Origin of the sequence: Acetivibrio cellulolyticus CD2, from assembly GCF_000179595.2 — a bacterium.
Classification (GTDB): Bacteria; Bacillota; Clostridia; order Acetivibrionales; family Acetivibrionaceae; genus Acetivibrio; species Acetivibrio cellulolyticus.
The window spans coordinates 1,526,192-1,612,929 of the sequence record NZ_JH556653.1 but is presented as its reverse complement, the minus strand read 5'-3'; the positions used below and the strand labels follow the sequence as shown (position 1 = coordinate 1,612,929).

Sequence of the window (86,738 nt, the reverse complement as noted above, 5' to 3'; positions counted from 1 at the left end):
GGTATGAAAGTGGAATTGCCGTCGCTCAACGGATAAAAGCTACCCTGGGGATAACAGGCTGATCTCCCCCAAGAGTCCACATCGACGGGGAGGTTTGGCACCTCGATGTCGGCTCATCGCATCCTGGAGCTGAAGTAGGTTCCAAGGGTTTGGCTGTTCGCCAATTAAAGCGGTACGCGAGCTGGGTTCAGAACGTCGTGAGACAGTTCGGTCCCTATCTGTCGCGGGCGCAGGATATTTGAAGGGATCTGTCCTTAGTACGAGAGGACCGGGATGGACGAACCTCTGGTGCACCAGTTGTACTACCAAGTGCATAGCTGGGTAGCCAAGTTCGGAAGGGATAAACGCTGAAGGCATCTAAGCGTGAAACCCACCCTAAGATGAGATATCCCACCGTAAGGGTAAGACCCCATGTAGACTACATGGTTGATAGGCCAGAGGTGTAAGTGCAGTAATGTATTTAGCTGACTGGTACTAATAGGTCGAGGGCTTGACCAAATATTTTACAGGTAGAAAAGGTCTTTTAGAAGTCTTAATGAAGAAAATCCGCTTTTCATCTTGATTCCAACATTATATATTTTTGAAGGTGCATAACGATATTTGCGAGAGCAAAATATCGAACCTTAAAAAGTTTACAATTTTCTGGTGGTTATAACGAGAAGGTCACACCCGTTCCCATTCCGAACACGGTAGTTAAGCTTCTCAGTGCTGATGATACTTGGATGGAGACGTCCCGGGAAAGTAAGTCGCTGCCAGATTTATATCAAGACCTTATGGTTTACGCCATAAGGTCTTGTTTTATGTATCTAGATATTCTGATAAAAGTTTGCGATGTTAACCTAAATTCCCATAGAAAATATCACGCACAAAAATTACAATCCTATATTTATAAGGGTTTTGAATTTATGTGATATAAAGTTACGGAATTTAGGATTTGTTTTGTGGATAAGGTTGTCGCTATAACAACTTTATCCACAAAGATTTTATACAAAAACATAGTATAAGGTTAAAAATCAGATGTGATATTGTAAACAACAGCAAAGTTTTGTAACATATACTTTAAAAATAAATAACTTTATGCTTCAACATATATAAAATTAAAGTTGGATATAAATAAAATATAAACATAAATTTGAAAAGCTGCGAGCCTTTTTTTTAATAGATGTAATATGATAACTCTAGAATGAAATGTGTTTCCAATACACTAATGCTATTATATAAGAATAAATATTCTAAAATATTCATTCTAAAATCCAGAGTTTTGAAAATAGAATTTTCAACAACAAACATATAAAATATTTCATTGAAGAATAAAAGTTTGGTATATAAGAAATGAATAATGTACAAGATCATTAATAGATTTATTAATTTAAGACGAGTTTTTTTTATATATAGGTATTTCAAAGAAACCTGGCGTAGAAATAATTACTGGAGCAAATATCTACTATTGATGTTTCGAAGGAAACAGAAATATATTCTTTTCCTATAGGTTTATCGGAGAAGAACGAATGAGTTTCGGGTTGAGTTTTATCTAAAAAATAAAGATTAATCTAAACCAGATGGAAACAATTAATTCCAGTTAAATAAAAATAAAAAAATACTTGAAAAATATTTTTATATGTAGTAAAATATTGAATGTTGTGACGTGGCATACGATGAAACAGGAGATTGCTACTATTAAGTAGGTAACTTTTGTGGAGAATGTCCGATTCGAAGAAACCGGGCGACAAGTCACTGTACATTTTGCGATGTATATGAACTGTGCATGAATTTGCTTATTTTTAGCCCAGGTTTAACTGCCTTCAAGGCATGTTATTTGTCCTGGGTTTTTATACGACGAAACAGGAAACACCCGGCATAGTGTACAGAGAACATCTTGTTGTACGTAACAATTTTAAGGAGGATTATGTATGGCAAACAAACAAAAAATCAGAATCAGATTGAAAGCATTTGATCATCAGGTTCTTGACCAGTCAGCTGAAAAAATAGTTGAAACTGCAAAAAGAACTGGGGCACAAGTGTCGGGGCCAGTGCCGCTACCTACAGAAAAGGAAATAATAACTATATTAAGAGCTCCACACAAGTATAAAGATTCCCGTGAACAGTTTGAGATGAGAACTCACAAGAGGTTAATCGATATACTGTTGCCAACACCTAAGACAGTTGATGCACTTATGAGACTGGACTTACCAGCTGGTGTTGACATCGAGATAAAACTTTAATTAGTAATTGCTTTCAAAATAAGGTCAAGTTCACTTAAACGCGTATTATGCTGGTATGTTAGAGTGAACCAATAACCACAGGAGGGAAATTTGATGAAGAAATTTATTTTAGGTACAAAAATCGGAATGACACAGATATTTAATGAAGCTGGTTTGGCAATTCCGGTTACAGTAATTCAAGCAGGTCCATGTACTGTAATACAAAAAAAGACAGTTGAAACAGATGGTTATGGTGCTGTTAAAGTTGGATTTGCTGATGCAAATGAAAAGAGACTAAACAAGCCTCAAAAAGGACAATTCTCAAAGCTTAAAGTAGCACCTAAAAAGTATATTAGAGAATTCCGTGCTGATGACTTTGATAAATATGAGGCAGGTCAGGAAATCAAAGTAGCGGATATGTTCGAGAATGGCGAGAAGATTGACGTTACAGGTATTTCAAAAGGTAAAGGATTCGCAGGCGTTATGAAGAGACATGGCCATAAAACTGGTCCGTTAACCCACGGTTCAATGTATCATAGAAGAGTTGGTTCCATGGGTGCGAATACTAGCCCTGCAAGAGTTTTCAAAGGTAAAAAACTTCCAGGACATATGGGTGTTGAAAGAGTAACAGTTCAAAACCTTGATATAGTTCGTGTAGATGCTGAGAGAAACCTTTTATTGGTTAAAGGCGCTGTTCCAGGTGCAAAAGGTGGTCTCGTAATTATAAAGAATACTGTAAAGTCTGGTAAATAGAAAAGGCGAAAGGAGGAAGTAAAATGCCAAAAGTTGATTTATATGATATGAACGGTAAGGTAGTTGGAGATATAGATTTAAGCGAAGCTGTTTTTGGTATTGATGTAAATAAAGAAGTTGTTCATCAGGCAGTTGTGAACCAACTGGCAAATAAAAGACAGGGTACTCAGTCTACAAAGACAAAAAGTGAAGTTCGTGGCGGTGGTATTAAGCCATGGAAACAAAAAGGTACAGGTAGAGCAAGACAAGGAAGTATTCGTTCTGCACAATGGATCAAAGGTGGTATTGTTCTAGGTCCTAAACCAAGGAGCTACAGATACACACTTCCAAAGAAGGTTAAGAGACTTGCATTAAAGTCTGTACTTTCATCGAAAGTAAGTGAGAATGAAATAATAGTTCTCGACAAGTTGAATTTCGATAAAATAAAGACTAAGCAAATGGCAGAAGTGCTCAAAAATCTTAAAATTGATGGAACTGCAGTAATATTAATTGCTGATAAGAATGAAAATGTTGAAAGATCAGCAAACAATATACCTGGAGTAAAAACATTACTTGCAAACACTATTAATGTTTATGATATAGTGAAGCACAGCAAACTTATAATAACAAAGGATGCTGTATCAAAGGTTGAGGAGGTGTACGCATAATGAGATTAGCTGAAGATATTATAAAAAGACCACATATTACTGAGAAGAGTAATATGGAAGCGATAACTGGAAAGTACACCTTTATTGTTGATGTTAAGGCAACAAAAACAGAAATTAAGCAAGCGGTAGAAAAGTTATTTAGTGTTAAGGTTCTTAAAGTTAATACAGTTAATTGCGAAGGAAAGCAAAAAAGAATGGGTGTTCATCAAGGACCAAGACCGGATTGGAAAAAAGCAATTGTTAAAATTGATACCAATCCAAAGCCTACATCCTACTTGACTAAAGGTGGTAAAGCAGTAACTGATAACAAAAAGCTTAAGACAAGTATTGAAGAATTTGGAGTAACTCAATAAGCATAATCTTTTGAGGTAAGATTTATAAAGGAGTGAGAATACATGCCTGTTAAAAAGTATAACCCTACTTCTCCTGCTAGAAGGGATATGTCAGTTTTGACATTTGACGAAATAACAAAGACAGAACCAGAGAAATCTTTGTTGCAGCCTTTAAAGAAAAATGCGGGTAGAAACTCATATGGTAGGATTACTGTTCGCCACCAGGGTGGAGGAGCAAAACAAAAATATAGAATAATAGATTTCAAGAGAGATAAAGATGGAATAAAGGCTAATGTAACAGCTATAGAATACGATCCAAACAGAAGTGCAAACATCGCATTGTTAAATTATGCTGATGGTGAAAAGAGATACATCATAGCTCCAGAAGGCCTTAAAGTTGGTGACGTGGTTGAATCCGGCGAAAACGCTGATATCAAGCCAGGTAATGCACTTCAGTTGCATAATATTCCTGTTGGTACATTGATACACAACATTGAATTAAAACCTGGAAAAGGTGCACAACTTGTTAGATCAGCAGGTATTTCAGCACAGCTTATGGCAAAAGAAAATGACTCTGCACAAATTAGACTTCCATCCGGTGAAGTAAGAATGTTCAGGTTAAACTGCAAAGCTACTATTGGTACAGTTGGAAATCATGAACATGAAAATGTTTCAATCGGTAAAGCTGGTAGAAAAAGATGGATGGGTATAAGACCTACAGTTCGTGGTGTTGTTATGAACCCATGCGATCACCCTCATGGTGGTGGAGAAGGTAAATCACCTATAGGAAGACCAAGTCCTGTTACTCCTTGGGGTAAACCAACACTTGGTTTGAAGACAAGAAAGAAGAAGAAAGCATCCGACAAGTTTATTGTTAAGAGAAGAAACCAGAAGTAATTAATCTTATAATGATATGAGCTGGACTCAAGTAGTAAATGAAAGGAGGACGTGGCTTAATGAGTAGATCAATTAAAAAGGGACCATTTGTACACGAAAAACTTCTTAAGAGAATAGAAGAAATGAATGCTCAAAACGAAAAGAAAGTTTTAAAGAGTTGGTCAAGAGCATCAACAATTTTCCCTCAGATGGTTGGACATACAATAGCTGTACATGATGGAAGAAAGCATGTACCTGTGTATATTTCAGAAGAAATGGTTGGACACAAACTCGGAGAATTTGCTCCAACAAGGACCTTTAAAGGACACGGAAACCACACTGAAAGGTCAACAGCATTAAAGTAAAAGTAATTCTACAATGAAAGGAGGAATTCCAATTGGCAGCAAAAGCAGCTAAAAAGGAACAAGCGGAACTTCTTGAAAATAAACAAAATTTATTAGAAGTTTATAACTCAAAACATACAAAATCAAAAAAGCCTGCAGTGCTTACAAAGGCTGAAAAGAAAGAATTAGGAATAGGTAAGGACCAAGGTAAAGCAATTTTAATGCATGCAAGAATATCTTCAAGAAAAGTTAAAATTGTAATGGATCTTATTAAAAATAAGAATATTGATGAGGCATATGCTATTTTGAGGTACACTCCAAAAGCAGCTTCAGAAATATTGTTCAAACTCTTAAGGTCAGCTGAATCAAATGCTACAAACAATAACAATCTTGACAGAGATAAATTGTATATAGCAGATGGATTTGCAAATCAAGGACCTACTTTAAAGAGAATTATGCCAAGAGCTCAAGGTAGAGCAAACAGGATCAGAAAAAGGACTAGTCACATAACATTAGTAGTTAAGGAAAGAAGCTAATAGAAAAGGAGGGTGGATAATGGGACAAAAGGTTAATCCTCATGGCCTAAGAATAGGTATAATAAAAGATTGGGATACCAAATGGTATGCTGGAAATAAGAACTTTAGTGATTTTCTTGTTGAAGATTTCAAAATAAGGAAGTTCATAAAAAAGAAGCTTTATACATCAGGAATTTCGAGAATTGAAATAGAAAGAGCTGCAAATAAAGTAAAAGTAAATGTAAATACTGCTAAACCAGGTCTTGTAATCGGTAAAGGTGGTGCAGGTATTGAAGAACTCAGGAAGCAGCTTGAAAAAATGACTCAGAAGAACGTATTGATAAACATTACTGAAATCAAGGTTCCTGAGTTGGATTCTCAAATAGTTGCTGAAAATATAGCATCTCAGCTTGAAAAAAGAATTTCATTCAGAAAAGCAATGAAACAAGCAATGACAAGGTCAATGAAACTTGGCGCTAAGGGTATAAAGACTCAAGTAGCAGGCCGTGTCGGTGGTGCAGAAATAGCAAGAACTGAACATTATCATGAAGGTACTATTCCACTTCAGACACTTAGAGCAGACGTAGATTATGGATTTGCTGAAGCAGATACAACCTACGGTAAATTAGGTGTTAAAGTGTGGATATACAAAGGTGAAGTTCTTCCAGCTGTCAAAAGGGAAAGAAAGACGGAAGGAGGAGATAAATAATGTTAATGCCTAAGAGAGTTAAACGTAGAAAAGTTCAAAGAGGAAGAATGAGAGGCGTAGCTACAAGAGGAAATACAGTTATAAATGGCGATTTCGGTTTACAAGCTACTGAACCAGCATGGATAACAAGCAATCAGATTGAAGCTGCCAGGGTCGCTTTGACACGTTTCATCAAAAGAGGCGGTAAGGTTTGGATAAAGATATTTCCAGACAAACCAGTAACATCAAAACCAGCTGAAACACGTATGGGTAGCGGTAAAGGATCACCTGAATATTGGGTGGCAGTAGTTAAACCAGGAAGAATCCTGTTTGAAATAGCTGGAGTGCCGGAAGAAACTGCAAGGGAAGCATTAAGACTTGCTATGCACAAACTTCCCATTAAGTGTAAATTCGTAGCACGTGAAGAAGAAGTGGGTGGTGAAGCAAATGAAAGCTAATGAGATAAGGGATAAATCACAGGATGAATTAGTAAAAGAGCTCGGGGAATTAAAGTCGGAGCTGTTTAAATTGAGATTTCAACATGCTACCAACCAACTTGAAAACCCTATGAAGCTTAAGGACGTTAAGAAGTCAATTGCTCGCATAAAGACCGTAATGAGGGAAAGAGAGTTAAAGGGTATAGAAGCCTAATACCTTGAAGGGAGGTAAATTCAATTGGAAGAAAGAGCATTGAGGAAAACAAGAGTTGGTAAAGTTACCAGCGATAAAATGGATAAGACAATTGTTGTTAGCATAGAAAGTTCTGTTAAACATCCACTTTATAAGAAGTTTATAAAAACAACTTATAAACTTAAGGCTCATGATGAAAAAAATGAGTGTAAAGTTGGAGATAAAGTTAAAGTTATGGAAACCAGACCTCTTAGTAAGGATAAGAGATGGAGACTGGTAGAAATTATTGAAAGAGCTCGTTAGTAATGATCGAAAGGAGGTTTAACCATGATTCAAGTACAATCAACTCTTAAGGTTGCTGATAACACAGGGGCGAAGAAGATAATGTGCATTAAAGTGCTTGGTGGTTCCTGGAGAAAGTATGCCAATATAGGAGATGTAATCGTTGCTTCGGTTAAAGATGCAACACCCGGTGGTGTTGTTAAAAAAGGCGATGTAGTTAAATGCGTTATAGTTCGTACAAAAAGAGGCGTTAGAAGAGCAGACGGTTCATATATAAAATTTGATGAGAATGCTGCAGTTATTATAAAAGATGATAAGAATCCAAGGGGAACACGTATATTTGGCCCTGTTGCAAGAGAATTAAGGGATAATGAATATATGAAAATTTTGTCCCTCGCACCAGAAGTATTATAAGGGAGGAGGCGGCTTACATTGAACAGTAAGATCCATGTAAAAAAAGGAGACACTGTTATCGTATTAAACGGTAAAGATGAGAGCAAGAAAGGAAAAGTGCTTGCGGTTTATCCAGATAACGGAAGAGTTTTAGTAGAAGGCGTTAACATGTCTACAAAACACAAGAAACCAAAATCACAGACTCAACAAGGTGGAATTATTCATCAGGAGTCACCTATACACAGCTCAAAAGTTATGCTAGTGTGTCCTAGATGCGGAAAGCCGACAAGAGTTGGTAAAAAAGTTTTGGAAAGTGGCGAAAAAGATAGAGTATGCAAAAAGTGTAATGAAGTTATAGATACTATTAAGGAAGTTAAAAAGGGATAGAAATACTCTTTTTGAAAGGAGGTTTATAAATGCCAAGTTTGAAAGACAAATATGTTAAAGAAGTTGCACCAGCTTTAAAAGAAAAGTTTAAATATACAAGTGCAATGCAGATACCCAAATTGGAAAAGATAGTTTTAAATATGGGTGTAGGCGATGTTAAGGAAAATGCAAAGGCATTAGATGCTGCTGCTAATGACATGGCTCTTATAACAGGACAAAAGCCTATTATAACAAAGGCGAAAAAGTCAGTTGCAGCTTTTAAGCTGAGACAAGGAATGAATATAGGTTGTAAGGTAACTCTTAGAGGGAATATGATGTATGAGTTTGCTTATAGACTTTTATATATTGCCCTACCAAGAGTTAGAGATTTTAGAGGTGTTCCGGTAAATTCTTTTGACGGTAGAGGTAATTACTCAATGGGAGTAAAAGATCAGCTTATTTTCCCTGAAATAGATTACGATAAAGTCGAAAAGATAAGAGGAATGGATATAACATTCGTTACAACGGCTCAGAACGATGAAGAAGCAAGAGAGCTTCTTAAGTTGCTCGGTATGCCGTTTAGCCAGAGCTAAAGGAGGGATTAGAGCGTGGCAAAAAAATCAATGGTTATAAAGCAGCAAAGAGCGCCTAAGTTTAAGACAAGAGCTTATAATAGATGTAAATTATGTGGAAGGCCACATGCCTATATCAGGAAATTCGGAATATGCCGTCTTTGCTTCAGGGAGCTGGCTTACAAAGGTCAGATACCTGGTGTTAGAAAAGCAAGTTGGTAGTAAACTTACGAAAGGAGGTTAAACATATGCAAGTGACTGATACCATAGCAGATATGTTGACCAGGATAAGAAATGCTAGTTCTGCAAAACATGTTACAGTTGATATACCAGCTTCTAATTTGAAGAGGTCTATAGCAGGTATTCTATTAGAAGAAGGTTTTATAAAGAGTGTTGAAGAAATTGATGATGGTAAACAGGGAATAATGAGAATTTCTCTAAAATATACCGGAAATAAGCAAAATATTATTACAGGTATAAAGAGAATCAGTAAACCTGGTCTTAGAGTTTACACAGGCAAGGGAGAAGTACCTAAAGTACTTGGAGGCCTGGGAATAGCTATAATTTCAACTTCAAAAGGTATTATGACAGACAAGAAGGCTCGTAAGGAAGGCGTTGGAGGAGAAGTTTTAGCATTCGTATGGTAATATTGATACCCAAATGTAAATTAGATAAATTTGATGAGATGCTGTTTGACTTGAATAGCAAATCGTAAATTTATCTTTACAGTTGAGTATCTAAAGGAATATTAGATTCTGAAAAGAGTTTCCGATAAGATTCGGAACTCTCAATATTAAGAACAGGAGGCAAAAAGATGTCAAGAATTGGCAGAATGCCCGTAACTATACCAGCCGGAGTAGATGTAAAGCTTAAAGATAATACTTTGACTGTTAAAGGGGCAAAAGGAACTTTAGAAAAAGAATTTCATAAAGATATGACAATTAAGATTGAAAATGGTAAGATATTAGTTGAAAGACCATCCGATGAAAAACAACATAGAGCTCTTCACGGTTTAACAAGGTCTTTAATAAACAACATGGTTACTGGAGTAACTCAAGGTTTTGAAAAAGCATTGGATATAAACGGTGTTGGATACAGAGCACAAAAGCAAGGAAAGAAATTAGTTCTTACTTTAGGATACTCCCATCCTGTTGAAATGGAAGAACCTGCAGGAATAACTGTTGATGTACCTGCTCAAAACAAGATTATTGTTAAAGGTATAGACAAACAGGTAGTGGGCGAATTTGCTGCTAAAATAAGAAGCAAGAGAGAGCCTGAACCATATAAGGGTAAGGGTATCAAGTACGAAACTGAAATTATCAGACGCAAAGAGGGTAAAACCGGCGGTAAGGGTAAGAAGTAAAAAGGAGTGAGACTAAATGATAACAAAACCTGGTTCTAATATAGCTAGAGTTAGAAAGCACGCAAGAGTACGTAAAAAGGTAGTTGGAACTACTGAACGTCCACGTTTGAACGTATTTAGAAGTTTAAGCAATATGTACGCTCAGATTATAGATGATTCCACAGGAAAGACTCTTGTATCAGCTTCAACGCTGGACAAAGAAATTAAAGGTAAACTTAGCTTTTGTGGAAATAAGGATGCAGCCAAAGAAGTTGGTAAGTTGGTAGCTACTAAAGCTTTAAATAGCGGAATTAAGAAAGTCGTGTTTGATAGAGGCGGTTATATATACCACGGACGTGTAAAAGAATTAGCAGAAGCTGCTAGAGAAGCAGGCTTAGAGTTTTAGTAGAAGGAGGGAGAACAATTGCAACGTATTGATGCCAGTGTATTGGAGTTAAAAGAAAAAGTAGTAAACATCGGTCGTGTTACCAAGGTTGTTAAGGGTGGTAGAAACTTCCGTTTCAGTGCTTTGGTTGTTGTTGGTGACGAAAACGGGCATGTAGGCGCTGGAATGGGTAAAGCTGCTGAAATACCTGATGCTATCAGAAAAGGTATAGAAGATGCTAAGAAGAATCTAATAAAAGTGCCTTTAGTTGAGTCAACAATTCCACACGAGGTAACTGGAGAATATGGTGCTGGTAAAGTATTAATTAAGCCAGCAGGAGAAGGTACTGGAGTTATAGCTGGTGGACCTGTAAGAGCGGTTCTTGAACTCACAGGGATTCGTGATATAAGGACAAAGTCTTTAGGATCAAATAATCCTATAAATATGGTTCACGCTACTATTGAAGGACTTTCACGTTTGAAGACAGTAGAAGAAGTGGCTAAACTCAGAAATAAAACTGTAGAAGAAGTATTAGGTTAGGAGGGAACTCTAGTGGCTAAGCTTAAAATTACTTTGGTAAAGAGTACCAATAAACTTAAAGATGGTCAGTTAGCTACTGTGAAAGCTTTAGGATTGAGAAAGATAAGATCCGTAGTTGAGCAACAGGACAATGAACAAATTAGAGGAATGATAAAAAAAGTAGAACATGTTTTATCAGTAGAAGAAGTTTAAAAAGGAGGTGTAATCCATGAAGTTGTTTGAATTACAGCCTGCACCAGGTTCATCAAAAGCTCCTAAAAGAAAAGGCAGAGGTGTCGGTACAGGTAATGGAAAAACTGCAGGCAAAGGTCATAAAGGACAAAATGCACGTGCAGGTGGTGGGGTAAGACCTGGTTTCGAAGGTGGACAGATGCCTCTCTATAGAAGAATTCCAAAGAGAGGATTTAACAATAAGTTGTTTGCGAAAGTATATGCTGAGGTAAATGTATCAGATCTAAATGCTTTCGAAAACGGTACAGTTATAACACCTGAAGTATTAATTGAAAAAGGACTTGTAAAGAAAGTCGTTGATGGAGTTGCAATCTTAGGAAATGGCGAGCTTAGTAAGAAACTTACAGTTAAAGCAGCAAGATTTACGAAGACGGCTTCAGAGAAAATTGAGGCTGCGGGAGGAAAGGCCGAGGTGATATAATATGGGTGGAATGCTTGAAACTATAAAAAATGCCTTTAAAATTCCCGATTTAAGAAGAAAAATGCTTATAAGTTTGGTTATACTTATTATATTCAGGTTAGGTTCTCACGTACCTGTACCTGGAATGATTGCATCAAAACTTAAAGAATTAGCTGGTACTGGAACAATATTCGGCTTCTTCGATATAGTCTCGGGCGGTGCATTTTCAAATGCCACAATATTTGCGATGAGCATAACACCATATGTAAACTCTTCGATCATTATGCAGCTTTTAACCGTAGCAATTCCGAAACTTGAACAACTTGCTAAGGAAGGCGAAGAAGGCAGAAAGATTATAGGTAGATATATTAGGTATGGAACAGTTGTTTTAGCTTTCTTGCAAGCAACTGGACTATATTTTGGACTCAGAGGCGCAGTTTCAAACCCAGGAGTGTTTGCATTTGCCACTATTACATTGTCTTTCACTGCAGGTACTGCGTTCCTGATGTGGCTAGGAGAACAGTTAACCGAGTATGGCATAGGAAATGGTATTTCGCTTTTGATTTTTGGTGGTATTGTTTCCAGGGCGCCTCAAGGTGCTTGGGCACTATGGAGTAACTTTAAAATGGGTAAGTTTGGTGGAACCGGAATTCTTGGAGTTCTTGGACTCGCAGCTGTACTTTTCGTGTTCTTACTTATAATAGCTTTAGTTGTTTGGATACAACAGGCTGAAAGAAGAATACCAGTACAGTATGCAAAGAGAGTTGTAGGTAGAAAGATGTACGGCGGACAGAGTACACACATACCTATCAAGGTTAATCTTGCCGGCGTTATTCCGATCATATTTGCTATGTCTTTTGTTGCATTACCATCAACATTGGTTGGGTTCTTTGCACCAACCTCGGAAAATTGGATTGTGAAATATTTTAGAAATATGCAAAGCCATATTGAAATATCAATATTGTCTGGTTTATTGATAATGTTCTTTACATTCTTCTATACGTATATCCAGTTCAATCCTGTTGAACTTGCAAACAATATGAAGAAGAACGGTGGATTTATACCTGGAATAAGACCTGGTAAGCCTACATCAGATTACATTACTAAAGTTTTAAATAGAATTACATGGTTCTCAGCATTATTCCTTGCGGTGATTCAGATTTTCCCATCTGTAGTTGGGGCTATAACTCATATTGATAACGTTTGGTTTTCTGGAACCAGCGTTTTGATCCTTGTTGGTGTTGCATTAGATACTGTTAAACAGATTGAATCACAGATGTTGATGAGACACTATAAAGGATTTTTAGAGTAAGATTATGTAGACATACAGACCACAAAAAAAGTACATTTGTAAAACATTTGTCAGAAATGAATATAATGTTTTGCAAAAGTACTATATAGATCTTTGTGATTTGCGTATTTTGGAGGCAAGAGATGAAAGTTGTACTATTAGGTGCCCCCGGTTCAGGTAAGGGGACACAGGCAGTAAATATTTCAGAGTGGTATAAGATACCTCATATATCTACAGGAGATATATTCAGAAGCAATATAAAGAATGGCACTGAACTTGGAAAGAAAGCCAAAGAATATATTGATAAGGGATTACTTGTACCTGATGAAGTTACAATTGATATAGTAAGCGACAGACTGAAACAGTCTGACTGCGAAAAGGGTTTTATACTTGACGGCTTTCCTAGGACGGTTTATCAGGCGGAGAAGCTTGATGAAATCCTTAATGAAATGGGAGCTACCTTGGACGTAGTATTGAATATCGAAGTTCCGGATAGTGAAATAATCACAAGGATGGGCGGCCGTAGAGTATGTACAAAGTGTGGAATGAGCTACCATGTAGTTTTCAATCCACCAGCAGAGGGAAATGTTTGTAAAAATTGTGGTGAAGTTGTTATTCAAAGAGAAGATGACAGGGAAGAAACTGTACTTCAGAGACTTTCAACTTATCATAAGCAAACTGAACCTCTTATTGAGTATTATGAGAAAGATAACAAGCTTGTCACTGTTGAAGGACAAGATAATATCGATGATACTACGAGCTGTGTAAAAAAAGCTTTAGGTGGAATGTAAATGATATCGATAAAAACAAAAAATGAGTTGGATCTTATGAGAAAGGCTGGGGAAGTTGTAGCGCTTGCTCATAAGAAAGTTGAAGAGTCTATAAAGCCTGGTGTTACGACTTTAGAACTGGATAGGATTGTAGAAGAAGTCATCAGAAAAAGTGGTGCAATACCTTCTTTTAAAGGTTACAAGTGTCCGTACCCAGGTGGAATAGACTATCCTTCAAGTATATGCGCTTCAGTAAATAATGAAGTTGTACATGGGATTCCAGGTTTAAGGGAATTAAAAGATGGCGATATTATAAGTATTGATATCGGTGCATATTTAAACGGATTTCATGGTGATGCTGCAAGGACCTTTGCTGTAGGTAAAATATCTCCTGAAGCTGAAAAGCTTATTGAAGCAACAAAACAAAGCTTCTTTGAGGGGATAAAAAATGCAGTAGAGGGAAACAGAATAATTGATATATCTTCTGCTATAGAGGACTACATAGCTTCCAATGGATACACTGTTGTCCGGGAATATGTAGGGCATGGTATTGGCAGGGAAATGCACGAAGAGCCTCAGATACCAAATTACCGTAGCAGGGAAAGAGGTCCAAGGTTACAACATGGTATGACACTAGCTGTCGAACCGATGGTTAATGAAGGTACTTACAGAGTTGAGCTTCTCAAAAATAAATGGACGGTTGTAACTGCAGACGGTATGCTTTCGGCCCACTATGAAAATACAATAGCTGTGACGGAGAATGAGCCGGTTATATTGACAATATTGGACTAAGGATCCAGGCAATAAACAGAGGTGAAACTAAATGAACTTAACCCTTGGGCAAGTGGTTTATTCAAAGGCTGGCAGGGATGAAGGGAAAAAATTTATTGTAATTGATATTATAGATGAATTTTATGTGATGATATCAGACGGAGACCTTAGAAGAATTGAAAATGCTAAAAGAAAGAAAGTAAAGCATTTAAAGATTACCGGGGAAGTTATTATACCGTTAGGTGATAAGCTGGAGAAGAAAGTTAGAGTTTCTAACTCTGAGATACGAAAGGCTTTATCGGAATTCGGTGAGGCAAAAGAGGAATAAGTATAATCTAGCTAAAAGAAATGGGTTTCAAAGCAGGTAAGGAGGGATTTGAGTCTTGTCAAAGGAAGATGTTATTGAAGTTGAAGGTAAAGTTGTAGAAGCATTGCCAAATGCGATGTTTGAGGTAGAGCTTGATAATGGGCACAAAATTCTTGCCCACATATCAGGAAAGTTGAGGATGAATTTTATCAGGATTCTGCCGGGAGATAAGGTTACACTTGAGTTATCTCCTTATGATTTGACCCGAGGTAGAATAACTTGGAGAGCAAAGTAGTAGAAGGAGGATTAAACATGAAAGTAAAACCATCTGTTAAAGTTATTTGTGAAAAATGCAAAATAATCAGAAGGAAAGGCAGAGTAATGGTTATCTGTCAAAATCCTAAGCATAAGCAAAGACAAGGTTAAATATTTCAGATGACAGTTGACAATGGACAGTACTTATCGTTAAATATATATAGACTGTCTTTTGTCAACTGTCATCAGATAGATTAAAAATAACATACGGGGGCGGCTGCATAAATAATGTTTCTTTGCCAATCTGACAGAGGAAGTTTATTTATGCCCTGGATTGTTCATTTAATATATTTAATTTTAAAATTACAGACTGTTTTGCATAAGTAGTTATTTTACGGAATTTTTATGGAGGTGTAAAGAAAGATGGCACGTATTGCCGGAGTCGACTTACCCAGAGAAAAAAGGGTAGAAATTGGATTAACCTATATCTTTGGAATTGGCAGAACATTGTCAAACCAGATATTGGAGAAAACTGGTGTTAATCCTGACACAAGAGTCAGAGATTTAACTGATGATGAAATAAGCAAACTCAGAGAATGTATTGATAAGGAATATAAAGTTGAAGGTGACTTGAGAAGAGAAGTGTCACTTAACATCAAGAGATTGATGGAAGTTGGCTGCTACAGAGGTAGAAGACACAGAATGGGTCTGCCATGTAGAGGTCAGAGAACAAAGACAAATGCAAGAACAAGAAAAGGTCCAAAGAGAACTGTTGGAGCTCAAAGAAAGAAATAGTAAAAGGAGGTTGGCGATTTAATGGCAACTAAAACAGCAGCTAGTGGTAAAAGACCCACTAGAAAAAGAAAAGAACGTAAAAATATTGAGCGTGGCGCTGCACATATCCGCTCCACTTTTAATAATACAATTGTTACGTTAACCGATGTATCGGGAAATGCACTTTCATGGTCAAGCGCAGGAGCTCTTGGTTTCAGGGGATCAAGAAAGAGTACACCATTTGCAGCACAGATGGCTGCTGAGACAGCAGCTAAAGCCGCTATGGAACATGGTTTAAAAACAGTTGAAGTTTACGTTAAAGGACCAGGTTCAGGTAGAGAAGCTGCAATTAGGGCTCTGCAAGCTGCAGGTCTTGAAGTAAGTCTTATAAAGGATGTTACTCCAATCCCTCATAATGGTTGCAGACCACCAAAAAGAAGAAGAGTGTAATATATTACATTAATCTCAAAATAATAGTAATTATTTAGTAGAGAAAAATTTGTATCTACAAATTAAAACTCGTTGGAGGTGTAAAAATAAATGGCAAGATATACCGACGCATCTTGCAGACTTTGCCGTAGGGAAGGCGAAAAGCTTTTCTTAAAAGGGGAAAGATGCTATACAAATAAATGTTCGGTTTCAAGAAGGGGTTATGCTCCTGGACAGCATGGACAAGGCAGGAAGAAGTTATCAGAATATGGTATACAGCTTCGTGAAAAACAAAAGGCAAGAAGATATTATGGTGTTCTTGAAGGCCAGTTCAGAAAGTATTTTGAAATGGCAGTTAGTAAAAAGGGAGTTACTGGTGATAACCTTCTCCAACTCCTAGAATTAAGACTTGATAACGTGGTATATAGATTAGGACTTGCTACATCAAGACCTGAAGCAAGACAATTAGTTAGACATGGCCATTTCACTGTAAATGGTAAGAAGGTTAATATACCATCTTATTTGACAAAATTGGGTGATGCTATAGCTGTAGTTGAAAAGAGCAAATCATCTCCAAAGATAAAGGCAATTGCAGATATCACATCAGGAAAAGCTGTTCCAAAGTGGCTTGAACTTGATGCTGAAAATCTTACAAGTAAAATAGTTGCTCTTCCATCAAGAGAAGATGTTGACTTACCTTTAAAAGAAAACCTTATAGTTGAGTTATATTCCAAGTAATAAAGAGATAATAAGTATTAAGTGTACTTGCTTGGTTCAGCAACTGAGGATTCTGAATTTAGAGATGGAAGTTCAATATATGGTTTGTTTAGAGATAAAGAATATTGAATCAGTTGCCCTCAAAAAAATAAATTTGTTATAAAAAGGAGGGTTTTTGATGATAGAAATTGAAAAGCCTAAAATAGAATGTGTGATTTCGAGCGAAGATAACACTTATGGCAAATTTGTAGTTGAGCCTTTAGAGCGTGGATATGGAATTACTCTTGGTAATTCATTAAGAAGGATTTTACTTTCATCTTTACCTGGAATAGCTGTAACTTCAATAAAGATAGACGGTGTATTACATGAGTTTTCAACTGTACCTGGTGTAGTTGAAGATGTGACAGAGATTATTCTTAATGTAAAAGGTTTAGCCTTAAACCTTCATGGAGATGGACCAAAAGTTGTTTATATTGATGCTGATGGAGAGGGAGAAGTGACTGCAGCTGATATTAAAGCAGATGCGGATGTTGAAATCCTAAATCCTGAACACAAAATAGCAACCTTAAGTGGTGATCATAAGCTTTACATGGAGTTATCGCTAGATAAAGGACGCGGCTATGTTTCGGCTGAAAAGAACAAGCATCCAGGTCAGCCTATTGGTGTTATACCTGTTGATTCTATTTATACTCCGGTAAGTAAAGTAAACTATACTGTTGAAAATACACGTGTTGGTCAGGTAACAGACTATGACAAATTGACACTTGAGGTATGGACTAACGGTAGTATTAAGCCGGATGAGGCAATCAGCCTTGGTGCAAAGATAATGAGTGAACATTTGAATCTGTTCATAGATTTGTCGGATAACGCTAAGAACGCTGAAATCATGGTTGAAAAAGAAGAAACTAAGAAGGAAAAAGTTCTTGAAATGACAATTGAAGAACTTGACTTGTCAGTTAGATCATACAACTGCTTAAAGAGAGCAGGAATAAATACTGTTGAAGACCTCACAAACAGGACTGAAGAAGACATGATGAAGGTTAGAAATCTTGGAAGAAAGTCTCTGGAAGAAGTTTTCAACAAGCTCAAAGCATTAGGTTTGGCATTAGCTCCGAGCGAAGACTAAACAAATGCTTAACAAAAATAAGCCAACAAGATTTGTTGTAAAGGAGGTATAAGAATGCCAGCGCAAAGAAAATTAGGACGTGCAACTGACCAAAGAAAAGCAATGCTCAAGGGTTTGGTGTCGTCTCTCTTTGAAAATGGTAAAATTGAAACTACCGAGGCTAGAGCCAAGGAAGTTAAAAATATTGCTGAAAAGCTTATTGCATTAGCTGTTAAAGAGTGCGATAATACTACAGCAAAACAAGTTAAAGTAAGTGCTGTTAAATTAGATCCAAAAGGTGTAAAAATAACTAACAAGGTTACATCTAAAAATGGCAAAGCTTATTTCGTTAATGAGAGGGAAATTAAAACAGATATGAAAGCTGTAGATAATCCTTCAAGACTTAATGCAAGAAGAAAAGCTATGAATTGGTTCTACAAAATTAAAGATGCTGAAGGTAATACAATAAGCCTTACAAATAAGCTCTTTGATGAAATTGCTCCTAAGTACAAGGATAAAAATGGCGGATATACTAGAATTTATAAAGTAGGTCCAAGAAAAGGCGATGGAGCTGAAGTTGTAATATTAGAGTTTGTATAAGAAAATGAACTATGGGGATTAGGTGGACTTATTTTCCACTCTAATCCTCTTTTAATTTTAGGGAATGGTATTGTTTATGGACAGACAGATTATTAGATTTGATGACGCAGACTACAAATACAAAAGTCATGATGAAATTGAAAACAGACCAGCTGTTTCTGGGTTGAATATAAAAGTTGACCAGGGGAAATTCGTTGTAGTTATTGGGAGAAATGGTTCAGGTAAATCAACATTTGCTCGGCTAACAAACGCTCTAATTCTGCCAACAAAAGGTACAGTTTATATAAACAACTTCAACACGGCAGAAGATGAGCAGCTTTGGGACATAAGACAGTCAGTGGGAATGGTATTCCAAAATCCTGACAATCAGATAGTAGCTACATCGGTTGAAGAAGATGTTGCTTTTGGGCCTGAAAATTTGGGGGTACCGTCCGATGAAATAAAACTTAGAGTAGAAGATTCACTAAAAGTTGTAGGGTTGGAGGAGCAGCGAACGTCCGCACCTCACAACTTATCAGGAGGACAAAAACAAAGAGTAGCAATTGCAGGAATTCTAGCAATGAAGCCAAAGTGCATTATATTGGATGAAGCGACTTCAATGCTTGATCCTGTTGGAAGAAGAGAAGTTCTTACAGTTATGAAAAAGTTAAATATTGAAGAAAAAATAACTGTTATACATATAACGCACCATATGGATGAAGCTGTCTATGGTGATAGGGTACTCGTTATTGACGAAGGCAGAATTGTAAAAGACGGTACACCGAAAGAAGTTTTTTCAGCGGTTGAAGATATAAAAAAATTAGGCCTTGATGTACCTCAGGTTACAGAACTGCTATTTGAACTAAAAAATGAAGGGTTTGATTTACCCACAAATATAATTGATGTAGACGAAGCAGCAGAGGCAATTAAGAAGCTTCTTTAGAAAACTTAGGGAGCAACATGCTTTATGAAATAAAAAGGAAAGAGCTAAGTAAAAGCTATATCTTTCCTTTTTATTTGGGAAATTCGAAAAAATGGCCTAAATTCGGGCGAGTAGAGTAGCAAAGGGAAACCATCCATGAGAAAATCCAAAGTAATATTTCAGTTATTTAAAAGTAAATGAATCAAACAAATTTTGTACTCTTTAGTATCCAGTAGCCTGCGTCTTTGTTTATCATTTCACAGTTCCCATAAATTGATTCAAGTTTGTCAAAAGCCGACTTAGCGCCTTGCTTTTTCTGTATTACTATATATATAGATCCATTAGCGTTAAGATAGTTAATACTTTGCTCAAATATAGGATAGATAACTTTTTTACCTGTTCTAATAGGCGGATTGCTTACAATCACATCAAACATCCCTGTAACGTTTATGAAGCCATCACTTTGTAAAGCTCCAGCATTATTTGCATGATTGAGTTTGATGTTGCGGGTTGTCAAATCTACAGCCCTTTCATTGATATCAATCATGGTTACCTTTGCAGAAGGAAATAAACGAGAGAGTGAAATGCCTATTACTCCATACCCACAACCGATATCAAGTATTTCCCCGGTAATTTGCGGTATGGAATTAATGAGGAGGTCGCTTCCAAAATCTACTTTTTTCTTAGAGAACACTCCTGCATCAGTTATAAATTCAAGTTCAATGTTATTCAGCTTGTAATTAATTTTATTTTCATCATGTGATACACTTGGGTTTTGGGAGTAATAATGCTCCATAAGTGAAGCCTCCTTGATCTATAATTTAACTGTTCACTCTAAGAGGATTCTTAGATATAACTGTCTTAGAATATCTGCAATATAGCACATTTTAGATATTCAGTTTCTTCCGAAGCAAGAAGTATGGGATGATCTTTTGCCTGCGAACGATACTCAATAAGTCTTACATTCTTTCGTGCGTCATATGCAGCATTATAAATTATGTCCATAAATAAATCCGAATCTACATGGTGTGAGCACGAACAGGTGACAAGGAAGCCACCTGGCTTAATTATCTTCATGGCTCTTAAATTTATTTCTTTATAGCCCCTTACTGCTCCTTCAACTGCACCTCTGGTTTTAGTAAAGGCAGGAGGGTCTAATATTATAGTATCAAATTGCTCATTGGTGTCATAAAATTCTCTTAGCTTGTCAAATGTGTTGGCAGCTTCAAATGTGCACACTCCATCAAGATTATTTAATTTAGCATTTCTTGATGCACATTCTACTGCGTGGTCAGAAATATCTATTCCAAGTACATTTGAAGCACCATAATAACCGGCATGAAGAGCAAATGAACCTGTATGTGAAAAGCAGTCTAAAACCTTGGCATCTTTTACAAAAGGCTTTAGGGCAGCTCTGTTCTCTTTTTGGTCAAGGAAAAAACCTGTCTTTTGGCCGTTTTCAACATCAACTAAGAATTTAACTCCATTTTCAACCATTTCGACATTCGTATCAAAAGGACCTTTGAGGAATCCTTTTTGCTGGTTAAGTCCTTCAAGCTCTCTAACAGGTACATCATTCCTTTCAAATATACCTATTGGATTAATTATTTCATTCAGGATCTTTACTATATCATCTTTAAATCTGTCAATTCCAAGTGTAAGCGTTTGTACGACAAGGTAATCCGAAAACTTGTCTACAATGAGTCCAGGTAAAAAATCCGATTCTGCAAATATAACTCTACAGCTATTTATATCCGCGACTCTTTTTCTATATTCCCATGCGGAGAGGACTCTTTTATACAAAAAATCGTAATTTATTTCTTCCTGTTCATAAGTCATCATTCTTAAGGAAATTTGAGATTTGGTATTTAAATAACCTCTGCCTAAAAATCTATTACGACTGCTGTATACATCTACAATTTCTCCATTCCGATGATTGCCCATTATTCTATCAATATCGCTCTTAAAAATCCAGGGATGTCCTGATAAAACTCTTTCTTCCTTGCCTTTAACCAATAAAACTTTAGCCATAATTCCTCCATTTGCTAAGAAAGCATTTATATGTCAAGATTTATAATTTACAAAAGCATTTACTATTAATCTTTCCAAATTGATATAAGGATAGTGAAAATATTATTTCCACTTTTTTAAGTAACTGTTTAAGGTCACTAAAGCTCTAAGTAAAAACAGTAGTAAAACATATAGTTTACTATCACTAAGCTCAATATTGTAAAAGATACACTTGATTATAGCACATAACTAGTGCATTTTAACATTACTAATTTCTAGCCTTTCATAATATTTTAAATGAGATTATATGTACTAAGCCACTTATGTCCTAAAAGAGTTGGGATACAGAGCACAATTAGCAGATTAAAGGGCAATAATCTTTTTTTAAACATTAGTATTACAGGCTTGAAGTAATACGCTAAAAAGTGTATAAATATTATAATGCGTTGTTGTAGAAATTTAAATAGAAGTATAAACACTGCTTTAATAAATGAAAAGCGACTTATAACATATGCAGTATAAATAAAGGCTTTTGAAATTTTAGAAGAATAGGTAAAAGGTATTTGGAGGCATAATGGCAATTAAAGTAGAGAACCTTTCATATATTTATGCGAAGGGAACTCCGTTTGAGAAAAAAGCACTTGATAGTATAAATATTGATATTGCTGATGGTGAGTTTCTTGGTATTATAGGGCACACGGGATCTGGTAAATCAACGCTTATTCAACACCTGAACGGACTTCTTAAGCCGGCAGGTGGCAGCATATATGTAGAGGGTTTTGGTATATCTAGAAAGAATACAAAAGAACTGAGAAACCAGGTTGGTATCGTATTTCAATATCCTGAGCATCAATTATTTGAAGAGACAGTTTTTAAGGATATAGCGTTTGGCTTAGAGAAAAGAGGTATTGAGAAGGTAAAGATTGAAGAAAAAGTCAATGAAGTCATCCAAACGGTAGGACTTAGGGATGAAGTTTTATTTAAGTCACCTTTTGAGTTATCAGGAGGGCAAAAGAGAAGAGTTGCCATTGCCGGTGTTTTGGTCCTTGAGCCGAAAATACTTGTACTTGATGAACCAACCGCAGGTCTTGATCCAAAGGGTAGAGATGATATATATGAGTTAATTTCAAATCTACATAAGAAGCTGGGGATTACAGTGATTCTTGTATCGCACAGTATGGAAGATATAGCTAGGCTGGTGAAAAGGGTTATAGTCATGAATATGGGAGCTGTTGAAATGGATGGAGCTCCTTCAGAGATTTTTAAGCAAGCTGAAAGACTTGAGACAATCGGCTTGTCGGTACCTCAGATAACATACTTTATGAAGAAAATCAAAAATTATATACCTGAAATAAATGAAAATATTTTTACCGTAAACGAGGCAAAGGCCGAACTTATCAAATACTTAAGGAAGCATTAAGGTGGAAAGACGATGATAAAAGATATAACACTGGGTCAGTACTTTCCGGGGGAATCAATTATACACAGGACAGACCCAAGAGTTAAAATTGTGTTGACAATAGTATTTATGATAACGATATTGGTTATAGAATCTTATACAGCTTTTTTACTGTTTGCAATATTCAGCTTTTTTGCCATCATTGTTTCAAAAATACCGGTGAAGTATACTTTAAAGGGCCTCAAGCCCATTATGTTTATTGTTGTTTTTGCAGCAATTATGAATATCTTTTTTACTCCCGGGACAGCCATTTTCAAATTTAAATTTATTACAATTACTATTGAAGGATTGGATTTGGCAGCAAAAATGGCACTAAGGCTTTCCTTACTTGTCATAAGTACTTCACTGCTTACGTTGACAACTACACCAATAGCTCTTACTGATGGAATAGAGAGACTGTTTGGACCCTTAAAACGTATAAAAGTCCCGGTACACGAATTTGCATTGATGATGACAATTGCACTAAGGTTTATACCCACGCTGCTGGAGGAAACTGATAAGATTATGAAAGCCCAGACATCAAGGGGGGCTGATTTCGATTCAGGTAATATCGTTCAGAGGGCTAAAAGCTTTGTTCCTATATTAGTACCGTTATTTGTAAGTGCTTTCAGGAGGGCTGATGAACTTGCAGATGCAATGAATGCGAGGTGCTACAGAGGTGGAATTGGAAGAACAAGAATGAAGGAGTTAAGTTTTTCAAGAGTTGATGTACTGGTATCTGTAGTAGTGCTAATAGTTGAAATAGCAATTTTTTGGAGTAACTGAAATACTAAGTATATAATATATGTACAAGACTTAAATTTGCTTGTATAATTATTTGTGTACATTTACAGTTGTCTGAATACATATGAATTGTAAAATAAATCAATTATCAATAAATTTGGGAGGATAGTTATGTATTACGTGGGGATTGATCTTGGTGGAACGAATATTGCTGCAGGTCTGGTTAATGATGAAGGAAAAATTATTTATCAGGAAAGCATTCCAACTTACAGGGAAAGACATTATACAGAGATTGTAAAGGATATGGCTGACCTGACTTTAAGAGTAATTAAAGGAGCAGGTGTAAGTATAGAAGAGGTAAAGAATATTGGTATCGGAAGTCCTGGTACTCCAAATTGTGACGAAGGTGTACTTATATTCAGCGGTAATCTGAACTTTAGAAATGTTCCTTTGAGGGCAGAAATGCAAAAGTATATCAATCTGCCTGTATTTCTGGATAATGATGCAAACTGTGCAGCACTTGCAGAAGGCGTTGCAGGAAGTGCAAAGGGTGCAAAACATTCTGTTACAATTACACTGGGAACAGGTATTGGCGGCGGAATAATTATTGATGGTAAGATTTACAGTGGATTTAACTATGCTGGTGCAGAAATCGGCCATATGATTATAAATTGCGACGGAGTGCAGTGTACTTGCGGAAGAAAAGGTTGTTGGGAAACATATGCTTCAGCTACTGCATTAATAAGGCAGACTGAAAAAGCAGCTAAGGAGAACCCCAATTCTATAATTAACAAGCTTATTGATGGTGATTATTCAAAAATAAATGCAAAGACTGCTTTTGACGCAGCAAAGCAGGGTGATGAAGTTGGCGATAGAGTTGTTAAACAGTATATAAAATATATAGCTGAAGGACTTATAAATGTTATAAATATCTTTATGCCTGAAGTAGTCGTCATTGGCGGTGGAGTTTGTAAGGAAGGTGAGTACCTGCTTAAGCCACTGAGAGAATTGGTCAGCGCAGGGGTATTTAGCAGGGAAGAAATTCCACAGACACAAATTAAGACTGCATTGATGGGAAATGATGCAGGAGTAATTGGAGCAGCTATGCTTGGGAAAATGTAAACTATTGAATGAAATAAGTTGCGTTATGGAACACTATAATTTTGATTTGGCTAATATTTCAGTTATTCATTAAGAGGTTGAAGCGAAAGGGGCAATGCCCCTTAGAGCTTTTTAGGGGGCACATGATATGTGTCCTTTAATTGCGCCTGCTTTATGGAATAAACGAAATGAAAGAGGTTAAAACAATGAAAAACGTCAAGTTAATAATTGAATACGACGGAACCAATTATCACGGTTGGCAGAGCCAGTCAAATGCCAAAACAGTGCAGGAAACAGTTGAGAAGGCAATCTATGGATTAACCGGAGAAGTAATAAATATTAACGGTTCAAGCAGGACAGATCAAGGGGTTCATGCATATGGGCAAGTAGCAAACTTTTTTACAAAGTCTAATATTCCGCATGACAGATTTTCGTATGCTTTAAACAGGATGCTTCCCGAAGATATTATTATAAGAAAGTCGGAAGAAGTAAGTATGGATTTTCATGCCAGGTATTGTGCAAAAGGTAAGAAGTACAGATACTTGATTTATAACTCAAGTTTTCCGTCCGCTATATTCAGAAACAGGTCCTATCATGTATCTCATAATTTGGATATGGATAGCATGAAAAAGGCTATACCTTTTTTCAAAGGGACGCATGACTTTTCAGCATTCAAGGCAACGGGAAGCAGTGTGAAAACCTCTGTAAGGACAATCTTTGATGTAAATCTATCAAGGGCCGAAGATAACATTTGGTTTGAAGTATCCGGAGACGGCTTTTTATACAACATGGTAAGAATTATGGTTGGAACGCTGGTTGACGTTGGAATGGGGAGAATAAAGGCAGAAGAGATTCCTGGCATTATAGAAAGCTGTGACAGGAAAAGGGCTGGAAGGACAGCCCCGCCTCAGGGATTGTATCTTGTCGAAGTGTACTATGAATAGGGATAGGTAAACTTAATCAGTAAGTCTATACTTTACGATATAAGCTAAAATCATTATCAACCTGTCTAACGAGATTTTCAAAGTCGGAGTCAAACAACTTCTTTATATCCTTTGAGTATCCAACAATAATCCATGGAAGCATGTTCTTTAATCTCCCAACTATATCATCCGCTTTCGTTTTCGCCCAGAAAGCAGCTTCATAACAAAGCTCATTTCTGGTAATGACATATAGTTTGGTAATCTTATATACGGGAATGATGCCTTTCCACCTTTTCCAGTCGGCTTTTGTATAAACCTAACTATAATTACAGTTTGGTGCCTGCAAGGTAGGTATAAGGTTAATAATTTGATGAATTGCGTAATGCTGATATAAAAGAATGTTAAGCGCTTTGATAGCAACCGTTTGAAGCCTTTATTTGTAATGTAAAAAAAGTGAAATGGCGAACGATTATAAGAGAGTATAGGTTAAATAAGGGTAAAAAAGCAAAGGAAATACAAGATAAATTAAAAAAACAATAAAATACACTTGACACTAATTTAGGACTGTATTAAAATAATTAAGTGTCGAAAATTTGGTTCACTAATCACTGAACTAAAAGTTTATTTTTATAAATATTTTTTACGATTGTTTTAAGGAGGTTCGGATTCGAATGAAGACTTTTATGGCAAAAGACCATGAAGTTCAAAGAAAGTGGTACATTGTTGACGCCGAAGGCAAACCACTTGGAAGATTGGCTAGCGAAGTTGCAAAGATTTTAAGAGGAAAGAATAAACCTGAGTATACTCCACATGTTGATACAGGTGATCATGTAATAGTGGTGAATGCAGAGAAGGTTCTTCTCACAGGAAAGAAGTTGGAGCAGAAGATGTACAGACACCATTCACTTTATCCTGGAGGATTAAAGGAAATCAAGTACAGAATTTTTATGCAGGAAAAACCTGAAAGAGCTGTTGAAATAGCTATTAAGGGTATGCTTCCACATAATAGTCTTGGAAGAGCAATGTTCAGAAAATTAAAAGTTTACAAAGGTACTGAACATGAGCATCAGGCTCAAAAACCTGAAAAACTCGAAATATTATAATTAAGGAAGGAGGAGTAGAATTTTATGGCAAAGGTACAGTACTACGGAACTGGAAGAAGAAAAAAATCTATTGCAAGAGTTAGACTTGTTCCTGGAGAAGGAAAAGTTACTATAAATGATAGAGACCTTGATACTTATTTCGGATTGGAAACATTGAAAGTTATTGTTAAGCAGCCATTAGCGCTCACAGATACAGGAAGCAAGTTCGATGTAATCTGCAAAGTTATAGGTGGAGGTTACACTGGACAGGCGGGTGCTATAAGACACGGTATTTCAAGAGCCCTTTTAAAGGCTGATGAAGAGTTAAGACCTGTATTAAAGAAGGCTGGCTTCCTCACTAGAGACCCAAGAATGAAGGAAAGAAAGAAATACGGTCTCAAGAAAGCAAGAAGAGCGCCACAGTTCTCAAAGAGATAATTTTTTACAAAATGGAATATCAAGGCCCAGAAATCACAAGGTTTCTGGGTTTTGTTTTTTACGGACAATTATCAATATATTGGGGTGAAAATTATTCGTTTTCAAGTTGAAAAGTTTGGGATATAATTATAGGAAATTCAATAGTAGTACGGCAGTATTGAATAATTAGAAGAAATAAAGGTGAAGAATTGTGAAGAAGAAACTGATAGTAATTATGTCAATAGTTATACTTGCAATCATTGCTGCTGGTATAGCTTTCTATTTTAATACTGATAATGCGGAATATATGTCTTATAAGGATTTTTACAGTCATGTGGAAAAGGGAGATGTAGCTTCTGCGCAAATAGGTGAAAACGAGGTAAGGTTTTATCTGGAAGGAGAAAAAACAGATTACCGTACAGATAATCCAGAGCTGGATTCGTTTAAAGAATTTCTACTCCTTAACGGAGTTAAAGTAGAAAATGAAGAAAGTATGGATGAAATTATTGTTAGAATTACAGATATAATTTTTAACGTGCTTTTTTTCGGAGTTATAATATTTGCGATATTTAAATTGAAAAATTATATGAGTGCATTTAAAGTAATCCGACACAGTGAAACGAGGTTTTCAGATGTTGCAGGCATGGAGGCATTGAAAAAGGATATGCTTCAGGCCGTAGACATCTTAAAACATCCTAAAGAGTATGGGGCTAAGGGTATACGTCAGATAAATGGAATAATGCTTGAAGGGAATCCTGGGAATGGAAAGACTTTATTTGCAAGGGCACTTGCCGGAGAAGCAGATGTAAATTTTATTGCAACAAAGGCAACGGATTTTCAAAGTGCAATTATGTCCATTGGTCCAAGCAAAATTAAGTCACTTTTTAAGAAAGCTCGTGCTAACAAGCCTTGTATTATATTTATTGATGAATTTGACGGAATAGGTGAGAAGAGAAATTTTTCCGGGACAGGCATTGATAAGGAAAATAACAGACTTATAACAGCAATGCTGAACGAACTGGATGGTTTTACACGTGAAAGCGGAGTTATGGTCATTGCTGCAACTAATAACTATAGGGCACTTGATGAAGCACTGGTTCGTGCGGGAAGATTTGATAAAAAATACACTGTTCCGTATCCTGACTTTAATACGAGGATAGAATTGATTAGAATCTATACAAAAGACAAGAAATTAGAAGCTGGTATATCAATAGAGGAAGTGGCATCCAAGTTTGAGGGGTTAAGCTGCTCACAGATTGAAACGATACTTAACGAAGCTGCAATGATTGCAACAAGTGAAGGACGTCTTGAGATAAAAGCAGAAGACTTAATTGCTGCAATAAAAAGAACCTGCAATATTTCAACAGTAAAAGATGGAACAAAAAGAGCATGAGAAGGTTGCGTTTCAAATTCTTTAACAGTATAATATTTTTATAGTGAAAAACTTACAATAAAGTCGAAATACGTATTATCAAGGTCTTATTTAGCTATGCTGTTTTTGTGTTTTCACGCATTTTTACCCAGGAGGAGAAGCAATGTTTAATTATGTAGTAACCGGAGTTTTGGTTCTAATAATTGTGGTTTGGAGTATTCGCTTTTTGAATCAGGCAGGACTGGCTATGCCTAATATTAGAATTTTTAACTGGATTACAGCTGAACCAAAAACATATACAGGCGAAACGGTTGACAAAAAGCAGATAGCAAAGGTGTTTTTGTGGGCTTTGGGCATACGGCTAATTATTTATTTATATGGCGCAATAAGCAGCAGGCTTTTTATGGACGGAGGTACTGTCTATACCTTCAACAGCTTTTTAGAAAGTTGGATTAGATGGGATTCCTCGAACTATATAGATTTGGCAAGTAAGGGATATAGCAATTGTATTGTAGAGGGTAAGCATTTATTTTTGGTGTTTTTTCCATTATACCCGGCAGCCATTCGCATGATGCATTATGTGATCAGAGATTATCAGATGGCAGCGCTGGCGGTTTCTGTTCTCAGTTATTGTATAGGATCCTGCTACTTCTACGCTTTGGTTGCCGAAGAATATGGGAAATCTATTGCTAAGAAGGCATTTATTTATTTGTCCATATTTCCGTTTTCCTTCTTCTTTGGCGGGGTAATGACAGAAAGTTTGTTTTTCTGCACAACGGCGGCAGCATTTTATTACATTAAGCGTCATAATTGGCTTGCGGTGGCTATGATGGGAATTCTGGCGTCTCTTACCAGACTGCATGGAATTTTGATGATTGGTGTTGCAGGTATTGAATTCTTTACATACTATAAGCCGTTTCAAATGATTAGGGACAGAAAAATCAAAGACCTGTTCAAATGGTTTTTTACCGCCGGATTTTGTATTCTGCTTATGCTAATTGGTCCGTTGATTTATCTATATATTAATTATAAAGTGGATGGAAACCCATTCCAATTTATGGTCTATCAAAGGGAACACTGGGGCCATATAAATACTTATTTTGCCAACACTGTAAATGATGTTTTCAAATACGCATTGAACTTCCAGCAGGCAGACAATATGCTGGTTTCCGTCTGGATACCGGAGGCATTAATATTTATTCTTTCAGCTGCTCTAGTGATTTATGGAATCAGAAGGCATAAGCTGGTATATCCGGCATATCTACTGGTATATACCATAGTCAATTATTCAGTAACTTGGCTAATTAGCGGCAGTAGGTACATGTTATGCGCACTACCTATGTTTGTCATGCTAGGAGAGATTGGGGAAAATCGTAAGGAAGCGGATAAGTGGATTAGCATCATAAGCACAATTGGATTGGGAGTTTATCTGGCAGGTTATCTAATGTATAAAAATATTATGTAACTCTTGTGGAATATTGGGGTCAAATAAGCTTATCATAAAAGTAGAATAAAAAAAACTTCAGGCAGGAGCATAGGTCTCCACCTGAAGCTTAAAATTATTTAAACGGACAAATCCCCTAATTACCAAACTTTTCTTGGATTTTAATTGATAACTGGTCATCTAATTCAGAGAGCGTATCGTTTAAATCTTTATCAATTTTGATCTTGATTTGGGTTTTACCACTTTCTATTGCTTCAGTTTTGCTAGCCTCAAGCGCATCTTTTACTTCTTGAGCTTTTTGTTTAACCTTGAGCTTTGCAGCTTCAGTTTCCGCGCTCGCATATTGATCCAGAGTCTGTTGTACTTCGCCTATATAATTATCAACATATTCGGAGGTTTCCTCCAGGGTTTCCTGTTTTGCCTGCTTGAGTGTGTCACTCGAGTTGAGTGCAGATTGAGTTGCAAGTGAAGTCGTTTTTTGTCTTACCAGATCGACAATATTAATTCCTACAGCATTTGCAATTAGCATCTGTGTTGCAATTACAAAGACAATAGTAAGAAAAATAATTTTTTTCTTTCCTTTCATATATTTTCTACCTCCCATAATTATGAAGCCTATACTTAAACCTATAGCTAGATTTTCGTATAAAACTTTTAAAATATTAACCGGTAAATGTAGCCAATAAAGTGTCCTGGAACCCAGGATTTAAGAAATCTGCAAAGCAAATGTGCTAAAGTGGAATTGGCTTAGTGCCCTTGAGATTTTGATTGTAATTATAGAAACGTTATAATAAAATATAATAAATATAATAAATCTATAAATTGTGTTTAGTTGGAGGTCATATGCTGCTTATAAGAAACGGAAAGGTACTTACAATGACAGGTACTGATTACGATAATGGATACATTCTTATTGATGAGGGAAAAATAGTTGAAGTAGGCCGGAATAAGAAAAGTTTTAAGAATATGAAGGATTTGGATATTATAGATGCTGAAGGTAAATATGTGCTTCCGGGATTTATTGATGCCCACTGTCATGTAGGGATGTGGGAGGATTCTATTGGATTTGAAGGGGACGATGGAAATGAAATGACAGACCCTGTAACTCCCCATTTGCGCGCAATTGATGCCGTATATCATCTTGACAGATGTTTTAGGGAAGCTTTAGAAAGCGGAGTTACTACGGTTGTAACGGGACCGGGAAGTGCAAATGTAATAGGCGGGCAGTTTGTTGCATTAAAGACTTATGGAAAACGTATAGAAGAAATGATAGTCAAAGATCCTGTTGCAATAAAGGTTGCATTAGGCGAAAATCCAAAAACAGTTTACAATGAAAGAAAACAGGCTCCATCAACACGTATGGCAACGGCTGCAATCTTGAGGGAAAGTCTTTTGAAGGCAAAAGAGTATAAGGAGCTTCTTGACGAATATAACAATGATAAGGAAAATGTGGACAAGCCCGAGTATGATATGAAATTTGAAGCCCTACTGAAGGTGCTCAATAAGGAAATTCCGGTAAAGGCGCATGCCCATAGAGCAGATGATATAATTACTGCAATAAGGATTGCCAAGGAGTTTGATATAAGGATTACTATAGAGCATTGTACTGAGGGACACCTTATTAAAGAAATTTTGGTTGAGGAAGGAGTTCCTGTAATTGTCGGTCCGATGATTTCAGACAGATCAAAGGTAGAACTTAGAAACTTAAGTGTTAAAGCTCCGGGTATACTGGCAAAGTCGGGTGTTAAGACAGCAATTATGACAGATCATCCCTGTGTTCCTATCCAATATCTGTCTCTTTCTGCTGCACTTGCAGTAAGGGAGGGTATGAATGAAGAAGATGCGATTAAAGCTATAACAATCAATGCTGCAGAGCTGACAGAGATTGATAAAAGGGTTGGTAGCCTTGAACCTGGAAAGGATGCCGATGTAATAATAATGGATGGACCTCCGTTGGAGCTTAAGACAAGGGTTGTTACTACTATTATAAATGGACGGGTAGTATATGAAAGGAAAGACGATGAAACAAATTAAAACCTATTCTGCAGATGAAACTACGCAAGTTGGCAGGGCGCTTGGAAGCATTTTAAACAGAGGTGATGTAGTATGCCTGACCGGTGATTTGGGCACCGGTAAAACAGCACTTACCAATGGAATAGCCAGTGCTCTTGGTATAGAAGATTATATAACCAGTCCTACTTTCACCATTGTGAACGAATACAAGACAGAAGTTCCGCTTTACCATTTTGATGTCTACAGGATTTCTGACCCGGAAGAGATGTATGATATTGGTTTTGAGGAATATCTTTATGGTGAGGGTGTAGTTGTCATTGAGTGGGCTGAATTGATAAAAGGTATTCTGCCTGATGACCTTATATGGGTGAAAATAAGCAAGGATCTTGCCTCCGGTGTGGATACAAGAGAGATTTCTATTGATTTTCAAGGTGAAAAGTACGAAGGTTACATTGATAGATTAAAACTCTAAATAAAGAAATACCTGAAATATTAATGATATATTATGAGAGGTTTTTAATATGAAAGTACTTGCTATTGATACGTCTACAGTAGTTGCTGCAGTTGCATTAATGGATGGCGAAAAGCTTTTAGGTGAGTATTCATTAAATAATAAGAAGACACATTCACAAAAGCTTATGGTCATGGTTAAAGAAATACTAACTGATTTGGAGATTAAGCCTGCGGATATTGATGTTTTCGCAGCGTCAATAGGTCCAGGCTCTTTTACCGGATTAAGAATCGGTGTTACAACGGCAAAAGCTATGGCTTATGCAACGTCGAAACCGGTAATCGGTGTTCCAACATTAGATGCTTTGGCATATAATGTTGTTACAAGCAGTTTGATTATTTGTCCGATTTTGGATGCCAGAAACAATCAGGTGTTTACAGCACTATACGAAACCAAGGATAATAAGATCGAGAGGATTACAGAGTATATAGGAGTACCTGTATCCGAGTTGGTACAAATTATAAAGGAAAAGAACAGGAAAGTAATATTTACAGGAGATGCGATCGATTTACATAAAGATTTCTTCATATCGGAACTTGACGGAAATTGTGAGTTTGCACCTTTGAGCGTGAGACTTCAAAGAGCGTCATCAGTGGCAGAAATTGCACTTAAGATGGCTAAGGACGGGAAGACGGAGAGTAGTTTTGAATTGGTGCCCTTCTATTTGAGAAAATCTCAGGCGGAAAGAGAGTTAGAAAAGAAACTCTGCGGAAAAGGTGAAAAATAATGAGCTTATATAAAATTGAAGTATCTCGCTTAACGTCAGATGAAATTGATGAGGTGATGGTGGTAGAGAAGCTTAGCTTTGCAATTCCATGGTCAAAGCAAGCCTTTATTGAGGAAGTCACAAATAATAAGTTTGCAAGATATATTATAGCTAAAATAGATGGGAAAACGGTTGGTTATGCCGGTTTATGGAAAGTTTGCGATGAAGGGCATATAACAAATGTTGCAGTTCATCCTGAGTATAGAAGAAATGGTGTAGGTTTTATGCTGGTAAGGAACTTGATTGACCTGTCAATAAAGGAAGATATTGCAAGGCTGACTCTTGAAGTCAGACGGAGTAATATTCCAGCACAAAACTTGTATACTAAATTCGGATTTAAAGTTGAAGGCTTTCGGAAGGAATACTATGCAGATAATAAGGAAGATGCAATGATAATGTGGAAAGAAAACGCAATATAAGGCCTGCATGATTTAATTTGAAAACTGCTAAAATGTGACACAAATATACACAATAAAAAAAGGATTTTCTTAAGTTTTAGTAGAATATAATGTCTTAGACTCTTGTTCTGCTAATGTCTTTATTTTGATCTTGAGATTTTGATAATACGGTTTAAAAACTTAAATTGCTTAAAAGCAGTGCCAAAGGGGGAAGCATTATGCCGCGAATAAAAGGTTTACCTTATAAGATGCTTAGGAAAGAATGTGACCCGAATTCCTTTAAGTTTAATGATACTTCTGAACTTGATGCATTAGAGGATATTATCGGGCAGGAAAGAGCAACAAAAGCCCTGCAATTTGGGCTAAAAATAAAGACCAGAGGGTATAACATTTTTATGAGCGGATCTACCGGAACAGGTAAGACTAGTTATGCTCAGAATTATGTGAAAAAAATTGCCCAAAAAGCCAAAACACCTGATGATTGGTGTTATGTATATAACTTTAACAATCCAAATCAACCTTCTGCGCTAAATTTACCCGCAGGTCTTGGTAAGATATTCCAGGGTGATATGGAGGATTTCGTAAAGGTTTTGCAGCTTGAGATTTCAAGAGCTTTTGACAGTGAAGATTATGAGAGGGAAAAAACATCTATAGCAAAAGAGTATCAGACTAGAAGAAATGATCTTTTGGAAAGGCTGAATGAGGATGCTGAAAAACAAGGCTTCAAGGTGAAGACAACTAATGCTGGTATATACTTTCTCCCAGTTGTAGAAGGTAAAACCATATCTGAAGAGGAGTATGGAGACCTTGATGAGAAACTCAAACATGAAATCACTGAAAAGTCTAATATAGTACAGCTTGAAACCATAGATATAATCAGAAAAATTAAGGCAATAGAAAAGGAAGCAGAAGAAAAAGTATCCGAGTGGGAAAATAAGATTGCATTATTTGCTGTAGGTATGCACATAAATGACCTTAAGGAGAAATACCAGGATTATAAAAAGGTTACCGATTATCTGGAAAATATTCAGGAAGATATACTTAAGAATCTGGATGATTTCAGAGAAGAGGATTATGGTGATGATCAGCAACAGTTGTTAATTCCATGGATACGCAGTTCTGAAGGTTCACCGACAGACAAGTACAGAGTAAATCTGCTGGTTGATAATAGTAAACTTAAGGGCGAACCCGTGATAGTTGATTTTAACCCTACATTTTTTAATCTGCTTGGGAAATTGGAGTACGAAAATGAGTTTGGGACAATGACTACCGATTATACCATGATAAAGGGTGGATTGTTCCACCAGGCAAACGGAGGATATTTAATTCTTCAGGCAAAGGATGTTCTCAGCAATGTACAGTCATGGGAGCTTCTAAAGAGAGTCTTGCGTACTAAGCAGATTGCTATTGAAAATATGAAGGAGCAAATGGGGCTTGTTGCGGTTTCTACTCTAAAGCCAGAACCTATACCTGTTGAAATAAAAGTAATTTTAGTTGGAAGTGAATATCTTTATCAGGCATTATATGAGTTTGATGAGGATTTTAAGAAGCTATTCAAAATTAAAGCTGATTTTGATGCTGAAATGGATAGGAATAAGGAAAGCACGAAAAAGTTGGCCAGATTTATAAACTCCTTCTGCAATAGGGAGGGCACTTTGCACTATGATAAAACTGGAGTTGCGAAGGTTGTAGAATATAGCTCGCGACTTGTGGAGGATCAGACAAAGCTTTCAACTAAATTTAATGATATAGTAGAGATATTGTCTGAATCTTGTGCGTGGGCTGATATTGAAGGATGCAGCCTGGTTGGAGCCGAACATGTAAAAAAGGCTATTGCTGAGAAGATATTCAGGTCAAACAAGTATGATAAAAAGATTCTTGAAAGTCTAGAGGATGGCACAATTATATTGGACACCGAGGGTGAAGTGGTTGGACAAATAAATGGTCTTACAATTCTTGATATGGGAGACTATTCCTTTGGTAAGCCATCAAGAATAACAGCAAATACGTTTATGGGTGAAAGAGGAATTGTAAATATTGAGAGAGAAGTAGAAATGAGTGGTACATCCCATTCGAAGGGTGTATTTATACTAAGCGGATATATTGGTCAAAAATTTGCACAGGAGATTCCATTGACTCTGACCGCCAGTCTTTGTTTTGAGCAATTGTATGGGGGTGTGGATGGAGACAGTGCATCGAGTGCAGAATTGTATGCCGTACTTTCGAGTCTGGCGGATGTGCCTATAAAGCAGTATATAGCAGTAACCGGTTCTGTGAATCAGAAAGGAGAGATTCAACCGATCGGCGGTGCTATAGAAAAGATTGAAGGCTTCTTTGAACTGTGTAAGTTACGTGGCTTAAATGGCAAGCATGGGGTTATAATACCGTATCAGAACATAAAAAATCTTGTTTTGAATGATGAAGTTATTGAGGCTGTCAAGGAAGGAATGTTCAGCATCTATGCAGTAAAAACGATAGATGAAGGTATTGAAATCCTCACAGGCATAAAAGCAGGAGAAAAGAAAAAGGATGGAACTTATCCTGCAGGAACGATAAATTATCTGGTATATGAGAAGCTTAAAAAATACGCGCAAACTGCTGCGGGTTTTTATAAGGATGAAAAGAAATCAGGAAAATAGTTTGAAATGGCAATTTAATAGAGTACTTTTTGAAATAGCTATGATGTTTTCATGGCTATTTTTTATTACTATTTATTTAATTTGAATGTTGTCGAATAAGAAGAGATTTATTGAATTGAATGTTGATATTTCCCGGGAAATGTAGAATGAGGATGTAGAATATGTATTTACACAATAATAATCAATGATTGTAATGCCTGGGGCAATTTGTTATAGTTTATATAGGTTGTTTTGTAAATCTATCAAACAAGATAAGGTGATATTATGATAAGAAAAAGTCTGATATTGAAGATATTTTCTGCAGCTTACATGCAGCGTTGGAATGACAAGCTAAGGCCAATTGAACTTATTGAGCTTGATAAACAGGCACATAAGATGTTCATTGCATATTTTATAGGTAAATTTGAGGAAAACAAACCTGGTTTTAGTTGGATTGAAATTATTGAAGGCGGCATTTTTGAAATGCTTCAAAGAATTGTCATAACTGATATTAAGCCGCCTGTGTTTTACAAAATAAAGGCAGACCCAAAAAAGTACAAGCTTTTGAACGAATATGTATATGACAATCTGGAAACGATTATTTCACCGTTGGGAGAAGACTTCTGCAATAGATTTAAAAACTATTTTACTGATGATGAGCCGTCGATAAATAAAAAGATTCTGGAAGCGGCACATAACTACGCTTCCAGGTGGGAATTTGAAATAATTGAGCGCCTCAACCCTAATGGTTATGAGGTTCAGGAAATAAAGAGAGAATTTATTGAACGGATAGAAAAGTATAATGACCTAGAGGGTATGAAACAACTGGCATTAAACAGTAATTACAAGAACTTCATAGAGCTTTGCGGTCATTTGAGATTCCAGGCCAGATGGTCACATCTACATAGAATTCCAAAGACTTCGGTTCTTGGGCATTCATTATTTGTTGCAATTCTGTCTTATTTATTTTCACTTGAAATAGCTGCATGTCCTGTAAGGTGCTCCAATAATTTCTTTCAGGGACTTTTTCACGATCTTCCCGAGGTGCTCACAAGGGATATTATTTCACCTATAAAGAGCTCTGTTGAAGGTTTGAGTGATCTCATAAAGGAGATTGAAAAGGAACAGATGGAAAAACAGCTTTATCCGCTGGTGCCAAAGGAGTTTCTGCCTGAAATCAGGATGTTTATTGAGGGTGAGTTTGAAAACGTTATTCTTATAGATGGCAAAGCAGAAAATAAAAGCTGTGAAGAGATAAATGAAAAATATAATGAGGATAAATACAGTCCTAGAGATGGAAGAATTATAAAAGCTTCAGATGAGCTTGCGGCATTTATTGAGGCAAAGGTTGCCATTGAGAACGGTGCGGTGAGTGAAGAATTCCAGGAGGCAAAATTAAATATTAAAGCAAGGTATAATGGCAAACATATAGCAGGTATCAATTTCGGTGAAATATTTGCTGACTTTTAGAAGTTAAAGCGTTAAAAAGCAGTCCGGCTTAGTGCTGATGTAATCGTAATTAGCAATAAGCAGGACTGCCTTTAGTTTACAGCATCAATGACATTCCAATATGAAAATTATTTAAAGTTTATAATAACAGTCTTATAGTGATCGCGGTCGAGTGATTCATCATCATTCACGAAATTAAGAAACAGTTTCTTTTGGTTATCGCTTATTCCAAACTTATGATTATCATAGCTTCCTAGTTGCATGTCAGAACTATAAAGTTCAACTGTTTTCTTGGAAGCGAGATCCATTGTATATAGAACGGCTTTATTTTCAAGTTTACTTATATATAATACATTTTTATCATTTATATCAACAACCGAAACGCCTTCATCAACAAGAGTATCTTTTACATTAAAGTTATTATCAAGCCTGACAGTAGTATAATCTGAATTGCTATAACCTTCACTATCTGAAGCTGCTTTAGCAGATGAATTCAATTTTTTTAGGATAATTTCATTCTCTACAAGTGATACCTGACCATTAAACTCACAGAGTTTGTGAAGTTCTGAAAAACTGGAATCTGTATAGTATGCCACGCTGAGTTCTTTGTCGTAATTCAAGGTTTCGATTAGATAAATTCTATCGTCCAGCATAAAAATACTTTCAAAAGATTTAGTTTTATCTAGGTTACAAATTTTGCTATCAGTTCCGGCAATATTATATTTATATACCACACCTGTATCTTTTGATAAATAAATAAATTCGTTATTGTTTATCCACACATATTCAAAAAAACCTTCGCTGGAATTCAGAGGGAGAGTCTTTTTCGATTCAGTATTAAATATTGCTTCTCCAGACATTTTGTCCTGCAGTACAACATTTTTTTTATCAGGACTTATTAAACCCATGGAACTAAATCGTCCTAGCTCAAAATCATCAATACTTTCCAGGGATTTGTCCGAAGTACTATAAAACTGGACAGGACGATCAGGATAAGTTATATTAGGACCAGTAGGTCTAGGAATAAGAGAATTACCAAACCCCAGAATTTTATCATCGGAAATCCAGAAGCATGCGTTGAAATTTTCAATTTTATCTATTCTATCAACTTGGAGCAAACTAACTTCTCCAGGTTGATTAGAAGCCTGCGTTTCAGCAGTTAGAGTTGCCTCCATACTGCTTGATGGCTTCGGTTCATTTGTATTGTAATCAACATTATTACTGCTGCATCCATAAAGAGAAGAAGTAATAAGTAGAGTAAGGATTGCGTAAATGGTAAGATGCTTTTTCATAGTTTTTCCTTTCTTGGGGCAGACCCCTTATAATGATTAATAAATTTGGTATATAAACGTATATGTATCTAATTACTATTTTAACTCATATAATAGAAATAGATAGTTACAAATTAGTTAAATAATTATAAATAAAGAATAACATAGCCAGTAATTTGATAGGATTTTAAATAAATGAGGCCCTCAATTGACATTATAATCCTATAGAAGTATAATTAAAACATACCGACGGTCGGTTTGCAAATGGAGGGTGTTCATGGCAAAAAATGAATCGAAAGAAAAACGTGTAAATGACATTTTAAATGCTGCAGTAGAGATTTTTGTGGAGAAGGGCTATGAAAACACTACTATGAATGAAATAGCCTCAAGAGCTGGAATAAGTAAAGGTGGTCTATATCACCACTTCCTTACTAAAGACATGGTTTTTCTCCATGCAAATCAAAAGCTGATAGAGCCAATATATGAAATAATGAGGCAGGTAGAAACCTTTAATAGCATGAAAGAGGGGCTGGAGTTTTATATTGGCAGTTATTTGAGGTATTGGATGGAACGTAAAAATGAACTGATTTTCTTTTCTTTATAAATGACAAAAGCTATGAACCAGAAAGATATATTCAATGCCTATCAAAAATTTACTGAAGAATATATTGCTATGATAAAGGATTTTTACCAAAAAGGGATTAATTCAGGTGAGTTTATACCTCATAACGCCAGGCAAAGTGCAATAGCTCTTATGTCAGCCCTAGATGGAGTACTTGTCTACATGGCTTTAGATAAAAAGTTATTGTTCGAAGAGGTAGTGGAAAGTCTTAATTATAGACTGGTTGAAGTTCTTCTTAATGATAATAAAAAGTGAAATGGTTATATTTAGGCGCTTAGTGCGATATGTGAGGAGTGAGGAGTATGAGTAAAAAGGTTTTAATAGTTTATTTCTCCGGTACAGGAGGGACAAAAAGAATTGCTGATTCTTTTGAACAAACATTTAGTGGGAAAAATTGCAGTGTAACAAAGCATTCATTGGATAAAGCTGAATATGAATCATATAAAGAAAAGTATGAAGACTTGATTAATCAGAGTGACTTAATCGTTTTATTATATCCTGTATATATATTAGGAGCTCCTTTACCCATATATAAATGGATTGAAGACTTAAAAAGCAAGGAGGGTAAAGCAACTGTAGTAATATCAGTGTCAGGCGGTGGAGATGTGTGGCCGAATACTTCATGCAGAGTCAATGTAATTAAAGCTCTTGAAAAGAAAAACTACGATGTTGTGTACGAAAAAATGATGGTTATGACTTCAAATGTTTTTATTCAGTATAATGACCATACTGCTATGCACATTTTGAACAGCATTAATGAAAGAGTAAATAAAATTGTCAATGACTTACTTGAGGGGAAAAAACGAAGGGAAAAGCTCCATATAAGCACGTATCTTTTTAGTCTGATGCGTACGGATAAGGAAGCTGGGAAGTTTGGCAAGTTGCTTAGGGTGAATGAGAATTGTTCAGGATGCGGTTGGTGTGTAAAAAATTGTCCTCAGCAAAATTGGGAAATGGAAAATGGAAGGCCAATATCCACAGATCGTTGTGTTGGATGTTTTCGCTGCATCTATGGCTGTCCTAATAGAGCAATTTATTTCCAAAACGGAGATAAAACAATTTTGAAAGACGGATTCAACATAGAAGAAGTTGAGAAGAGAATGAATGGCATTCCTCTGGAACCGGTTGAAAAATGCTGCAAAGGACTCATGCTAATAGGGGTTAAAAAGTATTTGCTGGAGAAGGATTAAGGTGCAGTTTGAGAATGAGGAATGCACATTATCCATGAAATCTTCTGAGAAAGGGTCTTCAAAACGAGACAATGAATCCCGATGATCCAATGAGCCCAAAGGTCCAATGGATCAAAACGTTTGTTTACATAACTACGAACGAGTGCTATAATTAGAAATGGTTAGTGTAGTAAAAATATAATTTTGATAATATGTACTTCATGTGGGACCAAGATAGCTAAAACACACTTTCTAACATAAATAGATAACAACAATTTAATTAATTCACATATATATAAATAATTTAGGGGGGAATAATTTGAATAGGAAATTCAAATCTCTTCTGGCAGGTGTTCTTGCTGTTCTTTTGATAAACAGCTGCATCATGCCGGATCTATCTTTTGCTGATGTTTTTTCAAATCTTCAATCCGAAAATCCAGAAGATACACGAAAAACGCAGAGTGTGACTGAAGCAGTATATGAGAAGTCAACAGCAATGCCGGAGTCGTCAACAACAATTGAGCCTGTAGTTACTTCTACACCGAATATAGCATTGACTCCAACACCTGTGCCCGAATATGTACCGGATTTTCAGGATGAAGGAAGTAGTATAATACTACCGATAGAAGAAGGTGAAAAAGCTCAAAATTCTGTTATAACAGACGGTTATGTCACAAAAACTTCAAAGATTTTGAACAAATCCTTTGAGTATAAAGATGCACCAGTAACCGAAGTAACCGAAGACAAAGCGACTGACGAACCTATCCAGGAAATAAAAGAAAACGAAGTTATAATATTAAATGACGAGAGCAGCACAGAAAAAGATTCCTATTTAAAACTATCTTTCACTCCAACAACTTCTGCAACATACATTGTTACCGCATCGAAGGAAACACTTAGTTATATGTACATATTAGACAGCAAAAACAATACGATAGTAAGTATAAGAACCTACCCTGAATATGGTAATTCTGTAGCATGCAAACTATATAAGGATCAACAGTATAAAATCTGTTTGAGTGTAGATGAAAGTTCACCTACAGAACTAATGTTAAAAAAATATAAATCTGAGATTTCCGAGGTTACATATAAATTTTCGAATAATACATACACAAATGAAGATAAGGCATCAATAATGGTAGACATGCCTGCATTGCCTGCAGATATAGTTTTTGCGGCTTTAGAAAGAGATCTTGTTTTTAGTGCAGAGCTCATAAAAGATGGTGTAACCATTGATAAAATACCTGAAATACCTCAGGATTGCATCAGGGGTGGTACGGGAACCCCAGATGACAATTGCCTGCAGTTTGCCTGTAATTTTAGTAAATATGTTGAGCCTGGCAAGTATACGGTAAGAATTACATGCAATGACTTTAATTTAAACCCAGTTATCGAAAGTTGTGAGGCTGAGATAGAAGTGGGAAATAAGGTAAATATATATGTGCCTGTAGGTGCTAATTCTATTGCAGGTTATGGTCCATTTTATCTGAATAAAGTCAATACTAATACAGGCAAATTCATGCTTTTGAATGATGGAAAAGTAATTGGAATGTCGGGTTTGACCAGTATAAGGGAAACAACGGTATATCATAATTTTTATGGTTCAAACTATATGTCAACAAATTATAAATATAATGAAGAGAATTTCAGCAGAGAGTTATATTATGTAGAGGCTGCGGAGATAAGTTTTAACGATACTCTTAAAAACGGAAGGGAATATGGTCTGAAGTTTGTTTCAGGAGTTTCTGAATTTGATGTGCCTGCTAAAGTAGTTGTAACTGATGCTTTAATTGTCAGAAGTATATATCATAACTGGAATTTAAAAGAAAGCTCTAATAATTATATTGTGACTGCTAACTTTTCCAATATTAAAAATGCAGATGTTGAAAAAATTAATGTAGAAATGGTGGATTTTTCTGGAAAAGTTGTAGCATCTAAAGTTAACTATTCTTATGGTTACGATGAGTCGCAAATTAAGTTTCGACTAAAAATTAATGAAGCTATTGATATAAGCAACATATACTCCATAAAAATAAGTTATCCGGAAGAAATGTATGTATGTGCTGAAGGAGTGATGTTTTATGCTTATAATTATAGTGATAAGCTTAGTATTGAAGCAGTAAATGTAGCTGATGCTGAAAAAGGAGAAATTGTTGTTTCAACTCAGTGGTGTGATAAAAGTGTCGGTTATGAAGTGGCTTTATACCGATATAACAATTATTTATATATACCAATATCTGATATGACAGAAGTTAGGTGCGATGAAGATGGTGTGTTTTCCCTGAAGTTTCCGCAGGAAAGTGATTTACAGCTTCTGAATCAAGGCGGGACTTATGAATTAAAGTTTTTGTATGATGGCAATATAATTGATTCAGAAGAATTCAGCATACCGGCATATAACGATTTCACTGATGTAGATAAGAAAATTTCATTTTATCCGCCATTATTGCCTTCTGATGGAAATGTTGAATTTACTATAACCGGATACGATATAGATAATGGTATTATGGGTGCAGATAATGAAAGCATAAAAATTGAACTTGTAGCAGAAAACGAGGTATATGGAACCCTTGATAATGCTACGATTGAAAAGTCTGTCTCTTCATATCGAATGAATGGTAATTACAATGCAGGTTATGTAATGATAAAGGGTATGCTTAATATAACTAAAACCCTGAAAGACGAAACAAAGTACTATATCAGAATAAACGGTACGGATTATGAGTATTTTTACAATTCACAGGATCAAAAAGTTTCTTCCGACTGTTTCAAAATTGAAGGCTATGATAATTTTAGTTATTCATCCTTTATAGACTCAGAGGGTAATAGTCAGCTATGTTATTTGTTAAGCAACAGTGAGGAATTAAAACTTAGCTGCAGTTGGGTAAAAGGTATATCGGAAAACGCAGAGCTGGTTTTTGTAAATATTGATACAAAAGAAGAAATTAAGGCGGGATTATGGAATACTGTTGCTCAATACTATAACGGAACAATTAAGGATATATCAATAGATGCCGATTTAACAAAAATTGTTCCGGAAAAAATATATGAAATATGCCTTAAAGATGGTGGACAAAACTTCAGCTTCAAGAAGTATGTAAAGTTTCCCAAAGAAAGCAAGGCTAATTACTTTACAGTAAGTGAAGCAGTGTATGGAAGTGATGTTGTTACATTGTACGTTGACAGTTTAAACACAATTGACGGATATAGCTTTAATATACTGGATTCATTGGACAATATTATTAATTGGACAAAAGCTTCTGAAAGGGTTTATAACCAAAGGAGATATATTGATTTAAAACTTGATACTCCTTTGAAATATGGATTCTACAAAATTCAAATGTTTGATGACAAAAATGTACTCGAATATGAATATACATATTATGTTTCGGAGAAAAAAGCTACTCCTCCTTCATTGCAATATGTAAAGGAAGGTTATCCATATCTTATATATTGTGAAAGTCTTACAGCTGGATTGTCGTATACAGCAGACATTTGTAATGTTGATACTGCTGTCAGAATGAAGCAGAATATCAGTCTTGTAAAGAGGACAGATGAAGATGTTCTGGAAATTGACCAGAGTGACCTTGAATCGCTACCTATAGGATACTATTCTATTGCAGTAAAGGCAAATGGTGTGCTAGTGGGGGTTGAACATTTTTACTATAATGGTACTTATGAACTTAAGCCGGTAATTACAGCTTCCGAATGGGAGGAAGGTACTTCAAGAAAACCTTTTATTTCAAGTAACAATGTGAAATTTGACATAAGGACACTATATTATACAAAAGTTCGTTATTCCGAAAGCCTGGAAAACCTTAAAACTTTAGAGTATCAAACAGTAACAAATGATGTATACCATACTTTTGATAATATGGATATTGCTAAAATACTTTATTTCCAGTTTTCCGACGATTATGGGAACGAAAGTGATGTAAGTTTATTTAAAGCATATTTAAATATCAATGAAAATGATATTACGATAATTTCTCCTGAGGAAGGTCTGGAATACACTGGTAGTTTAAATGTCTTAGCTAAAGTAACCAATAATCCTTATTTTGTGGGTGCTGTACTTTATAATAATGATTATTCAGACTTGGCAGGGGAATTGAAAAGGGCAGATGGAACAGACAAATATTCCAAGGTTCTATCAAGCAGCGATGCTGTATATATATCTCCAGATAGTACTCAAGATGGAGTTATGGTTGAAGTGTTTACAACGGATGAAGTTGGAAATATAACCGGTTCTGAAATTGTTAAGTTAAATAAAAAAGAAGAACCAACTGTTAAAACTGCGTATGTCAGCTTAGAAACAAGCATTGGTGAAAAGAAGAACGACGTAAACATAAAAGGTAATACAACAAACGGAGCAGGTAATGTAACGATTCTGGCTTATGCTAAGAGCAGTTATTACTATAATTCGTGGGCATCTTACAGTATAACACTTCTTGCCGATGCTAAGGGAAATTTTGAAGGTATTTTGAATATTCCTGTGGATGGGAATTATAAAATTGTTGCCAAAGATTTCAAGGGAATAGAGAGCTATAGCAACTATAGGACAATCGATACTATAGTGCCAGTTCTGAAAGACTATAATACCGTAGCACAGGGAATTGAAAGTGTAAGAATTTCCTGGGATGTAATTGATGCTAATAGTTGTACTTATACGATATGGAAAGACAGCAATATTCTGACATCGGGATACACTTCAAAAGAGTATATTACAGTAGGTCTTATTAAGGGACAGACTTATGTGTACAAAATAATGGCAACCGATGGTTCAGGCAATAATTCTGAACCTATAGAGATAAGTGTAAAGGTTGGAGATGAAGAAGTACCTTCCGTACCGAAAAATATGGTTGTATCATCTCATGCAAGTAAGAGTATTACACTTTCATGGGATGCTTGTGCAGATAATAGCTATGTAGCAGGATATGAGATATTCAGAGATGGCGAAAAAGCAGGGATCTCATATACTACGGAATATACTGATGAAAAATTGGAACCAGGGGCTACATATAGTTATAAAGTGAGAGCCTTTGACCCTTCTATGAATTTCTCCGGTTTTACTGAGTCAATATCTCACTCTCCTGCAGCTGTCGATATAAGCGATGCTTATGATGGAAGCTATAGTGTTGTGGGATATTCAACAAAAAAATTGGTATTAAAGGCTCTGACAAGCGATATTATGAATAAAAAAGGTATCAGTGTTTTGTTTGAATACCGAAGTGGTGAAAGTACTGACTGGAATTGGATAAATAAAATGGATACATATACAGTTACTACTAACGGTTTGCTTTTCAGCACAACATGGGATGTGGAATATTTGCCTGAAGGTGACTACACTATAAGGTATACATTAACAGACCGTGATGGATATACCTGTGAAGCGTTCTCTCAAATTATAAGTATCCTTGATGCTGAGGACAATGAGGCTCCAAGGATTGTATCCATAAAACCCGATCCGTCATGTTTTGCGATGACTATTCCTTTGAGAATTACAGTATCGGACAATATTCGTGTTAAAAAAGTCACTGTTCAGACTTCTTTAAACGGAACTGATTGGAGTGATTACAATCAAACAGATTATTTATATATCCCTAACAATACTACTTTGAGTTATTCTATTGATGTTTCAGGTGTAAGAGAAGGCTACTATTATGTCAGAGCTATTGCAGAAGACGTTGGAGGAAATGTAAGTAACAGCACAAATTCATATAACCAGTATGTAATAGACAGGACAGCACCCGAAAAGGTAGATAGCATATCAGCTTACAGTTATGTCGATTGTATAGAAATAAAGTGGAATAACAATTCTGAACCATACGTTAAGGGATTTACAGTTTTAAGAGCAATTGAGCCAAACGGAATATATAATACAATTGTATCCGGTCTGAAGAGCCTTAACTATTTTGATACAGGTGCAGTACCTGGAGAAACATATTATTATAAGGTTGTTTGCGAAGATGTTGCAGGGAATTTAAGTCCTGACAGTGATCCTATAGAAGTTACAATGCTTGATGCAGAAAGCATTGTAGATAATGTAAAGCCGGAGATAACAAGTGTTTACCCTGAAAACAATACAAAAGTTGGGAAAGTGTTAACCTATGTTTTAACAGCTAAAGATGATGTAAGACTATCAAAGTTGGTTGCTGAATACAGTTTGGATGGAGAAGAGTGGAAAGAGTTCCGTGCAGCCAGTTCATCTTATGCAGTTGACGGTTTTAACGCAGAATTGGATACAGCTTTATTCCCAGCAGGAACTGTTTTAAAGACACGTGGTTATGCGGTAGATATTAAAGGCAATACTTCTGAATATAAATATTGCGATTACATTATAGACAATATGGCACCAAAAGCACCGAAAATTAATGTAGAGCCTATAGCCAGAGGATTTGTTATAACATGGACTTGTGATGAAACAGATATTGCAGCATATAAATTGTATCGCAGAAACATAGAATCTGAGTTCTATACAGTTGTTGGAGAATATACAAATACAACATTATCCGCGGTTGATAGTAATCTCGATCCGTCAAAGAAGTATATATACAAAATTGTTGCAGTGGATAGCTTGGGAAACTGTTCCCAGACTTTAAGCGAAGCTATCAGTCCATTGGATATTGATAATGTTAAGCCTTTACCATATATAAACTGTGTTTCATCGGCTGAGGTTAATACAGAGGTTGAATTTGATGCAAGTGCATCAAAGGATAATGTGGGTATAGCAAAATACACGTGGGATTTTGGTGACGGCACAACAGGTGAAGGTATAAGAGTAACGCATTCTTATATTAAGCCGGGAGATTACAAAGTTGTGTTAAAAGCCAAAGATTTGGCTGGTAATGAAGAAAGCACAGAAAAGATAATAACAATATTGGAAAAGAACTTCTCAGGTACTTTAAACATAACGGTAACAGATAATTCAGGTAAATATGTTCCTGGTGCAATAATTTATGTAAATGTAGGAACTCCGGAACAATTCAAAATGTCAGCCGATTCAAATGGTAAGATATCCTTGAAGCTTGAACCTGGATCCTATGACATAGGTGCATATCAGGTAGGATATTCTCCAAAACAGCAGGATGTGCTGATTGTTGAAAAGGAAGAAAACAATTTGAGTTTTGTTTTGGAAGAATCAAAGATAGTATTAGGTAATATTACAGCTACAAAAATGTCTTTTGAAGAAATCAAAGCAGCAGGTATAGATGTAAATGCTCCCGGTAACCAGAATGTTTTCAGATACGAAATTAACCTTAATTATAACAATAAACCGTATTTAATTTCACATATTGCATCAAGTAATAGTTCATCATGTGACAGCGGATATTATCCAGTTGGAGGAAGAGAGGTTGCGGTCAAAACATATACTAATCCAGAAACGGAGGAAGTGTTTATCTTACTGATAGATATTCCTGGAAGGGTTACGTGGCTGAAAGAATTCTTTGATGTAAAACTTCATTTAATAAACACTGAAGGGACATATGATTTAAATGATTGTGTTGCAACATTAAAAACTCCTAAAGGTATTTCAATTACAGGTGGAAATGATCCGACTGTTTCGGTGGGAACTATTGGAGCAAAAGATAGCAAAACAATAGAGTGGATAGTTCGCGGAGACGCACCAGGAAGTTACAATCTATCTGCTGATTTTAGCGGGATACTAGAGACCTTCAACGAACAGGTATCAGCAAGCTTTGTAACAGAAAATCCGATAGTTGTAGATAACAGTTCGGGATTAAGGCTTATAGTTGAAGTTGAAAATGAAAAGTATTCAGGGGATGATTTGCTTTACAGAGTTGGATTTAAGAACGAGAAAAGCTCAGAAATTTACATGCCGAATATAAGTATGGGAAATTCAACTTTTATAAGAAGCTATAAAACAAAAGAAGATATGTCCTTAGTTAAGACTTCCCGTTCCGTATTGTCCCCGGGAGAAATATTGTGGGAGGAGTATTCTGCTGACAAGGAACTGTTCGAAGGGTATGAGAACTTGTTTATGCCATTGAAAGAATTGGCTTCTACATCGCTAGGTGGTATGGAAATGCCGATTGAAACCAGAATGGTAGACTACGGAACTTTTGGAAGAGTAAAGGCACATATTTTTGTTATGGATGTACCGGAAGGAAGACAGATTGATTTACTTACTCTGACAAAGTACCGCTCGAAAGAAAACGACAAAATGCCAAGGTTGAAAATAGTAACAGGCAGAGGAATTTCAAAGGATGTAATAGTGCATGAAAAATGTGAGCTGACAATCACAGACAATATGAAAAATACTATGACAACAGTAGAAACGGATGGTAATGGCGAATATATATACGAAGGCTACAGTATTGATGATGTTTATTCAGGAAGTAGTGGCATAGGTTATTTCGCAATAGTTGTTTCATCCGGTACAATCAGGATGATTTCTTCTTCACAAAGAATAAGGGTTATTGATCAGAAGCTTTTACCAGCAGAAGACTTTGGTTCAATATCGGGATATGTTTTTGATAAAGATGTATACAGACCGATAGATAATGCGGCTATAACTGTTGACAGCAATGAGACGCAGACAGACAGCCATGGTGATTTTTATTTCGAAGATATCTTGCTGCAGGACGACAATATAAAAATTGAAGCTGATGGATTCCCTGAAAAGACAATAGATGTAGAGTTAAGGGATGGTTCTTATGTGATAATACCAATGTCAAGAATGCCTGAAGTAACAAAAGTAACTTCATGGTGCTCTAACAGCACAAAGCCAACCAGCTCAATTCTTCCGTTAAATCTTTTGAGTCCTGAAGGAGCTATTAACTTTTGGGTTTATACAGATTTGAAGGGTGCAGGAGAGGTTAAAAAATATCTGTATAAGATTGTTGATAAGAATGGGAAAACTAAATACACCGGAGAGAGCACATCTGACACAATTAAAGTAACGAATATTCGCAGCAAAATGTCTATGGGAGACAGAATCCTATTTGCAATAGAGGCTGAAGGGATTTATGGAAATGTTGTTTCGGACTATGTTGATGCAAAACTTGTTATGGCAAAAGAATTCCCATTTTTAAACGCAGTTTCCTGGCGTAATGATTTGGAAGATGCTTTTGAAGAAGACTTTGAGTTTGATTTAGTGGGTGGACTTGATGGAGTATTGAAGTTTGCAACAGGAGAAGGAATGCCGGAGGTTGATATGCCTGATGACAGTGGCCCGCTAAAATCGTTAGGTCTTGAGTCTGCTGGGTTGGATTTTGATCTGAACGTAGATTATGATTTTTACAATGGAAAAGCTACATTTACTTCAAAAGCAGGCGCACAACTCGGTGTTAATGGTACTTTTGCCAAATTTGAGGTTCCTGATAAAGTTGAGGCCATATTAGGAACAGGAATTACATCCGAAAGTGAAGTAACCGTTTCGCTTGTATGTGTTTACAATGACAGTACATTAGAATGGGAAATTGAATCATATAAATTTATAATTGCTAATGAAACAGAAATAAGAGTGTTGTCCTTTGAATTTAAATTCAGAGTTCCGCTAGATGCTACTTTCGGAGGAGTATTGCTATCGGGATATGTTTCGGTGGAAGTAAATGGAACGCTTACATTCAAAACAAATGTATCAATAGGTGGTCTGGGAAGTTTTGATAGCGTTGAAGATGTAATGGTTGATTTAGAGCTTATTATTGGACTTACTTTAAGAGCAGCTATAGGTGCGGAGGTTGGATACGGTCTCGTAGGTGGAGAGTTCTGGGCGCAAGGTGGACTTGAGTTTACAATTCCGACCTGTAAAACAGTCCTCAGTTTATCAATGGGATTTAAAGAAACTTTTGTATGGTTTATATCGACTAAGCAAGTAATTGGTGAAAAAGAATGGGTAGTATATGATCCTTCCACCAGACAAGCTGAAAGCAATGATAATAGCTGCAATATAAGGTCTGAAAGTATCAGGCCTGAGAAAAAATCAATAAAGCGTGAAATGTATGCTGCACCGGTTGTTAATGATATTACATCCGAAGAGTCGTTATTTGAAACATCTCCTAGAGATTACCTCGAAAATCAGAAATGGGTTGGCGGAAAAGATATAATACAATATGCGTATCCGCAATCAGAAGCAAAAATTTCAGAACTTGATGGGACAACTGGTGACCTGATCATGGTGTTTATAGGTGATGACAGTGAGAGAACCGATAATAATCGTACTGCATTATACTATTCCATATATGATAACGGAAAATGGTCGCAGCCCAAACAACTCGAAAATGATGGCACTGCAGATGCTTTCCCAAACCTTTCGACTGATGGTAGAAACTCTTATGCAATATGGCTTGACATGCCCGAAAAAATCGGTGATTTGTCTAAAGTTTCAGCAGATTATATTACTGAAAACATTATCGCGAAAATGAAGCTTGAAATTGCAAAGTATGATCATGCGAAGGGCACTTGGGAAAAGGTATTATCGCCCCAGACAGAGGGATTAAATAAATTGCCCCAGATTGCAGCTGGTGGTGGGAAGACTATTGCTGCTTGGGTAAATAACTCTGGGAAAAAGGCTGTTGGTACGGAAGAAAATCCCGATGACATTTATTTTGTGTACAATAATGGAACAAGCTGGAGAGCACCGAAAGCATTTATTACAAATTCAGAAAACGTTAATGAAAGCGATTTGCTTCTTTACAACGGAAAAGCTTACTTTGTTTATACAACAAATGCTTATTCGGAAGATGGATTGTACAAATTATATGCAAGTATATTTGATGGGAAAACATGGTCAAAACCTAGGGGCATGCTTGACAACAAATTTAACGACAGCCATCCTTCGATAGCTGTAGAAAACGGTAAACCTGTAGTGTTCTGGAATAATGATGGCTTGATTTATAAAGCAGGAATTGAATCGGGCAAGCAAGATATAGTTGTAAATTCAAGTAAGGCTTTTGGTATTCAGGAGCTTCAAGCTACCAATACCGATGAGGGAATTGCTCTTGCATGGACCACAGCTACTGGTGGAGAACAAAAATTGTTCATAAGCACTTGTGAAGAGACAAGTTCCACATGGACACAGGGAGTAGAATTGAAGCACAATTCAATGGAGATACCTAGGGACATAACTCTTGCAGGCAATGGTAATGAGATAATGGCTGTATACAACAAATCAATTTATAAGAATGATGAGGAAAACTCAAAGTATTATTATGATGGCACTTTACTGACCTCAACAAGCTATGTAAGAAAAATAGACTTGGCAATTCCTTCGGATGGAGTCTATTTTGTGAATAATGGTGTTATGCCGGGAGAGGAAACGAAAGTTTATGTTGAAGTAGAAAATGTCGGTGATCTTACGGCAAAGAATATAAGTGTAGCTTTATACGATGGCGACAAACTGGTGAGTAAAAAAGAGATGAATAAGAGTATAAGCCATGGAAGCAGTCTGATAGCTGAATTTGAAATCCAGATTCCTTCAAATTACTCGGGATTAAATCTCAAAGCTGTTGCTGAAGTTGCAAACGATGGGGATACTTCAAATAATACTTGCGAACTTAAACTATCATTTGCTGATGTAGAAATAACAAATCTTTATAATGCACTTTATGAGAAAAACCGGGGTTATGCATATGTGGATGTAATCAATAATGGTTATACAACTATTGACAGTGCAAAAGTAGAAATTTACACAGATAAAGAATTCAAAAACTTAATAAGCTCGAAAGAGATAAAAAATCTTTATCCTACACTTACAAAAAAATCAGTTGTTGAGTTTGAAGTTAGTGATGAACAAATAGCAGAAAGAGTAAGGTTATATGCCAAAGTAGTAGTTGACCAACCGGAGTTTGATTATACAAACAACAGTAGTTTTACAATTGTACGTCCGTATGAATTTAATTTAACACCTGGAATGGTGACTCCTGAGCCAACACCGGTGACACCTGAACCAACACCAGTGACACCTGGGACTACACCGGATTCTGGCAGTACAGGTTCATCAGGCTCATCGGGGACAGGTTCAGCAGGGTCAGAAGGAACAACCGGTTCAACACCATCAACACCTACACCATCAATACCTACACCATCAATACCTACACCATCAACACCAACTACAACCGTTCCAGAGATCACAGAGACACCGGATCCTGTTGTACCAGGAAGTGAGGGCAAACATAAAGGTTATATGCAAGGATACGAAGACAAATCGTTCAGGCCGGAAAATAAAATTACACGAGCTGAAATGGCTGTCATACTTGCTAATCTGGACGGAATTACAAAGGCTGATAAGGAATATATAACCTTTAAAGATGTTTCAACGAAACACTGGGCAGCCTGGGCAATTGCATATGCAACCAGCAAAGGTTATTTCAAAGGTTATGAAGACAATACTTTCAGACCTGGCAACTATATAACCAGAGCAGAATTATCCGTGGTTCTATGCAAATATCTTAACTATAATGAGATTGCTGTTGATGCAAGTAGCTTCACAGATATAACAGGACACTGGGCTGAGAAGTATATAAATATACTTAGTTCAAAAGGATACATAAAAGGTTATTCGGACAAAACATTTAAACCAAATAACAATGTTAAACGTTCTGAATGTGCAGCTTTGATAAATAGGGCATTAGGCCTTGAAGGTTTGGAAGATGGCGAAAATCGATTTGTAGATGTAGACAAAAAGCACTGGGCATATAAAGATATTATGGCAGCAACACAAAACTGATAAAAATGGAAATAGGACTTGAACAGAAAAGGAATACATAAGATTTTGGTAAACTGAAGAAATTGAAAGAAAAGATATTTAAGGCGGAATAGAAATTCCGCCTTAAATAATAATTATCTACATAATCTTTTAACAGCCGCAGCATTTCTTTTTTTTGCTTTTGGAGGGATATTTAACAATTTGTACGTGTACTAAGGTGTCATATTGAAGTATAATAATGTTATTCTATGCGTTTTTGCCCTTAAGCCTTTTGATTAGATAGAATAATATGTAAGAAATTATTTTTGGAGGTAATACAATGAAAAAATCATTAGTTGGGTTTTTGTTATGTTTTGCTATTTTCAACATGTTCTCTTTTCTATCCTTTGCACAGGGGGGAGAAATTGAGGTTTCGTATTTAACAGTAGTTATTGATGGGAAAGCAAAACCTCATACGAATGAAGATTTAAACCCTGCATTAGTTAAAGACGGTAGAACTTTTTTGCCTTTAAGGGTATTAATGACTGATCTTGGAATTCCTGATGATGATAAGCACATAATATGGAATAAACAAGAAAGAAGTATCAAGGTAACTAAGGATTCAACTGAAATCTCATTACAAATTGACAGTAAGACTGTGTATGTTAATGGTAAAGAAGAAATTATTGATGCAGCCCCATTTATATATAAGGACACTACATATATCCCATTAAGATTTGTCTCTCAAAGCTTAGGGAAAAAGGTTGTTTGGGATGAGCAATCAAGAGTAGTACTGATAACAGATAATTCTAAGTTTTATAAAACAAGGGAATCTCTAGATAGTGTAAAAAAATCTGTGGAATCAGTTAAGGTGTTTAGTGCTAATGCAACTTTGGAATGGAAGGATAATGAAAATGTTACAGTATTGTTAGGCTTAAAAATCGATAAAGAAAAAGAGATTGTGAATATGAAGATTGAAACGGAAACGTTTGGTAATGATAGTTATAGATTGGAAAAGGCTGAGATGATTTATTGTAATGGAAAGAGCTATAATAAGAACTATTTCTTGAATAAATGGAAAGAGTCTAATTCTTCTAATAAGGATATAGAGTTAATTTTAAAAGAATTTGGTGTGGAAGGCCTATATAAATTTGATGATACACTTTGTGCTTATTTAGATATGGAGGTTGGTGAAAACGAGGTCAAATTTACAGGTACTATTATAATAGATAAAGCGATTGGAGATTTATTTGGTAGCATGAGTGGATCTCCAAAATATTTTGAGATGATAATTGACAAAAATACTAATTATATTAAAAGTATTAAAGTAACAATACAAGATGAAGAAAGTAAAAATGTCTGTGGTGTACAAACAATAAGCTTTACTGAATTTAACGAGATGGTAAAGACAGATACCCCAAAAGAATCTGATATATATGTTGATAAAGAAGCCCTTGATAAATACAATTACAGACTGGGATTAAACCTGCAAAAGGCGCTTGTAGCTTATGTGGTTGATACAGGCGACTCAGAACTTAAGTGTCTTGGTGATGATGTAGATGAAATTATAGTTAATTTGCAGAAAGAAGTTAAAGTTGGGGATAAGTTATATGGGGCTTACTTGCTAAATCCATTAGGGGACAAGGAACCTATAGCTCAAAGCTATAAACCTGCAGGTGTTTGCTGGAATATTGAAGTTTATCCAGCAAATATGAATGTTAAAGTTACACCTTCTGAAACAGACAAGTTAACAATAAATAGACATTAGGTTTCAAGGGAAAAACACAAGAGATGCTCATATTTTGGGCGTCTCTTGTGTTTTGTTTATCTATCTGTTTATTTTAATAATTAATTATTAATTATATAATTATGTCACAAAGTCACATTCCCGATTGTTATATATAGCGTAAGGCAATTGAATGAAAGGAGGCATCAATTTGGATCCCATAGAAACTGCAGTTCATGGAGTTAAAAACGGAGAAACCAGGCTATTTGAAGTTGTAATTGAAAATTTCCAGCAAAAACTGTTTCACTACTGCTATCATATGTTGGGAAATACACACGAAGCGGAAGATGCCGTACAGGATTCATTTATAAAGGCTTTTGAGAAAATAGGGAGTTACAAGAGCTCAATATCATTTTCAGCATGGCTTTATAAAATTACATACAATCGTTGTATAAATATTCTGCGAAGGAAAAAACTCATGAGTTTTTTGCCGTTTTCAGATGAAATATGTATTGATAGCACAGGTATTGAAACAGGTTTGGAAAAAAGTGAATTGGGTGTCGAGTTGATTAATGCATTAAACAAAGTAACACCCGTTGATAAGAGTATACTTATATTAAAAATACTTGAAGAAAAGAGTTTTGAAGAGATTAGCAAAATTCTAGATATAAAGCCGGCTACTCTTCGCAAAAAATATGAAAGAGCCAGAAAGAAGCTTAAATCAATTCTAATTTCTCAAAAAGGAGGTATAGTAAATGAAGGATTCACAATCAATTGATGAAATAAAGAAGGCATTTGATCAGATAAGCTTGCCTCCTATTGACGTGACACAAGCGGTCATGAGTGAAATTTACGATAGGAAGGATAAAGGAGTGTTGTTTATGCGAAAAAAAATAATTATAGGCATATTAGTTGCACTAGTTCTGATTAGTTCAGTAGGGTTTGCGGCTGTGAAGATTTTGGATCTCAATGGTCCTGGAAATATACCCTATAAGTTCCAGATCATAAACGGTGGTGATTACATACCTCAGGAAATTTACCAGGAGGAGTTCGATAAGCTCGAACGTGGTAAAGCTCTTGCTGTTATGAAGGTGCATAACAATCCAAAGAATTCGATTATATTACATCTAAAATCGACAGCTGTAAGGAGTATTGATGAGATTTCAGAAAAAATCGGGGATAGATTCAAATCCCCTGATGTGTTGCCAGAGGGGTATACTTTCAGTGAGGCAGACTACAATAACAAATTCCCTGATTCCTATTCAGCCGACCTCATAGCAGAAAGCAAAATTACAAATAAGGACTATATATTTAAGGTACTTGAACCTTCAAATGAAATATCAAGTTATTCTCTTACCTATAAAAATGGTGAAACATCAATATTCGTATCAGTTCTTTTTGACTACCCTTCAACAGATATTTATCAGATGAATAGCGGTCAGAAGGCTGACAAAATAAATATAAATAACTTTGAAGCTATTTATTGCGAGCATAATGGTATAGGAGAGATCACCTGGCTGGAAAATCAAAATGGCAGTATAACGCAATATGCAATACGCTCAACTACTCTGGGCAAAGATACAAAGGCCAACCTTAAAATGATAGCTGAGAGCCTTCATAGTAAACAAAAAAAGTAAAGGGAGCATAGTGATTGGTCCTGATTTTTGGAAGTAGCAATTTTATATATCGCAGCGGTATTTACAATTGAGTAAAGAGCCGTCTGCGATATTTTTTCATTTACAATACTTTCAAGCTTGATGGCATGGGCAATCGTATGGTGGATAGAAAAAAAACACCCTCAGATAATTGCATAGACTTAGTTATACAGATAAAGAATAAGCTTGAAAAGGTTAAATTAGAAAAAATTAATATTGATAAGATGAAATAATGCTGGTAAAATATATATGTAGTTTTCGGGGTATAGCGCAGATGGTAGCGCGCTTGGTTCGGGACCAAGAGGCCTGGAGTTCAAATCTCCATACTCCGACCAGTGAAAACGGCGGCTTTCAGGAATGAAGGCCGCTAATTTTTTTATTTTATATTTATTTTATTAATTATTGAGTTTAAAAAAGGCTAGTAAGCTGAAAAATAATTGAATGTAAAAGGAGAAAAAAGTTATGACAGTTTTCATTATTACAATTTCCGTCATTTTGGTATTCGTGTTAATCGGCACAATTATGCATGCGACTTATTTCAAAAGCAAAATGGAACAAATAAAGCCTTATGGTGAAATGCTTGATGTTTTTAATAAAACTATGCATATTACAAAAATGGGAAACGGTGACAAAACTATTGTCCTGCTTCCGGGAATGGGTGTTTCTCTGCCATCGGCAGATTTCGGGCCTTTAATGCGTAAACTAAGCGAGGATTATACGGTTGTATGCGTAGAGTATTTCGGAGTTGGATTTAGCAGCCAAACACAGCGAGAACGCACCTGTCAGAACTATGTGGAAGAAATACGCAAGGTATTGTTCAATGCTGGGATAAAAAGTCCGTATGTCTTGATGCCACATTCGATATCAAGCGTCTACAGTGAATATTATGCTTCAACATATCCCGATGAAGTGGAAGCAATCATATCGCTTGATGGTACTTCAACTGCCTATATCGGCGATGATATGCCCGGTTTTGTAAAATCTCTTCTCGGCGTTGCAAAGGTTCAGCAAGCTATAGGATTTACATCTCTTCTTGCCCCAATTGCCACAAATAAAACCAAGCTTCTTTCATATGGATATACTGAAAAAGAAATCAGCGATCTGATCATTTACGCCGGATTTCCTATGAATGACAACACTTTGGCTCAGATAACCAATTCCACAGAATATATCAAGGCGGCACACAACCTAATATATCCCAAAGAGAAGGTTCCGTTTTTTAAGATTATTTCAAAGCAGACTTACGAAACGAAAAACAGTCAGATTAAAGTCACTCCACAAGAGTATCAGACACAACATCTTGAACGTGTTGGAGCTGAGGATAACTATGAAATTCTGGATGGATCACACTTTATATACCTGAACAACGTCGATAAAATTTCTGAGCTAACCCGACAGTTTCTTAATGGAATTAACTGAAATACTATTATATGACAAAAAAACCACCTGCAAAGAGGGTGGTTTTCTTAGAAATAAAAGAATCTATATTTGGTGATCTACATTTAGATCCTGTATATCCGATAATTAATTCCGGTATGGTGACAATTTTTGCAACTCCCACAGACATTAAGGTTAATATCGGTTCAATTGAAGGAAAAGTTGGTGATCTTGTGACAATACCAATAAGTTTTGTTAATGTTTCTCCTTATGAAATCGAAACGGTTGATATGATAATCACCTATGATCCGACTCAATTGGAGTATGTTTCAGGAGAAGCTGGGCCATTAATTAAAGAAGCTAAATTAGAATATGGAGTAAACAAGAAAAGTGATGGAAAAATAGAAATTTTCACTTTTGATCCCTTTATGGGAGAATGCTATATCAACTCGGACGGAGTACTTGCAAACCTTATCTTTAAAATAACAGGTAACTCAGATAAAACTCCTATTAAAATAAATAATGCCTCTTTTGCTGATCGCTCATTTAATATTTTAATTACTACACTTAATGATGGAATAGTTTATATCCACAATTCTGAAGTGCCAACACAAGATGCTTATAAGTTTTCAGGCTATATTGAACCGGATTTTCTAGTGAGTACTGCAACAGGACCAAAGGCAAGACAAGGGTTTATAGTTAAACTGGAGGGAACTGCTTTTTATGCTTTAGCTGACACTAACGGATATTTTGAAATAAAAGATGTACCTGCCGGAACCTATAACATTAAAATTTCAAAACCTTGTTATCTTACAAGGAAGATAACCAATATTTCTGTAAATTCAGATAAGGAGCTGTCAACACAGTCAGCACCGATATCATTATGGACTGGTGACGTTAAGGAAGACGGTGCAATAAATATGGAAGATATAATTACAATATCCAAATCCTTCAACAGCAATGCAGGTGAATGGTTAGTGAACAAGATAAACTCCGGCACATGAAATTTTAACAGAATAGTTGATCATGCTTTTACGTTCTGTTTTGTCTCCCAAAGTAAATTGTAATATTAATATTTTGGATGAGTTGATAGAGCCAATAAAAGTGTATATAATAAGGGTATAATTTTAAACAAGAAAAAGAGGTACATTTTATGAAGCGTCAACCAATTGGTGTAGATGATTTTAAAAAGATTGTAGAAAATGATCTCTATTTTGTTGATAAATCATTATTTATAAAAGAGATAATTGATGATAGTTCAGAGGTGGTTCTGATTGCACGCCCGAGAAGATTTGGAAAGACCTTGAATATGTCACTTTTACGATACTTTTTTGAAAAGACTGAAGAGGATACAAGCTTTCTCTTTAAAGAATACAAGATATGGCAGCAGGGTGAGGCATATATTAATGAGCAAGGAAAGTATCCGGTAATTACATTGACTTTTAAGAATGTAAAAATGAGCGACTGGAATATTAATCTGGCTTTGATCAAAAACGCGATTTCATCAGAGTTTATAAGGCATTCCTACATACTTAAATCAAATGCAATTGAAGGAAAAGATAAAGAGACTTTCGAGAAGATATATAATGGTAAAGCTCAAACCGAGGATTACATAAATAGTTTGGAGCTTCTGTCAAAGGCGTTATACAACTATCATAAGCAGAAGCCTTATATATTACTGGATGAGTACGATACTTTTTTAAATGAAGCCTATATACATGGACACTGGGTAGAGGCAATAGAATTTATGAAGGCTTTTATGAATTCCGGGTTTAAGAACAATCTCTACCTTCAGAAAGGCATTCTGACGGGTATTTTCAGAGTGGCTAAAGAAAGTATCTTTAGTGATATGAATAATTTAAATGTAAGCACTATATTAAGTGACAGCTACAGTGAGTATTTTGGCTTTACCCATGAAGAAGTTGAGGAAGTATTAAAATATTACAAAATTGAAGAAAGCATGGACAAAGTAGCCCAGTGGTATGATGGTTATCTTTTTGGTAAAAAGAGGCAGACAGTAATATATAATCCATGGTCAATTATAATGTATATCAACAAAGGCCATTTAGAGCCCTATTGGATAAACACAAGCGGAAATGCAATAATAAGGAAGCTTGCTACGGAAGGCGATAATAAGATACAGCTGAGCATAAAGGATATAATTGAAGGCGGTACAATTGAGAATGTAAAAATAGACGAAAATATCATTTACAGTCAGATTGATAAATCTGATAAAAGCATATGGTCGTTTATGCTTATGAGCGGTTATCTTAAACCTATAAAACTGAACTTAAAAGAAGATGGCGTTTATTGCACTTTAAAAGTTCCAAACAAAGAAGTTCACTACTTTTTCAGAAACATGATGCAGGACTGGTTTGATGAAACCATAAAGGGCGGAAGTGTTGAGCAGATGATTAAAAGTTTGCTCACAGGTGACATAGATACCTTTTATGAAATATTTGCATATACCGTTATGAATACTTTAAGCTATAATGATTTGCGTGAGGATAATTCGGAAAGCTTTTATCATGCGTTTGTATTGGGAATGCTTGTCTATATTGATAAGGAATACGATATTAAGTCTAACAGAGAATCCGGATTTGGAAGATATGATGTGATGATTATCCCAAAAGATAAGAGCAAAAAAGGAATAATTATCGAGTTTAAAAAGGCTAGCCAGCTGAAAAATGAGTCAATAGATCAAGCGCTGAATATGGCATTAAAGCAGATAGAAGAAAAGAGATACGATTGTGAACTCAAGTCTCTTGGTATAAATGATATTGTTAAACTGGGAATTGCCTTTAAAGGTAAAGAGGTCAAAATAGCCTCAGTATAGATTTGAAAAATTTTTGTACCTTCTACTTGTTTAATGCATTAATGTTGTTTTATGAGAAGCGAGTTATAATGATAGTCCTTCTAAACATTTGTTATAGAAAAACTTAGCTTGCGCCTAGCACTTGGTAAAGGCAGAAGCTTAGTTGCTCTTATACTTACAAGTATAGTGCAGAGAAAAATTGGCTTGTGCACTAATTAAAGATCCTATTTATCAAACCCCTTGATAAAAGCCCTTGTTCTCTCGTTAGAAGGATTGGAGAAAACCTCCTCAGGTGTGCCCTCTTCTACTATAACACCATTATCCATAAAAATAACTCTATCAGCTACTTCTCTGGCAAAGCCCATTTCATGAGTTACAACTACCATAGTCATGTGCTCCTGGGCAAGATTTCTTATTACCTTCAAAACCTCCATAGTCAGCTCAGGGTCCAGTGCAGATGTAGGCTCATCAAAGAACAGAACATCTGGATTTAATGCCAGAGCCCTTGCTATAGCAACCCTTTGACACTGTCCACCTGACAGATTGCAGGGATAGGCATTTGCTTTATCCTCAAGACCCATCTTAACCAAAAGCTCTTGAGCAGATTTTTTAGCTTCTTCTTTGTTAATTCCCGCAACATTTACAGGTGCTTCAGTTATATTTCTTATAACATTAAAATGAGGAAACAAATTAAAATTTTGAAAAACCAGCCCTAGCTTCAAACGGATTTTTCTTAACTTATTCTTATCAGCATAAATCGCTCTTCCTGCTTCATTTGTTGAAACCATTATTTCATTTTCAACTGTAATTTTGCCTGAATCAATCTTTTCAAGCAGAGTTATGCATCTCAGAAGTGTACTTTTCCCTGAACCAGATGGACCAATTATGGCAACTACTTCACCCTTATTTACTTCAAAGGATATTCCCTTTAATACGGTATTTCCATCAAAACTCTTGCATATATCTGATGCTTCTATCATTTTCATAATAACCTCCACGCCGATTCTTCGGTGAAACTATAATTCCTTCAAGGATATTCCCTAATAAATTATCAAGAATCCTTATCTATAGTAATTGAGCTTTTTCTCTGCAAATTCAAAAAGCTTGGCTATAATTAAATTCATTACATAATAGAAAACTCCTGCTACAAATACCGGTTGCATTGAACCTATCCTGGTCATTTCATTATTGGCAGCTTTAAACATTTCAGCAACTCCAATTGCTGTTACCAAAGCAGTATCCTTTACTAAAGTTATAACCTCATTACTTATTGCAGGCAATATTCTCTTTACAACTTGTGGGAGTACTATCTTGAAAAACACCTGCACCTTGGTGAAACCTAAAACTTCCCCTGCTTCATACTGGCCCTTTGGTATAGAATCTATTCCGCCTCTGAATATCTCAGCAAAATATGCAGCATAATTAAGAACTAAAGCAATTACAGCAGCTGGAAATCTATCAATCTTTCCACCAAAAACATAATATGGTCCGAAGTATACGACAACTAATTGCAACATAAGTGGAGTGCCTCTCATGATAGATATGTATATACCTGCAATAGCACTAATTATTCTATTTTTTGCTCTCCTGCCAAAAGAAATAATAAGGCCTAAAGGAAGAGCGAAAATCAAAGTCAGCAAAAAAAGCTCTATGGATACAACCATTCCATCACATAAAAGCATAATCAGCTTCATACAAAAATCCCCTCTCATAAAAGACAAGTTCTCAGTTTTAAAGAGGCTGTTGCATAACATTTCTTCGCCGCAATATCATGTAATTGGTTATTCCTAACCTACATATAATGGGGTGGAGTGCTATTGTGCAACAGCCTCTTAATAAGAATTCTTAGTTAGCAATTGTAAAATTTACTTTCCGATTGTTGAAATATCCTTACCAAACCATTTATCTGATATCTTAGCATTTGTACCGTCTTTAGCCATTTCCTTTAGGGTATCATTAATCTTTGTCTTTAGCGCTACATCAGCTTTTCTGAAACCTATTCCATATTCTTCAGCTGCTAGGCTATTTCCAATTACTTTGTACTTCGAGCCCTTCATTTGAATAAAATATCTAGCTACGATTTCATCCATAACTACCGCATCAACACCGCCTTTTTCTAAATCCATAAGACATGTTGTGTAATTATCCAGTTCAATAACTTCTTTTAAAGAAGCTTTAAAATCTGTTTTGCTATCCAAAGCAACTTTTGCACTAGAATCTGATTGCAATGCTACAGATTTGCCTGCCAAGTCTGCTTCTGAATTATATTTTGAATCTGCCATTACAACAAGTACCTGTTGATTATTCATATATGCATCAGAAAATAATAAATTTTTCTTTAAATCATCTGTCATAGTAAAACCATTCCAAACACAATCAATGTTGCCTGTATTAAGTTCTTGCTCTTTTGAATCCCAGTTGATTGGCTGAAGTTTTAATTCAACACCTAAACGAGAAGCTACTTCTTTTGCAAGGTCAATATCATATCCTACAATTTCATTATTATCGTCTCTGTAACCCATAGGAGGGAAACTATCATCTAAGCCAAGTACAAGCACACCAGCTTCCTTTACTTTTTCCCATGATTGATCTGCAACTGAACTTGATGCCTTATCTGTACTTCCGCAACCTGCAAATAATAATGCTGCAGCCATTGCACATGCCAAAACCTTAATTGATAACTTTCTTTTCACAATATATCAATCCCTTCACAAAATAAATTGTCTTTGTTGTTTTATGTCTACTTATAATAAACAGTATACTTCATAACTTTACTAAAGTAAATTGTTAATTTACTTATATTCTAAAATTGATATTGGGGCCTTTACTTGTGGAAAGCAGATATACCAAACAATATCATCAATGAAGTTTGTTCGGTTAACTGAACTTATGAAGGTATGTTGACACCTACATGAAAATATTAAATAATGGAAGCATAAACAAGACGTATTTTTTTAAGATGGGAGTAAAAATTGGAGGCAAAAATGAAAATTAAGGAACGAGCAAAACAATTAAAAAGAGATATTCCTGTTGTTTTTCTGGCGCTAAGGAAAAAAGAGACCCCATGGTATGCAAAGATATTGGCTATTTTAACAGTAGCGTATGCTTTATCACCAATTGATTTGATTCCTGATTTTATACCCATACTTGGATACCTTGATGATGTAATAATATTACCGTTATTGATTGTGATTACATTAAAGTCTGTTCCAAAAGAAATAATTGAACAATGCCGTATTGAATCTCAAGGACTTTGGGAAAATGGAAAGCCTAAAAAGTGGTATTACTCAATACCTATAATTCTTATATGGATAATAATCACAGTATTAATAATCAAAGCATTTATATAGATAGATTTGCTTAATAAACATCTTTATGAGCTTTAAGTGTTAAGGAATGTTTAATGTACTTTTTACAAGTTTAAGGGGAGCTTAAAAACCGCTCCCCTGGCAGTACAACCTTCCCTTTGAATCTTATCTTTTACAATCTATAGAAATCTGTATAGCTTCCATACGTTTTGATTGACCTGTAGTTCCTGCAATTGCGCCATTACAGACCCAGTCTTGCCAGCCTATATCCTGAACATGAACACGATAGCTTACATTATAGTTAGAGGCATCTGTATCTGTCAGCTCTATTTGTATTGCCTCAAGACGCTTTGCCTGCCCGGTGGTTCCGGCAATTTCACCATTATAAACCCAGTCTTGCCAGCCTATATTCTGAACATGTGCCCTGTATCTAATGCCTAATTTGGTACTTGAGTCAGAAAACGAAGTATTTATTTTTATAGCTTCCATTCTCAGGCTTTGCCCGGTGGTCCCAGCTATTTCATTTGTTGAACATAGTGGCATCCAGCCTATATTTTCAACATGAACTTCATAAGTAATTTTAAGTGAACATCTATTTCTAATTAAAGCTGCTGCTCTGTTAACTATTAAACTATCAACAAAATCATTTAAGAAAATTATGAGTCCTGAATTATCAACGTTTAGTTTAGGGTTGTTTATATTTTGTAATATCCACTTATATGTAGCACAATCGAATTTGGCCTTCGTATATAAAAGAGGTGATGTAGCGTCACTTAACGACAGGAAGGTGGACAATATGTCGGTGGTACTGCTAAATATTTTATTTGTGTAGGTTCCCTGCAATTGAAGGTTAGTTCCTTTTATTTTTGCTTCCTTTGGTGTATTGATAGTGTTCTCAAGTGCACCTATTATACTTTCCGGATTATCAGTTGCATAAGCATCATCACTATATGAATTTCTAAAATAATTTCCAAGCTGGTCATTTTCAGTTTTGAACTTATCCTGTGCTATAATAACAAGCCTTTTATTGTCGGATATTAGGCTTTCGATTGGTGTATCAAGGCCTTCAGGTCCTATTATCTTAATTTTGGAAGTAGATTTTTCAAGTGCCTTGCTTATGAGTCCGTTAACAATATCCGCCTTTGGAATCATATAATCTTCCATAAACCCATTATAATTTATTGATACAACAACAATTTCATTCTTATGCGTATCTAAAAATGATACAACATCATTTAAAAAGTTTTCAAATTCATATCCCGGAATAAACATATGCTGGTGCCTTAAAATGCCATCATTATTAACTGCATTATAACCTGGTCTGAAATCAAACCAGCGGCTTCCAAGAACTAGTTGAGTTGTTATGTCATCTTTCTGTGTATATGCAAGATTTATCATAGCTCTTCTTATCATAGAAGTAGAGGCATCAGCCATAAAAACCAATTGGGCAAGTGCTTTTACAAAAGGGGCTGCTATTTCGCCTGGAATAGCTACTTTTAAAACTTTTTCAAGTTGTTCAGTTGTTACATATTTATCTATCAATCCCTTTATCAGTGCATTAGCTTCAGCATCACTGTTTATGCCGGTAAACATGCCGGCATCATGGGAACCTGGAATAGCAAATACTTTAAATGGCTGTTTTGTGAGAATTTTATGAGCAGATAGCAATTCTCCCATCCAATCGGACTGGTTTTTAGTAACATACATATAAGCCTGGTCACTTTTATTCATACCTGTATCGGAAAATCCGTAGCTTATGATATAATCATCTGCTATTATGGGGTGAGTATCAAGCATGTTTCCAAGGTTGGTATCTCTTAGATTTCCGGTGTAGGGATTTATTTCTGCATATTTGTAGGCAAGGTCATTTTGCCCATTTGTACATCTCATAGAAAACCTGCCTGATAGCTCTGTAAGCTTTGAATATATTTCATAATGATTTGTATTGGTAGCTCCAATTTCTTGACCAGTATAGGTACAATCATCATTACCAGCAGCGGATAATACTACGGTTAAGCCACTTTTTTCATTATTTACAAAAGTATCAACACCTTTGCTGAATCCTAAATGGAACGCTCTAGGTACATATGTATAGTGGTTCCCATCCCCAAACAGCTTTTTGTATACCTGTTCTCTCAAGACAGGATCTGTAAAGAAAATATTATTTTCATCTGTCCACTGTTTATATTGAGTTGGATTATTATTATCAGTTTTTCCAACTCCATCAAGACTGTACAAAAATGAAATTATTTTATGATCCATTTGAAGTTGATTGTTTTGTGAAAGCTGTGCTGTATCAACTCTAAGAGCTAATTGTGCCTTTCCTGTAAAGGTTTGATTAAGACCTCCGCCCCATAATTCTCTTCCAAACTGATCACATACCCTCATCCATTCCGGAGTCCAATCATCTTTGATTGCTATATGGTCATTTCTCAATCTGAATTCGGCAACCTCGCTATAATTGACGTGTTTGGGCAACTTAAAGTAATAAGTGTCGCAAGCATCCGATTCAAAATCATTATATCCAGGTTTATCAAGCAGCAATTCGAAATATTCGCCATTTTTTAGAGCTATTCCAAAATATATATTATCATCGGTTCCATATCCGTCCCATGGCCAGTCGTTCTTTTTCGTTTTAATTGTAATATTTAATGCATCTATTGAACCTGTGCATAATAAGGGTTTAAATACATCTAGTTTCTGACCTTTTGCGTTTCCTATTATTGAATTTAAGTTTTCAGGTCCAATTAAGCACAATTTGCCCATATTAATACATTGGCTGAAAGCATAGAAGCTTTGATTCAATGTATCTGAAGATTGTCCAAAGTTTCCAAATTCTTTGTCAAGCTGTTCAGTTATATTTTTGTCTGCATAAAGGATTCCGTTATTTAGATAAAGTTCCGGCTGTTCAAACATTTTCTTGATTTCTGCTATTGAATCAGCTACATCAATTCCTGTAGCTGCCTTTACAAAATCATTAAGGAATTTTTTCGCTTCCTCAATGATTAATTCCTTAACAGGTTTAAAAATATTCAATGAATCCAGTACTTTCACGAAATCCACAAACTTGTCAGGCGCAGGTGTCATATATCCAAAATAGTTGGAAACCCAGTAACTTAGTTCGTTCTTTGCATCTTGGATACTTCTGCCATTAGCTGTCATATCAATTGTTATTTTGTGCCATGTATCAAGCCAGGCATCTATCCCGTTATCCAAATCCTGTTGCCATGATTTAAAGTAGTTGAATATATCAACCATATTAACAGTATTATCCTGTGACTTGTTAAATGCGTATTCTCTCATTTCTTCGGCATATTTCATTGCTGTATTTGACGGGTACCTGCCAAGTGCTTCACTACTTAAAAAACATCTTGAAACAAAGCCTTTTGGAAAATTCAAATCAGTACTCTGGTCTTTGGGGACCTTATTGTCCATATAAGTTTCAACCAAAACGTGCCGAACTATCTTTAGCATTTTCTCACCATCGGAAAGTGCTTCTTTAATGTCAGGGAACCATCCAAGAGCCCATCTGTTCACATATTCATGTCCATAAAGGTCAGCTGAATAATGCATCATAAAGCCCAATAAAAACGACAAAGCTTTTTTTCTTTCAGGATCTTCACGGCAAATTTTTGAAAACTCATCAAACATAATTCCAAGCCATTCACCCGAGTTTCTCGGATGAATTATTGTCTGTCCGATTTGAATATCCGGGTAAAAATCAGGTCCTGCAGAACCTGCTCTAAACTCACTTGGACACTCCAGTATGGCTGATTTTATTTCGTCAGGAGGAACAAAATAGCCTATTCCCTCGGGAAGGGTTAATCCGCCTTTTTTCAGGTCCTCAATAATTAAATTTGCCATGTACACATGTGTTTTGCTTTTCATACATATGCCTCCCTTTTGATAAATTAGTGTTTATATTTGTATCTATTCCTTTTGCTTCGCTCAAGTTAAAAAATAATGAAAGTATTTCTTAGCATCTATTAAGTTTGTATACCGAAAACGAGAGATATTTAACTTTAGGGTAAGTCCCTAATTTGGTACATGGTGGAAATTTTAAAAACCAAGTGAAATGCTACTAATTTATTACAATACAATAAGTATTATATACTAAAATTTACAAAAGGAAAAGCAATGTTAAATATTATTCGCCATTTACAAGCTGTTGAAATTTACTTATTTGTACATATTTTTTATATGGTAGAAAATTACTACCCAAGCATTATACATTATATTACTTTTGAAGAAAACATCTATTTGTATTGTTAAGAAGCACTAGTTAAGCTTTTATATAAAACTCCCGATATATTTTATATAACCATGCAAATACATTTTATGGAATTCATCTTCGAATGGCACATATTTATTTTCTCCCATATAAATTCATTGATTTTATTTACCTGAAAGTTAGGTGACAGATTTGTTAAAAATAAATTTTGAAGTTGTCCTTCTTATTATAACAACAGCAATGCTTTTTATCTTATTATTGCAGCTTCTGATTAGAATTAAAACCAAATCGCAGCTACATTATATTTTTATTTCACTTGTATCCTTACTTATAAGCTGGAATATAGGAGCAGGCTTAAACGCGTGGTCTTATTACCGAGGTTATAAGCTGATGGCTGCTGTATATATTTCATTTATAGGCACCTGTTTTCTTCCTGTAGTGGCACTTCTCTTAGGCAAAACTTTTGCAAAAAACAGAATAAATTATTCTTACAAGTATTTATTTTTGTTCATCATTCCAATGATATCCTATATCATTTTGCTGACAAATAACTATCATAAGCTGTTTTTTACAAACTACTCATTTATAAGTAATGAAGTTACCTTTGGAAAGTATTTTATAATTCATTCAATATATTCTTATGCTTGTATTTTTTTAGGATCATATTATTTATTGTATTTCTCTGTAAAAAACTCAGGAATTTTTTCCAAGCAATCGCTGTTACTATTGACAGGAACTCTTATACCCTTAATTGTAAATATCCTGTTTACCTTGCAATTATTTGACTCTACGCAATTAGCAACGCCAATAGCATTTTCCTTTTCAATTATATGTTTTTATATAGCAATATTAAAATACGATTTCTTAGGAGTAATTCCAATAGCCCTGCAAACTGTAGTTGATAGAATTTCTAACGGCTTCATAGTTATAGACTTGGAATATCGCATCGTTGATTTTAATCTCACTATAAAAGAAATGCTTAAAGGCATCATTAATTTTAAGAGAAAAGATAATATCCTTGAAAAAATAGCTGAAAAAGAATCAATTAATTCGAACGGATTTAGACAGCGCATAGAACAAGTATGTTTGACAGGCGAGTCTGATATATTTGAGTACAATTTAGCTGAAAAAGATGAATTCTTTACAGTAGAAATCACTCCAATAATTTATAATAACAATAAGCTAGGTACAATTATTATGTTAACAAATATTACTCAGCATAAGAAGGATTTAAGTCTAATCAAGGAACAGCAGCAGCAGATTACTGATAAAGATCGACTTGCATCTTTAGGTAATCTCATTGGAGGAATTTCTCATAATCTCAAAACTCCAATTATGTCTATCTCTGGCTGTCTAACATCCTTAGAGGATCTAACAAAAGAATATAACGAATCTATAGATAACTCAATGGTAACGGAAAGTGATCATCATGAAATAGCAAATGAGATGGTTAGCAATATCAATGACATTAAGAACCACCTTTCTTACATCAATAATGCGTTAACTGCTATAAAAAACCAGGTAATTAATCCTGACAGCCATAATAAGGCTAATTTCTTGCTGGAAGAAGTAATTATTAACGTTGAATTTCTTATGAAGTATGAAGTAAAGTCGAATTTATGTAGTTTGAAAATTATTAATGAGTCAAAAAGAAATTACAAGATAGCTGGGAATATTGGAACTCTCGTACAAATACTTAATAATCTTATATCAAATTCAATCCAGTCATATGGAAAAATTGATGATACAAATATTGAAAGTGCCAATCGAAAAGTTGAACTAATAATAAAAGAAATGGATAACTACATCCTGTTTACTGTTAGAGACTATGGAAAGGGTATCTCATCTGAAATAAAGGATAAATTATTTAAGGAAATGGTTACTACAAAAGGAATACATGGCAGCGGAATAGGATTGTACATGTCATACACGAAAGTAAAAGCAATGTTTAACGGCGATATGTGGTTTGAATCTCAAGAAGGAATAGGTACAAGCTTTTATGTTAAAGTACAGATTTCTGACCCCCATTAGATATAGCAAAGGAATAAAAGCTCCGGGTCTTTGAGCACCTGCGCTTTTGCCTCTTTCACTTCGTTCAAAAGAGGTCGAATCAGATGATTACGAGGTTAATAAAAAATTGGAGGTTTTAGGAATGAGACTTTCTGAGGTTAGAAGAAATACTTTGAGTAATTTGAAAGAAGGATTTAAAATAATTGCTATTGATGATGATCAGGGAATAATTAAAACTCTCAAAGTAATTCTTGAACGTGATGGCTATGAATTCAGCGGCTATACAGATCATAATGAAGCTATTGAACTAATAAAAGAGAATAGTTTCGACTTGCTGATTCTGGATTATCTGCTTAATGACATTAATGCGAAGCAGGTAGTTGAAATTATCCGCGGGTTTAATAAGGATTTATATATCTTACTTTTGACAGGGCATTCTGAAAGTGTACCGCCTATGGAAACTCTTGAAAAGAATGATATCCAGGGGTATTGTACAAAGTCTGATGACCCAAGCCAACTGTTGTTGCTTGTAAAATCAGCTTATAAAAGCGTTTTAATGATGAATGAAATTAAATCAAGCCGCGCAGGACTTAATAACATTTTAAAAACTGTACCAAAAATATATCAACTCCAGCCCATAGATGTAATTCTTGAAGAAATTCTGGCAAGTCTTCTTATGATTGTCAATTGCCAACATGCTTTTATTTTAGCAGATAATATTGTTGGAGAAGCGAATACCACCCAAGAAAGCTTTTATAGAGGAATAGGAAAATTCAATACAGATTTAGATACCTTTTCCACGTTGTTTACTCCTTTAAAGATGATATACGCAGGTTCTGCAAGAATGAACCAGCAAATTGCCAAATATGAAGACGGCGTCTTTTTACCGCTGATGAATTACAAAAGGGAATCTATTGGAGTTATTTATATAGAAGACTGCGAGGATCAAAAACTTAGCTTACTTGAAATATTTGCAGTTCAAGCTGCTAATTCTATAAATAATGCCTTTTTACATTCTCTTTTAAACATAAAGAACAATGAACTTAACAAAACCTATGAAATTATAAAGTCAAGGTATAAGGAAACAATAGATACACTGAGACTTGCAGTCGATGCTAAGGACAAATATACTAGAGGCCATTCTGACAGAGTTGGACTTTATGCTGTTGAAATAGGAAAATGCTTTAAAAACCTAACTGAGGATGATTTAAATTTATTGCGAGTAGGTGGAACATTTCATGATATTGGCAAAATAGGCACTACTGACGATATACTTTTGACTGACAGAAAATTGAATACTGACGAATTTGGAGAAATAAAAAAGCACCCTCTTACCGGAGCAAAAATCCTCTCAGCTTTATCAATGTTTAAGGATGTTGTTCCTTTAGTTATGTACCATCATGAGCGAGTAGACGGCACCGGCTACCCTGAAGGTCTAAAAGGAGATGATATTCCGTTTCTTGCTAGAATCCTTGCTGTTGCTGATGCCTTTGATGCAATGACAACAAACAGAGTTTACAGACAAAAACTTCCGATTGAAGATGTAATAGCTCAATTCCAAAAAGGTTCAGGAACTCAATTCGACCCTGACGTAACCGAAAAGTTTATTGAGTTAGTAAAAAATGGTGTAATAAAATTGGATAATATCCAGGATCTGATATAAATGCTTTAAGCTTATAAGTTCTATTCGAAAGAGTGTATAAGCTAAAATTGTGAATTTATTAGCGATTCAATTTTATTTTAACTGATGATATTTTGCTTTAATTAAAAAACGAGAGAGCTGACGCATTTTTGCAGAAGCTCTTTTTTATATTTAGCCTTTTGGAGTTAAATAGTGCAATTAATTAGAACCAATTAGAACCCAGAATATATTGACAAATTCGACATTTGACTATATATTTACATTAGAGAAAAGTGTAAATAAGGCCATTTTTGGATAGATTTAATGTCTGATTTGTAAAAATTTTTATGCCTAATACAATAAAATTCAAAATGCAAATTTCCTGAGCGAAGGGGATAAGTTATGGTCAACTTGCTTAAAACAGCTGTAACAGGGGTTAATCTTATTCCAACTACATTGTTGGGATTAATTATTTTATACTGGCTGATAGTTATAATTGGTGCACTTGATATTGATTTTTTTGATTTTGATCTCGATGTTGATATTAGCAATCCATTTTATGATTTTCTGGCTTTCTTTAATACGGGTGATCTGCCTTTTATGCTTGTATTAAGTATCTTTAGCCTTCCTTTCTGGACCATATCCATGATTGTAAGTGTTTTTGTATCAACGGGTTGGCTGAATATTGTTTTGATTATCCCCAATATAGTGCTGAGTTTATTTATTACTAAAGCTGTTACACAACCGTTAAAGGGTGTGTTCAAAGGTATACTAAAGCAAGATACGGATACTGAGAAAAAAATTGAGGGACAGCTTTGTATACTTTTGGGCGATCTTACTTATGGACGTTTAGGACAGGCTGAAATAGATAGAGTAGGGTCTTCAATTAGGATTAATGTGAAGGTTGATGCTGAGGGTGAAACTCTCTTCAAAGGCGATAAAGCAATTGTTATAAAAAAAGACCATGAAAAAGATTATTATATAATAAAAAAGTTTGAAGGAGTGTGTTAAAACATGTCTGAAATTACACAAATTATTGTAGTTGTAGTTGTTGCCTGTATTATTATTATTTTTGGTATACTTGCTTTGTTTTCAAGGTTCTACCGCAAAGTGGATCAGGGTAAGGTTGTAGTGCGAAATGGTGTCGGAGGTCCGGTGGTTTCCTTTGGAGGTATACTGGTTGTTCCTATACTGCACCAGGCAGAGATTATGGACATTTCCGTTAAAAGGGTAGAAATTGCCAGAGAAGGTAAGGATGGACTTATCTGTAAAGATAACTTGAGAGCAGATATAAGGGTTGCATTTTTTGTTCGTGTAAATCAGACTAAGGAAGATGTTCTTAAGGTTGCACAGCTTTTGGGATGCGCTAAGGCATCAGAACCAGGTACATTGATGGAATTCTTTGATGCAAAGTTTTCCGAGGCATTGAAAACTGTGGGTAAGCAGTTTGATTTTGTACAACTCTACACAGAAAGGGAAAAATTCAAAGCTGAGATCCTTCAGATTATTGGTACAGACCTAAATGGATATGTACTTGATGACGCGGCGATTGATTACCTTGAACAGACGGATATAAGCAAGCTGAACAGCAATAATATATTGGATTCGGAAGGTATAAAGAAGATAACCGAGCTTACTTCCAAACAGTTGGTACTTGCCAACCAGATTGAGCGCGACAAGCAAAAGACGATTAAACAACAGGATATTACAGCAAGAGAAGCTATTTTGGAGCTTGAAAAGCAGAACCAGGAAGCAGAAGCAAAACAGATCAGGGAAATTGCCATTATTAAAGCCAGGGAACAGGCGGAAGCAGATAAGGTTTCACAGGAAGAACGTCTTAAAGCTGAAATGGCACGTATCAGAACAGAAGAAGAGATTGCCATTGCTGAGGAAAACAAACAAAGACAGGTTATAGTTGCACAAAAATCAAAAGAGAGTACTGAAGTTGTTGAAGCAGAACGTGTTGATAGAAAACGTCTTCTTGAAAAGACAGAAAAAGAAAAGCTGGTTGAGCTTGCAGAAATAGACAAACTCAAATCTGTAGAAGAAGAGAAGAAGAATATTCAGACTGTTATCCGAGAGAGAGTGGCAGTTGAAAAAGATGTGGTTATTGAAGAGGAAAAGATCAAGGATACCCGTGCATTTGCTGAGGCAGAGCGTGTTAAGGCTGTAGCGGTTAAAAAGGCTGAAGAGGAAGCTGATAAGAAGTTGATTCTTGAAGTAAGAACTGCAGAAGCTGCAAGACAGTCAGCAGAAAAGTTTGCAGAACAAAGAATAATTGAGGCAGAAGCAAAACTCAAGTCCTCAGAAAAAGAATCGGAAGCAATAAAGACTCTTGTCGATGCGGAAGTATTGCAGGAAGCAACAAAAGGGCTTGCTGAGGCTCGTGTTATTGAAGCAAAGGCAGTTGCTATCGAGAAAGAGGGCGCTTCAAAAGCAAAAGTTTTAGAAACTACAGCTCAGGCTGAAGCAAAGGCTATAGAGATGAAATCGTTAGCTGAAGCTAAAGGCGAGGAAGCAAAGGTGGAAGTAAAAGAAAAGGCAGGAACAGTTGAAGCTGATATTATGTCCAAGAAATACCGTGCCGAAGCTGAAGGTATCGCTGAAAAAGCAAACAGCATGAAAGCGCTTGATGAAGCAGGAAGATCACATGAAGAATTCAAGCTTAGACTTGAAAAAGAAAAGCAAATCGAGCTTGCTAATATTAATATACAGAAGGATATTGCCGAGTCGCAGGCTTCAGTTATCAGAGAAGCTCTTAAGACTGCCAAGATTGACATTGTTGGTGGAGAGACTATGTTCTTTGACAAGATTATCGGTTCAGTATCACAGGGTAAATCATTTGACCGCATGGTAAACAGCAGTGAAGTGCTCAAGGATATTAAAGACACATTTATTGTAGGTGATCCGGAGTATTTCAAATCACAATTACAGAACTTTACTTCCAGGTTTAATATGACATCTGAGGATTTAAAGAATTTGACTATTTCCGGTGCCATAAATAAAATGATGCGTCAGGCGGATTCAAAGGATATTCCTATACTGTCCAAACTTTTGGAAACTGTAGAAAAAGCAGGCTTTGCAGGCGAATCTGCTGCATTTATAGAAAAGCAGAATTGATAAAAATCTCTGGGTGCATTTAATGTACCCAGATTTTTTGAATATTAGCTTTGCATATTATTTCAATAAATAAAGACGAGGTGTAAGTGGCTGTGGATGAAGTCAAAAAAGGCGAACAAACCGAACAAACCGTGCAAAAATCCGAGGGATTGGAAAACGGGACATATGAAGTTATAAAAAACCGGTTGCTCAAACATGGTAATGACCTCAAAGAGCGTCTTGAAAAGCTGAATGATGCCAGAAAGAAAGTTTTTGGATCGATTGATACAACGATTATTGGAAGTGAACGGCTTATCACAGACAATAACTGTGTCCCACGAGATATGGTTCCCGTGGGAACTTCCTTTATATTCGGATATAATGTCTATATGGGGCTTAAGGCAAAGGTGGAGCTTGAGGATGTTTTTGCCATGTATGAGTATAAAGATCATACCTTCCAGAGGATTGCCCTTGACCCCATTAAAGATAAGCAGTTTCAAATTGATTTCAGCGAATTGTATACATATTATAAAAATACTTTTTTTACCAAGTTTACGTTGATTGAGCCTAACCTTTATATGATATTTCAGACCGGTAAAAGTGCTCAGGATATAAAGGTATTCAAATGGCTGGTTGAGGAAGGTAAGATAACGTATATTGATAACAGGAGCGATCATGAAGTAAAATTCCAAAAAAAATGCGAATTTGATTGGAGCAGGGTGAGAAGAGAGGATCAAAGGGATGGACTCTTTCCCCATGTTTCAATTCAGGATAGAGTGTTTGTAGAGACTGTAAGCGGTGACCTTACTATAAAGGTAGAGGATAACACCGATACCGGTAAGGGCATTTACTCTGAGGCTGTAGAGGACAAAGACCAGACGTTGGATGATGCAGAAATTTATTATACAATTCTGGGAAATATTATTTTGCTCAAAATCAAGCCTTACAAAGAAAACGAATTCAGATATTTTATTTTTAACGAAAAGCTCAAAAGTGCTGTACGAATTGACGATATAAAGGAAGCCTGTATGCTTCTGCCGGATGATCATGGACTTATTTTCCCCAAAGGTTATTATTTAAAGAGTGGTGAATATAAACTATTTGATGTCCCCGTGGATAATTGCATTTTCGAACAGAAGGATGAAGCTCCTAACGGTGAGGACTATCAATTCTTTTTCTACAATATGGATACTGGAACGTACCTGGTTTATTCCTATAACCTGATTGACCAAACTTTAGAAACCCCTATTGTTTGCAGTGGCTTTTGCCATTTTGACAACGGTGAAATGGTAGTCTTTAAGGCTGCTGATGAGCCTAGAAAGAACCATATGGTTCAAATCTGGCAGACTCCTTATGTAAGTAAGAATTATGTAGTAGAGACAAAGGATGACTCAATTCTTTATAAAATTGGCAATAAGGATATAGTTCGCTGTATGGCAGATTGCAGACTTTTGTACAATCTGATTCAAAAAGGTGAGGGATATCAGGATATCTATCACGATATCGTAAAGGAATCAACTCATATAATGGACTCTTACTTCTGGGTTTCAAAAGAGGAAGCCTTTGATATAAGGAGTGTACTTGCAAATGTAAAAGAGTCAGCTTCCTCTGCAGTTGGTGAATTTGAAAAGGTTACAAAGATTAGAAAGGCTACAGCCGAACAAATTAGCGCAGTAGATGAAAAGACACAAAAACTCTTAAAGGACATAGAATATGGCAATTTCGACAGTGTTGATGACTATGTAACGGTTTTAGCAAATGTAAGAAATATCAGAGGTGAGATTGTTTCACTTAGGGATCTTAGATACACAGACGTGCCTCTGATTGAATCGTTAGAAGCAAAGGTAAAAGAAAAGAATGAGTTGTTCTCACAGAAGTGTGTAGAATTTCTTTTGAAGCCGGAAGGGTTAAAACCATATATAGATAGGGTTACAGAGCACCAACAGAAAATTGGCGGGATTGATAAGTCATCAGTGGGGAAAGAACTTTCTGAGGATATGGCAAAGACTTCTTTAGACCTTGAAATGCTCATTGATATTGTTAGCAACTTTAAAATTGAAGACCCTACAAAAACAACAGAAATTATAGAAAATATATCCTCAATATACTCGCAGTTGAATCAGGCAAAGGCGAAGCTCAAAACCCGCATGGGAGAATTGGCGAGTGTTGAGGGAACAGCACAGTTCAATTCCCAGATGAAGCTATTAGACCAGGCGGTAGTAAATTACCTCGATATTGCCGATACTACCGAAAAGTGTGAAGAATACTTAAGTAAAGTAATGGTCCAAATTGAGGACCTTGAAGGAAAGTTTGCAGATTTTGATGATTATGTCATCAAATTATCTGAAAAACGTGAAGAGCTGTATAACGCTTTTGAAGCAAGGAAACAGGTGCTTTTGGAAAACCGGAGCAAAAAAGTAACAGCCCTTGTAAATGCCTCTGACCGTGTGTTAAACGGGATTGCAAACAGACTTAAGAGCTTTTCCACAATCAACGAGATAAACGGCTACTTTGCATCGGATATAATGATTGAGAAGGTAAGAGATACAGTTGATCAGCTTGAGGCACTTGGGGATACTGTTAAAGCCGACGAAATACAGGGAAGGCTTAAGACAATTAAGGAAGAAGCTGTACGACAGCTCAAGGATAAGCAGGATCTCTTTGTTGGAGGGAAAAATGTAATAAAATTCGGAAACAGGTATTTCTCTGTAAATACACAGAAACTTGATCTTTCCGTAGTTCAGAAGGATGGAGAACTCTATTTCCACATTTCAGGAACAGATTTCTGGGATAAAGTGGCCGACGAGAGGCTGGATAAATTCCGTCATGTATGGGATCAGAGCTTGGTATCCGAGAATAATGCTGTATACCGCGCCCAGTATCTGGCGTATAAGATATTTGAGGCTGCCTTAAACAGAGAAGGAACTTCAGTTGAGGAACTCTCTTCTTACTCTGATGAGCAGCTGCTGCCGTTTATACAGAAGTTTATGGAACCAAGGTATCAGGAAGCATACACCAAAGGTGTACATGATTTGGACTGCCGGAATATACTTGGGACTCTAATAAGTTTACACAAGAATATAGACCTTCTGATTTTTAATGCGAAGGCTAGAGCAATGGCTCAACTCTTCTGGGTACGTTTTGGGGGATCGGTAAAAGAAAAATTCGGCACCCGTTTAAAAGAGCTGGCAAAAGTGTCAAAATTCTTTAAGGCTGAGCCTGACTTAAGTGCATATATTCCTGAGGTAAGGTCTTCAATGGAGGAAGCTTTTCTGGAGGTTTCATTTATTGATAAAGGTCTTATAGATGAAGCTTCGACCTACCTTTGCAGGGAATTAATGAGGGGAGATATGTTTGTAATAAGCCTTGAAGCGGAAGAAGTTTATAAGGTTTTTATGACTTATCTTAAAGAAAAGAAGGCATTGGAGCATTTCAATGAATCAATGAAAATTATCGAAAACGATCTGGAAGGTTTGTTCTACTTGGTACGAGAGTGGTTGTACGCATTTTTTAAGGAATCGGGTATGGTATACGGATACGATGCGGTTTATGAAGTAATAATCATGTTGATTTTAAATAGTTATAACTCAAGCAGTGTAATACAGGCCTGGACAAAGGCTGAAGTATCAGGGCTTGTGGGCAATCATCCAATAATTAAGGAAGGAAAATATGCGTTTTCCTACACCGGATTTTTGGAAAACTTGAGAGAGTATGATGCAACTATCGTCAAGGATTTCAATGAGTTTCAGGAGCTTAAAAAAGAGCTTACACAAAGCTGTAGAAATGAACTTAAGCTGGATGAATTCAAATCAGATATTCTGTCTTCATTTGTAAGAAATATGCTTATAGATAAGGTATATCTGCCTCTTATTGGAGATAACCTCGCAAAGCAGATTGGGGTAGCAGGAGAGGACAAGAGAACCGATTTGATGGGAATGCTTTTGCTTATATCTCCTCCCGGTTATGGAAAGACAACCCTTATGGAGTACATTGCAAGCAGGCTTGGTATAACCATGGTTAAAATAAACGGTCCGGCAATCGGAAATGAAGTTACTTCCCTTGATCCTGCGTTAGCAAGGAGTACTGGTGCAAAAGAAGAAATTAAGAAACTGAACCTGGCTTTCAAGATGGGTAACAATGTAATGATCTATATTGACGATATACAGCACTGTAATCCAGAATTTTTGCAGAAGTTTATTCCGCTTTGTGATGGACAGCGCAGAATTGAAGGTGTATACAAAGGTGTTGGCCAGACCTATGATCTTAGAGGAAAAAAGGTTGCTGTCGTGATGGCAGGAAATCCTTATACTGAGAGTGGCTCTAAGTTTCAGATTCCGGATATGTTGGCAAACAGAGCTGACGTCTATAATCTCGGAGACATGTTAAGAGAAAATGAAGAGGCGTTTATGCTAAGCTACATTGAAAACAGCCTGACTTCAAATCCTGTTTTGAGCAAGCTTGCCACAAAGAGTCAAAAGGATGTTTATACCCTTATAGAAATTGCAAGAAATGGCCAGAGGGAAGGGTTGGATTTTGAAGGAAACTATACAGCAGAAGAGATAAATGAGTTTGTGCTGGTAATTAAAAAGCTGTTAAAGGTCCGAGACATTGTACTGAAAATAAACATGGAATATATCCGTTCTGCCGCTCAGGCCGATGAATACAGGAATGAGCCGGCTTTCAAACTTCAGGGATCTTATAGGAATATGAACAAGATTTCTGAAAAGATACTGCCTGTCATGAACGACGATGAGCTCAATAATTTGATTGCGGGCACTTACGAAAATGATGCCCAAACCTTAGCAACTAGTTCAGAGGCAAATATGCTCAAATGGAAAGAAATTGTAGGCTGCCTGAGTGAACAGGAAGCGCTTCGTTGGCAGGAAATCAAAAGTGTATATAGTAAAAATAAACTTGTCAAAGGAGATGACAAAATTGGTCAAGCGGTTCTGATGCTTGGCGAATTTAGCGAGAAACTAGGTAGGATAAGTGAAGTTTTAAATGAAGGTTTGGAAAAGACCCAAAATGAGGCTTCAAATCTTGCAAATCTCACTGAGGCAGTAACTCAACTGAAGGAAGTGCATGGAATGGGTGTTACTAAATTTTTAGAACGTCTATCCCAAGGTAAGGCTAAAAGTTAATTGTTTTTTTTGCGTATATGGATTTATTTGTGGGGCGGTTCTTTACGTTACTAAAGTTATGAAAAAGACGTAAGAACCGTCCCTGTGTATACTTTTAACTGAATTATTGCAAAACATTTCTAACCAAGGAGTTTCCCGACAGAGCGTTCAATATCCCTTGATTGTCATAAAACAACGGTGTGCACTGTGATTTTGTCAGTTGGGCCTCTACTGAACGAGTACCAATATTATAGACTTTTGTTTTACCTATTGCTTGCGTACTATCAGGGTTAACCATATATATGTTCTCATCAAAAGTCATTACACCTGTACTTTGTAATGTACTAGTGGAAAACACTTTTGTTTTACATATAACGATTCCCTTATCTTCGAGAACTAATATAGGTGTATCCAATGGATCACGACTAAAATCACTATATGAAAAATTAGTCTGAGCTTCTTTGGTTATAGTATCTCCATTAATATTATATTTAAAGATATTACTTCCTGCATTTCCTGATGACCAGCCAAACTGGTACCAAGTATAAATCGTTCTTCCATCTTTACTAATGTAGAAATCACCAACGGACTCAATCATTTTACTTAATTTGGATTCTGTAAATGATGCAGTATCGAAAACCAATAACTTTGGAGACCACTCACCAGAGGTCACAAACAACTTATCTCCGGATGTTTTGATTTTCAGGTTAGAGTTGTCATCATAATAATTATTTGAGTAACTTAAGTTCCTTGTAATCTTTTTATTGTCAATGTCAACCTCAGTAATCAAGGTATCTTTATCAAGATTTGCAATGTATATTTTAGAGTTATCTTCTGAAAGCGTCAGATTTGATGGCTTATACAATAATTTGATAGTGGATTCAATCGTGTATGAGTTGTTATCAACGATAAAAAGATTATTTAATGCACTATCAATAGCATATATCTTATTCCTTACCTTATCATAAATAGCATTGTTAATTGCGCCAGTAAATTTAATTGAGTTGGAAGCAGATGTTTTTACAGGCGAGACTGTTGCTGTGTCAGTTATGTTCGCATCTACCTTTTCAATATAACAACGGTTTTTGATGCTATCTGATATTGAAACACAGTAAAAAGCTCCATCACGCAAGAACATTCTTTGAATACTTCCTGTAGTGGTATAAGTCTTTGCAGCACTGAATGTACCATAGTCATAGGCTGTAATTGTAGACCCGCTTGCAGTATAGAAATTATTCGTATCAAGATTGAACTCGATATCGCTAAACGTCTTCCCAAGATTATACACAAATTTAACATCCTGATCCTTTGAGACATTTGATGAAAAGATTGTCCCTGCTGAGTTAAACAAATATTTGCCGTCAGGAGAGATTTTAAAATAAGGAGACATTTTATAATCACCATGGTATGGTGAATCATAGCTATTTGTAAATACACCGTCTGTATAATCATACATCTTATAATCTATTGGTGAAACGTTTGTATCAATAGTATATAGTCGATCGTAAACAGGATGAAGTTCAATATAAGATCCCATTCGGATTGAAGAATTATTACCCATAGTTTTTGTAGATGTATCATAACTTTTCAAATCTGTCCATTGATCTGATCCGCCTGTTATATAAAGCAAACCATCATGCCCTACCACAAAGTCAAATGGGTCGAAATCCAGATAATAAGTATCTAAAACGTTAAGTGTATTTGGGTCCACAGCTGCTATATCACCTGCTTTTCCACCATTACTCTGATGTCCCTGGGTTAAACTAACATACAGTTTGTTGTTATAATACCGTAAAGCTTCTGGGGTCTTCTCAAAGGTTTTATATAAAACTTCCTTTGTCTGATAATTGATTGAATAAAGTGTCTTACTATTTTTAGCTGTTATATATATTATTGGCTTTTCAGGGTTAATTGTTGATCTGTTGAATTCAGCACTTTGCTTACTATTATCCGGCTTCAAATCTAAAGCAATACCATTTATTTCAGGAGATGGTGTCGAAGATGGTACTCCATTCGTTTGACTTGAATCGCCTGGAATTAAAAGAGGAGGATGTATTTCATTAGAGGATGCAGCTGATGGAGTAAATTTTCCAATCCTTATGCTATTTATCATTCTGTTTAAGGCATTCTTCCATAAATAGATTTCGTTACTATCGCACATAAACATCACTGAATATTCTTTGCCACCCAAAGAAAAGTAAGCATTTGACATATATAATGGAATATCATTGTCAGGACTTTTTATAATCCCATCACTTCTCAAGACGTTGATTCCATTGACGCTATAAAGTTTATTTTCAATCCATTTTGTGCTTTCAAAGTTTTCATTCAACGACGCTATGATATTATTTAAAATCTCATTCTTGTATTGACCTACCTGTTTATTGGTTATTGAAACATCCGTATGTATAACTTGAATTATTGAACCATCAATATTGTTTTGCCATAATACATCTATGACAGTAGATTTATCTGTACTAGGTGGTATTGTAGCATTAGAAAAAGCAACTGGAATATCGAGCTTTAATCTATTATTACATATAACTCTACTTTCTAAAATTGTTTCATAAAATAGATACTTTACTTGTTTCAGCATTTCTTTTTCAGCATTAATGTTAAATAAATCCTTAACATCACTAACAATTATAACACCATCGTAATAAAGAATATTCTTATTCATTATTTTTTCAACCATTGTTCTTAAGGGAAGGTATAATCTCCCCCCAATACTACTGGCAGGTGCATCCAGGTTATAAGTGCTGTTATTCAATGAAAATTTGCTGCTGTTCAAAGTGATAGAAGCAGTTTGATCGCCATAAAGAATAGTTGCTGTCGAAGTTGATGCATTCCAGTTTATTTGTGCGCCAAGTTTTTCTGATATAAAACGAACTGGTACTAATGATCTACCATTAACAATTACTGGCATTATGTCAGTGTTCTGATTATCGATAACCGTTTCAACATTATTTACGTATGCTTTAGGTGTGCCAATACATAAAACGATTGCGTTTTTTAGCCTGCTGCTGATTATACTTGAATAATCACTTGAAAAAGCACTCATTGGTTGAATCATCACTACATAGACAAGTAAAACAAAAACAGCAAGAAACTTTCTGGTGAATTTTAGACCTTTCAAATAAATCACACTCCATATCAGTATTGTATATTTAGTTTTTTTATAACCGTTGATGATTAATAAAAGATTTAGAGGTTATAAGATGCTATTGAATTTATTGGGATTTTTTACTACCATAATTAATATTATATCTTTGATGAAATTTAGTGTCAATAGCGCATACAGCTTATCAAATCAAAATAACTGTAAACATACCCCTCAAAATTTTTCTTTTTTTCGCATAGATAATATGAATTTAAGAAGAACTGTGGTAATATTATTTTATAGTTAGGAGGATTAAATTTCTATATAGACTGTCAAATTGAAAATATCATTCAGATTTGACTATATTTAATTCATTGTATCCATTAACTATCGCTTCAAAAAATATTAGACTTCGACATAGCATATCAAAATAGCATATAACGTGGTGCTCTTAAATTTAATTACAAAAACTATTAACAAATATATGTTTCTTATACCATTATTTTTAGACATTATAATAATCAACTTTATTTATATGAAAAATAAGAGAATAGTATGCGACTTGGTTAATGAAATGGTAAATTATAGAGATTAAGTTGATGAAAAGGTATGTGAGTATATTCTGAACCCATTATGCTAGTGGGTTTTAGAGATATATATTTTAATTATTTTGAGGAGGATGTTTTATGTACATGTCAAAAATCAAAAAGGTTATTTCCCTAGTATTATGTGCATTTATTTTATGCATGATGATACAAGTGGAAAGAACGGAGGCAGCAACTGGATTTACAGTTAGTGTAGGTTCAGCGTCAGGTGAAAATGGGGCGACAATAGTAGTACCTGTAAACTTTGCAAATGTTCCTTCAAACGGAATCAGTACAGCAGATATGACAATCACGTATGATTCAAGTAAGTTGGAATATGTAAAAGGAGAAGCAGGAAGCATAGTTACAAACGCTTCTACAAACTTTGGAATAAACAAAGAGTCAGACGGTAAAATAAAAGCATTATTCCTTGACTATACAATGTCAAATGGATACATAAGCCAGAGTGGAGTATTTTTAAACCTTACGTTTAAAGTGTTAGGCTCTGGAGCTACAACTGTAAGTATAAGTGGCGCAACATTTGGAGACAAAAATCTCAGTACAATATCTTCTACATTAAATTCAGGAACAATAAATGGTGGTGGAACAGTATCAACACCTGTTAATACTTCAACAGTATCAACACCAACAAAGACTTTAGCAGTATCAACACCAACAAAGACTTTAGCAGTATCAACACCAACAAAGACTTTAGCAACATCAACACCTGTTGTAGTTGGAAGTGGATTTACAGTAAGTGTAGATTCAGTATCAGGTAACAATGGATCGACAATAGTAGTACCTGTAAGTTTTGCAAATATTCCTTCAAGTGGAATCAGTACAGCAGATATGACAATCATGTATGATTCAAGTAAGTTGGAATATGTAAGTGGAGAAGCAGGAAGCATAGTTACAAACGCTTCTACAAACTTTGGAATAAACAAAGAGTCAGACGGTAAAGTAAAAGCATTATTTCTTGACTATACAATGTCAAATGGATACATAAGCCAGAGTGGAGTATTTGCAAATATTACATTTAAAGCATTAAGTTCAGGAACTTCAACTGTAAGTATAAGTGGTGCAACATTCGGAGATAAAAATCTAAATAGTGTATCAGCAAAATTTAACTCAGGAACAATTACAGTAAATGGTGGTGGAACAGTATCAACACCAGTGCGTACAACACCGACGCAAACAACACCAGTGCGTACAACACCAACGCCAGCTACTTCATCTGGAAATTTTTCAGTTAGCTATAGCCAAGATGAATGGAATAGTGGAGCTACTGTAAGTATAAGTATAAAAAATAACGGATCTTCACCAGTAAATGGCTGGACAGTTAGTTTCAATTACTCAGGTGACCAGAAGATAACAAATGCATGGAGTGCAAGTTATTCGCAAAGTGGTAATTCCGTGACATTTAGCAATCTAAATTATAATGCTGCTATTCCTGCAGGTGGATCAGTATCATTTGGGTTTGGTATTTCATTTACCGGAAAGAATTCAGTGCCGACCAATTTTACTGTTAATTCAACATCAGTAGGTTCAGGGACTTCAACACCTGTAGTAACACCAACAAAGACTTCAACAGTAGTAACACCAACAAAGACTTCGACAGTAGTAACACCTGTAAAGACACCAGTAATGGGAACTGGATTCACTGTTAGTGTAGACTCAGTATCAGGTGGCTATGGAACGACAATAGAAGTACCTATAAGATTTGCAAATGTGCCTTCAAGCGGAATCAGCACTGCAGACATGACAATCACGTATGATTCAAGTAAGCTTGAATATGTTAGTGGAGCAGCTGGAAGCATAGTTACAAATGCTGCTACAAACTTCGCTATAAATAAAGAGGCGGTTGGTAAAATAAAGGTATTATTCCTCGATTATACAATGTCAAGAGAGTATATAAGTAACAATGGAGTATTTACAAATCTTACATTTAAAGTATTAAATTCTTCAGCTACTACTGTAAGTATAAGTGGTGCAACATTTGGTGACAAAAACCTTAATACTGTATCTACAACATTAATCCAAGGATCAATAAACGGTGGAGGAACAGTATCAACACCAATAACAACACCAGTAACATCAACACCAGTTTCTACACCAACACCAGCTTCATCTGGAGATTATTCAGTGAGCTACAGCCAAAATGCATGGAACAGTGGAGCTACAGTAAGTATCACTATAAAAAATAACAGTTCTTCACCACTCAACAACTGGACGCTTAACTTTAATTATTCAGGTGATCAGAAAATAACAAATGGATGGAATTGTAAATATAATCAGAGCGGTACTTCTATGACAATCAATGGCGAAAGTTATAATGCTTCAATTCCCGCAGGTGGATCAGTATCTTTTGGATTTAATATTTCATTTAGCGGAACAAATACAGCACCAACTAACTTTACTGTGAAATAAACGTATTTATGTGCTGTAAACTTTATTAACACAATAACTAGCTGTTTTAAAGGGGTGTTGCGAATGCAACATCCCTTTTACATAATATTATATTAAAATAGTAAAACTTAATCCCTTTTAGTGACATAATTACTAAGGTATGGTATAGTAAAATTATTACATTTAGTGCTTTTATATATGGTTCTACTTTAATTAATATTAGGCATTTGCAAAATGACTTAAAAAATCAGATGTAAAAAGTTAGAAGAGATGTA

General features: G+C 35.7%; 73 protein-coding genes, 1 tRNA gene, 1 rRNA gene and 2 other annotated features. Of the genes, 66 read left to right on the top strand and 9 right to left on the bottom strand.

Annotated elements, in window-relative coordinates; all coding sequences use genetic code 11:
- Positions 1–49: 49 nt before the first annotated feature.
- Positions 50–209: a sequence feature (23S ribosomal RNA rRNA prediction is too short), on the top strand.
- Between the two features lie 19 nt (positions 210–228).
- Positions 229–486 (top strand) — a sequence feature (23S ribosomal RNA rRNA prediction is too short).
- A gap of 155 nt (positions 487–641) precedes the next feature.
- The 34 genes from rrf to ACECE_RS0208985 all read left to right on the top strand — a co-directional run bounded on the left by rrf (position 642) and on the right by ACECE_RS0208985 (position 19,438).
- Positions 642–758, top strand: a 5S ribosomal RNA gene (gene rrf / locus ACECE_RS0209155).
- Positions 759–1,910: 1,152 nt separating this feature from the next.
- Positions 1,911–2,222, top strand: coding sequence for a 30S ribosomal protein S10 (gene rpsJ, locus ACECE_RS0209145; RefSeq protein ID WP_010680913.1), 312 nt, complete (start codon positions 1,911–1,913; stop codon positions 2,220–2,222).
- 93 nt (positions 2,223–2,315) lie between these two features.
- A complete protein-coding gene (gene rplC / locus ACECE_RS0209140) occupies positions 2,316–2,954 on the top strand; it encodes a 50S ribosomal protein L3 (protein ID WP_010247087.1) in 639 nt (212 codons plus the stop codon).
- Positions 2,955–2,977: 23 nt separating this feature from the next.
- Positions 2,978–3,601, top strand: coding sequence for a 50S ribosomal protein L4 (gene rplD / locus ACECE_RS0209135; RefSeq protein WP_010246821.1), 624 nt, complete (start codon positions 2,978–2,980; stop codon positions 3,599–3,601).
- Positions 3,601–3,954, top strand: coding sequence for a 50S ribosomal protein L23 (gene rplW / locus ACECE_RS0209130; protein WP_010246819.1), 354 nt, complete (start codon positions 3,601–3,603; stop codon positions 3,952–3,954). The genes rplD and rplW overlap by 1 nt, the downstream gene beginning before the upstream one ends.
- Positions 3,955–3,996: 42 nt before the next feature.
- Positions 3,997–4,830 (top strand): 50S ribosomal protein L2, encoded by an 834-nt coding sequence (gene rplB, locus ACECE_RS0209125; RefSeq protein WP_010246817.1) that lies wholly within the window; start codon positions 3,997–3,999, stop codon positions 4,828–4,830.
- A 59-nt stretch (positions 4,831–4,889) separates the two neighbouring features.
- On the top strand, positions 4,890–5,174 hold the full coding sequence (gene rpsS / locus ACECE_RS0209120) for a 30S ribosomal protein S19 (RefSeq protein WP_010246815.1): 285 nt from the start codon (positions 4,890–4,892) through the stop codon (positions 5,172–5,174).
- Positions 5,175–5,311: 137 nt separating this feature from the next.
- On the top strand, positions 5,312–5,689 hold the full coding sequence (rplV, locus tag ACECE_RS0209115) for a 50S ribosomal protein L22 (protein WP_205410180.1): 378 nt from the start codon (positions 5,312–5,314) through the stop codon (positions 5,687–5,689).
- A 19-nt stretch (positions 5,690–5,708) separates the two neighbouring features.
- A complete protein-coding gene (gene rpsC, locus ACECE_RS0209110; RefSeq protein WP_010246811.1) occupies positions 5,709–6,377 on the top strand; it encodes a 30S ribosomal protein S3 in 669 nt (222 codons plus the stop codon).
- Entirely contained in the window at positions 6,377–6,814 is a 438-nt protein-coding gene (rplP, locus tag ACECE_RS0209105; protein WP_010246809.1) for a 50S ribosomal protein L16, read from the top strand. Before rpsC ends, rplP begins: the two co-directional genes overlap by 1 nt.
- Positions 6,804–7,007 carry a 50S ribosomal protein L29 gene (gene rpmC, locus ACECE_RS0209100; protein ID WP_010246807.1) on the top strand — a complete coding sequence of 68 codons (204 nt, stop codon included), beginning with the start codon at positions 6,804–6,806 and terminating at the stop codon, positions 7,005–7,007. The genes rplP and rpmC overlap by 11 nt, the downstream gene beginning before the upstream one ends.
- Positions 7,008–7,031: 24 nt before the next feature.
- A complete protein-coding gene (gene rpsQ / locus ACECE_RS0209095) occupies positions 7,032–7,289 on the top strand; it encodes a 30S ribosomal protein S17 (RefSeq protein WP_010246805.1) in 258 nt (85 codons plus the stop codon).
- A 24-nt stretch (positions 7,290–7,313) separates the two neighbouring features.
- Positions 7,314–7,682 (top strand): 50S ribosomal protein L14, encoded by a 369-nt coding sequence (gene rplN, locus ACECE_RS0209090; protein WP_010246803.1) that lies wholly within the window; start codon positions 7,314–7,316, stop codon positions 7,680–7,682.
- Between the two features lie 18 nt (positions 7,683–7,700).
- Positions 7,701–8,048 (top strand): 50S ribosomal protein L24, encoded by a 348-nt coding sequence (rplX, locus tag ACECE_RS0209085; RefSeq protein WP_010246801.1) that lies wholly within the window; start codon positions 7,701–7,703, stop codon positions 8,046–8,048.
- Positions 8,049–8,077: 29 nt separating this feature from the next.
- Entirely contained in the window at positions 8,078–8,620 is a 543-nt protein-coding gene (rplE, locus tag ACECE_RS0209080; RefSeq protein ID WP_010246799.1) for a 50S ribosomal protein L5, read from the top strand.
- Positions 8,621–8,635: 15 nt separating this feature from the next.
- Complete coding sequence (locus ACECE_RS0209075; protein WP_010246797.1) at positions 8,636–8,821, top strand: type Z 30S ribosomal protein S14; 186 nt, start codon at positions 8,636–8,638, stop codon at positions 8,819–8,821.
- 26 nt (positions 8,822–8,847) lie between these two features.
- Positions 8,848–9,246 carry a 30S ribosomal protein S8 gene (gene rpsH / locus ACECE_RS0209070; protein ID WP_010246795.1) on the top strand — a complete coding sequence of 133 codons (399 nt, stop codon included), beginning with the start codon at positions 8,848–8,850 and terminating at the stop codon, positions 9,244–9,246.
- A gap of 167 nt (positions 9,247–9,413) precedes the next feature.
- Entirely contained in the window at positions 9,414–9,962 is a 549-nt protein-coding gene (gene rplF, locus ACECE_RS0209065) for a 50S ribosomal protein L6 (protein WP_010246793.1), read from the top strand.
- A 16-nt stretch (positions 9,963–9,978) separates the two neighbouring features.
- Positions 9,979–10,347, top strand: a complete 369-nt coding sequence (gene rplR / locus ACECE_RS0209060; RefSeq protein ID WP_010246791.1) for a 50S ribosomal protein L18 — start codon at positions 9,979–9,981, stop codon at positions 10,345–10,347.
- An 18-nt stretch (positions 10,348–10,365) separates the two neighbouring features.
- Positions 10,366–10,866 carry a 30S ribosomal protein S5 gene (rpsE, locus tag ACECE_RS0209055; RefSeq protein ID WP_010246789.1) on the top strand — a complete coding sequence of 167 codons (501 nt, stop codon included), beginning with the start codon at positions 10,366–10,368 and terminating at the stop codon, positions 10,864–10,866.
- Between the two features lie 12 nt (positions 10,867–10,878).
- On the top strand, positions 10,879–11,058 hold the full coding sequence (gene rpmD / locus ACECE_RS0209050; protein WP_010246788.1) for a 50S ribosomal protein L30: 180 nt from the start codon (positions 10,879–10,881) through the stop codon (positions 11,056–11,058).
- A 16-nt stretch (positions 11,059–11,074) separates the two neighbouring features.
- A complete protein-coding gene (gene rplO / locus ACECE_RS0209045; RefSeq protein ID WP_010246786.1) occupies positions 11,075–11,518 on the top strand; it encodes a 50S ribosomal protein L15 in 444 nt (147 codons plus the stop codon).
- Position 11,519: 1 nt separating this feature from the next.
- The gene (secY, locus tag ACECE_RS0209040; protein ID WP_010246784.1) at positions 11,520–12,809 is read left to right on the top strand and encodes a preprotein translocase subunit SecY; all 1,290 of its coding nucleotides are present in this window, start codon (positions 11,520–11,522) and stop codon (positions 12,807–12,809) included.
- Between the two features lie 122 nt (positions 12,810–12,931).
- Positions 12,932–13,579, top strand: a complete 648-nt coding sequence (locus tag ACECE_RS0209035; protein WP_010246782.1) for an adenylate kinase — start codon at positions 12,932–12,934, stop codon at positions 13,577–13,579.
- On the top strand, positions 13,580–14,350 hold the full coding sequence (gene map / locus ACECE_RS0209030; RefSeq protein WP_010246780.1) for a type I methionyl aminopeptidase: 771 nt from the start codon (positions 13,580–13,582) through the stop codon (positions 14,348–14,350).
- 31 nt (positions 14,351–14,381) lie between these two features.
- On the top strand, positions 14,382–14,657 hold the full coding sequence (locus ACECE_RS0209025; protein ID WP_010246778.1) for a KOW domain-containing RNA-binding protein: 276 nt from the start codon (positions 14,382–14,384) through the stop codon (positions 14,655–14,657).
- 55 nt (positions 14,658–14,712) lie between these two features.
- On the top strand, positions 14,713–14,931 hold the full coding sequence (infA, locus tag ACECE_RS0209020; protein WP_010246776.1) for a translation initiation factor IF-1: 219 nt from the start codon (positions 14,713–14,715) through the stop codon (positions 14,929–14,931).
- A 17-nt stretch (positions 14,932–14,948) separates the two neighbouring features.
- Positions 14,949–15,062: a 50S ribosomal protein L36 gene (gene rpmJ / locus ACECE_RS0209015; protein WP_010246774.1), complete on the top strand. Its 114-nt coding sequence runs from the start codon at positions 14,949–14,951 to the stop codon at positions 15,060–15,062.
- A gap of 252 nt (positions 15,063–15,314) precedes the next feature.
- Positions 15,315–15,686 (top strand): 30S ribosomal protein S13, encoded by a 372-nt coding sequence (gene rpsM, locus ACECE_RS0209010; RefSeq protein WP_010246769.1) that lies wholly within the window; start codon positions 15,315–15,317, stop codon positions 15,684–15,686.
- A gap of 21 nt (positions 15,687–15,707) precedes the next feature.
- Positions 15,708–16,115 carry a 30S ribosomal protein S11 gene (rpsK, locus tag ACECE_RS0209005; RefSeq protein ID WP_010246767.1) on the top strand — a complete coding sequence of 136 codons (408 nt, stop codon included), beginning with the start codon at positions 15,708–15,710 and terminating at the stop codon, positions 16,113–16,115.
- Positions 16,116–16,205: 90 nt separating this feature from the next.
- The gene (gene rpsD, locus ACECE_RS0209000; protein WP_010246765.1) at positions 16,206–16,832 is read left to right on the top strand and encodes a 30S ribosomal protein S4; all 627 of its coding nucleotides are present in this window, start codon (positions 16,206–16,208) and stop codon (positions 16,830–16,832) included.
- Positions 16,833–16,989: 157 nt separating this feature from the next.
- Positions 16,990–17,937: a DNA-directed RNA polymerase subunit alpha gene (locus ACECE_RS0208995; RefSeq protein ID WP_010246763.1), complete on the top strand. Its 948-nt coding sequence runs from the start codon at positions 16,990–16,992 to the stop codon at positions 17,935–17,937.
- A gap of 54 nt (positions 17,938–17,991) precedes the next feature.
- The gene (locus tag ACECE_RS0208990; RefSeq protein WP_010246762.1) at positions 17,992–18,516 is read left to right on the top strand and encodes a bL17 family ribosomal protein; all 525 of its coding nucleotides are present in this window, start codon (positions 17,992–17,994) and stop codon (positions 18,514–18,516) included.
- A gap of 76 nt (positions 18,517–18,592) precedes the next feature.
- On the top strand, positions 18,593–19,438 hold the full coding sequence (locus ACECE_RS0208985) for an energy-coupling factor transporter ATPase (RefSeq protein ID WP_010246760.1): 846 nt from the start codon (positions 18,593–18,595) through the stop codon (positions 19,436–19,438).
- Between the two features lie 181 nt (positions 19,439–19,619).
- On the opposite strand, the gene ACECE_RS0208980 is transcribed toward ACECE_RS0208985, so the two are convergent.
- Together ACECE_RS0208980 and ACECE_RS0208975 are read right to left on the bottom strand one after the other, a co-directional pair.
- On the bottom strand, positions 19,620–20,213 hold the full coding sequence (locus ACECE_RS0208980) for a class I SAM-dependent methyltransferase (RefSeq protein ID WP_010246758.1): 594 nt from the start codon (positions 20,211–20,213) through the stop codon (positions 19,620–19,622).
- 65 nt (positions 20,214–20,278) lie between these two features.
- Positions 20,279–21,448, bottom strand: coding sequence for a class I SAM-dependent rRNA methyltransferase (locus tag ACECE_RS0208975; protein WP_010246756.1), 1,170 nt, complete (start codon positions 21,446–21,448; stop codon positions 20,279–20,281).
- Between the two features lie 553 nt (positions 21,449–22,001).
- Between ACECE_RS0208975 and ACECE_RS0208970 the strand changes: the two genes are divergently transcribed.
- The 8 genes from ACECE_RS0208970 (at position 22,002) to ACECE_RS0208930 (ending at position 29,969) form a co-directional block, all read left to right on the top strand.
- The gene (locus tag ACECE_RS0208970) at positions 22,002–22,847 is read left to right on the top strand and encodes an energy-coupling factor transporter ATPase (RefSeq protein WP_010246754.1); all 846 of its coding nucleotides are present in this window, start codon (positions 22,002–22,004) and stop codon (positions 22,845–22,847) included.
- 12 nt (positions 22,848–22,859) lie between these two features.
- Entirely contained in the window at positions 22,860–23,651 is a 792-nt protein-coding gene (locus ACECE_RS0208965) for an energy-coupling factor transporter transmembrane component T family protein (protein ID WP_010246752.1), read from the top strand.
- A 129-nt stretch (positions 23,652–23,780) separates the two neighbouring features.
- Positions 23,781–24,731 carry an ROK family protein gene (locus ACECE_RS0208960; RefSeq protein ID WP_010246750.1) on the top strand — a complete coding sequence of 317 codons (951 nt, stop codon included), beginning with the start codon at positions 23,781–23,783 and terminating at the stop codon, positions 24,729–24,731.
- Positions 24,732–24,916: 185 nt separating this feature from the next.
- Positions 24,917–25,654: a tRNA pseudouridine(38-40) synthase TruA gene (truA, locus tag ACECE_RS0208955; protein WP_026073765.1), complete on the top strand. Its 738-nt coding sequence runs from the start codon at positions 24,917–24,919 to the stop codon at positions 25,652–25,654.
- Positions 25,655–26,304: 650 nt separating this feature from the next.
- Positions 26,305–26,736, top strand: a complete 432-nt coding sequence (gene rplM, locus ACECE_RS0208945) for a 50S ribosomal protein L13 (protein ID WP_010246746.1) — start codon at positions 26,305–26,307, stop codon at positions 26,734–26,736.
- A 24-nt stretch (positions 26,737–26,760) separates the two neighbouring features.
- Positions 26,761–27,153: a 30S ribosomal protein S9 gene (gene rpsI / locus ACECE_RS0208940; protein ID WP_010246744.1), complete on the top strand. Its 393-nt coding sequence runs from the start codon at positions 26,761–26,763 to the stop codon at positions 27,151–27,153.
- A 214-nt stretch (positions 27,154–27,367) separates the two neighbouring features.
- On the top strand, positions 27,368–28,525 hold the full coding sequence (locus tag ACECE_RS0208935; protein ID WP_040428276.1) for an ATP-binding protein: 1,158 nt from the start codon (positions 27,368–27,370) through the stop codon (positions 28,523–28,525).
- Positions 28,526–28,667: 142 nt separating this feature from the next.
- On the top strand, positions 28,668–29,969 hold the full coding sequence (locus ACECE_RS0208930) for a hypothetical protein (protein ID WP_010246740.1): 1,302 nt from the start codon (positions 28,668–28,670) through the stop codon (positions 29,967–29,969).
- Between the two features lie 115 nt (positions 29,970–30,084).
- On the opposite strand, the gene ACECE_RS0208925 is transcribed toward ACECE_RS0208930, so the two are convergent.
- Positions 30,085–30,534 (bottom strand): hypothetical protein, encoded by a 450-nt coding sequence (locus tag ACECE_RS0208925; RefSeq protein ID WP_010246738.1) that lies wholly within the window; start codon positions 30,532–30,534, stop codon positions 30,085–30,087.
- A gap of 257 nt (positions 30,535–30,791) precedes the next feature.
- On the opposite strand from ACECE_RS0208925, the gene ACECE_RS0208920 reads away from it, so the two are divergent.
- The 6 genes from ACECE_RS0208920 to ACECE_RS0208895 all read left to right on the top strand — a co-directional run bounded on the left by ACECE_RS0208920 (position 30,792) and on the right by ACECE_RS0208895 (position 37,724).
- On the top strand, positions 30,792–31,982 hold the full coding sequence (locus ACECE_RS0208920; RefSeq protein WP_010246736.1) for an amidohydrolase: 1,191 nt from the start codon (positions 30,792–30,794) through the stop codon (positions 31,980–31,982).
- Positions 31,969–32,433 carry a tRNA (adenosine(37)-N6)-threonylcarbamoyltransferase complex ATPase subunit type 1 TsaE gene (gene tsaE / locus ACECE_RS0208915; RefSeq protein ID WP_010246734.1) on the top strand — a complete coding sequence of 155 codons (465 nt, stop codon included), beginning with the start codon at positions 31,969–31,971 and terminating at the stop codon, positions 32,431–32,433. Before ACECE_RS0208920 ends, tsaE begins: the two co-directional genes overlap by 14 nt.
- 49 nt (positions 32,434–32,482) lie before the next feature.
- Positions 32,483–33,199 (top strand): tRNA (adenosine(37)-N6)-threonylcarbamoyltransferase complex dimerization subunit type 1 TsaB, encoded by a 717-nt coding sequence (gene tsaB, locus ACECE_RS0208910; protein ID WP_010246732.1) that lies wholly within the window; start codon positions 32,483–32,485, stop codon positions 33,197–33,199.
- Entirely contained in the window at positions 33,199–33,657 is a 459-nt protein-coding gene (gene rimI, locus ACECE_RS0208905; RefSeq protein ID WP_010246730.1) for a ribosomal protein S18-alanine N-acetyltransferase, read from the top strand. The genes tsaB and rimI overlap by 1 nt, the downstream gene beginning before the upstream one ends.
- A gap of 197 nt (positions 33,658–33,854) precedes the next feature.
- Positions 33,855–36,275, top strand: a complete 2,421-nt coding sequence (locus tag ACECE_RS0208900; protein ID WP_010246728.1) for a Lon protease family protein — start codon at positions 33,855–33,857, stop codon at positions 36,273–36,275.
- A gap of 264 nt (positions 36,276–36,539) precedes the next feature.
- A complete protein-coding gene (locus tag ACECE_RS0208895; protein WP_010246726.1) occupies positions 36,540–37,724 on the top strand; it encodes an HD domain-containing protein in 1,185 nt (394 codons plus the stop codon).
- Positions 37,725–37,831: 107 nt separating this feature from the next.
- Here the strand turns inward: ACECE_RS0208895 and ACECE_RS0208890 are convergent, their stop codons facing one another.
- A complete protein-coding gene (locus ACECE_RS0208890) occupies positions 37,832–38,995 on the bottom strand; it encodes a hypothetical protein (protein WP_010246724.1) in 1,164 nt (387 codons plus the stop codon).
- A gap of 256 nt (positions 38,996–39,251) precedes the next feature.
- Here ACECE_RS0208890 and ACECE_RS29250 point away from each other — a divergent pair, with 256 nt between their 5' ends.
- The 11 genes from ACECE_RS29250 (at position 39,252) to ACECE_RS0208835 (ending at position 61,005) form a co-directional block, all read left to right on the top strand.
- Complete coding sequence (locus ACECE_RS29250; RefSeq protein WP_010246722.1) at positions 39,252–39,578, top strand: TetR/AcrR family transcriptional regulator; 327 nt, start codon at positions 39,252–39,254, stop codon at positions 39,576–39,578.
- A complete protein-coding gene (locus tag ACECE_RS29245; protein WP_010246720.1) occupies positions 39,579–39,851 on the top strand; it encodes a TetR family transcriptional regulator C-terminal domain-containing protein in 273 nt (90 codons plus the stop codon).
- A gap of 47 nt (positions 39,852–39,898) precedes the next feature.
- Positions 39,899–40,786, top strand: a complete 888-nt coding sequence (locus ACECE_RS0208880) for an EFR1 family ferrodoxin (protein ID WP_010246719.1) — start codon at positions 39,899–39,901, stop codon at positions 40,784–40,786.
- 298 nt (positions 40,787–41,084) lie between these two features.
- Positions 41,085–53,453: an S-layer homology domain-containing protein gene (locus ACECE_RS27055; protein ID WP_010246717.1), complete on the top strand. Its 12,369-nt coding sequence runs from the start codon at positions 41,085–41,087 to the stop codon at positions 53,451–53,453.
- Positions 53,454–53,751: 298 nt separating this feature from the next.
- Complete coding sequence (locus tag ACECE_RS0208870) at positions 53,752–55,179, top strand: copper amine oxidase N-terminal domain-containing protein (protein WP_010246716.1); 1,428 nt, start codon at positions 53,752–53,754, stop codon at positions 55,177–55,179.
- Positions 55,180–55,348: 169 nt separating this feature from the next.
- Entirely contained in the window at positions 55,349–55,915 is a 567-nt protein-coding gene (locus tag ACECE_RS0208865) for an RNA polymerase sigma factor (RefSeq protein WP_010246715.1), read from the top strand.
- Positions 55,893–56,774: a hypothetical protein gene (locus ACECE_RS0208860; RefSeq protein ID WP_010246714.1), complete on the top strand. Its 882-nt coding sequence runs from the start codon at positions 55,893–55,895 to the stop codon at positions 56,772–56,774. Before ACECE_RS0208865 ends, ACECE_RS0208860 begins: the two co-directional genes overlap by 23 nt.
- A gap of 277 nt (positions 56,775–57,051) precedes the next feature.
- A tRNA-Pro gene (locus tag ACECE_RS0208850) sits at positions 57,052–57,127 on the top strand.
- Between the two features lie 127 nt (positions 57,128–57,254).
- A complete protein-coding gene (locus tag ACECE_RS0208845; RefSeq protein ID WP_010246713.1) occupies positions 57,255–58,211 on the top strand; it encodes an alpha/beta fold hydrolase in 957 nt (318 codons plus the stop codon).
- 11 nt (positions 58,212–58,222) lie between these two features.
- Entirely contained in the window at positions 58,223–59,173 is a 951-nt protein-coding gene (locus tag ACECE_RS29240) for a cohesin domain-containing protein (RefSeq protein WP_010246712.1), read from the top strand.
- Positions 59,174–59,322: 149 nt separating this feature from the next.
- Positions 59,323–61,005: an AAA family ATPase gene (locus ACECE_RS0208835; RefSeq protein ID WP_010246711.1), complete on the top strand. Its 1,683-nt coding sequence runs from the start codon at positions 59,323–59,325 to the stop codon at positions 61,003–61,005.
- Between the two features lie 203 nt (positions 61,006–61,208).
- On the opposite strand, the gene ACECE_RS0208830 is transcribed toward ACECE_RS0208835, so the two are convergent.
- The 3 genes from ACECE_RS0208830 to ACECE_RS0208820 form a co-directional block, all read right to left on the bottom strand.
- A complete protein-coding gene (locus ACECE_RS0208830; RefSeq protein ID WP_010246710.1) occupies positions 61,209–61,970 on the bottom strand; it encodes an amino acid ABC transporter ATP-binding protein in 762 nt (253 codons plus the stop codon).
- Between the two features lie 75 nt (positions 61,971–62,045).
- Positions 62,046–62,678 (bottom strand): amino acid ABC transporter permease, encoded by a 633-nt coding sequence (locus ACECE_RS0208825; protein ID WP_010246709.1) that lies wholly within the window; start codon positions 62,676–62,678, stop codon positions 62,046–62,048.
- Positions 62,679–62,849: 171 nt separating this feature from the next.
- Positions 62,850–63,677 (bottom strand): amino acid ABC transporter substrate-binding protein, encoded by an 828-nt coding sequence (locus ACECE_RS0208820; protein WP_010246708.1) that lies wholly within the window; start codon positions 63,675–63,677, stop codon positions 62,850–62,852.
- A 291-nt stretch (positions 63,678–63,968) separates the two neighbouring features.
- On the opposite strand from ACECE_RS0208820, the gene ACECE_RS0208810 reads away from it, so the two are divergent.
- A complete protein-coding gene (locus tag ACECE_RS0208810; RefSeq protein ID WP_010246707.1) occupies positions 63,969–64,334 on the top strand; it encodes a YkvA family protein in 366 nt (121 codons plus the stop codon).
- A 123-nt stretch (positions 64,335–64,457) separates the two neighbouring features.
- Here the strand turns inward: ACECE_RS0208810 and ACECE_RS29235 are convergent, their stop codons facing one another.
- Positions 64,458–68,180 (bottom strand): zinc dependent phospholipase C family protein, encoded by a 3,723-nt coding sequence (locus ACECE_RS29235; RefSeq protein ID WP_010246706.1) that lies wholly within the window; start codon positions 68,178–68,180, stop codon positions 64,458–64,460.
- Between the two features lie 535 nt (positions 68,181–68,715).
- Between ACECE_RS29235 and ACECE_RS0208800 the strand changes: the two genes are divergently transcribed.
- The 5 genes from ACECE_RS0208800 (at position 68,716) to ACECE_RS0208780 (ending at position 80,394) form a co-directional block, all read left to right on the top strand.
- The gene (locus ACECE_RS0208800; RefSeq protein WP_010246705.1) at positions 68,716–70,554 is read left to right on the top strand and encodes a sensor histidine kinase; all 1,839 of its coding nucleotides are present in this window, start codon (positions 68,716–68,718) and stop codon (positions 70,552–70,554) included.
- A gap of 121 nt (positions 70,555–70,675) precedes the next feature.
- Positions 70,676–72,196, top strand: coding sequence for an HD domain-containing response regulator (locus ACECE_RS0208795; RefSeq protein ID WP_010246704.1), 1,521 nt, complete (start codon positions 70,676–70,678; stop codon positions 72,194–72,196).
- A 360-nt stretch (positions 72,197–72,556) separates the two neighbouring features.
- Positions 72,557–73,165, top strand: coding sequence for an OB-fold-containig protein (locus ACECE_RS0208790; protein WP_010246703.1), 609 nt, complete (start codon positions 72,557–72,559; stop codon positions 73,163–73,165).
- A 3-nt stretch (positions 73,166–73,168) separates the two neighbouring features.
- A complete protein-coding gene (locus tag ACECE_RS0208785) occupies positions 73,169–75,274 on the top strand; it encodes a hypothetical protein (protein ID WP_010246702.1) in 2,106 nt (701 codons plus the stop codon).
- 92 nt (positions 75,275–75,366) lie between these two features.
- Positions 75,367–80,394 (top strand): DNA repair ATPase, encoded by a 5,028-nt coding sequence (locus ACECE_RS0208780; protein WP_162862508.1) that lies wholly within the window; start codon positions 75,367–75,369, stop codon positions 80,392–80,394.
- 103 nt (positions 80,395–80,497) lie between these two features.
- On the opposite strand, the gene ACECE_RS0208775 is transcribed toward ACECE_RS0208780, so the two are convergent.
- Entirely contained in the window at positions 80,498–83,509 is a 3,012-nt protein-coding gene (locus ACECE_RS0208775) for a stalk domain-containing protein (protein ID WP_010246700.1), read from the bottom strand.
- A 650-nt stretch (positions 83,510–84,159) separates the two neighbouring features.
- On the opposite strand from ACECE_RS0208775, the gene ACECE_RS29230 reads away from it, so the two are divergent.
- Positions 84,160–86,484 carry a cohesin domain-containing protein gene (locus tag ACECE_RS29230; protein WP_010246699.1) on the top strand — a complete coding sequence of 775 codons (2,325 nt, stop codon included), beginning with the start codon at positions 84,160–84,162 and terminating at the stop codon, positions 86,482–86,484.
- Positions 86,485–86,738 lie beyond the last annotated feature (254 nt).

Excerpts from the sequence above, each read along its gene's own strand:
- rpsS (WP_010246815.1), top strand. The coding sequence starts at position 4,890 with ATGAGTAGATCAATTAAAAAGGGACCATTTGTACACGAAAAACTTCTT.
- ACECE_RS0208980 (WP_010246758.1), bottom strand. The coding sequence starts at position 20,213 with ATGGAGCATTATTACTCCCAAAACCCAAGTGTATCACATGATGAAAAT.
- ACECE_RS0208900 (WP_010246728.1), top strand. The coding sequence starts at position 33,855 with ATGCCGCGAATAAAAGGTTTACCTTATAAGATGCTTAGGAAAGAATGT.
- rplC (WP_010247087.1), top strand. The coding sequence starts at position 2,316 with ATGAAGAAATTTATTTTAGGTACAAAAATCGGAATGACACAGATATTT.
- ACECE_RS0208845 (WP_010246713.1), top strand. The coding sequence starts at position 57,255 with ATGACAGTTTTCATTATTACAATTTCCGTCATTTTGGTATTCGTGTTA.
- rimI (WP_010246730.1), top strand. The coding sequence starts at position 33,199 with ATGAGCTTATATAAAATTGAAGTATCTCGCTTAACGTCAGATGAAATT.
- ACECE_RS0208970 (WP_010246754.1), top strand. The coding sequence starts at position 22,002 with ATGGCAATTAAAGTAGAGAACCTTTCATATATTTATGCGAAGGGAACT.
- ACECE_RS0208965 (WP_010246752.1), top strand. The coding sequence starts at position 22,860 with ATGATAAAAGATATAACACTGGGTCAGTACTTTCCGGGGGAATCAATT.
- ACECE_RS0208975 (WP_010246756.1), bottom strand. The coding sequence starts at position 21,448 with ATGGCTAAAGTTTTATTGGTTAAAGGCAAGGAAGAAAGAGTTTTATCA.
- ACECE_RS0208825 (WP_010246709.1), bottom strand. The coding sequence starts at position 62,678 with ATGAAGCTGATTATGCTTTTATGTGATGGAATGGTTGTATCCATAGAG.
- rpsD (WP_010246765.1), top strand. The coding sequence starts at position 16,206 with ATGGCAAGATATACCGACGCATCTTGCAGACTTTGCCGTAGGGAAGGC.
- ACECE_RS0208920 (WP_010246736.1), top strand. The coding sequence starts at position 30,792 with ATGCTGCTTATAAGAAACGGAAAGGTACTTACAATGACAGGTACTGAT.
- rpsK (WP_010246767.1), top strand. The coding sequence starts at position 15,708 with ATGGCAACTAAAACAGCAGCTAGTGGTAAAAGACCCACTAGAAAAAGA.
- ACECE_RS29235 (WP_010246706.1), bottom strand. The coding sequence starts at position 68,180 with ATGAAAAGCAAAACACATGTGTACATGGCAAATTTAATTATTGAGGAC.
- ACECE_RS0209025 (WP_010246778.1), top strand. The coding sequence starts at position 14,382 with ATGAACTTAACCCTTGGGCAAGTGGTTTATTCAAAGGCTGGCAGGGAT.
- rplB (WP_010246817.1), top strand. The coding sequence starts at position 3,997 with ATGCCTGTTAAAAAGTATAACCCTACTTCTCCTGCTAGAAGGGATATG.
- ACECE_RS0208895 (WP_010246726.1), top strand. The coding sequence starts at position 36,540 with ATGATAAGAAAAAGTCTGATATTGAAGATATTTTCTGCAGCTTACATG.
- tsaB (WP_010246732.1), top strand. The coding sequence starts at position 32,483 with ATGAAAGTACTTGCTATTGATACGTCTACAGTAGTTGCTGCAGTTGCA.
- ACECE_RS29230 (WP_010246699.1), top strand. The coding sequence starts at position 84,160 with ATGTACATGTCAAAAATCAAAAAGGTTATTTCCCTAGTATTATGTGCA.
- ACECE_RS0209035 (WP_010246782.1), top strand. The coding sequence starts at position 12,932 with ATGAAAGTTGTACTATTAGGTGCCCCCGGTTCAGGTAAGGGGACACAG.
- rplW (WP_010246819.1), top strand. The coding sequence starts at position 3,601 with ATGAGATTAGCTGAAGATATTATAAAAAGACCACATATTACTGAGAAG.
- ACECE_RS0208930 (WP_010246740.1), top strand. The coding sequence starts at position 28,668 with ATGTTTAATTATGTAGTAACCGGAGTTTTGGTTCTAATAATTGTGGTT.
- rplN (WP_010246803.1), top strand. The coding sequence starts at position 7,314 with ATGATTCAAGTACAATCAACTCTTAAGGTTGCTGATAACACAGGGGCG.
- truA (WP_026073765.1), top strand. The coding sequence starts at position 24,917 with ATGAAAAACGTCAAGTTAATAATTGAATACGACGGAACCAATTATCAC.
- rpsH (WP_010246795.1), top strand. The coding sequence starts at position 8,848 with ATGCAAGTGACTGATACCATAGCAGATATGTTGACCAGGATAAGAAAT.
- ACECE_RS0208990 (WP_010246762.1), top strand. The coding sequence starts at position 17,992 with ATGCCAGCGCAAAGAAAATTAGGACGTGCAACTGACCAAAGAAAAGCA.
- ACECE_RS0208790 (WP_010246703.1), top strand. The coding sequence starts at position 72,557 with ATGGTCAACTTGCTTAAAACAGCTGTAACAGGGGTTAATCTTATTCCA.
- tsaE (WP_010246734.1), top strand. The coding sequence starts at position 31,969 with ATGAAACAAATTAAAACCTATTCTGCAGATGAAACTACGCAAGTTGGC.
- rplE (WP_010246799.1), top strand. The coding sequence starts at position 8,078 with ATGCCAAGTTTGAAAGACAAATATGTTAAAGAAGTTGCACCAGCTTTA.
- rpsC (WP_010246811.1), top strand. The coding sequence starts at position 5,709 with ATGGGACAAAAGGTTAATCCTCATGGCCTAAGAATAGGTATAATAAAA.
- ACECE_RS29240 (WP_010246712.1), top strand. The coding sequence starts at position 58,223 with ATGACAAAAAAACCACCTGCAAAGAGGGTGGTTTTCTTAGAAATAAAA.
- ACECE_RS0208860 (WP_010246714.1), top strand. The coding sequence starts at position 55,893 with ATGAAGGATTCACAATCAATTGATGAAATAAAGAAGGCATTTGATCAG.
- rplM (WP_010246746.1), top strand. The coding sequence starts at position 26,305 with ATGAAGACTTTTATGGCAAAAGACCATGAAGTTCAAAGAAAGTGGTAC.
- ACECE_RS0208835 (WP_010246711.1), top strand. The coding sequence starts at position 59,323 with ATGAAGCGTCAACCAATTGGTGTAGATGATTTTAAAAAGATTGTAGAA.
- ACECE_RS0208890 (WP_010246724.1), bottom strand. The coding sequence starts at position 38,995 with ATGAAAAAGCATCTTACCATTTACGCAATCCTTACTCTACTTATTACT.
- ACECE_RS0208830 (WP_010246710.1), bottom strand. The coding sequence starts at position 61,970 with ATGAAAATGATAGAAGCATCAGATATATGCAAGAGTTTTGATGGAAAT.
- rpsI (WP_010246744.1), top strand. The coding sequence starts at position 26,761 with ATGGCAAAGGTACAGTACTACGGAACTGGAAGAAGAAAAAAATCTATT.
- ACECE_RS0208785 (WP_010246702.1), top strand. The coding sequence starts at position 73,169 with ATGTCTGAAATTACACAAATTATTGTAGTTGTAGTTGTTGCCTGTATT.
- rpmJ (WP_010246774.1), top strand. The coding sequence starts at position 14,949 with ATGAAAGTAAAACCATCTGTTAAAGTTATTTGTGAAAAATGCAAAATA.
- rplR (WP_010246791.1), top strand. The coding sequence starts at position 9,979 with ATGATAACAAAACCTGGTTCTAATATAGCTAGAGTTAGAAAGCACGCA.
- ACECE_RS0208985 (WP_010246760.1), top strand. The coding sequence starts at position 18,593 with ATGGACAGACAGATTATTAGATTTGATGACGCAGACTACAAATACAAA.
- ACECE_RS0208925 (WP_010246738.1), bottom strand. The coding sequence starts at position 30,534 with ATGAAAGGAAAGAAAAAAATTATTTTTCTTACTATTGTCTTTGTAATT.
- rplF (WP_010246793.1), top strand. The coding sequence starts at position 9,414 with ATGTCAAGAATTGGCAGAATGCCCGTAACTATACCAGCCGGAGTAGAT.
- rplO (WP_010246786.1), top strand. The coding sequence starts at position 11,075 with ATGAAGTTGTTTGAATTACAGCCTGCACCAGGTTCATCAAAAGCTCCT.
- rplP (WP_010246809.1), top strand. The coding sequence starts at position 6,377 with ATGTTAATGCCTAAGAGAGTTAAACGTAGAAAAGTTCAAAGAGGAAGA.
- ACECE_RS29250 (WP_010246722.1), top strand. The coding sequence starts at position 39,252 with ATGGCAAAAAATGAATCGAAAGAAAAACGTGTAAATGACATTTTAAAT.
- ACECE_RS29245 (WP_010246720.1), top strand. The coding sequence starts at position 39,579 with ATGACAAAAGCTATGAACCAGAAAGATATATTCAATGCCTATCAAAAA.
- secY (WP_010246784.1), top strand. The coding sequence starts at position 11,520 with ATGGGTGGAATGCTTGAAACTATAAAAAATGCCTTTAAAATTCCCGAT.
- ACECE_RS0208870 (WP_010246716.1), top strand. The coding sequence starts at position 53,752 with ATGAAAAAATCATTAGTTGGGTTTTTGTTATGTTTTGCTATTTTCAAC.
- ACECE_RS0208810 (WP_010246707.1), top strand. The coding sequence starts at position 63,969 with ATGAAAATTAAGGAACGAGCAAAACAATTAAAAAGAGATATTCCTGTT.
- ACECE_RS0208795 (WP_010246704.1), top strand. The coding sequence starts at position 70,676 with ATGAGACTTTCTGAGGTTAGAAGAAATACTTTGAGTAATTTGAAAGAA.
- ACECE_RS0208880 (WP_010246719.1), top strand. The coding sequence starts at position 39,899 with ATGAGTAAAAAGGTTTTAATAGTTTATTTCTCCGGTACAGGAGGGACA.
- map (WP_010246780.1), top strand. The coding sequence starts at position 13,580 with ATGATATCGATAAAAACAAAAAATGAGTTGGATCTTATGAGAAAGGCT.
- rpmC (WP_010246807.1), top strand. The coding sequence starts at position 6,804 with ATGAAAGCTAATGAGATAAGGGATAAATCACAGGATGAATTAGTAAAA.
- rpsM (WP_010246769.1), top strand. The coding sequence starts at position 15,315 with ATGGCACGTATTGCCGGAGTCGACTTACCCAGAGAAAAAAGGGTAGAA.
- rpsJ (WP_010680913.1), top strand. The coding sequence starts at position 1,911 with ATGGCAAACAAACAAAAAATCAGAATCAGATTGAAAGCATTTGATCAT.
- ACECE_RS0208935 (WP_040428276.1), top strand. The coding sequence starts at position 27,368 with ATGTCAATAGTTATACTTGCAATCATTGCTGCTGGTATAGCTTTCTAT.
- rplD (WP_010246821.1), top strand. The coding sequence starts at position 2,978 with ATGCCAAAAGTTGATTTATATGATATGAACGGTAAGGTAGTTGGAGAT.
- ACECE_RS0208995 (WP_010246763.1), top strand. The coding sequence starts at position 16,990 with ATGATAGAAATTGAAAAGCCTAAAATAGAATGTGTGATTTCGAGCGAA.
- ACECE_RS0208960 (WP_010246750.1), top strand. The coding sequence starts at position 23,781 with ATGTATTACGTGGGGATTGATCTTGGTGGAACGAATATTGCTGCAGGT.